Origin of the sequence: Aeromonas sp. PrichA-15, from assembly GCF_017939245.1 — a bacterium.
GTDB lineage: Bacteria > Pseudomonadota > Gammaproteobacteria > Enterobacterales > Aeromonadaceae > Aeromonas > Aeromonas caviae.
Genome location: NZ_JAGKRH010000029.1, coordinates 1 through 89,069 on the forward strand (window position 1 = coordinate 1; position 89,069 = coordinate 89,069).

Here is an 89,069-nt window from a genome sequence, read left to right on the forward strand (position 1 = left end):
GAGTTGGACAAACAGGCAGAGCAGTTCAAGTTACCCGCCCGCCGAGAACGAAGTTACCCAAGGTGCATCAAAGCCAAACCACAGAAGTATGCGACGAGAAAACCTAGTAAAAACAATGCCAGTCAGGCTTAACTGACTGGCATTAGAGGCCATGGCCTCCCGTTTTGTTTGGGGTCGTCGTTATTGCTGTACTTCCGAGACGCCCTGTACCTTGACCTCTACCCGGCGATCCGGGGCCAGGCAGACGATCAGCTCGCGCTTGGATTTGCTGGTGCAGCTGTCGCCGGTGACGGGAGACTGCTTGCCACGCCCTTCCACATTGACCTTGCCGGCCGGCAGGCCCTTGCCAATCAGGTAATCGGCCACGGTCCGGGCACGCTGCTCGGACAACTTCTGGTTGTAGGCCTCGGAGCCGATGCGGTCGGTATAGCCGATGACGGTGGCCGACCCGTCTTTGGGCCTGGCCTCTTCAATCTGGCTGTAGAGGGTATCCAGCGCCTGCCCGGCCTGGGGCTTGAGGGTGGCCTTGTTGAAGTCAAACAGCACGTCCGAGCTCAAGGTGAACTGCTTGTCGACCATCACGGGCTCGGGCGCGGGGGCGGGAGCAGCGACCGGCAGAGCCGGTGCAACCTGACCGAAGCGATAGACGGCGGCCAGGGAGAGCAGGCCGTTGTCCATGCGTAGGCCGGTATCGTCACGGCTGCCATACGGGGTGCTGTACTGGTATTCGAGGCGGGCTGCCCAATTCAGGCTCAGGGCATACTCCGCACCGAGCGCGCCGACGAAGGTGAAGCGGCTGTCGTTTTCCAGCTGATCGCTGTCGGTCCAGCCATAGCCGCCCCCGACACGGCCGTAAAGGTCCAGATTGTCCGCAACCGGGAACCCCAGTTTCAGCGTGAGCTGGGCCAGCTGGGCTTGCACGGAGTCATTGAAGGCCGCGCCATTGCGGGTGCCGCTGTACTTGAGCTTGCCAAGGTAGTCATAACCCAGTTCGACACCCAGATTCTGGTTGATCTGGTAACCGGCGAAGGCACCGGCGCCGACTTCATCGTCGTCTTTGTCGGTGATGGCGATGGAATTGCTCTCATCGACACCGTAGAAGTTGGACCAACCCAGTTTGGCACCGCCATACCAGGTGTTGTCTTGTCCGGCTGCCTGGGCGTTGGCCGCAAGCAAGCCTGAAACCAGCAAGGTAATCAGTGTTTTGTTCATAGATGCCTCTGCAATCTTGTGTGTGGGGAGCGCGAATTCATGTCGCCTCGCCTCGTGGGTTGGGCCTGTGTTCGACCACAACACGTTTAAACGTAGCTCGCTTTTCTCGATCTACAAGCAACTGATATAAAACATATTGTGATATCCATCTGCATCATAGTGGAGACAGAAGACCGCCGGGGAACCGTGACTCGAATCTGTGATGGGTGTCATATGGATTGCTTGCCCTTGTCGGCAAGAGGGCCGGCTAGGCGCCGGCCCTGGCAGGATGGCCTCCGTTATCGAGGGAGGAATTCGTACTCCTGTTCGATGAAGGCGGCAGCCCGCTCGCTCAGGGCGGCGTGTACCACTGTGGTGGGGTGGACCTGGTCCCAGAACATCTTGCCTTCACAGTTCAGCTCGCCCGCACTGCGGCGCGCCATGGGCGTTGCGACGGCCTGAGCCAGCAGAGGGTTGCCGGCGATGGCAAGGCGCTCCTCGGGATTGAAGGGGGCCAGTCGACTGTCGGTGGCGGCGCTGCGGGAGGCGAACGGCTTCCACACATAGCCGCCGCCATAGCAGGCGTGTTCGGTGTCGCTCAGGCCGAAGTTCTGTGGCTCGCGCAGCATCTCGGCGAACTGCTTGTCGATCTCGAACAATTTCACCATGCCGGTGGGAGCCAACTGGCGTGCCAGATTCAGCAGCAGCTGGTTGTGGTAGGCGGAGACATGGCTGGCTGCCTCGACCACTTTCTGGCTGCGGGCCGAGGGGTTCTGGCCCAGATCCGGCAGGTTGAACAGCAAGATCTGCTTGGCACCGTTCAATACCATGCGGTTGGCCGCATCGCTGATGGCGTCGCGCACCCGCTTGGCATCCTGCTCGGTGTTCCAGCCATAGGCCAGGTAGTCGTTGGCACCGACCCAGAGGATCACCAGATCGTCGGGCTTGAAGCCATCCTTTTGCAGGAACTGGGTCACCTCGTAGTCCAGGTTGTTGATGACCTGATACTTGGGGTTCCAGGAGATCTTGTTGTAGGCCACGGCAGTGGCGCCCCCTTCCGCCTCGTTGGCGATGGCGAGGCCCGGGAAGTGCTGGGTGAGCTGCTCCAGCCAGACCGGGCCGTTGGAGAAGCGGCCCTGATGGTAAGGCGGGCTGGAGGGGAGGTAACCGCGCATCTTGTCGTACATCTTGCCGGTATCGGAGAGGCTGTCGCCGAACATCACGATGCGGGAGAAGGGGGGACGTGTCTTGGCGGCATGGGCCGTGAGGGCGAAGAGACCCAATAAACACAAAAGCCATTTGTTCATGTAGCTGTTCTCATGGATGGGGCAGGGCGGGCCTGCGGGCTGTTCCTCGATGGCGGCGGGCTGGGAACCCGCATGGCCAGGTGAAAAGGTATCCACTCGAATACATTTTTGCAGCATGCCGTGGCCATTTAATCGCTTGCGATCACATCACTCCTCCCTGAATGGGGAGGCTTCACGTTTGTTTCACGCGCCCCCGGGCAAGATGCCCTCATACAGCAAAGACAGGAGCATGAAATGAACAACGCAAAAGCAATCGCCCTGGTGGCCCTGATGTCCGTCTCTTCTTTCGCCATGGCGGCCTACACCGGCCCCAAGGAGCAGAACAAGGTATCGGTCGCCCAGTTGAAAGACGTGGCCGATGATCAGTGGGTGACCCTGGAAGGCAAGCTGGTCAAACACCTGGGTGGCGAAAACTACCTGTTCCGTGACGACAGCGGCGAGGTGGAAGTGGAGGTGGACGGTGACGTGTGGCGCGGTACCGAGGTAGGCCCTGACGATCTGATCCGCGTGCGCGGCGAGGTGGACCACAGCTGGAACAAGACCGAAGTCGAGGTGGAACACCTGGAGAAGGTGGGGGCTGCGCCCCTGAGCAAGGGTGGCTTCATCGCCAAGTAAGCTTTCTGGCCACAGTAAATGAGAAGGGCGCTCCAGGAGCGCCCTTCTTGCATGCCATCAGCCAGCCCGGCTTGCGACGGTTCGCTTGAACCCCTTCTCGGCCTGATTGACCTTGTAGAGATAGCGGCGAGCCTCTGCCTTGGGATGTTGTTCGGTCAGTACCTGATAGACGGCCTCGGGGGAGAGGCGGTTGATCATGCCGGGGGCCGCCTTGCGATCGTTGGAGAAGGTGTTGAGCACCCCTCCGGCACCACCGTTGTAGGCGGAGATCACCGCATAGCGGCGGGACTGGGGATCCTGGATATCCGCCAGATAGACGGTCTGCAGCAGGTGCAGGTAGGCGGTCCCCACATCGATGTTGTAGGCCGGATTGAACAGATCTTCCCTGGTCGGCTGGCCATCCTTGCCCTTGACCCTTACATAGACATCCCGCCCAGCGGTAGCCGGGATCACCTGCATCAGGCCATAGGCGTTGGCGTGGCTGACCGCATAGGGGTTGAAGCTGCTCTCGGTCTTGATCACCGCGTAGATGAGACTCTCGGCGACCCCGTACTTGCGGGAGGCATCGCGGATGATGCTGGCGTATTTGTAGCCGCGCCTGTCTTCGTGGTTGGCCACCATGGGAATGTCGATGAAGAAGATGTTGCGGATCCCGAGGGTGCGCTTCTTCATCGCGTTGGCGATCAGATAGTCGGCATAACGCTCTGCACGCCAGCTGGAGCGGATCGCTTGCCCCTGGTTGTCCAGCACCTGGCCATAGAGGAAGGGCTCGCCACCTGGCATGATCTCACGGTCCGAATAGAGGTCGACCTCTGCCGGATCGTCCGGGGTCAGCAGGGTTTCGATGATGGCGCGACGCAGGTGGGCACGGGGATCCAGACCCGAGACGGTCTCCACCATGATGTGACCGCTGGAGAAATCGATGTGGGCGCGGCTCTTGTACTGATCCGTGTATTTGACGTAGTCAAACTTGCCCGCGAACAGCGCCTCGCGCCCCCATATCTCGTTCACGTTATGGGAGAGCGCACTGATCATGTGTTCAAAACCGCGCACGTCCTTGCCGTTGACCAGATCATCATCGCCACCCCCGCTGGTCTGGGGTGTGGATGAACAGGCAGAGAGAAACAGCAGGGCGCACAGCAGCCCAAAAAAACGACCCATAAGATCCTCAAACCGGGCGGTGGGGCCGCCCGTCACTGACTGGCCTGAGCCAGGATTGGTGTCACCCTGCGGCATATTGACGACTCAGGGGGACGCTGGCCCTTTGACTCGATTCCCGCTCACTGGCTGGGAGGGGTGTAGCCGTCGATCTGGACTTCACCCGCGTCGAACAGATAGCTGACCATCTCTTTTTCCAGCAACTGGCGGTGCTCGAGATTCATCATGTTCAGCTTCTTCTCGTTGATCAGCATGACCTGCTTCTTCTGCCACTCGGTCCAGGCTTCCTTGCTGATGTTGTCGAAGATCCGCTTGCCGAGTTCACCGGGGTAGAGTTGGAAATCGAGACCCGGCGCTTCTTTCTTCAGGCGCAGGCAAAATACGGTACGGCTCATGTTGACCTCTGTGGTTGCAAGTCTGGTTGTAAGTCCGGGTAGGCGAGCAGACGGGCCGTGGCCGCCGCCAATCCCACCTCGGCAGGATGGCGTAAGTTATACCAGAGTCGGGTATCCGCTTCCATGAGCAGGGGGGCGGGCGGAACAGCCATTTCGATCAGCAAAGGGCGGATATCGAGGTGGAAGTGGCTGAAAGTGTGACGAAATCCAGCGAGCTCCTGATAGGCGGCATCCTCCAGCCCCAACTCCCGCAGTCGTCCGGTCACCTCGGTGAGGGATTCCACCTGCGGGAAGCAGTAAAGCCCGCCCCAGATCCCTTGCGGCGGACGCTTCTCCAGCAGCAGCTGATCGCCGTGGCGGATGATCAGCATAATGCCGTTGCGTGCCGGAATGCTCTTCTTCGGCTTGCTGTGAGGGTAGGCGGTGGGGTTGCCCTGCGACAGCCCCTGGCAATCGGCCTGCACCGGGCAGCGCTCGCAGGCGGGCTTGCTGCGGGTGCAGACGGTGGCCCCCATGTCCATCATGGCCTGATTGTACTGGGCCACCCCGACGCGCGGGGTGAGGCGGGTCGCCAGCTCCCAGAGATCGTGCTCGACCTGCTTCTGGCCCGGCCAGCCCGCCAGCGCCAGCCAGCGGGTGAGTACCCGCTTCACATTGCCATCCAGGATGGCGTGGGGCTGGCCCAGAGAGAGGGAGAGCACGGCCCCGGCGGTGGAGCGACCGATGCCGGGCAGGGCCATCACCTCTTCCAGTTGTTCCGGAAAGAGGCCGCCGTGCAGATCGCGGATCTGCTGGGCAGCCTTGTGCAGGTTGCGCGCGCGCGCGTAGTAGCCAAGCCCGGTCCAGTGATGCAGCACCTCGTCGATGGGGGCGTTGGCCAGGGCCAGCACGTCGGGGAAGCGGGCCATGAACCGCTCGTAATAGGGGATGACAGTGGCAACCTGGGTCTGTTGCAGCATGATCTCGGAGACCCAGACCCGGTAGGGGGTCTTGTCCTGCTGCCAGGGCAGGGTCTTGCGGCCGTGGATCTGGTACCAGTCCAGAATGCGGGTGGCGAAGGTGGTGTTGTCTGAGTGGCTCACAGTGTGCTCATGTTCTGATGATAAGTCCGCCCGCCATCAGGAGGGCGATCCCCGACCCGGCGCATGGCAATGGTCGAGTGTAGGTTATTGATGAAAAAGGGGAGCTCTCGGGCTCCCTCAGAATGGGCGCTGACCCTCCCGGGGGAGGGCCACCGGATGCCGGCAGATCAGCCGCGCCAGTCTTGCAGCGCCTTGAGGCTGGCATACTGGCCGTCGACCTGCAGGACGATGTAGTCCTGGGCGATGGCTGCCAGGATGACACCGGGGGCGATCTCATTCCCCTCGCGCCACTCCCGTCCATTGAGCACGACGGCCCGCTTGGCCGGGTCGGAGGAGTAGTTGTGGGCACCATAGGTCAGGGACGGTACCTGCTGTTTCAGGGCCGGGGCCAGGGCGCCGAGGGGGATGGCACTGGTCTGGACCTGAGCCTGGGGCGCACTCTCTTCCACCAGCGGCGTGTTGTTGAGGGCGGCCATCAGCCGTTCTGCCAGACTCTGTCCCCCCTGGTTTGCGGTAGTCGCAGCCGGGGTTGCGGCAGGTCTTGGAGCGACCACGGGCTCCGGCAGGGGGGGCGGCAGCGGCCGGGTGATCATGGGCCTGGGTTCGACCCGCACGAAGGGGGGAGTCACCACTTCCTTCACTTCGACCTGCTGTTCCACGGGTTTGAGGTGATAGAGGTGCCAGCCATAGTTGGCGGCGGCGCCCATCACCAGGGCCAGGGGCACCAGGGCCCACCAGATCCAGCGGCGGTTGGGCTCCTCTTCCTGGCTCACGGGCAGACCCATGAGCGGCATATGGGGGGTGAACTGGGGCTGGTCGGCCCGGCGCAGGGCCTTGAGCAGGGTGGACATCAGGAGGCCTCCTCGACCATGGGATCCGTCTCATCATCCGCCACGCTGTCGAGATCGACCGGCGTGCTGGCTCGCAGGGATTCATCCTCCAGCCTGGGCATGGGTTCGCCGGAGGCCACATTCAGCCGCAGCAGGGTGTTGCTGCCGGCGATGCCGTCCGGGGTCAGTCCCTGCTCGCGCTGGAACTGTTGCAGCTTGTTCTTGAGGGTGGCATCAAAGCGGCTCACCTTGCGATCGGGTTGCTGCATGGCGCGGCTAAGGGCGTTGTCCAGCCACTGCACCTGGGCAGCCCCGGCATTGCTCGCTATCAGGGGCACGTTGCCCCTGGGCATGCGCCAGAGCAGGGTGTAGCTGCCGCCCCAGGCGTCGGAGAGCCACTGCCTGTCCACCTGCCAGCTCTGGTTGCCGATGAGCAGGGAAGCCTTGTCCGCCCCCAGGCTGACCAGGGTGGCGTAATAGAGGCCGCCGGTCTCGTCGGTGAGACTGATGAGGGCCGGGTATTGCAGCGCCTGCAATTGCGCCAGGGAGGCTTCTCCCTCCTGGCAGCGCAGGCCCGCACGGGGGGCATTGTCGCAGGTTGCCTCCTCCAGCTCGGCCTGGTAGCCCCATACCTTGTAGAGATTCTGCATGGCGACGTCCGGCTCCAGCGCCTGATTGATGGCGCGGGTCAGCTGGGCCTGCTGCTCCGGCGTGTCATCCACCTTGACCGGTACCTCGACCTTGACCAGGGGGCGGGCTGGGAAGAATCCAAAGAATTGCCAGCCCCACCAGCCGGTGGCGACCAGCAGGGCGCCCACCAGGGCGACCGTGAGGCCGGATTGCCAGCTTCCCTCGTCGCGAATGCCGCTCACCTCATACGCGGACTGGCTGATGTCCCCGTGCACTATCTTGTGGCTGCCACGGGCGAAGGCGGCGATGAGGGCGCGGTCGCAGATGAGGTTGATGAGACGGGGAATGCCCCCGGAGAGGCGATGCAGGGTCTGGATGGCCCTGGGGGTGAAGATGGGCTGGACGCAGCCTGCCACCTGCAACCGGAAGCGGACATAGGCATCCACATCCTGGCGCGACAGCGGCAGCAGGTGATAGCGGGCGGTGATCCGCTGCGCCAGCTGGCGCAACAGGGGCTGGCGCAGCATCTGTTGCAGCTCGGGCTGGCCGATGAGCACCACCTGCAGCAGTTTCTTCTCGTCTGTCTCCAGATTGGTGAGCAGTCGTAACTGCTCCAGCACGCCGGGCAGCAGGTGCTGGGCTTCATCCACCAGCACCACGCTGCGCTTGCCTGCCGCCAGATTCGCCAGCAGATGATCCCGGATAAGGTCGAACAATTGCTTGAGGCTGGCCTCTTCGCCGTAGGGCAACTGGAATTCGTCGCAGATGGCGGCCAGCAGATCCCGCTCGGTCAGAGAGGGATTGAGGATGTAAGCGATCTCGGTGTCGGCGGGCAATTGCTGCAGCAGACAGCGGGAGACGGTGGTCTTTCCCGTACCCACTTCCCCGGTCAGCAGCACGAAGCCGCCACCGTCCTGCAACCCGTAGTTGAGGTGGGCGAGGGCCTCCCCGTGACGCTCGCTCATATAGAGGTATTTGGGGTTGGGCGAGATGGAGAACGGGGGCTCCGACAGACCGAAGAACTGTGTGTACATAAGGATCCATTCCATTGTTATGGGCGGCAGGTTAAAGCCTCCCAAAAGGGATGTCAAAGACCCGGATACCATAAGGGGAGCTGGCTCGAACCACGGGCTGACTCACCCAGGACGATGGCGGGAAGTGGCCGCCCGGCCGAGTGATGGCGAGCCCGGTGCAGCGGGGGCACATCGTCTCTCTTGGCCAAAAGCGGTATCATCGGGGCAAGTTTATCGAGGGAGAGTGCGCGTGCAGATTTATCTGGTCGGAGGGGCGGTGCGGGATCGCCTGTTGGGATTGCCCCAGGGGGATCGGGATCACCTGGTGGTTGGCGCCACGGTGGAGCAGATGCTGGGTCTCGGATTCACCCAGGTGGGCCGAGACTTTCCGGTCTTTCTTCACCCCAAAACCCAGCAGGAGTACGCCCTGGCGCGCACCGAGCGCAAGCAGGGGCAGGGTTACACCGGCTTCGTCTGCCATGCCGCCCCCGAGGTGACGCTGGAGCAGGATCTGCTGCGCCGGGATCTCACCATCAACGCCATCGCCGAAGATGAGGACGGGCAACTGCACGATCCCTACGGCGGCGTGCAGGATCTGGAGGCGCGGTTGCTGCGCCATGTCTCGCCGGCCTTTGCCGAGGATCCCCTGCGCATCCTGCGGGTGGCGCGCTTCGCCGCCCGTTTCCATGCCCAGGGGTTCGTGGTGGCCCCCGAGACGCTGGGGCTGATGCGCGAGATGACGGAGGCTGGAGAGCTGGCCCACCTGACCCCGGAGCGGGTCTGGAAGGAGCTGGAAAAAGTGCTGCTGGGGCCGACACCCCAGATCTTCTTCGAGGTGCTGCGCGAATGCGGCGCACTCAAGGCGCTCTTCCCCGAGCTCGATGCCCTGTTCGGTGTGCCTGCACCTGCCAGATGGCACCCGGAGATCGACACCGGCATCCATACCATGATGGTGCTGGCGCAGGCATGTCGTCTCTCCCCCGAATTGACCGTGCGCTTCGCGTCCCTCTGCCACGACTTTGGCAAGGGGCTGACTCCGCCCGCCTTCTGGCCGAGCCATCACGGCCATGGTCAGAAGGGGTTGCCGCTCATTCGGGATTTTTGCGAGCGCTTCCGGGTGCCGAACGAGTGTCGCGATCTGGCGCTGCTGGTGAGCGACCTGCACACCCATATCCACATTGCCTTCGAGCTCAAGCCCGCGACCCTGCTCAAGGTATTCGACAAGGCCGATGCCTGGCGCAGACCGGAGCGCTTTGCCCAGCTGCTCGATGCCTGTCGCGCCGACTTCCACGGTCGTACCGGCTTCGAAGAGAAGGTCTACAGTCAGCCGGACTATGTCGCTCAGGCCCTGGAGGCGGCGCAGGCTGTGCCGGTCAAGGAGATAGTGGCGGCCGGCTTCAAGGGGGAGGCAATCCGCGAGCAGCTTGCCAAGCGGCGGCTCGATGCCATCAGCCGGGTGCGCGATGAGTGGACCTTTATCGAGGAGTAAACGCCGCAGCCGATCGACGCTCAATCGACGGCGTGATATGGGCGAAGCATAAAAAAGCCCGGGTCAATGACCCGGGCTTTTTGTCGTGCGGCGTGGACTGCTCAGGAGAAGCAGGCCTGCAACACGTAGAAGATGGCGATGGCCAGGATGGCGCCCGCGGGCAGGGTGATGACCCAGGAGACCACGATGTTGCGCAGTACGCCCAGGTTCAGGGCCGCGATACCCCGTGCCAGACCGACGCCCATGACGGCACCCACCAGGGTCTGGGTGGTGGAGATGGGCAGACCGGTGCCGGAGGCGATCACCACGGTGGCGGCGGTGGCCAGCTGGGCGGCGAAGCCACGGCTCGGGGTCAGGTGGGTGATGCCGGTGCCGACGGTCGCCATCACCTTCTCGCCCATGGTGGCCAGACCGATGACGATGCCGATGCCGCCAAGGGGCAGGATCCACCAGGCGATGTGGGAGCTGCCGCCGATCTCGCCGCCGGCCGCCACGATGGAGGCGACTGCAGAGAGCGGACCGATGGCGTTGGCCACGTCGTTGGAGCCGTGGGCGAAGGCCATGGCACAGGCGGTGATGATCATCAGGATGCCGAACACCTTCTCCACGTTGGCGAAGTGCATCTTGCTGTCATCTTTCGGGTTGTACTGCTGGCCGCGGATATAGATCCAGCCGGCAAACGCCACCGCGATGGAGATGGCGACGGAGAGCAGGACGCCCTCGCCATTGCTCAGGTGCAGACCGACGTGGGTCAGCCCCTTCTTGATGGTGACCAGGCAGATGACCAGGGACGTCAGGAACATGTAGAAGGGGACATAGCGCTTGGCGTTGTCCAGGGGGTTGTCTGTGTTGAAGATGAGCTTCTGCACGCTGATGAACATGAAGTAGGCGATGATGCCCGAGATGGCCGGCGTGATGATCCAAGAGCCGACGATGCCGCCAAACTTGTTCCACTGTACCGCTTCCGGACCGATGCTCACCACGGCGAAGCCCACGATGGCGCCGATGATGGAGTGGGTGGTGGAGACGGGCCAGCCGAAATAGGAGGCCAGGATCAGCCACAGACCCGCAGCCAGCAGGGAGGCGATCATGCCGAGCACGAGCAGATCCGGCGTGTCGGCAAAGGCGTTGCTGTCGATGATGCCGCTGCGGATGGTGGCCGTCACTTCGCCACCGGCCAGATAGGCACCGGCGAACTCGAAGATCATGGCGATGATGATCGCCTGACGGATGGTCAGGGACTTGGTGCCGACCGATGTGCCCATGGCGTTGGCGACGTCGTTCGCACCAATGCCCCAGGCCATCAAAAAGCCGAACAAGGCCGCCACGAGCACCAGGGTGGTGCCGTAATTTGCGATAATGTCCATTAGTAGTGTTTACCCAGTCAGTCGATTACGAACGAGCCAGCATCAATTCCAGACGGGCGCCAACGCGCTCTGCCTGATCAGCCAGGTCACCTACCCATTCGAGGATCTTGTAGAGGAACATAACGTCGATCGGATTGTATTTGTGCTCAACGGCTTGCAGCTGTTGGCGCAGTCCGATCTGCATGGTGTCAGTATCGTCCTCGATGAGATCCAGCTGGTGGATCATCTCGGCAACCATTTCAACTTCACGTCCTTTAAAGCCGGTTTCGAGCAGCTCATCGAGTTCTCCGATGGCTTTTTCGGCTTGGGCGGTCGCATCGATACAGCGTTTGAGATAGGCCATGAAATCGGCGCGCATCTCGGTGGGGAATTCCATCTTGCGGCCAAGCATGCGGCCGGAAATATCCTTGGCACGGTTGGCAATCTTGTCCTGCTGGGTCAAGAGCTCCAGCAGATCGGTACGGGCGACCGGCAGGAACAGGCCGCGGGGGAGTTTCAAGCGGATTTCGCGCTTGAGGATGTCCGCTTCTTTTTCCAGCTGGGCGATCTGTTGCCGGATCTTCTCGGCATCTTCCCAGCGGTCTTCGGCAACGGCATCAAAGAAGGGAATGAGCTGTTCGCAGCACACGTGAACCTTGACGATATGCTTCTGCAGCGGCTTGATGGGGGACTTGGCAAAAAGACCCAAAATAGTATTTACTGGCATGGCCAAACCTGTGTCGGTGAAAAAACACTCGATACGATTTTATGAGGGGCGCATGGTAACCGAACTGTGCCATCAATAAAACCGTGAATTAATCGTGAACTGTCGCTGGCATTATATCCTCGCGACCCTGAACATGCCCCCCAAAGTTGCCCGCCAGCCCGGAATGACTATGCAAACTGAGATCGAGATAAAGTTTTTCGTCACCAGCAATATTCAAGAATCCCTCTCCAACCTTCTGAATTCACTAGAGATTATCTCTTCCAATCAAGCCGCTCTTGGCAACGTCTATTTCGACACGTCCGATCTGGGTTTGCGTGGGCTGGAGATGGGGTTGCGTATTCGTCGCAGCGATGATTTTTCCGAGCAGACCATCAAGTGCCGGGGGCAGGTCGTGGGCGGATTGCACGCCAGACCCGAGTACAACGCCCCGGTGGAGGGCACCATTCCGACCCTGTCTGCCTTTCCTGCCGATATCTGGCCGAGTCTGGCAGTGCGCGATGAACTCCAGAGCCGTCTGGTGGCCCAGTTCAGCACCGATTTCCTGCGCCGCCACTGGCTGATCGCATTCGGGGATGCCGAGATCGAGCTGGCCTGGGATCAGGGGGAGATTGCCGGTGCCCTGGGGCGTACCGGGATCGACGAGCTGGAGCTGGAGCTGAAATCCGGCGATGCCCGCGCGCTGTTCACCCTGGCGAGCAAGCTGGCGGCGCTGGGAGGATTGCGGCTGGGTGCCCAGTCCAAGGCGCAGCGCGGATACAGGCTGGCTGGGCTTGGCAAGCCACTGGCCGTGCAGCCCCTGCAAAGGATTGAGGGTAAAGGTCAGAAGGCCAGCATTACCCTGGGTATGCAGCACTGGCAGCATCATGAGCAGCTCTGGCTCGAGAGTGGCGATGCTGGCGAACAACAACGGGCGCTGCATGCCCTGCTCGAGGGGGTATCCCTGGTTGCCGAGGCGGCAGGCACGCTGACGGTGCCCCCCTCCTGGCTGGCCGACCTGCAGGCGCAACAGCGTCTGATGATGCAGGTGGCCGGGGATCGTGCATCACTGCATGCCCTGTTCCACCATGCCGACCTGGTGGGCCTGCAGCTGTCCATCGCGGCCTGGCTGCATCTGGGCGGGTGAATCCTCAGTGGTGCAGAGCGCAAAAAGGTGAGCCCGGGCTCACCTTTTTTATGGCAGTTGCACCTTGAGCGGCGCTATCAGTTCACCACGGCCACGTTGATGGTGCCGTTGCCCTGGGTCATGCGGACCCGGGCGCCAGGCACAAAGGTGGGGCTGGCCTTTTGTACCACCACGATGGATTCGCCGTTCTCTTTCTTGATCTCGAGCTCGACCCCGTCAACCTGGTTGAGTTTGTCCCCTGCCGCCTTGCCGGCCGCCGCACCCGCGATGGCGCCACCGGCCGCCGCGATGTCACTGCCACGACCGCCGCCTATGGTGCTGCCGAGCAGGCCGCCGACCACGGCACCGCCAATGGTGCCGATCAGGGAGTTCTCATCGGCCTGGATCTTGACGGGGCGGGTGGAGAGGATGGTGCCATAGCTGACGGTCTGTACCTGCTTGGCGCGATCCTTGGTGTAGACATCGCCGGAGTAGACGTCGCTGTTGGCACAGCCGGTGATGGCGGTGGTGGCCGCCAGCAGGGTGACGAGAGCAATACGTTTGAACATGATGGGCCTCCTGGGCGGGCATCGGATTAATCTGGTGATGAATTGCACTTTACGCCAACCAGATTGCGCATTAAACCCGCAAAGTGTAACCAATTATGTGGCCGGAAGGCTCCCGTGCCGGTGGTGGATGGTCAGGTCAGGGCTTTTTCCAGCAGCAGGCGATCCTCGCCCGGCCCGAAGTAGCCTCTCTCTTCTGCCAACTGCTGATAACCCAGCCTGAAGTAGAGGCGCTGGGCCGGATTGGCGGGATCAACGGTCAGTCTGACCCGCTCAACTTCCAGTTTCAGCAGTCCCTGCTCCACCTGCAACATCATTTGCTCGGCCAGGCCGAAGCCGCGCGCTTCGGGGCGTACCGCGAGGGAGAGCAGCCAGCCCTGCGACCGATCCTGACCAAGCCCCCCGAGGGCATAGCCCAGCAGCCGGCCTTCCCGTTCCGCGACGACCAGCAGTTCGGGCCACAGATCCATGGCCTGGCGAAAGAAGAAACCGGGGTAGACATCCTCGCCGAAGACATCGGCATCTATCTGCCAGATGGCGTGCATGTCGGTATGGGTGGCAAGGCGCAATACGGGGGACGAGTGCATCGGGGCTCCTCTCATCGGGTCTCTGCTGCGGGGCAGCCAAAAAGGAGGCACAGGGTAGAAGGGGCGGGGAGTCGATGCAAGTGGGGGGGCGTTTGTGGCATGCCGCGGATAAAGAAACAGGGCCCGCAGGCCCTGTGTCATCAGAGGAGGCTGGTCGCCTGCTCCAGCCAGGCGAGATCCTCGCCCTCCAGCAGCGGGCTCAGACGGCGGTAGACCTCCGCATGGTATTCGTTGATCCAGCGGAACTCCGCCGGACTCAGCAGGCTGCGATCGATGAGGCGGATGTCGAACGGCACATAGGTCAGTCGCTCGAAGCCCAGCATCGGCAGCTCGCCACGGGCCTCCTGTTCGGTCACCACCACCAGGTTCTCGCAACGGATGCCGAAGGCATCTTCTCGGTAGTAGCCCGGCTCGTTGGAGAGCACCATGCCCGGCTGCAGGGCCACCAGGCTGCCCTTGGGGGCGATGCGCTGCGGGCCTTCGTGCACGCTGAGGAAGTGGCCGACCCCGTGTCCGGTGCCATGGTCGTAGTTGTAACCGGCCTGCCACAGGGGCATGCGAGCCAGCACGTCGAGCTGGATGCCGGCAGTGCCGCGGGGGAAGCGGGCCTGATCCAGGGCGATATGACCCTGCAGCACCCGGGTAAACATGGCCCTGTGCTCGTCGGTCACCTCACCCACCTTGACGGTGCGGGTGATGTCGGTGGTGCCGTCCAGGTACTGGGCGCCGGAGTCCACCAGATAGATGCTGTCCTGGCCGAAGGCCCGCGGGGTACCGTTGGTGTGGCGGTAGTGGCACATGGCGGCATTGGGGCCGAGTGCCGAGATGGTGTCGAAGCTCGGCTCCACATAGTGCTCCTGCTCGTGGCGGAAGGCTTCCAGCTGGTCGGCCAGGGTGCCTTCGTCCACACCGTCGAACTCGCCGCTGGCGATCAGGCGATCCAGCCAGGCCAGGAAGCGGGTGACGGCAACGCCGTCGCGCAGGTGGGCGGCACGCATGCCGGCCAGCTCCACGGGGTTCTTGCACGCCTTGGGCAGCATGGTGGGATCCTGGCCGGCCACCAGAATGGCGCCTGCCTCTTCCATCACGAGCTGGGTCCAGGCGTTGGCGGTGTTGGGGTCGGCCAGCACCTTCTGCTGATCCTCGCCGATGCGCTGCAACACGTCACCCAGCTTGTCGATGGGGTAGACGGAGACATCCTGCCCCACGTGCTGATTGAAGGCGAAGCAGTCGATCTTGTCGGTATCGGCGAAGAAATCCATGGTGGTGTTGGCGTAGAGCACCGCAAAGCCCAGCACCACCGGCAGGCGTTCCACGTCGCGACCACGCAGGTTGAGCAGCCAGTTGATGGGCTCGGCCTGGGTCAGCAGCACCGCATCCAGCCCGCGCTTGCGCAGATCGCTGGCCAGCATTTCGCGCTTGGCCTGGCTGGACTGGCCCGCCAGCTCCTCGCTGTAGAGGATGACAGGGCTCTTGGTCGGAGCGGGACGATCGCTCCAGTGCAGATCGATGGGGTTCTCGTCGATGCGCACCAGCTCGATGCCGTGATCGGCCAGCACGGCGTTGGCGTTCTGATACCAGGCCAGGCTGTGCAGGCGGGCATCGAAACCGACCCGGGAGCCTGAGGGCAACTGCTCCGCCAGCCACTGCACGTGGGGGTCTTCATTGAGGTGGAGAAACTCGAACAGCTCGGCCGGCGCCTGCATGCGCGCCTGCACGGTATAACGACCGTCGATGAACAGGGCCGCCCGATGCGCCATGATGATGGCGAGCCCGGCGGAGCCGTTGAAACCCGTGATCCAGTCCAGCCGCTCGGCATAGGCGGGAATGTACTCCCCCAGATGCTCGTCGTCGTGGGGAACGATGAAGGCGTCCAGCTCCAGCGTGGCCAGTGTGGCCCTGACCTGGGCGACGCGGGTTTCAATAATCTCGAAATGGTTCATGTCGTTATTGCCAGCTTGTGGTGATGTGAGTGTTCATTGATGGTGGCCGCTTGCCAGGATCTGTCTGATCGATTGGCCTGCCGCCTCGATGTGTTGCTTGAGCAGTACCACTGCTTCGTGCTTGCGCCGGGCGCGGCACAGTTCAAGGAGTCGGGCGTGCTCCCGCTCGGCCTTGTCCACGCCGCCCTGGGCGAACAGCAGTTCGAAACGCACATAGCGGTCGCAGCTCAGATTGATCTGGGCGATCAGTTCCAGTGCCTGGGGGCGATTGGCTGCCTGGTAGAGGGTGGCGTGAAAGCGGTGATTCAACTCGGCCCAGTGTTCGATCTGGGTGCCAGACTCCAGCGCCAGATCAAACTGGGCGAGGATGGCTTGCGCCTGGGCGAAGGTCTCCTCCGTCATCAGGTCGACGGCGTGGAACAGGGTATCGGCTTCGAGCAGTGCCCGCAAATAAAAGAGCTCCTCGATGGCCGAGGCATCCAGCATGGTCACCACGGCGCCGCGATGGGCCTCGAACTTTACCAGCCCCTGAGCTTCCAGTTGCATCAGGGCTTCCCGCACCGGGATGCGGCTCACCGCCAGCTCCTTGGCGATGGCGTCCTGGCGCAGGGGGGCGCCCGCAGCAAACTCGCCACGCAATATCCGGCCGCGGAGGTTCTCCATCACCATCTGGGTTCGGGTCTTGTAAGGTGGGGTCATGCTGGGGTCACGGGCAGGTTGCAAAATTGTATATTGTATAAAGTTTGGCTGAATCTAACGCGCAAGGGCCGTCAAGGCAAGGCTTGGCGGGAGCCATATGCCGCGCATCGGCCAAAAAAATACCGGCCAGCAGGGCTGACCGGTACGGGATTGCGAGACGCGAGGCGCGTTTCTTACAACTGCGGGCCCGCCGCGACCAGGCGTTTGCCTTCGTCGTTGTCGGTGAAGCGCTCGAAGTTCTTGATGAAGCGCCCGGCCAGATCGGCCGCCTTGGCATCCCACTCGGCTTGGTCGGCGTAAGTGTCTCGCGGATCCAGGATGGCGGGGTTGACGCCCGGCAGCTCGGTCGGCACTTCCAGATTGAACACCGGCAGTACCTTGGTCGGCGCCTTCTCAATGGAACCATCCAGGATGGCGTCGATGATGCCACGGGTATCCTTGATGGAGATCCGCTTGCCGGTGCCGTTCCAGCCGGTGTTGACCAGATAGGCTTCAGCCCCTGCCGCTTCCATCCGTTTCACCAGCTCCTGGCCGTACTTGGTCGGGTGCAGGCTGAGGAAAGCCGCGCCGAAGCAGGAGGAGAAGGTCGGGGTCGGCTCTGTGATGCCGCGCTCGGTACCGGCCAGCTTGGCGGTAAAGCCGGACAGGAAGTGGTACTTGGTCTGCTCCTTGGTCAGCTTGGCGACCGGGGGCAGCACACCGAAGGCGTCTGCGGTCAGGAAGATCACCTTGGTGGCGTGACCTGCCTTGGAGACCGGCTTGACGATGTTGTCGATGTGATAGATGGGGTAGGAGACCCGGGTATTCTCGGTGCGGGAACCGTCGTCGAAGTCGATGGTGCCATCGGCGGCCACGGTCACGTTCTCCAGCAGCGCATCGCGGCGGATGGCGTGGTAGATGTCCGGCTCGGCCTCTTCGGAGAGCTTGATGGTCTTGGCGTAGCAGCCCCCTTCGAAGTTGAACACGCCGTGATCATCCCAGCCGTGCTCGTCATCGCCGATCAGCTGACGCTTGGGATCGGTGGAGAGGGTGGTCTTGCCGGTGCCGGAGAGGCCGAAGAAGATGGCCACGTCCCCATCCTTGCCCACGTTGGCGGAGCAGTGCATGGAGGCGATGCCGCGCAGGGGCAGGAAGTAGTTCATCATGGAGAACATGCCCTTCTTCATCTCGCCACCGTACCAGGTGCCGCCGATGAGTTGCATCTTCTCGGTCATGTTGAAGGCGACGAAGTTCTCGGAGTTGAGACCTTGCTCCTTCCAGTTCGGGTTGGTGCACTTGGCACCGTTCATCACCACGAAGTCCGGTTTGAAGGTCTTCAGCTCCTCTTCGCTCGGGCGGATGAACATGTTCTTCACGAAGTGCGCCTGCCAGGCCACCTCGGTGATGATGCGCACCGCCAGGCGGGTGTCCGGGTTGGCGCCGCAGAAGCCGTCCACCACGAACAGACGCTTGCCGGAGAGCTGTTTGGTGACCAGCCCTTTCAGATGTGACCACACTTCCGGGGTAATCGCCTTGTTATCGTTTTTACCCTGGTCAGACCACCACACAGTATCCTGGGTAGTGGCATCTTTGACGATATATTTATCTTTAGGGGAGCGGCCGGTGAAGATGCCGGTGTTGACGTTGACGGCGCCAAGCTCGGTGACGACGCCACGTTCGAAGCCCTCAAGGTCTGAGCGGGTCTCTTCAGCGAAAAGCTGCTCATAGGAGGGGTTGCGAACGATTTCCTGGCTGTTTTTGATACCGTATTGGTCCAGCTTCAGTTGTTGGGCCAGGGTGGGTTCTACCACGATTGTCATTGTATTCTCCTGGGTTCAGAGGTGTGTAGGGTTCTATCTGACGTTCATGCTACCACCTAGGTGGTAGTTTTTAGCGATCGCCATCAAACTTTATAAAATAGGGTATTTTTTTGTTATTTAAGTTAAAGGCGGGTTTTGCCCGCCTTTGATTAGTGTAACTGGTTTGCATCATTACCGGGAGCCCTGCTGAACAGGGTTTCGATGTCTATCCCGTCGAATTCGTAGTGGGCGCCGCAGTAATCGCAGTGCATGTCGATCTTGCCGAGCTCCTGCACCATGGATACCGCTTCTTCCTTGTCTATCTGCAGCAAGGCCCCTTCGCAACGGGCGCGGGAGCAGGTGCAGCGGAACTCGATGGCCTGGGGATCGAACACCCGTACCTTGTCCTGGTGGTAGAGGCGGTAGAGGATCTCTTCCGCGTCCAGACCGAACAGCTCTTCGTCCTTGATGGTGGTGGTGAGCTGGACCAGGTGGTCGAAATCTTCGCTGTGATCCTCGCTCTGGGCCGGCAGCTCCTGCAGCAGGATGCCCGCCGCACGGGGCTCGCCCTCGTGGTGGCCGGTGCGGATCCAGAGGCGGGTGGCGAGTTGTTCGGACTGGGCGAAGTAGTGCTCCAGACAGGCCGCCAGGGTGTCGGCCTCCAGAGCGATGATGCCCTGATAGCGCTCTCCTTGATCCGGGGTGATGGTGATGACCAGATGGCCGTTGCCGATCAGGCTTTGCAGCTTGCCGTCCGTCGGCAGCTCCCCTTCATAGCGTGCCACGCCGCGCAATTGCTGGTTGTTGTCGCCGTTGATGACGGCCAGACGTACCGGACCGTCCCCCTGCAGCTGCACCGTGATGGAGCCTTCGAACTTGAGGGTGGCGGTCAGCAGGCTGGTGGCAACCAGCAGCTCGCCCAGCAGGTGCTGCACCTGTACCGGGTAGTTCTGGGCGTCGATGATGTGGCGGTAGGTACGATCCAGCTGGACCAGCTCCCCACGCACTTCGTACTCTTCGAACAGATAGCGATACAGGAGGTCTTGGTTACTCATCATGGTTTCCTAGGATGTTCTTGGGGGAAAATAAACACATTGTTAAACAGGTGGTTAGGAACTAATTCCTCCACCTGTCGTCATAAAGGGGCCACAGACGCGGATTAGGATTGCTTGACCCGGATAAGCTGGCGTCGCTCCTGCTTGTCAGGTCGGCGCTCCGGGCTTGGGGCAAACTGGCTGTTGAAGCGGCGGGCTTCGCTGTTTTCGGCCCGTTTCTTCAGGCTGGCCTCTGTCTCTTCATAGAGTTGCTGGGCCAGCGGGGCGGATTTGCGCTGCTCGCTCACCTCGAGCACCCGCACCTCCCGCTCGTCCTGGCCTTGCCAGAATCGCACCAGGGCGCCGACATCGACCGCCTTGCCCGGCTTGGTGCGCTGGCCGTTGTAGTGCACCTTGCCGCCGTCGATCTGATCCCGCGCCAGACTGCGGGTCTTGTAAAAGCGGGCGGCCCACAGCCACTTGTCGAGACGGACCTGAGTGCTGCTTTGTACTGGATTCGACATGGATCGGCTCCGGGATGGCTGAAAAGGTGCCTGATTATACCAGAGGCGGGCCCCGGGATAGAAACAGGGGGCATCCGGGTGTGACGGAAACTGAATTTTCACCCCTTGGTCCCATCCGGTCGGTTGTCTCTGGGTCCATTGCCGTACACAATAGCCAACCGACTTGGATGCCAGACAATTTTGAGAAAGATGACGCTACCGTTCAGGGATGATTTGTTGACTTCCCTTCTGGCTCGCTGCAAGGCCATGCCACTTTCCCGTTTCAGCCAGCCCCTGTTCTGGCTTCTGCTGCTGTTGCTGGCCCAGCAGTGCGCCGTGCTCACCTGGCGCCTGTACGAACTGGCCCAGCCCGTTCCCCTGACCCCCTGGCAACCCTCGGTCACCTCGGTGCAGGGGAGTGGTGCCGATCGCCTCGATCTTGGCAACCTCAGCCGCCTCTCTCTCTTTGGCAAGGCGCTGCAACCCCAGGCGGACAAGGCGGCAGAGACGGTGGCGGCGGATGCCCCGAAAACCCAGCTCAATGCCCAGCTCAACGGGGTGCTGGCAAGCTCGGATCCCGCCAAGTCCATCGCCATCATCGCCCACAACGGGACACAGAACTCTTACGGCATCGGGGACTACATCGACGGTACCCAGGCCAGGATCCGCCAGGTGTTTGCCGATCGGGTCATCATCGCCCGGGACGGCCGTGACGAGACCCTGATGCTGGACGGGGAGGAGTATGGCAAGCCCCTGCCCAAACCGGCCCGCCAGGAGGGACTCTCCTCCGTGCGCAGCGAACTGCTGGGCAACCCGGGCAAGATCACCGATTACCTCAATATTTCTCCGGTCCGGGTGGACGGTCGCATGACCGGCTATCGCCTCAACCCGGGTCGCAATCCGGAACTGTTCAATCAACTCGGACTGGTCGCCAACGATCTGGCGGTCAGCATCAACGGCCTGGATCTGCGTGACAACGCCCAGGCCATGCAGGCGATGCAGCAGGTGGCGGGCGCCACGGAAATGACCGTCACCGTCGAGCGGCAAGGACAGCTCTATGACGTCTATGTCGGCTTGTCAGAATAATGAATTGGAGTAGCACCAAGAATGACAAATAAAGGGAAGGGCTGGCGTCTGGCCACCATGGCGGCAGCCTTGATGATGGCCGGTTCTGCCTGGGCCACCGAGTATTCCGCCAGTTTCAAGAACGCCGACATCGAGGAGTTCATCAACACGGTCGGCAAGAACCTGAACAAAACCATCATCATAGAGCCATCGGTACGCGGCAAGATCAACGTGCGCAGCTATGACCTGCTCAACGAGGATCAGTACTACCAGTTCTTCCTGAGCGTGCTCGACGTTTACGGCTTTGCCGTGGTGCCCATGAACAACGGCGTGCTCAAGGTAGTGCGCTCCAAGGATGCCAAGACCTCGGCCATCCCCGTGGTGGATGACACCAACCCCGGCGTGGGTGACGAGATGGTGACCCGGGTCGTGCCGGTGCGCAATGTCTCGGTCCGTGAACTGGCCCCCCTGCTGCGTCAGCTCAACGATAACGCTGGCGGCGGCAACGTGGTCCACTACGAGCCCTCCAACGTGCTGCTCATCACCGGCCGCGCCGCCGTGGTCAACCGCCTGGTGGAGGTGGTTCGCCGGGTGGACAAGGCGGGGGATCAGGACATGGACGTCATCAAGCTCAAGTTCGCCTCCGCCGGCGAGATGGTGCGGCTGGTGACCAACCTCAACAAGGATGGCAGCAATCAGGGGGCCAACGCCTCGCTGCTGCTCTCCCCCAAGGTGGTGGCTGACGAGCGCACCAATTCCGTGGTCATCAGCGGCGAGCCCAAGGCCCGTGCCCGCATCATCCAGATGGTGCGCCAGCTCGACCGGGATCTGCAGAGCCAGGGCAACACCCGGGTCTTCTACCTGAAATATGGCAAGGCCAAGGATCTGGTGGACGTCCTCAAGGGGGTCAGCTCCAGCATCGCCGCCGACAAGAAGGGCGGGGCGGCTGCCACGGCCACGGGCGGCGCCGGCATCGGCGGCGGCCAGCTCGCCATCTCCGCCGACGAGACCACTAATGCCCTGGTGATCACCGCCCAGCCGGATGTGATGGCCGAGCTGGAGCAGGTCATCGCCAAGCTCGACATTCGTCGTGCCCAGGTGCTGGTGGAGGCCATCATCGTCGAGATATCGGATGGTGACGGCATGAACCTCGGGGTGCAGTGGGCCAACACCAATGGCGGCGGCACCCAGTTCACCGACACCGGTCTGCCCATCGGCTCCCTGGCCATCGCCGCCAAGGATTACAAAGACAACGGCAACACCGACGGCCTGTCATCCCTGGCGGGTAGCTTCAGCGGCATGGCGGCAGGCTTCTATCACGGGGACTGGGCGGCGCTGGTGACGGCGCTCTCCACCAACAGCAAGAACGACATCCTCTCCACCCCGAGCATCGTCACCATGGACAACAAGGAGGCCTCCTTCAACGTCGGTCAGGAAGTGCCGGTGCAGAGTGGCTCCCAGAGCTCCACCACCAGCGATCAGGTGTTCAACACCATAGAGCGCAAGACGGTGGGGACCAAGCTGGTGGTGACGCCCCAGATCAACGAAGGAGATTCCGTGCTGCTCAACATCGAGCAGGAGGTCTCCAGCGTGGCACAGAAGCAGGCGACCGGGACCGCCAACCTGGGCCCCACCTTCGATACCCGCACCGTGAAGAACGCCGTGCTGGTCAAGAGCGGCGAGACAGTGGTGCTGGGTGGCCTGATGGACGAACAGACCCAGGAGCAGATCTCCAAGGTGCCCCTGCTCGGGGACATTCCTGTGCTGGGTTACCTGTTCCGTTCCTCCAAGACCTCCACCGCCAAGCGCAACCTGATGGTCTTCATCCGCCCGACCATATTGCGTGACGCCAATGTCTACTCCGGGGTCTCCAGCAACAAGTACACCCTGTTCAGGGCCGAACAGCTGAGCCGGGCTGCGGAAGAGGGCTATGCCACCTCGCCGGCTCGCCAGGTGCTGCCCGCCTATGGCCAGGACGTGATGATGTCCCCCGAGGTGCAGCAGCAGATCCAGAGAATGCAGGCCCAGCAGCAGGCGACCGCCACCGGCGTGCGCGCCCAGGTGCAGGAGCAGCCCTTCGTGCAGAGCAAGCCCTGATGGCCGCCTACCAGCTCGATGGCAGCGAGCTGCCGGCTCCCCTGCCGGAACTGCCGTTCGCGTTTGCCCGCAACTTCGGGGCCATCCTGACCGAGCGCCAGGGTGCCCCGGTGCTGCTCTGCCGCCAGGGCGTGACACCGCAAACCCTGCTGGAAGTGCGGCGGGTGGCGGGTTGCGCCTTCACGGTGGAGCAGATGGACGGCGAGGCCTTCGAAGAGCTGCTGATGGCCCACTATCAGCGTGACTCCTCCGAGGCGCGTCAGCTGATGGAGGATCTCGGCAACGAGATGGACTTCTTTGCCCTGGCCGAAGAGCTGCCCCAGAGCGAGGATCTGCTGGATGCCGACGACGACGCCCCCATCATTCGCCTCATCAATGCCATGCTGAGCGAGGCGATAAAAGAAGAGGCGTCCGACATCCACATCGAGACCTTCGAGCGGGCCCTGGTGATCCGTTTTCGCATCGATGGGGTGCTGCGGGAGATCCTGCGCCCCCATCGCAAACTCGCCTCCCTGCTGGTGTCGCGCATCAAGGTCATGTCGCGCATGGACATCGCCGAGAAGCGGGTGCCCCAGGATGGCCGCATCTCACTGCGCATCGGCGGCCGGGCGGTGGACGTGCGGGTCTCCACCATGCCCTCCAGCTACGGCGAGCGGGTGGTATTGCGACTGCTCGACAAGAACAACGTGCGCCTCGAGCTCAAGCAGCTCGGCATGACGCTGGCCAACCGCAACATCATCAGCGAACTCATTCGCAAGCCCCACGGCATCATCCTGGTGACGGGCCCGACCGGTTCGGGCAAGTCCACCACCCTGTATGCGGCCCTCTCGGAGATCAACTCCCGGGATCGCAACATCCTGACCGTCGAAGACCCCATCGAATATGACCTCGAAGGGGTGGGCCAGACCCAGGTCAACAGCAAGGTGGACATGACCTTCGCCCGGGGCCTGCGCGCCATTCTGCGCCAGGATCCGGACGTGGTGATGGTGGGGGAAATCCGTGACCTCGAGACCGCCCAGATCGCGGTGCAGGCATCCCTCACCGGTCATCTGGTGATGTCGACCCTGCACACCAACACCGCCATCGGCGCCATCACCCGGATGCGGGACATGGGGATCGAGCCCTTCCTGCTCTCCTCGTCGCTCCTGGCGGTACTGGCCCAGCGGCTGGTGCGCACCCTCTGCCCGGATTGCCGCGCACCGCACCCTGTCACCGAGCAGGAGCGTGTTGCCATGGGCATCGAGCTTGCGCCGGATCAGCAGATCTGGCGTCCGGTGGGCTGCGAGCAGTGCAACCATACAGGCTATCGCGGCCGGACCGGCATCCACGAGCTGGTGGTGGTGGACGAGGCGGTGCGCGAGGCGATCCACAGCGCCAGCGGCGAGCTCGCCATCGAGCGGCTGATCCGGGGTCACACCCCCAGCATCCGCCGCGACGGCATCGACAAGGTGCTCAAGGGGCAGACCAGCCTCGAAGAGGTGCTGCGCGTGACCCGGGAAGACTGAAATGGCGGCATTTGAATACAAGGCTCTCGACGGCAAGGGGCGCAACAAGAGCGGCGTGCTGGAAGGGGATTCCGCCCGCCAGGTGCGCCAGCTGCTGCGCGAGCAGGGGCTGACCCCCCTCGAGGTGAACGAGACCACCGAGAAGGCCAAGCGGGAGGCGAACCGCTTCGTGCTGTTTCGCCGTGGTGCCTCCACCGCAGAACTGGCCCTCATCACCCGCCAGCTGGCGACCCTGGTGGGGGCCGGTCTCACCATCGAAGAGGCCCTCAAGGCGGTCGCCGAACAGTGCGAGAAGGCCCACCTGCGCAGCCTGGTGGCGACGGTGCGCAGCAAGGTGGTGGAGGGGTATTCCCTGGCCGATTCGCTGGGGGCCTTCCCCCATGTGTTCGACCAGCTGTTCCGCTCCATGGTGGCGGCCGGCGAAAAGTCTGGTCACCTGGAGAAGGTGCTCAACCGTCTCGCCGATTACACCGAGCAGCGCCAGCACATGCGCACCAAGCTGCTGCAGGCGATGATCTATCCCATCGTCCTCACCCTGGTGGCGGTGGGGGTCATCTCCATACTGCTCACCGCCGTGGTGCCCAAGGTGGTGGCCCAGTTCGAACACATGGGCCAGCAACTGCCGGGCACCACCCGTTTCCTCATCGGCACCAGCGAGCTGTTGCAGCACTACGGCCTCTGGTTCCTGCTGCTCCTTGGCATTGGCGGCCTGATCTGGCGCTGGTGGCTGACCGACGACAAGCGTCGTCGTCGCTGGCACCAGGTGATACTGCGCCTGCCGGTGATCGGTCGGGTCAGCCGCGGTCTCAACACCGCCCGCTTTGCCCGCACCCTGAGCATCCTCAACGCCAGCGCCGTGCCCCTGCTGGAGGGAATGAAGATCGCCGGCGAAGTGCTCTCCAACGACTATGCCCGCATGCGCATCGGTGAGGCCACCGAGCGGGTGCGGGAGGGGACCAGCCTGCGCAAGTCGCTGGATGAAACTCGAATTTTTCCGCCCATGATGCTGCACATGATCGCCTCGGGCGAGCAGAGCGGCGAGCTCGACAGCATGCTGGAGCGGGCGGCGGACAACCAGGACAGGGAGTTCGAAACCCAGGTGAACATCGCCCTCGGGGTGTTCGAGCCCATGCTGGTGGTCTCCATGGCCGGGGTGGTGCTGTTTATCGTGATGTCGATCCTGCAGCCGATCCTGGAGCTCAACAACATGGTGAATCTGTGAGGGTCGGGTGCCCGAATAGGCTTCGCCATTCGAACCTGCACATTCAATCGAACGATCGTGGTTTAACAGTTAATCGTTGATGGCTAATGCCATCTCATTTCGTTAGGGAGTCAGTCATGCAAAAGCGTCGTCAATCGGGTTTTACCCTGCTGGAAGTGATGGTGGTCATCGTGATCCTGGGGATCCTGGCCAGCCTGGTGGTGCCCAACCTGATGGGCAACAAGGAGAAGGCGGATCAGCAAAAAGCGGTCTCCGACATAGTGGCGCTGGAAAACGCCCTCGACATGTACAAGCTGGACAACAACCGCTACCCGACCACCGAGCAGGGGCTGGATGCCCTGGTCAACAAGCCGACCGCATCCCCTGAGCCGCGCAGCTACCGTGAAGGGGGCTACATCAAGCGCCTGCCGCAGGATCCCTGGGGCAACCAGTACCAGCTGCTGAGCCCGGGCCAGTTCGGCAAGATCGACATCTTCTCCATGGGGATGGACGGCGAAGCCGGGACCGATGACGACATCGGCAACTGGAACCTGAAGGACTTCCAATAAGTGATTCCGCCGCGTCGTGCTCACTGCGCCACCCCGGGGCTGCCTGCATGAAGGTGGCCTCTTCGGCCCGTCACCAGGCCGGTTTTACCCTGCTGGAAGTGTTGCTGGTCGCCATGTTGATGGGACTGGTGGCCACTGCCGTCACCCTCAGCATGGGGGGCGCCAGGGGGGATCGGGAGCTCGACAAGCAGGCGCGCCGCTTCATGGCGACCCTGCAGCAGGCCCAGGAGTATTCGGTCATGGATGGCAGGCTGCTGGGGCTGCGGGTCGAGGAGAACGGCTGGCAGTTTATGTCCCGGGATCCCAAGGATCGCAAGTGGCGCGCACTGACCGGTGACAAGCTGCTGGGGCCGGTGACGTTGCCGGAGGGGATGACCCTGGCGGTGGAGCTGGAAGGTTTCAACTGGCGCACTGCGTCGGACGAACGCCAGGAGCAGGGTCGGGACGAGCGTGAGCGGACACCCCAGATCCTGGTCTTTCCGGGGGGAGAGCTCTCTCCCTTCGTGCTGACCCTGAGCCAGCAGGACGAGGATCTGCACTACCTGCGCACCGTCAGGGGGGACGAGTTCGGTCGTCTCTCCCTGTTGCAGGATGAAGAGGAAGAAGAGTGAGGAGCGCCAGGCCTGCAGGGGGCGCTCTAGCGCGTCGCACCGCTCTGTCGGGCGGCCCCGCCCGGGTGCGCGGCATGACGCTGCTGGAGGTCATGGTGGCCCTGGCGGTGTTTGCCATCGCCGGGCTGGCGGTGATGAAGACCGCGAGCGAACACCTGGCCGGCCTCAATTATCTGGAGCAGAAGACCCTGGCGACCTGGGTGGTGGAGAATCAGCTGGTGCAGCAGAAGCTCGAAGGCAAATGGCCGGGAGACAGCTGGGTGGAAGGGGACGAGGAGATGGCCGGGCAGACCTGGTACTGGCGCTATCGCGGCGTCGCCACGGCGGACAGCAACTTCAGGGCGCTGGACATGGAAGTGCGCACTGCGCCCAAGGCCGAGAGCCCGGTGGCCATGATCCGGACCTATCTCAGCCGATGAACATTCATCAACGTGCGTCCATGATCCGGAGCCGGTGTCAGCCGATGATCCAGAGCAACCCCCGCCCATCGCGCCACCGCGGCTTTACCCTGCTTGAGATGCTGGTGGCCATTGCCATCTTCGCCACCCTGAGCCTGGGGGCCTATCAGGTGCTGCAAGGGGTGCTGACCAGCGACGAGGTGGCCAAGCGCAAGGAGGCCCGCCTTTCGGAACTGCAGCTCGCCTTCAGCCTGCTGGAGCGGGACGTCACCCAGATGGTGCCGCGCAGCGGTCGCATCGACGGCGAGAACAACAAGGTGCTGCTGGCGGCGTCCCGCTTCGGCCAGCAGAGCGACGACTGGGGCATGGCCTTCATTCGCGGCGGCTGGCTCAATCCGGACGGCATACTGCCGCGCTCCGGCCTGCAACGAGTGGGTTGGCGTCTCAAGGGGCAGACCCTGGAGCGGTTGAGCTACCTCTATCCGGATCCGGCCATTGGCACCGAGCCGCGCATTCAGCCCGTGCTGACTGGCGTGACGGCGCTGCGCCTCTATTTCTACGACAAGGGACAGTGGAAGGAGGAGTGGACCCAGCGCGACCTGCTGCCCTACGGGCTGGCGGTGGAGCTGGAGCTTGAAGACTACGGCACCATCCGTCGCCAGTTCCTGATCGGTGCTGGTGGTCAGAGGGCAGAGAATGGTAACTGATCGTCGTTTTCCCCTGTCCGTCACGGAGGATGACGGCACTATTCGACGTCGCCAGTTCCTGATCGGAGCCGGTGGTCAGAGGGCAGAGAATGGTAACTGATCGTCGTTTTCCCCTGTCCGTCACGGAGGATGACGGCACTATTCGACGTCGCCAGTTCCTGATCGGCGCTGGCGGTCAGAGGGCGGACAATGGCAATTAAGCGCCCCCGCCATCCTTTGGCCCCCGGCAGACAGCGGGGCATGGCCCTGCTGGTGGTGTTGCTCATCCTCGCGGTGATGGTGATCGTCGCCAGCAACATGAGCGGCCGCCTGCAACTGGAGCTGCGTCGCACCGCCAACCTCACACTGGGCAAGCAGGCCTGGTGGTATGCCATGTCGGCGGAGGCCCTGGTGATCAAGGTGCTGAACCAGGACTTCAAGGATGACCCGGATCGGGTGAGTCTGGGACAGAACTGGGCGCGGGAGGACGGGGTCTTCCCGGTGGAGGATGGCACTCTCTCGGGCCGGGTACGGGATCTGCAATCCTGCTTCAACCTCAACAGCCTGAGCGTGCCCCTCAAGGAGGGGGAGAACGGCGACGATCTCGAGCCCCAGCCTTACCAGTTCAAGGTGTTCCGGGCCCTGCTCGCCCAGCTCGAGGTGGATGATTACGAAGCGGTGCAGCTGACGGACGCCATCCGCGACTGGACCGACAAGGATACCCAGCTGGTCTCGAGCAACGGGGCCGAGGATGCCTACTACGAGGGACTCAATCCCCCCTACCTGGTGGCTAACCAGCGGATGCTGGGCACCGACGAATTGCGGGCGGTGCGCGGGGTGAGCGCCAGCCTGTACGCCCGGTTGGCCCCCTATGTGTGCTCCCTGCCCAATGACAAGCTGGTGGTGAACATCAACACCATCCGGCCGGAGCAGGCGGCCCTGCTGGTGGGGCTCTACCAGGGGAAGATCGGGCTGGACGATGCCAAGCGGGTGCTGACCAGCCGCCCCAAGAAGGGGTGGAAGAACAAGCAGGAGATGACGGAGCAGTTGCAGGTTCAGCCGGGTGCCATCACCGGGCTGGATGGCGCCCTGGACATCAAGAGCAGCTTCTTCGAGGCCCGCCTGCTGGCGGAGGTGGGGGAGACCCGCGCCAGGCTTGAGACCGTCTTCCAGCGTGGCAAGGACAACAAGCTGGTGATGCTGCGTCGCCTGAGCGGCGGCGCCGAATAACAAGGGGGCGTGGGGCGGTTTCGCTGACCTGCGCATCCCCCGATTGGACTGCAACCCATGGCTGTGCGCCCGCCCCCCTGAGGGAGGAGCGGGCATGGCAGGAGAGACATTAGTGAGCGAGAGTCTGGTCATCCGTCTGGGGACCAATGCGCAGCAGCCAGTGCACTGGCTGGTCTGGTCGGCGCAGGAGCAGGAGATCATCGCCTCCGGCATCCTGGCATCGGCGCACGCCCTCGGCGAGCTGCAGGAGCGTGCCGGTGGTCGCCCCGTGGTGACCCTGGTGCCCGGCAGCGATCTTATCTTCCGGCGGGTCAATCTGCCGGGCAAATACAGCCGCCAGAGTGCGGCGGCCCTGCCCTATCTGCTGGAGGAGCAGATCGCCTCAGACGTGGACGATCTGCACCTGGTGGTGCTCGGCCATCAGGGCCGCGAGGTGGATCTGATGGCGGTGGACAAGGGGAAGATGCACTCCTGGCTCGGTTGGCTGGAGCAGGCAGGGCTCAAGACCCTGCACCTGCTGCCCGACGTGCTGGCGCTGCCGCTCGCCGCCGATGGCTGGTCAGCCCTGCAGCTGGGGGAGGAGTGGCTGGTCCGCCAGGGCCCCCGTCAGGGCATAGTGGCGGAGGAATCTCTGTTGGCCATGCTGCTGGCAGCGCAGACCGAACCCGTCACCCTTCACTGCCATACTCCCATCCCCGCCATGGCGGCGGGCAACTGGCAGGAGGCTGACCCGGAACTGCCCATGCTGTTGCTGGCGAAAGGGGCGCTGACCTGCCAGGCCAACCTGTTGCAGGGGCCCTATCGTCCCCAGACCGAATACGCCCGCTACTGGTTGCAGTGGCGCAAGGTGGCGGTGCTGGCAGGCGTATTGTTGCTGGTGGCCCTGGTGCAGCGCGGTGTGCATCTGCACCAGCTGGCGGAACAGGACAAGGCCCTCAAGGCGGAGATCCGGCAGGTCTACACCCGGATCTTCCCGGGGGAGACGCGCATCGTCAACGTGCGCAGCCAGATGACCCAGCACCTCCAGCAGTTGGGGCAGGCTCCCCAGGATGGCGTCCTGTTGCTCCTGACCGAGCTGGCCCCGGTGTTTGCCGAGGTGCCCGGCCTCAAGCCCGAGGTGCTGCGCTTCGATGCAGCCCGGGGCGAGCTGAGGTTGCAGGTGACGGCCCCCGGCTTCACCGAGATCGAACGTTTCCGCGAGCTGGCGGGCAAGCGCTTCGAGGTGCAGCAGGGTGAGGTGCGAAGCACCGAAGGCAAGGTCGAAGGGGCGCTGGTGCTCAAGGGGAGGTCGTCATGATGGACAAACTGCAGAGCTGGTGGCGCGGTATCAGTGCCCGCGAGCAGCGGCTGGTGGCGGTGGGGGGCAGCGTGTTGCTCATCGGGCTCTTCTACTGGGCGATCTGGCAGCCGGTGGCAAATCGCATTGCCGAGCGCGAGCGGCAGGTGGTGAACCAGCAGCAGACCCTGGCCTGGCTCAAGGAGAAGGGACAGGAGGTGCTGGCGATGCAGGGGGGACAGGGGCGCCAGATCGATACCGGCGGTACCCTGGACGGTGTGGTGAACCGCACCGCCTTCAACCAGAAGATCAAGATTGCCCGCTTGCAGCCCCAGGGTCAGGAGCTGCAGGTATGGATAGACACGGTGCCGTTCGATGATCTGCTGATCTGGCTTGCGACCCTCTCGGATCAATACGGCGTCCAGGTGCAGATCATCGAGCTGGCCCGCGAGGGGCTGGCCCCCGGGCTGGTCAAGGTCAGACGTTTGCAGTTGAGTCGTTCCCAATGAAGCGAAAAATAGTGATCGCCAGTCTCTTCCTGCTGGCATATCTCGGTTTCCTGCTGGCCCAGTTGCCAGCATCCCTGGTGGTGCGCCATCTGCCGCTGCCCCCCAATCTGGTGCGGTTGGAGGGGGTGAGCGGCACCCTCTGGAGCGGTCAGGCCGCCCGGGTGCAATATGCCAGCGAGTCCCTCACCCAGTTGCGCTGGGATCTCGATGGCTGGTCCCTGCTGCGGCTGGCGCCCGAGGTGTCGGTGCACTTTGGCGAGCGCAGCGGACTCAACGGGCAGGGGATCCTGGGTTGGAACGGTGCCGCTTTCGGGCGCGACATCACCCTGAATGCGCCGGCCCCCTGGGTGCTGGAGAGGGTGCCAATGAGACCCCCCTTCCCGTTGACGGCGACGGGTCAGTTGCAGCTCAAGATCGACCAGTTTGCCCAGGGCAATCCCTGGTGCGACAACCTTTACGGGGATCTTCACTGGTATGACGCACAGGCGGATACCCCGGCGGGCAAGCTGGCCCTGGGGGATCCCGAGATCACGCTCACCTGTCTCGACTCCCGGCTGGTGGCCGAGATCAAGCAGGGCTCGGAGGCGGTGCAGGTGCTGGGCAAGCTGGAGTTGCAGGCCAATCGCCAGTACCTGTTCCAGGGCACCCTGAAACCGGGTCCCGAGCTGCCGGACCAGATGAAACAGGGGCTCCCCTTCCTCGGCCAGCCCGATGGGCAGGGGCGCTTCCCGCTGCGTTATCAGGGCCGCATCTGACGGCGTTGCCCATGGTTTGAACCACCCCGCCCCGGCGGGGTGGTGTCGTTATGGGGGCGCGCCGGCTGGCGCCGTGATGAGGTGATTGAGGAAGAAGCTGAACAGCTCGGCCCGGGAGTGCAGGTTCAACTTGGCGTAGAGGTGCTTGCGGTGATTCTTCACCGTGCCGCTGCCGATGCCGAGCGCACTGGCAATCGCCTCGGTATCCAGCCCCTGCAACAGCAAACCCGCCACCTGGCGCTCCCGCCGGGTTAGCTGATCTCCCCCCACACTGGCGATAGCCTGCTCCACCGCCCCCTTGAGGTCAATGCCACCCGGTAGCGCCGGGCTGCGGGCCAGGCGGGGTGTCTCTTCCCGCCAGTGCTGGCGACACAGGGAGTGGACCAGCGGAAACAGTGCCTCCAGCCTGGCCAGCTCGTCACGGCTGAGGGAGCGGCGCTTGTCGAGGCGGCCCAGAAACAGCATCAGGGTGAGGCCGCCGCGCACCGGCAGGATCAGCCCCACCTCCTCCTGCCAGCCGGTGGCCTGATAGAAGTGGTGGCGATACTCGGGGTCGAGCCGCCCCCGTGACACCTGCGCCAGGGTCCAGACCCCGGCACCCAGCCCCTGCTCCAGCGCCTGCATGAAGGGATCCTGACTGAAGTGGCGGGTGAGGTAGCGGTCGAACAATAGGGCCCGCTGATGATGCAGGTTGTCGTAGAGGTAGACGGGGCGCAGCCCCACCCCGAGCAGCAGGGCACAGTCGAATGCCACCTGTTGCTGGATGAGGCGCACCAGGGCTGCCGGGAAGCCGCTGCCGTGCAGGGCATCGACGGCGGCGGTCAGGCTCAGGGTATCCGTGGCAGGAGACGGGGGCATGGCGATGGGCTCCGGGTCAGGGAATGGTTTCCCCACGATGACAGGATGCTAGCACGGGAGTGGCAAAACTGTCCCCTGGGGGACATATCTGCCAGCACCGCAAGCGGCGAGGATGGCCCTCTTTCTCTTGCTGTTGGAGCCCCCCATGACAAATCCTCACCTGCTCGATGAGCTGACCCAGCGCGGCCTGGTGGCCCAGAATTCCGACCCGGTGGCGCTGGCCGACCATCTTGCCACCCCGCGCACCGTCTATTGCGGCTTCGATCCTACCGCTGGCAGCCTGCACATCGGCCACCTGGTGCCACTCTTGATGCTGCGCCGCTTCCAGCTGGCGGGCCACACCCCGGTGGCTCTGGTGGGCGGGGCCACCGGCCTTATCGGCGATCCCAGCTTCAAGGCAAGCGAGCGCACCCTCAACAGCGCCGAGACGGTGCAGGGCTGGGTCGCCAGCCTGTCGGCCCAGATAAGCGCCCTGCTGCCAGCGAGCGACGGGCTGGCGGCGCCGCTGCTGGTCAACAACGCCGACTGGATGGGGCAGATGTCCGCCCTCGATTTTCTGCGGGACATCGGCAAGCACTTCTCGGTCAACGCCATGCTGGCCCGCGAATCGGTGCGCCAGCGCCTGGCCCGTCCGGATCAGGGCATCTCGTTCACCGAGTTCTCCTACACCCTGCTGCAATCCCAGGACTTCGCCGTGCTCAACCAACGCCTCGGCTGCACCCTGCAGATCGGCGGCAACGACCAGTGGGGCAACATCATCAGCGGCATGGACCTCACTCGGCGGCTGCATCAGACACAGGTCTATGGCATGACGCTGCCGCTCATCACCAAGGCCGATGGCACCAAGTTCGGCAAGACCGAGGGGGGCGCTATCTGGCTCGACCCGGCGCTCACCTCCCCTTACGCCTTCTACCAGTTCTGGCTCGGTACCGCAGACGAGGATGTCTACCGCTTCCTGCGCTACTACAGCTTTATGCCGCTGGCCGAGATTGAGACGCTGGAGGCGGAGGATGCGAAGCGGCAGGGGCGCAAGCTGGCCCAGCAGGTGCTGGCGGACGAGCTGACCGAACTGGTACACGGCAAGGGGGCGCTGGCGGCGGCGCAGCGCATCAGCGAATCGTTGTTCAGTGGCGAGGTAGCCCGCCTTGGGGAGAGCGATCTGGCCCAGCTGGCGCAAGATGGCATGCCAAGCAGCTGCATCGAGGGGGAAACGGATCTGGTGACCCTGCTGGTGGAGTGCGGCCTGGCCAACTCGAAGCGGATCGCCCGCGAGCTGCTGGCGGCGGGAGCCGTCAGCGTCAACGGTGCGATCCGCCGGGATGAGCCGCTCACCGCCGACGATCGGCTGTTCGGCCGCTACCTGCTGCTGCGCCGGGGCAAGAAGCAGTACCACCTGGTGATCTGCTCATGAAGGGGTGAGCGCCTCGATGACGTAGTCGAGGAAGTGGCCGACCAGGGCCGACTCGGCCCGGCGCTGGGTATAGAGGGCGTAGAAATGGGCCCCCTTGGGGCGATAGTCCGGCAGCACTTCGCGCACCACCCCCTCGGCCAGCTCGGCCGCCACCAGGTAGCGCGGCAGGCGGGCTATCCCCAGTCCCTGGCGCATCCCCTGGTGAATCGCCTTCTTGCTGCTGAAGGCCAGTTCGCCCGCTACCTCGAGAGGGATCTCGCGCCCCTGGGCAAGCAGGGGCCAGCACTCGTGGCGGCCGTACTCCTGGCTGCGGGTGATGAGGCTGTGCTGGTGCAGATCCTGCGGTGTGGTGAGGGGCGGGTGGCGGTCCAGGTAGTCGGCGCTGGCGCAGAGCACCAGATCGTCCACCGCGATGGGGCGCGCCAGGTAGGGCTGGGTGCCGAGCTCAGTGCTGCGAAACGCCACGTGCAGGTTGTCGCGCAGCAGGTCGGCCGGGGTATTGCTGAAGTCGGCGATGATCCGCACCTCCGGGTGGTCGGCGCGAAAGCGCAGCAGCACCGGAGTCAGCACCACTTCTCCCCAGAGATCCGGCGCCGTGATGCGCAGCTCCCCGCACAGTGCCGAGCGGCGGCGCTGCAGGCCGTCCAGCAACTGCTCATGCAGGGCGATCATCTGGTCAGCCTGGCGGTAGGCGAGCTCTCCTGCGTCGGTCAGTTGCACCCGGCGGGTGGTGCGGCTCAGGAGCACGCTGCCGAGGCTCTGCTCCAGGTGGCGCAGATCCTTTGACGCCTTGCTCGGGGTGATGCCCAGGCGGGCCGCCGCCGCGGCGAAGGATCCACAGCGGACGATGGCGACCAGCAGGCGCATCAGGTAGAGAGTGTCGAGCTTGTGGTGACTCATGAGGGGTGGCCTATTGTGTCTTGCTGGGAATGAATGTCTTGCTTGTGCGCCTGATTATATCCTGTTGGCCCGGGTTTATAGTGGCCGCCATGCCATTGCGATCCCGGGAGAGGACAATGAACAAGACACTGGGCGACAGCTTCCACTTCGAGCGAGCCGGATTGCGGCTCAAGAACCGGGCCGTGCTGGCCCCTTTGACCCACAACATGAGCGGCGCAGGCGGTGATCCCGGCCAGGCCGAGCTCGACTGGCTGGCGCGCTGCGCCCGTGGTGGCTTCGGCCTGCTCATTGCCGCCGCCACCCAGGTGCGGCCCGGCGGACGCTGCTGGGCGGGGCAGCCTGCCCTGATGACGGACGCCCAGCAGCAGGCCTTCACGGCCCTGGCCGACAGTGCGCGGCAGGCCGGGGCGCTGGCGGTGGTGCAACTGCATCACGGTGGGATGCGGGCTCTGCCAGAGCTGAACGACGGGGCGCCAGTCGGCCCGTGCGCGCTGGCGCCGGGCGGGCGTTACCCCCTCGGGGTCAAGGGGCTGAGCGAAGCGGAGATTCTGACGCTCATTGACGCCTTTGTTAGCGCTGCGGAGCGGGCCCATGGCGCCGGCCTGCACGGGGTCGAGCTGCACGCAGCCCACCACTTCCTGCTCTGCAACTTCCTCAACCCCCTGCACAACCGGCGCACCGACCGCTGGGGGGGCAGCCTCGCCAACCGGGGGCGGATCCTGGTGGAGATAGTGCGCGGCATTCGCGCCCGTCTACCCCGGGGTTTCCTGGTCGGGGTGCGTCTCTCCCCCGAGAGCTATGCCCATATCCAGGGCATCGAACTGGCCCATCAGCTGGCGGTGGCGCGCCTGCTGGCGGACGAGGGGATCGACTACCTGCACTTCTCCATGGGGGACAGCTTCAAGGCGGTGGCGGGGGATCCCGACGGCGGCGCCCTGCTGGAGGCGGTAAGGGTCGGGTTGGCCGGGCGGGTGCCGCTCATGGTGGCGGGCAAGATTAGCGACGCAGATTCGGCGGAGCGGGCTCTGGCCGGCGGCGCCGATCTGGTGGCGGTGGGCACGGCGGCCCTTGGCAATCCGGACTGGATGGAACGGGTGAGCCGCGGCCTGCCTCTGCATGCAGCCCCTTTCACGGCGGCGCACCTCACGGAGGTCGGCTTCACCCCAAGCGCCCTCGACTACCTGGCCAGCATGGGGGTGCTGGCCCCGCGCGATGCGGCCTGAGGGCTTTCATGAACGGTATGCGCTCGGCAGGCTGTTGAGCTGATGTGACAAGGCCCTCGTGAAGAGGGCCTTGTGCGTGTCAGGCGCCGAGAGGGAGCAGGTCGGCGTAGTCGTCGAGCGCCGGGAAGTGCTGGAAGGTGAGCGGCGGCATCTGGCTGTCGGGGTGACGGATGCCGAGCTGGTGGGCGATGCCGAACTCGGCCGAGGCGGCCAGGATCCGCTCGCTGTCATCCACGAAGAGGGTGCGGGCCGGGTCGAACGCCAGCCGCTCGGCCAGTGCCTGCCAGCAGTGCTGGCTCTCCTTCGACCACCCGAGCTCATGGGTGCTCACCATCAGATCGAGGTGCTGGGCGAGGCCGAGGCGTGCATCCTTCACCGACAGACTGGCGGGATGGGCATTGGTGAAGAGTACCACCTGCTTGCCGGCGGCCTTGAGTGCGGCCAGGAAGGGAATGACGTTGGGGCGCCACTGGATCTTCTCCAGGATCTCCTGTTTGAGGGCGCGGATGTCGAGCCCGAGCGTCCGGGTCCAGTAATCCACGCAGTACCAGTCGAGGGTGCCGTTGACCGCATGATAGTGGGTGTCTATCTGCGCCTTCGCCTCGGCCAGCGGCAGGCCGAGTCGCTCGGCGTAGCGCACCGGCACCAGGGTTTGCCACAGATGGCGGTCAAAATGGAGATCGATCAGGGTGCCATCCATGTCGAGCAACACGGTATCAATCTGGTGCCAGGGCAGGGGAGTCGACATGGGGCCTCGCGATGTCTGTGGTGATGGGAAAAACGGGGCGCATTATAACGGATTTTTCAGACATCTTTCCCCTCTTTGCCCCGTGGTGTTCGGCAGGGGAGTCGTTTACTCTTGAAACACGATTTTTTAACGAGCAGTCAGCCCCCGATGAGCGATCCCCACAAGCGCAATCCCGTCCACCTCAGTGTCGAGACCATGGCCCATGACAAGAGCAAGCCGGAGATCCTCAAGGCCGAGATCGTGGCCGAGAGCCGGCTGTTCAAGGTGGAGTCCCTTCACCTGAAATTCTCCAACGGCGAGGAGCGGGTCTACGAGCGGATGCGCGGCGGCAACCGGGGTGCCGTCATGGTGGTGCCCCTGTTCGATGCCCACACCCTGCTGCTGGTGCGTGAATACGCGGCGGGCACCCACTCCTACGAGCTGGGTTTCCCCAAGGGATTGATAGACCCCGGTGAAAATGCCTTCGAGGCGGGCAACCGGGAGCTGATGGAGGAGGCGGGCTTCGGGGCGAGCAGCCTGACCCTGCTCAAGCAGGTGTCGCTGGCGCCGGGGTATTTCTCCAGCCGGATGGACATCTTGCTGGCGCGGGATCTCTACCCCGAGCAGCGGGTCGGTGACGAGCCCGAGCCTCTCGAGGTGATCCCCTGGCCCATCAACCGGATCGACGAGTTGCTGGCGCGACCGGACTTCACCGAGTCTCGCAGCATCAGTGCCCTGCTGCTGGCCAGCAAATGGCTGGCGGAGTAGGGAAATTAGCCCGCAGAGGGTCTGTTTGGCAATCAGAGGCAGAGGTAAGCACCATGCAGGAGTTGTTGGCCTGGATACCCGAGGTCAAGGAGATCGCCCGTGAGGCGGGCAGGATCCTTCACGAGATCTATCGCGGCGGTCAGTTCGAACGCCAGTTGAAGGAGGATGCGACCCCGGTCACCAGTGCCGATCTTGCTGCCGATGCCTACCTCAAACAGGCGCTGGCAGCGCTCACTCCCCATGTCCCCGTGCTGACCGAAGAGGCGGCCGACATCCCCTTCAGCCAGCGTGCGAACTGGCGCCAGTACTGGCTGGTGGACCCGCTGGACGGCACTGGCGAGTTCATCGCAGGCAGCGGCGATTTCGCCACCCTGATCGCCCTGGTGCGGGACAATGTCCCGGTGCTCGGGGTCATCTATGCCCCCGAATCCGATCTGCTCTACTGGGCGGTGCGCGGTCACGGTGCCTTCAAGGAGGCGAACGGCGAGAGTCGTCCCATCAGCGCCATCCATCATGAACACGATCAGCCTGACTCCCTGGTGGTGGCCATCAGCCGCCGCCAGAAACTGGAGAACCTGACCCGTCGCCTCAACCCGGCCATCCACTACGAGCTGATCCCGCTCGGCTCCAGCTCCCTCAAGTCCTGCCTGGTGGCGGAAGGCGTGGCGGATTGCTACGTGCGCCTGGGCCCCACCGGGGAGTGGGATACCGCTGCCGCCCAGTGCATCGTGGAGGCGGCAGGGGGGCGCATCCTCAGCCTGGCGCTGCAACCGCTGAGCTACAACGAGACCGAGTCGCTGGAGAACCCGGACTTCATCGTGATGGGGGACCCGGATCTCGCCTGGGGTCGCATTCTGGCCCACTGACGGGTCGACCAGCTCGCAGGGAATGCAATCAGGCGACCACAGGGTCGCCTGATTGCATTGGTGTGATCAACTGGTTGGTTACGGGGATTTCAGGGAGATTCGCTAGTGATGGCGAGAACGGCAGTGGATCATCACATCCAATCTGGCTGCGCTGGCATAAATTTCAGTTAATTCTTAAAACATGCATTTCATCGAAACAAAAAATCGACGTCGGTTTTAATTTTGGTTTTATATTCCTAACTTTTGGTTAATGTCAGGATTAATTGAATAATCCGGGTTGAAATTTCCTCCCAATCTCACTGGTGGAACAGGGCTTTGCCAGTGAGATCTGCCAGTCTCCATTTTTGAGAATTAAATGCTAAAGGAGCACAATGTTTTTAGATTTTAATACTACGTAAAAGTGATTTATCGATGAGTTTATCTGCAGACGTCTCACGGGAGCTGTCCGGTTCCCACTCCACCATGGCCAGCACCGGCTGGCGTCGCCACGACACCCACTGGGTCATCAGCCTGTTCGGCACCGCCGTCGGCGCCGGCATTCTGTTCCTGCCCATCAACCTGGGTCTGGGGGGGATCTGGCCCCTCATCATCGTCGCCGTGCTGGCCGGTCCCATGACCTTCCTGGCCCACCGCGGGCTGGCGCGTTTCGTGCTCTCGTCGTCGCGCCCCCAGGCCGACTTCACCGAGGTGGCCGAGGAGCATTTCGGCAAGATGGCCGGGCGCCTCATCTCGGCGCTCTATTTCCTCTCCATCTTCCCGATCCTGCTCATCTACGGCGTCGGGCTGACCAACACGGTGGAGAGCTTCATGGTCAATCAGCTCGGCCTGGCCTCCCCGGATCGGGTGATGCTCTCCGGCGTGCTGGTGTTCGCCATGATCGCCGTGATGCTGGCCGGCGAGAAGGCGATGCTGCGGGCCTTCGCCGTCATGGTCTACCCGCTGGCAGCGATCCTGCTGGCCCTCTCCTGCTACCTCATTCCCCAGTGGCAGTGGCCGGAAGTGACCGCCTTTGAAGGCACCAGCTTCCTCAACACCGTCTGGCTGGCGCTGCCGGTCACCGTGTTCGCCTTCAGCCACGCCGCCGCCATCTCGGGCTTTGCCAACGTGCAGCGCCGGGAGTACGGGGAGCAGGCCGAAACCAAGAGCGGCCTGATCCTGCGCAACACCACCGTCATGCTGGTGGGCTTCGTGCTCTTCTTCGTCTTCTCCTGCGTGCTGAGCCTCTCCCCGGCCCAGCTGGCCGAGGCCAAGGCCCAGAACGTCTCCGTGCTCTCCTATCTCGCCAACATCACCGACAACCCGGTGATCGTGACCCTGGGGCCGCTCATCGCCTTCATCGCCATCAGCTCCTCCTTCCTCGGCCACTTCCTCGGTGCCCGCGAGAGCCTGAAAAGCCTGATCGCCAAGCCCACCGGCCTGCCGCTGGCGAAGGCGGACAAGCTCGGCATCGCCCTGATGTTCTTCGCCATCTGGGGCGCCGCCATCATCAACCCGGGGATTCTGGGGTTGATGGAGACCCTCTCCGGCCCCGTCATCGCCATGATCCTCTTCATCATGCCGGTGGTGGCCATCTACAAGGTGGAGGCGCTGGCCCGCTTCCGTCACCGTTGGGTCAACGGCTTCATCCTGCTGACCGGTGCCCTGGCGGTCTCGGCCCTGCTGTTCAGCCTGCTGAAATAAGCCAGGCCGTCAGCATCAAACAAGAGAGGCGACCCCGGGGGTCGCCTCTCTTGCTTCTGCTCTCTGGTTGCCTTGCCGTCGTCTCACCCCAGCTTGGCGCCGTTCTCCACCGCCTGCTCGGGGATGGCGATCACCACGGCGCCATCCGGGCGATAGAAGCCGGTCAGCAGAAACTCCGACTGGATGGGGCCTATCTGCTTGGGGGGAAAGTTCACCACAGCGACGATCTGGCGGCCCACCAGATCCTCCGGTCGATAGAGGTCGGTGATCTGGGCGCTGCTCTTGCGCACCCCGAGCTCGGGGCCGAAATCCGCCCACACCTTGTAGGCGGGGCGGCGCGCCTCGGGGAAGGGCTCGACCCGCACCAGGGTGCCCACCCTGAGCTCCACCATCTCGAAATCCTGCCAGCTTATGGTCTGCATCTTGGCTCCTCGTTGCCCATACCTTGCATGAGCCTCAGCATGCCTCGAGTGCCCGGGAATTGTCTTCGGCAAAGAGCCGACCGATTACGGCAGGCAGCCGTTTTGCCGGCGCCAGAGGGAAGGGGTCAGTCCGGTCTCGGCCAGGAAACGCTCGGCAAAGGCCCCCTGGTTCTGGTAGCCGCAGCGGCTGGCCACCTCGCCTATGGGCAGGGCGGTCTGGGCCAGCAGGGTGCGGGCCAGCGCCATGCGCCGCATTCTGAGGTAGTGGGAGACGCTCGTGCCCACCTGCTGGCGAAAGGCGTGTTTGAACTGGCTCAGGCCGAGGCAGGCGATGGCGGCGAGTTCCTCGTTGGTGAGGGGGTCTGCGAGGTGGGCTTCCATATGACGCTGTACCTTGGCGATACGAGGGGCTATGCGGGGAGCGACGGCGGGGCCCATGCCGCGTCCCTCGGTCAGCAGCCCGAGCCACACCTGATCCATGCCAGCCACGTGGCGCCCCTCGGCCACCATGCGGTGCAGGAAGGCGAGGTAGTGGCGCTGGGCCTCATCCAGCTCGACGAAGGGGTGGTCCCCCAGGGCTGCCGGCAGCCAGTGGCTCTCCTGCACCAGAAACACGTGCGCCGGGTCGGCGGCGTAGTCGTGGCGAAGGCCAGGGGCGATGATGCAGGCAAAGCCGGGCGCAAGCCGCCGCCCCAGGCCCTGCACCTCGATCTCGAGGGGGCCGACGAGGGGGATCACCAGCTGGGCGTGGTCATGACTGTGGCTCTGCATGTCGCTCTGGTAGTGACGCAGGCTGAAGGGGGAGGCGGCAGATAAGCATGACGCGGCACCGGGCCGCGTCATTGAAAGGGATGCATCGTTTGCCATGGGCAGCCGCATTACTCGGCGTCGAAGTCTTCGATCTCTTTGCCAAGGGCTTCCATGATGGCGCGGGCCTCGGCGGGGACGCTGTCCGGGTGATCCTTGCGCAGGTCGTCGTCACAGGGCAGCGGCTGGCCGGTGAAGGCGTGCAGGAAGGCTTCGCAGAGCAGCTCGCTGTTGGTCGCATGACGCAGGTTGTTCACCTGGCGACGGGTGCGCTCATCGGTCAACACCTTCAGCACCTTGAGCGGGATCGAGACGGTTATCTTCTTGACCTGTTCGCTCTTCTTGCCGTGCTCTGCATAGGGGCTGACGTAGTCGCCGTTCCACTCTGTACCCATGTTCCACCTGTAGTCGTTTGGCCGTGAGCGCGGATTTTAACCCTTAAGGAATTCAATGGCAATCCAACAGCAAAGCCATTTAGACGTCTAGAAGTGTTGACGGCTTTTTTAAGGTGGCGTAGTGTGGTGCACCATGGGCCGGCAGTCCGGCCAGCGAAAATGAGAGCGGGGCTGGACGACCCACGAGGCGGACCGGCTCCGGCAACCCATCAAGGAGAGTGACATGACCCACAAGGCCACCCTGGCGGTACGCACCGGGATTGAGACAGACACGCAGCACGGTGCCGTGGTGCCCCCCATCTATCTCTCCAGCAACTACACCTTTGCCGACTTTGGCGAGCCCCGTCAATACGACTATGCCCGCTCCGGCAACCCGACCCGCACCAATCTGGCAGACGCCCTGGCGGCCCTGGAAGGGGGGGCCGGCGCCGTGGTGACCGGCACCGGCATGGGGGCCGTTCACCTGGTGACCACGGCTCTGCTCAAGGCGGGGGATCTGCTGATCGCTCCCCACGACTGCTACGGCGGTACCTGGCGTCTGTTCGAGTATCTGGCGGCCAAGGGCCACTACCAGGTGCAGTTCGTGGATCAGGGAGACGAGGTGGCGCTGGCCGCCGCGCTGGCCCAGAAACCCGCACTGGTGTGGGTGGAGACCCCCTCCAACCCGCTGCTGCGGGTGGTGGACATCGCCGCCATCGCCGAGGCCTCCCACGGGGTGGGGGCCCAGGTGGTGGTGGACAACACCTTCCTCTCCCCCTTGCTGCAACAGCCCCTGTCCCTTGGTGCCGACGTGGTGGTCCACTCCACCACCAAGTACATCAACGGCCACTCCGACGTGGTAGGGGGTGTGGCGATCGCCAAGGATCAGGCTCTGGCCGACTCCCTGGTGTGGTGGGCCAACTGCCTGGGGCTCACCTCCGGTGCCTTTGACTCCTACCTCACCCTGCGGGGTCTGCGCACCCTGGCTCCGCGCCTGCGCACCCATCAGGAGAACACGGATCGCATCCTCGCCTTCTTGCAGCAGCAGCCGCTGGTCAAGCGGATCTATCACCCCAGCCTGCCGAGCCATCCGGGCCACGACATTGCGCGCCGTCAACAGTCCGGCTTTGGCGCCATGCTAAGTTTTGAGCTCGATTGCAACGAGACGGGGCTGCGCGCCTTCCTCGCGGGGCTGCGTCTCTTCTCGGTGGCGGAGTCCCTCGGCGGGGTGGAGAGTCTGGTGGCCCATCCGGCCAGCATGACCCACAGGGCCATGACCCCTGCGGCCCAGCAGGCGGCGGGCATCAGTGCCCAGTTGCTGCGTCTGTCGGTGGGGATCGAACACGGTGAGGATCTGGTGGCCGATCTGGCCCAGGGGTTTGAACAGGCGCAGTTGGCACAACAGGCAGAGCAGGTGAAGTAATGGAACAACAACAAGGAGAGTGTGTGGTGGCAACAGAGGCAGTCTTCAAGCGGCGCCATGTACACAAGTTCGGCGGCAGCAGCCTGGCGGATCCGGTCTGTTATCGCCGGGTCGCCAGCATCGTCGAGCAACAGGTGGGGGGCAACGAGCTGGTGGTGGTCTCCGCCGCGGGCAAGACCACCAACCGGCTGATCCAGCTGGTGGAGCTGGCGGAAGCGGGGGATGAGGCCGCAGGCGAAGCCATCACCGCCCTGCACGCCTATCAGCAAAGCCTGATCGACGGCCTGCTGGAAGGGGAGCTTCACCTCGATCTGAGCCAGCAACTGACGGGCGACATGCAGCTGATCGCCAAAACCCTGGAGGGGCAGTTTGACCGCTTCGAGCGCAACGGCCTGCTCGCCTTTGGCGAGGTGTGGTCCGCCCGCCTGCTGGCTGCCCTGCTCACCAGCCGGGGTGAGGCGGCCGCCTGGCTCGATGCCCGCAGCTTCCTGCGCGCAGAAGACGGCGCCCTCATCAAGGTGGATACCGCCCTCTCCAGCGAGCTGCTCAAGGCTCGGCTGGCCGAGCACGCCGGTCGCATCGTGGTGACCGGCTTCATCGCCGCCGACATGGAGGGGCGTTCCCTGCTGCTGGGGCGCAACGGCTCCGACTACAGTGCCAGCCTCCTGGCGGCGCTGGCGGACGGGGAGTCGACCACCATCTGGAGCGACGTGGCCGGGGTCTACAGTGCCGACCCGCGCCGTGTGAAAGAGGCGCGTCTGCTGGAGCGCCTGAGCCTGGCCGAGGCCAACGAGCTGGCGCGCCTGGGCTCCTCGGTGCTGCATTCGCGTACCCTGCAGCCGGTGGCCGACAGCCGTCAGCGCCTCACCCTGCGCTGCAGCTACAATCCGGACGAAGGCTGCACCCACATCCTGCGCCGTGCGCCCCGCTCCGGCGGTGCCCGCATCGTCTCCTCGGTGGATCAGATAGCCCTCATCGAGCTCAAGGTGCTGCCGCAGACTGACTTTGAGCAGACAGTGGCGGCCATCGAGGCCCATCTGGCCCGCCATCGCCTCCATCCGCTCACCCAGCAGCGCCAGCCGGATCGGCGGGTGCTGCGTCTGGCCTACACCCTGGAGGTGGCACAAGGGGCCTTCGAGGTGCTCCGTGACTTCCAGTTGCAGGGCAACTTTACCGGCCTCATCCAGAAGGAAGGGTTCAGCCTGGTCGCCCTGGTGGGGGCCGGCGTCACCGACAATGCCGAGCAGTGCCACCGTTTCTACCAGCTGCTGGCGGATCAGCCTCTGGAGTTCGTGCAGGTGGCCAAAGATGGCCTGAGCCTGGTGGCCGTGCTGCGCCAGATCGTGCTGGAGCCGCTGCTCATCGCTCTGCACAGTGCCCTGTTCAGCCGCCCGACCCGGGTCGGGCTGGTGGTGTTCGGCAAGGGCAATATCGGCGGTCACTGGCTGGGGCTCTACGCCCGCGAGAAGGCGCGCCTCGAGCATGAGCTCAATCTGGCACTCACCCTCTACGGGGTCTTCGACTCCAAGGGCGGGCTGCTGGACGAAGAGGGGCTGGATCCCCTCAAGGTACAGGACAACTTCAATCCCAAGCCGCTCATCTGGCCGGAGCTGCTCTCCCAGCTGGAGCAGCACAGTTTTGACTCCCTGATCGCGCTCGACATGACCGCCAGCGAGACGGTGAGCCGCTACTACCCGGACTTTGCCCAGCTCGGCATCCACATCATCGCCGCCAACAAGTTTGCCGGTGCCGCCGACAGCGAGTTTTACCAGCGCATCAAGCAGACCTGCCGCGACCATCAGGTGCAATGGCGCTACAACGCCACCGTGGGGGCCGGGCTGCCCATCCAGTCCAGTATCCAGATGCTGCGCCAGAGCGGTGACCGCATCCAGGGTGTCTCCGGCATCTTCTCCGGCACCCTCTCCTGGCTGTTCCAGCAGTATGACGGTACTCGCCCCTTCTCCGAACTGGTGGACGAGGCGTGGCAACACGGCCTGACCGAGCCGGATCCCCGGGAGGATCTCTCCGGTCAGGATGTGCGCCGCAAGCTGCTCATCCTGGCGCGGGAGGCGGGCTTCGAGCTCGACTCCGCCGACATCGAGCTGGAGAACCTGGTGCCGGTGGCCCTGCGCAAGGTGACTGCGGATCAGTTCATGGACAGGCTCAAGGAGCTGGATGACCCTATCCAGACCGCCTTCGAGGGGGCGCGCCGGGTCGGCAAGGTGCTGCGTTATGTCGCCCGCTTCGAGCACGACGGCAAGGCTCGCGTCGGGCTGGAGGCGCTGGAGCCCCATCACCCGTTTGCCAACCTCTTGCCCTGCGACAACGTGTTCGCCATCGAGAGCGACAGCTATCGCACCAACCCCCTGGTGATCCAGGGGCCGGGAGCGGGCCGGGAAGTGACGGCCGCCGCCATCCAGTACGATCTCTGGCAGATCTGTGCCAGCCTCTGAGGCTGCGTGACACGATGCAATGAGAAGAGGCGCCCCAGGGCGCCTCTTCTGTTATCGGGTGGCGGAGTTACCAGAACAACCGGCCCAGGAGGGGTGCGAGCAGCACGGTGGCCATGCCGGCGATCATCATCACCATGCTGGAGACCACCCCCTCCTCGTTGCCCATCTGATAGGCCCTGGCTGTCCCGGCCCCGTGAGCCGAGGCACCAAAGCCCGCGCCCTTGCCGAGGCGGCTGCGGATGGCGAGCACGGTGAGCACGCTTTCTCCCACCGCCATGCCGATGACGCCGGTCAGCACCACGAACAGGGCGGTGAGATCGGCGTTGCCACCCACGGAACGGGTCGCCTCCACCGCGAAGGGGGTGGTGATGGATCTCATGGCCATGCTGCGCTGCAACAGCTCCGAGAGGTTGAGCCAGCGGGCCAGCAGCACTGTGCTGCCCACCGCCATCACCACGGACGCCACGACCCCGACCGAGAGGGAGAGCCAGTGGCGGCGCATCAGCTGGCGATTCTCGTAGACGGGCACCGCGAAGGCGACGGTAGCGGGGCCCAGCAGCCAGAGCAGCCAGTGGGATTCGGCCATGTAGTCCCGGTAGGGAATGTGGAACAGCATCACCACGGCCACCAGCAGGGTGGGGGCCAGCAGCAGCGGCATCAGGGGCAGGATGCGCTTTTTGCCATAGAGCCACTTGCTGGCGTAGTAGAAGAGCAGGGTCAGGGCTAAGCAGAGCAGGCCGAGCAGGGTATCAGACATGGCGGCGACTCCGGCGGGCCAGTTTCAGCTCGAGGCGATAGACCCTGTCCACCACCAGCGCCGTAGTGCCGAGCACCAGCACGGTGCTGACGATCAGGACCACCATGATGCGCCACCCCTCCTGCAGCAGCAGCTCCTGATAGTTGACCACGGCCACCACGGCAGGGACGAAGAAGAGCAGCATCTCAGCCAGCAGCCAGCGGGCCCCGGCACTGAACCACTGGGCCTTGACCACCCCGAGCAGGATGCAGACCAGCAGCAGCAACATGCCAGTGAGGTTGGCGGGCAGGGGCAGGTGCAAGGTGCGCACTGCGATGTCGGCCAGCAACCAGATGGCCGCCAGCAGGGCGATTTGGAAGGGGGTTTGCAACCAGCGAAGGCAGAGGGTTTTCATGGCAAGCGTCTTTCTGTGAACCTGCTCACAGTATAGAGAGGGACCAAACCTGCAAAAAATGAATTTAAATTATCAAAATCATGCCAAAGAGGCATGATTTAGCCAGCCATCCCCGTCAAGAGAGCACCATGGATATTCGAGCCCTGCGTTACTTCGTCGAGCTGGTGCGGGAGCAGAGCTTCACCCGCGCCTCCGAGAAGCTGTTCGTCACCCAGCCCACCATCAGCAAAATGATCCGCAACATGGAAGAGGAGCTGGGCCAGCCCCTGCTGAGCCGGGTCGGTCGCCGCTTCACCCTGACCGACAGCGGCCTGGTGCTGTTCAATCGGGCCCAGACCATCCTGGCGGAGATGCAGCAGCTGGAGGCGGAGCTGGCGGATCTGCAGAGCCTGCAATCCGGGCGTCTTGCCCTCGGCATCCCGCCCATGGTGGGCCATGTCTATGCGGATCTCATTCGTACCTATCGCAGCCGCTACCCCGGTGTGGAGCTCTCCATCGTCGAATATGGCGGGCGGCGCATCGAGCAGGCGGTGCTGGCGGGGGAGCTGGATCTCGCCATCACCATGCTGCCGACCAGGGAAGAGGGGGCCCTCTGCGCCCTGGATCTGGACAGTTACCCCATCCGGGTGGTGCTACCGGACCTGCCCCGCTGGCGCGAGGGTGGCGAGATCCGGCTAGAGGCTCTGCGGGACGAACCCTTCCTGCTCTATACCCAGGCCTTCACCCTGAGCGAGCGGCTGGAGCAGGCCTGCGAGCAAGCCGGGTTCGTGCCCCAGGTGGCGGCCCGCAGCAGCCAGTGGGACTTCCTCACCGCCATGGTGCGAAGCGGCATGGGGGTCGCCTTCCTGCCAGAGCCCATCTGCCGGCGGCTGACGCCGGACGGGCTGGTGTTGCGCCCTCTGGCCCCGGCGCTGAGCTGGCGACTCGGGGTGATCTGGCCAGGGGATCGCTACCTCTCCCGCACCGCCGAGGCCTGGCTTGCCCTGTGCCGCGAGCAGGGCTGAGGGGCGGGCCTGGGGTTAGGGGGTCCCCGGTGACGCCATGCCTGTGACGAAGCGGGCATAGGCTGCGGAGTGTCGCACCTCCTCAATCTCGTCCCACACCTGTTGGCTGAGATCGGGGTGGGCCTGATGGAAGGGGTGGGAGAAGATGAGGTAGTAGGGTTTTTCGACCAGGGGAGGGGTGATCCGCTCGAGTGTGGCCTGCAGCTGCGGGTGGGCGGCCAGGGTCCGTTCTGCGACCCCGGTTTGCAGGGCGGCGGCAACGGCGCGCTGCATCGCGACCTTCTTGAGCAGGATCAGTGGCTCCCTGCTGGAGTCATCCACCCTGACACCGCTCTCCTGCAGCTGGGCGACGATGGAGAAACCGGACTGTGCCGCAATGACGCCATGGGCGACGAGCTGCCGGCCATCCCAGCGAACCTGTCCGCCTTTTGGCTGGTAGAGGCTGTAGCTCTCGGTAAGCAGGCGCTTGGCGGGATCCGGTGCCCCGTGTCGCATGGGATAGACCCCTATGGTGCGAGCACGCTCTTCGCTGTAGCTCAGCTTGACGGCTGCATCGAGCTGGCCCTGGCTGACGAGGGAGAGGCAGCGTTTCCAGGGAAGGGGGGTGAGAATGATGGGATGCCCGATCCGGTTTGCCACCTCCTTGAGGTGGAACTGCACTATCCCCTCGCCGGACATCAGCAACCAGGGAGGCGAATCACTGTTCTCCATGCAGGCACGAATGCTGCCGGGGGCGGCCATGACGCAGATCGGCAGCAACCAGAGCAGCAGCGCCAGGCAGAGAGTGCGCAAGGGGAGCCTGCCTGACAGGGGAGAACCGGCGAGCCAGTCAGGGAGCGATACCAAAGTCATCCCTCATCGGGTCATAGAGATAGGCGCGGTAGTCGGTGCTCTCGTCGGGCAACTGCGGGTTGGTCAGCCGGAAGATCTGGCGTGAATCGAGCCGGGCAAAGACCAGGGAAGGCTGGAAATGATGGCGCCAGAGGCGCTGCAGGGAGCCATCTTTCCAGGCCAGTTGCAGGCCGCGCAAAAGGCGCTCGCGCTCCTTGCTGTAGGTGGCGTGGCTATAGAGGGAGTGGATGAGCGGATAGAAGAGGGCGACATGGCTATCCACGGTCAGCCCCGGCAGGCCGGGTCTGTGGTTTTTCCACTCGCTCAATATCTCGTTGGCACCACGGCAGAAGAGATCGATCCGGCCACGGGCCACCAGGCGAAACAGTGACTCATAGTTATCCACCTCCTGCACCCTGAAGCCGTTGTAGCGCAGGATGTCGGCATCCCGCCAGCCTGTGCCCACCCCTTGCGTGAACTGCTGCAACTGGGACAGGATGTGAACCCCGGCCAGGGCCTGGGCACGGGCGCTGCCGACAAAACAGACCCGGTAGCCGAGAACACCCAGATCGATGGGGAAGAGGACCAGGGTGACGCCGGGTTGAGGGATCTCCTGGGGCCAGCTGTCGACGATGAAGAGGGCATTCTTGCCCGGCGTTTGCACTTCGAGCCGCATCCTCGCCTTGTTCATCCTGATGGCGTCGAGCAGTTCATAGTCGCCGTAATCGGGCCGTGTTTTCTCCAGCGCCAGCCGCATCGCCGCCCGGTAATAATTCATGCGGACATCCTGTTGGGTTTCCCCGGTGATCAGGGTGAAGCGGGTGGCCGCCATCGTGAGGGACGGGAGGGAGAGGGCGAGCAAAAGGAGCAGGATTCGATGCATCTTGACCGGGTTCGGCAACGGGATTGTGCCCAGTATAGACGGGCCATTCCCGTCGACACAGCGCTATCAGGCTCTGGCAGATCTGACCTCTTGATAAGGGGGTCATGCGGATTTCATCAAGAGACCCAGGCGACGACATAGCTGGCGCAGCGTCTGGTTGTCGAGGCAGCCAAAGCCGAGCAGCCACCCTTCCAGCGTCGGCGGGCCCAGGTAGAACTGGCCCAGATGGCGCAGCCCCAGCCCGCAGGCGTTGGCGGCATCGGTCCAGCGCGCCTCGCCACCGGGGGGCAGCAGCACGGCGCACTGCAGGCCGGCACCGCTGTGGATGGGGGTGAGCCCCGGGCAGTGCTCGGCCAGTTCCGCCAGCAGCAGATCCCGTCTGCTCTGGTAGATAAGGCGGCTCTGTCGCAGGTGGGTGGCGAAGTGCCCGCCCCGGATGAAGTCTGCCGTGACCGCTTGCTGCAACTGGTTGCTGTGGCCGTCGACGGCGGCCCGGGCGCGGCAGAAGGAGTCCATCAGCGGCCTGGGCAGCACCAGGTAGGCGAGGCGCAGCGAGCCGAACAGCACCTTGCTGAAGGTGCCCACATAGATCACCCGCCCCTGGCCGTCGAGCCCCTGCAGGGCGGGCAGCGGACGCTGATCATACTGGTACTCCCCGTCGTAATCGTCTTCCAGGATCCAGGCGCCGTGACGCTCTGCCTCGGCCAGCAGCGCCATGCGGCGGGGCAGGCTCATGGGGACGCCAAGGGGATACTGGTGTGCCGGGGTGCAGTAGATGAGGCGCGGTGCAGGATGATCCCCATGAGGGTTGAGCCCCTCTTCATCCACCGGCACCGGATGCACCCGGGCACCGGCGCTCTCCATGGCGGTGCGAGCCCCGGGATAACCGGGGTCTTCCACCCAGACGGTGTCACCGGCATCGATGAGCAACTGGGTCGCCAGCAGGATCCCCTGCTGGGAGCTGGTGAGGATCAGGATCTGATCCGGCTCGCACACCACGCCGCGTGACTGCACCAGATAGCTGCTGATGGCGGCGCGAAGTTCCCCAAGCCCCTGGGGATCCCCGTAGTTCATCCAGTCGCTGGCGCGCTGGCGCCACTGTTGCTGCATCAGCCGACCCCAGAGTGCCTGGGGGAAGAGACGGGGATCCGGCTGGCTGGAAGCAAAGGTGGTGCCCACCTCGGGCACGTCGTGACAGGCGCCACCCAGGGCCATCTCCTGACCGCGACGGGAGAGGCCCGCCGCTGACTGGGGCGGGCGCGGCGCGGGGCGCACCGCCGCCAGGGCGACAAAGCTGCCGGCGCCCACCTTGCGCACCAGATACCCCTCCGCCTCGAGCCGGCCATAGGCCAGTTCCACCGTGCTGCGGGAGATACCGAGATCCCGGGCCAGGAGACGGCTGGCGGGCAGGCGGCTGTGCAGGGGCAGGTGGCCCGCCAGGATGGCCTCGCGCAGGGTACGCACCAGTTGTTCGTGCAGGGGCAGATCCCCTTGCTGCTGGCTGGCGAAGAGCGTTGGCAGAACGGTCATGGTGTGCTCCCGTTGGCGCGGGGGTTGCGCCTCTTTCGAGGCAGGGATCCTGCCCGCAGGGCATGGCGCGGCTGTGGGGCTGGCGACCGACGGGCAGAGCGGGTGGGGTGGATGGTCATGGTGGCGGCTCGATGAAATTGGTCTGCCCATATTGGCAAAATTGGTCGGCGTGGCAAGGCCATTTTGTCGCTACATTGGTGGTCACAGGGTGGCGCCAGCAGGCGGCACGGATTGGCAACACAAGGAGTCTGCATGTCGGAATACAGTGCCACCATCAGTTGGCAGCGGGGGGAGCATGAGCCCTTCGTCGATCAGCGTTACAGCCGGGCCCATGAGTGGGCGTTTGATGGCGGGGTCAGGGTGCCGGCCTCCTCCTCTCCCCATGTGGTGCCGCTGCCTTACTCGGTGGCGGAACATGTGGACCCGGAAGAGGCGTTTGTGGCGGCCCTCTCCAGTTGCCACATGCTCACCTTCCTCTGGTTGGCGGCGAAGGCGGGCTATCGGGTAGAGAGCTACCGGGACGACGCGGTCGGCATCATGGCGAAAAACGGGCAAGGTCGCCTCGCCATGACCCGGGTCACCCTGCGTCCCAGGGTGATCTTCGGGGGAGAGCAGGAGCCCGCCCTGGCCGCTCTGGAGCAGTTGCACCACCAGGCTCATGAGGAGTGCTTCATCGCCAACTCGGTCAACACCGTCGTCACCACAGAGATCGTCATCTAGTCATCAGGAGCGTTCAGGATGAGTCATGTATTGAGCACAGGGGTGGCAGGGGCCGCCGAAGCCAGCGCCTTTTTCGAGGCCCAACTGAAGTTTCGTACCGATCCGGCGGATCTGGCCGCCGATCTGCTGGCCGGGGCGGCGGGGATCGTGGTCATCGATACCCGCTCCCCCGCACACTATGCCGAGGGGCACATTCCCGGCGCCATCTCCTTCCCCCACAGGACCATGACGGCGTCGACCACGGCGTTACTGGACCGGAACCTGGTGTATGTCTGCTATTGCGACGGCATCGGCTGCAACGGTTCGACCCAGGGGGCCTACAAGCTGGCGTCCCTCGGGTTTGAGGTCAAGGAGTTGATAGGGGGTCTGCACTGGTGGCGTCAGGACGGTTTCGCCGTCGCCACGGGCAGCGAGCCCGGAGGGCTGCTGGAAGGGGGAATTGCCTGTGCCTGTTGAACGTTGCAATGAGGGGGGCGAGGCCTCCCTGTCCGGCGCCGCCCTTTTCAACGACTTTGGGCAGCCTCTGGGGCGTGCGCTGCCAGAATGGCACGGCGCCGAGTTCCCTCCCCACCGCGCACTGCATGGCTGGGGCTGTCGTCTCGAGCCCCTTGATCCCGAGCGCCACCTGGGGGATCTGTGGCAGGCGTTCGGTGCCGACAGCGGGGCCATGTGGACTTACCTGACCAGCGGCCCTTTCGCGGACGAGGCCGCCATGGGGGTCTGGCTGCGGGAGGTTGCCACCAAGCGGGATCCCCAGTTCTACGGCATCATCGACGAGGGGAGCGGACGGGCGCTGGGACTGGCGAGCTACCTGCGCATCGATCCCCTGGCGGGCAGCATCGAGGTGGGCTGGCTGCACTTCTCCCCCGCCATGCAGCAGTCACGGCTGGCGACGGCGGCCATGGTGTTGATGATGGCCAATGCCTTTGCCCTGGGATACCGGCGCTACGAGTGGAAGTGCAATGCCCTGAACCTGCCTTCGCGCCAGGCGGCCCTGCGCCTGGGCTTTCACTATGAGGGGACCTTCCGTCAGGCGCGGGTGGACAAGGGACACAACCGGGATACGGCCTGGTTCTCCGTCATCGACAGCGAGTGGCCCGCCCTGAAAGGGTGCTTCGAGCGCTGGCTGGAGGACGGCAACTTCGACCATGCCGGGCGTCAGCGTCGCCGACTCTCCGAACTGACCGCCGCCTGCCGCTCTGGGGCGTGTTGAGGGCGGCAGATCACCCGCCGGGACGGGGCGGTTTCCGGTGCCGGGGCTTTGGGTATCCTTCGCACACAAGGCGCCAGATCCGATATCCAGACGCAAGAGGCGCCAGTCATGGCGCCTCTTTTGTTTGTTCAGTCGTGGTGATCGCCGATGGGGGCCGCAATCCAGTTCATCAGCCGGACCATGTCCCCGGGGGCCACGCCGACCGAGAGCCCCCGCTTGCCACCGCTCACCAGGATCTCGTCGAAGGCCATGGCGGAATCATCCAGCACGGTGGGCAGCAGCTTCTTCTGGGCCAGGGGACTGATGCCGCCCACCTTGTAGCCGGTCAGCTTTTCGGCTTCCGCCGGCTTCATCATCTCCACCTTCTTGAGCCCGGTGGCCTTGGCGAGCTGCTTGAGGCTGCACATGCCCGAGGAGGGCACGATGGCCACCACCGCCTGCTTGTCGTGATGGGCGAGCAGGGTCTTGAACACCTGCGCCTCGGGCAGACCCAGCTGGGTAGCGGCATGCTTGCCGAAGTCGTCGTGGGCTTCACACTCGTAGGGGTAGAGCCTGTGGGGGATCTTGAGCTTTTTCAGCAAGTTGATGGCGGGTGTCATGGGGTCTCCTCGAACCGTGGCAAGGCCAGACAGTCTGCGCCCGGGAGCCGGATGTGGCAAGAACCAGTCTTCACACCCAATCGGGGCCTGTGTTAGCGTAACCGGGTGCCGGATCCTATGATTTGGGCACTTGTCCCCGCATTCCAATGCAATGCGCCGGCGATCGAAAGGAATCGTAGCCATGAATACCACAGCACTTTGCGCTCGCGATATCGACGCGGTGGATCGTTATGAGGCCCTCGCCAGGCTGACCGCCCTTGATCGGGCCTATGGCATGGTCGAGTTCGATCTCGATGGTCACATGGTGTCGGTCAATCCCCTGTTTTGCGACATGCTGGGCTATCCCCCCGAAGCGCTGGTGGGCCAGTCCCATCTCATGCTCTTGCCGCCGGATCTGCAGGCCGAGCATGATCTCTTCTGGCAGAAGGTATTGGGTGGCGAGATCCAGTCGGGGGAGTTTCGCCGGGTCAGGCAAGGTGGCAGCCCCCTCTGGCTCCATGCCACCTACATGCCCGTGAGCGACGAGGCCGGCACCCTGCTGGGGGTGGTCAAGCTGGCGCACGACATTACCTCGGCGGTGATGGCCAAGCAGCGGGTCGAGCAGCAGAGCCAGCTGTTTGACATCGTGGTGGCCGCGCACCAGAGTTTTCTGCTCGATCGCAATCTCGGCTCCGCCTGCGATACCGTCTTCGAGCGCCTGCTGAGCGTGAGCGAGAGCTCCTATGGTTTCATCGGCATCATCCAGTACGAGGATGGTCGTCCCAGTCTCTATGTCCCCTCCATCTCCAATGTCTCCTGGGACGAGGCGACCCACGCCTGGTATGAGCAGCAGCGCCAGAGTCGGGGCGGGCTCATCTTCAGCAAGCTCGACAACCTGTTTGGGCACGTGGTGACCCACAATACCCTGGTGTGCTGCAACGATCTGCCGAGCCATCCAGCCAGTCGCGGTGTCTCCCCCCGTGGTCATCCACACCTGGAGAGCTTCCTCGGCATTCCCATCCGCCACAAGGGGGAGGCGATCGGCATGATCGCCCTGGCCAACCGCCCGGGCGGCTTTGACGAGACCCATGTCAGCCTGCTCGAGCCCCTCACCACGGCCCTTGGCACCCTTATCCACGCCCGCAACCTGGAGGACGAGCGCAGCCGCATGGAGCGGGTGCTGCGCCTCAACGCCGAGCACGACTTCTTGACCAAGCTGCCCAACCGCAGCAGCTTTTTCCAGCAGGCCAACGTGTTGCTGGATCACGTCCAGCACCATCCCGCCGAAGGGGAGGCCTGCTGCCTGGCCTTGATAGATATCGACTTCTTCAAGCAAATCAATGATGTATATGGGCACCTTGCCGGAGATGCCGTGCTGGCGTCGCTGGCGGGGCTCCTGATGCAGGCGGTGCGCAGCAAGGATCTGGTGGCGCGATTTGGCGGGGAGGAGTTCATCCTGCTGCTGCGGGGCACGACCCTGGAGGAGGCCCACAGCATCATGGAGCGCATCCGGCGCCAGGTGGAGCAGCACACCTTCCTGTACCAGCACCAGGCGATCACCGTCACCATCAGCGTGGGGCTCACGCCCTATCAGATGAGTTACAGGCGCATGGATGACTGGCTTCAATGCGTGGACCAGCGACTTTACGAGGCAAAACGTCGAGGTCGCAACCAGGTATCCTGATGAGAGGCCATATCGCGAAATAAAATCAGGGCGCCATCATGGCGCCCTGATTGTTGTGGATGTTTTTTTCCCTTAGAGGGGGCTGTGCTGGCGGCAATATCGGGATCCCCGTGCCCGGCAGGGACGAAAAAGGGCGCCGGGGCGCCCTTGTTTGCAACGGTCCGGGATCAGCCGGTGTTGCGCATGCCGGCGGCGATGCCGGCGATGGTGACCATCAGCGCCTGATCCAGCTCGGGGTGCAGGGTCTCCGGGTGGTTGCGGGAGCGATTGAGCAGCTCGGCCTGCAGCACGTTGAGCGGGTCTGTGTAGGGGTTGCGCAGCTTGATGGACTCCTTGATCCAGGGCTGATCGTCCAGCAGGTCGCCCTGCGGGCGCAGTTTCAGCACCACCTCGATGGAGTCGGCAAGCTCCTGACGCAGCTGCTTGCCGAGTGCCCACAGGTTCTCCGGCACCAGGCGGGTGTCATAGTATTCCGCCAGCCAGAGGTCGGCCTTGAGGAACACCATCTCCAGCATTTCGAGACGGGTGCGGAAGAAGGGCCACTGGCGGCTCATCTCGTCCAGCACGCTCTTCTGGCCGTCGTCGATGGCCTGTTGCAATCCCTTGTGGGCGCCGAGCCAGGCTGGCAGCATCAGCCGGTTCTGGGTCCAGGCGAAGATCCAGGGGATGGCGCGCAGGCTCTCGACACCGCCGTTGGGCTTGCGCTTGGCGGGGCGGGAACCGAGCGGCAGCTTGCCGAGCTCCATCTCCGGGGTGGCGGCACGGAAGTAGGGCACGAAGTCCGGGTGACCGCGCACGATACTGCGGTAGTGATCACAGGAGACAGACGCCAGCTGCTCCATCACGGCGCGCCAGCTCTCTTTCGGCTTGGGCGGCGGCAGCAGGTTCCCCTCCAGCACGGCGCTGGTGTAGAGGTTCAGGCTCTGGATGGCCACTTTCGGCAGGCCGAACTTGAAGCGGATCATCTCCCCCTGTTCGGTGACCCGCAGGCCGCCGCGCAGAGATCCCGGGGGTTGCGACAGGATCGCCTGATGGGCGGGGGCGCCGCCACGGCCGACGGTACCGCCGCGGCCATGGAACAAGGTGAGGCGGATGTTGTTGGCTTCAGCCAGCGCCACCAGGGATTCCATGGCGGCGTACTGGGCCCAGCCAGCGGCCATCATGCCCGCATCCTTGGCGGAGTCGGAGTAGCCGATCATCACGTACTGACGGCCCTGGATGTAACCGCGATACCAGTCCACCGACAGCAGGCGTTCCATCACGGCGGTGCCCGCCATCAGGTCTTCCTGGGTCTCGAACAGCGGGGCCACCGGCATGCGGAACTTGCAGCCAGCTTCCTTCAGCAACAGCTGGACCGCCAAGACATCGGACGGGGCACCGGCCATGGAGATGATGTAGATGCCGAACGCATCGGGGTCGTGCTGGGCGATGACGCGACAGGTGTCGATGGTCTCGCGGGTCTCGGCACTGGGATCCCAGTCGCTCGGGATGAGGGGGCGGCGGGAGTTCAGCTCGCGCAGCAGGAAGGCCTGCTTGTCCTCTTCGCTCCACTCGGCGTAGTCGCCCACACCCAGGTAGCGGGTCAGCTCGGAGAAGACCTGGCCGTGACGCTCGCCATCCTGACGGATGTCCAGCTTGACCAGGTGGATGCCGAAGCAGGCCAGCTTGCGCAGCACGTCCAGCAGCATGCCGTCGGCGATGTTGCCCATGCCGCAGGCATGCAGGGAGTGGTAGCAGAGCTCCAGGGGCTCGCGCAGCTGGGCGGTGCTCTTGACCAGATCCCGGCTCTCGCTCGCCTGGCCCTGTACCTTGGCGGTCAGGTACTCCTGGGTCTCGCGCAGTTGCTCGCGCAGCTCGCGTACCAGAGCGCGATAGGGCTCGGGATTGTCGCCGACCCGGGCACGCACGGCGTCGGTGCAATCGGCCATGGAGAGCTCGGAGGTAAGCTCCTTGATGTCCTTGTAGAACAGGCTCACCGCCATCCAGCGGCCCAGCTCCAGCACTTCGGCGGTCACCTTGGCGGTGACGAAGGGGTTGCCGTCGCGGTCACCGCCCATCCAGGAGGTGAACTTGACCGGCGCGGCGTCCAGCGGCAGCCGCACACCCAGATGGTGTTGCAGGCGCTCGTCCAGATTGCGCATGAATTCGGGGATGGCCGGCCACAGGCTGTTTTCCACCACGGCGAAGCCCCACTTGGCTTCGTCCACCGGGGTCGGGCGCTGTTCGCGGATCTCGTTGGTGTGCCAGGCCTGGTTGACCAGTTGCTCGATGCGACTCTGGATCTTGTCCCGCTCGCGGGGCAGCAGATCGGAGAGTTCCAGGGCCTCGAGGCAGTCGTTGAGCTGCACGTGCTTGTGGATCAGGGTACGACGGGTCACCTCGGTGGGGTGAGCGGTCAGCACCAGATCGATGTCCAGCTCGCGCACGGCCTGGATGATGGCCTCCTGGGACAGGTTGGAGGCTTTCAGCTTGTCGAACATCTGCTCCAGCGGGTCCGGGGTGCAGACCTGCTCTTCGCAGCGACGGGAGATGGTGTGGAACTGCTCCGCCACGTTCGCCAGGTTGAGGAACTGGCTGAAGGCACGGGCCACGGGCAGCAGTTCGTCATCGGAGAGGGTACGCAGGGTGTCGAGCAGGCGCTCTCTGTCAGCCTCGTTCCCCTTGCGGGAAGACTTGGCCAGTTGGCGAATGGTCTCAATCTTGTCGAGGAAGGCCTGCCCCTGATGATCCTTGATGGATTTACCCAGCAGTTGGCCCAACATGCCTACGTTGGCCCGTAGTGCGGCGTACTTTTCGTTCATTCCACATCCTTATTTTGTTGGTGCCTCCTGACCTTCCAGGCGGGAGGCGACCTCACTTATTGTTGTGCGATTACAACATATGCTCCGTCATCTTAGGGGGACAATCTACCCAGATTGTCTGCGCAAGGTCAAATAACAAGCCGATTCAGAACATGTATTTCCCTCACCTGTCCCAAGGCGCCTGTCATGTAACTTACTTACATCCCTATTTGGCTAGACGCAGAAGCGCCGGATCAGGTGCTGCAGCACCGCCGTGGTCGGTTTGACGAACGACAGATCCAGGTATTCATCGGGCTGGTGGGCCTGGGTGATATGGCCTGGGCCCATCACTATGGTCTCGCAACCCAGCTGCTGGATAAAGGGGGCTTCGGTGCAATAGTTCACGGACTCGGCGGCCCGGCCGCTCGCCTTTTCCGCCTCCCGCACCAGCTCGGAATCATCCTGGCAGGCATAGGCCGGAATGGGTTCGTGCAGGTGCTGCAGGTGCAGGCAGCCGGGCTGGTGGATCTCGATGGGGGAGAGCGCCTCTTTCAGCATGCCCATCAGCTCGTCGGGACCCACCTGCGGGGTGGGACGCATGTCGATGTGCAGCTCGCAGCAGCCGCAGATGCGGTTCGGGCTGTCGCCCCCCTGGATGTAGCCGAGGTTCAGGGTGGGCTGGGGCACGGCGAAGCGGTGATCCGCGTACTTCTCCTTCAGATCCTGCTGGAGCCTGAGCACCTGACCCATGGCCTTGTGCATGATCTCCATGGCATTGACGCCGTTGGCGGGATCCGAACTGTGGCCGCTTCGGCCTGTGATGCGAATAGCTTCCGACATGTGGCCCTTGTGGGCCACCACGGGCACCAGCCCGGTGGGTTCGCCGATCACCGCGTAATCGGGTTTGAGTTCAGCTGCGGCGGCGATGGCGCGGGCCCCGGCCATGGTGGTCTCTTCATCGGCGGTGGCCAGGATGCGCAGCGGCTTGCTCAGGGTCTTGAGGTCGACCTCCTTGAGCGCTTCCACGATAAAGGCGAAGAAGCCCTTCATGTCGATGGTGCCGAGCCCGTACAGGCGGTTGCCCTCTTCGGTCACCTTGAAGGGGTCTTTGGTCCAGGCTCCTTCATCGAAGGGAACGGTATCCGTGTGACCCGCGAGCAGCAGCCCCCCTTCTCCCTGACCATAGGTCGCCACCAGGTTGAACTTGCCCGGCAGATCCGGCAGGGCCGTGACCTCGCACTGGAACCCAAGCTGGCCGAACCAGTCGGCCAGCAGCCGGATCACCGCCTCATTGCTCTGATCCCAGCGAGTATCCGTGCTGCTGATAGAGGGAATCGCAATAATATTCTTATAAAGTGAAAAAAAATCCAGTTTGGCCATCAGCTCCTCCTTGCGTCCCCGGAGTGTTTCTGTTAGAAAATACAAATGCAAAGTGAGTGCATGAATATTCTGTTCGAGTGCTCATCGACAAGGCCTCTAGTTGTAAGGGAAAGTTAATGTTCTGTCACCTGATCTGTAACCGACGACGCATATCCGCCTGAATTGCCCCTCCGCACTCGTTGCATCAAAGGGGCGATAGCCGACCCCTTGCACCGCAGCACCATGCTGTGAATTTCGAACCCAGACTTGGAATACTCAAACATGCTTAAGACCGTTATCGTCGGTGCCAGTGGCTACGCGGGGGCCGAACTGGCCGCTCTGGTCCAGAACCATCCACAACTCGAGCTGTTCGGCCTCTATGTTTCCGCCGGCAGCCAGGACGCCCACAAGCGCTTCTCTTCCCTGCATCCCCAGTGGGTGGGCAAGCTGGATCAGCCGCTGCTGCCCCTGGACGAAGACGGCATGACCCGGATCCTGACCCAGGCCGATCTGGTGGTGCTGGCCACTGCTCACGAGGTGAGTGCAGAACTCGCGCCCAAGTTCCTGGCCAAGGGGTTGCCGGTGTTCGATCTCTCCGGTGCCTTCCGGGTCAACGATCAGCAGTTCTACTCCTCCTTCTACGGCTTCACCCACGAGAATGAGCAGTGGCTGGAGCAGGCCGCCTACGGTCTGGCCGAGTGGAATGCCGATGCCGTCAAGGCCGCTCAGCTGATTGCCGTGCCGGGATGCTACCCGACCGCCTCCCTGTGCGCTCTCAAGCCGCTGCAACAGGCCGGGCTGATTGCCCAGGGGTGGCAGCCCATCATCAATGCGGTTTCCGGCGTCTCCGGGGCCGGTCGCAAGGCCGCCATCAACACCAGTTTCTGCGAAGTGAGCCTCAATCCCTACGGCACCTTCAATCACAGGCACCAGCCGGAGATCAGCCACCACCTCGGCAAGGAGGTGCTGTTCCAGCCCCACCTCGGCAACTATGTGCGGGGCATCCTGGCCACCATCTATGTGCAACTGGCGGAAGGGGTGACGCACACCCAGGTGGGTCAGGCCTACCTCAAGGCCTACGAAGGCAAGCCGCTGGTACGCCTCACCGGCCAGATGCCCTCCATCCGCGGCGTGGCGAGCACGCCCTACTGCGACATCGCCTGGCAGCAGCAGGGCAACATGCTGGTGGTGGTTTCTGCCATCGACAACCTGCTCAAGGGGGCCGCCTCGCAAGCCATGCAGTGCATAAATATCAAGTTTGGTTTTGAACCGGCCACCGGCCTGATTTAACGCTTTAAGAAAGGATCGAGAAGATGGACAAGCAGACGCTGGTAATCAAGTTGGGTGGTGCCCTGATCGAGAACGACGAGGCCCTGACCGCCCTGTTCGCCACCCTGAAGACCTTCCTGGATGATCAGCACCGTCCTCTGGTGCTGGTGCACGGTGGTGGCTGCCTGGTGGACGACCTGCTCAAGGGGCTGGGCATGACCTCCACCAAGAAGAACGGCCTGCGGGTGACCCCGTTCGAGCAGATCCCCGTGATTGCCGGTGCCCTGGCCGGGACCGCCAACAAGATGATGATGGCCAAGGCCATCTCCACCGGCATTCCTGCTGTGGGTCTGTGCCTCGCCGACGGCGGTCTGTGCCAGGTGACCCAGCTCGATCCGGATCTCGGTGCGGTCGGTGACTGCAAACCGGGCAACCCGGCGCTGGTGGCCGGCATCCTGGGGCAGGGCTTCCTGCCGGTGGTGAGCTCCATCGGCATTACCGCCGACGGACAGATGATGAACGTCAATGCGGATCAGGCGGCCACCGCCATCGCCGAAGCGCTGGGCGCCGATCTGGTGATGCTGTCGGATGTGAGCGGCATTCTGGATGGCAAGGGCAAGCTGGTGCCGCAACTGGACAAGCAGAGCGCGCTGGACCTGATGGAGAAGGGAGTTATCACGGACGGCATGGCCGTCAAGGTGAAAGCCGCCCTGCACGCCGCCGAAACCCTGGGCAAGCCGGTCTGTGTCGCCAGCTGGCGCTACCCGGATCAGCTGCTCAAGCTGCTGGCTGGCGGCGCTGTCGGCACCCAGGTCACCCTCTGATCTCCACCGGGAAAAGGACAATCCGATGCAACATCTTCTGAAAGACAGTGATTTAAGCAAGGCCCAGATCGAGGCGCTGCTGGCGCTTGGCAAGGCGATCAAGGCCGATCCGAAGAAATACAGCCAGGCCCTGGCGGGCAAGAGCGTGGTCACCCTGTTCGAGAAGCCCTCCCTGCGTACCCGGGTCACCTTCGACATCGGCATCGCCAAACTGGGTGGTCACTGCGTCTATCTGGATCAGCAGAACGGGGCGCTCGGCAAGCGGGAGTCGGTGAAGGATTTCGCCAGCAACCTGTCCCGCTGGTGTGACGCCATCGTCGCCCGGGTGTTCGATCACCAGACTCTGGTCGAGCTGGCCGAGTTCGGCTCGGTGCCTGTGGTCAACAGCCTGTGCAACCTCTACCACCCCTGCCAGGGGCTGGCGGATTTCATGACCATCAGCGAGCACTACAGCGACCTGTCCAAGGTGAAGCTGGCCTATCTCGGCGATGGCAACAACGTGAGCCACTCCCTGCTGCTGCTGGGGGCTACCCTCGGTACCGACGTGACTCTGGTCTGCCCGAAAGGCCATGGCCCGGATACCCAGATCTTCCTGCAGGCCCAGGCGCTGGCAGCTCAATCTGGCGCGATCATACATATCAGCGATGATGTCGCGGATATCGAAGGCTTTGACGTGGTTTATACCGATACCTGGGTTTCCATGGGTGACAACACACCAATGGAGCAGGTAAAAGATATCTTCATGCCTTATCAGATCAACCAGGCCCTGCTCGATCGGACCGGCATCCAGCACGTGCTGCACTGCCAGCCGGCCCACCGGGAGCTGGAGATCACCTCGGAGGTCATGGACGGCCCAGCCTCCCTCATCATGGATGAGGCAGAAAACCGGATGCATATCCAGAACGCCGTGCTGCTGACCCTGTTCGGACAGGGCCAGAAGTAATCCGGCAACCGACCCGGAATCACCCCTTTTTATCGAATCATCACGGAGAGAAGTAAATGAGCGGAATCAACAAGATCGTACTGGCTTACTCGGGCGGACTGGATACCTCGGCCATCATTCCCTGGCTGAAGGAGCACTATGACGCTGAAATCATCGCCTTCGTCGCCGACGTGGGCCAGGAGCGTGACGATCTGGAAGGGATCGAGCAGAAGGCCATCGCCTCCGGCGCGGTCAAGTGCATCGTCAAGGATCTGCGGGAAGAGTTCGTCAAAGAGTATGTCTACCCGACCCTGAAGACCGGCGCCGTCTATGAAGGCACCTACCTGCTGGGTACCTCCATGGCCCGTCCGGTGATCGCCAAGGCGATGGTCGAGGCTGCCCTGGCGGAAGGGGCTGATGCCATCTCCCACGGTTGCACCGGCAAGGGCAACGACCAGGTTCGGTTCGAAGGGGCGGTGGCTGCCCTGGCTCCCCAACTGAAAGTGATCGCCCCGTGGCGGTTGTGGGACATGCGTTCCCGGGAAGATCTGCTGGCCTATCTGGAAGCCCGCAACATCCCCTGCAAGGCGACCCTGAAGAAGATCTACAGCCGCGACGCCAACGCCTGGCACATCTCCACCGAGGGTGGCGAGCTGGAGAGCACCTGGAACGAGCCGTCCGAAGCCGTCTGGCAGTGGACCGTCTCTGCAGAGGATGCCCCGAACGAGCCGGAATACGTCAAGCTGACCGTGGCCAAGGGCGAAGTGGTCGCCGTTGACGATCAGCCGCTCAGCCCGCACCAGATCCTGACCACCCTGAACGAGCGTGCCGGCAAGCACGGCGTGGGCCGGATCGACATCACCGAGAACCGGATGGTGGGCATGAAGTCCCGTGGCTGCTACGAGACCCCGGGTGGTACCGTGATGGTTGCCGCACTGCGCGCCGTGGAAGAGCTGGTACTGGACAGACCGACCCGCGCCTGGCGGGAAAAACTCGGCGCCGAGTTCTCCCACCTGGTGTATGACGGTCGCTGGTTCACCCCGCTGTGCAAGGCCATTGTCGCCTCCGCCAACGCCATCGCCGAGGAGCTCGACGGTGAAGTGGTGCTGAAGATGTACAAGGGTCAGGTCACCGCAGTGCAGAAGAAGTCGCCGAACAGCCTCTACTCCGAAGACTTCGCCACCTTCGGTGCCGACGAAGTGTACGACCAGAGCCATGCCGAAGGCTTCATCCGTCTCTACACCCTGGCGAGCCGGATCCGCGCCATGAAAGAGCAGCATCAAGCCATCGGTGGCGACCATACCCACGGCTAAGCAAGCGCGATAACCCGTTGATTCGAGGGGGCATGGCCCCCTCTTTTACAGGCAGAGAGGCCCTTTGCCATCCTCATCGGGTGTGACAAGAGCGGCTGCGCCCTGGCCGCTTCTGTGAGATAACAGGTTCGCAGAAAAACAGGGCAAGATTTCAAGTTCGACGGCGCAAGGCGCCGCCGACAACGCATTCAAGGAGAGCAGTATGGCACTTTGGGGTGGACGCTTCAGTCAGGGAGCCGATAGTCGGTTCAAGCAGTTCAACGATTCGCTGCGGTTCGACTACCGTCTGGCGGAGCAGGATATTCAAGGCTCCATGGCCTGGGCCAAAGCGCTGGTCAAGGTGGGCGTGTTGACCGAGGGTGAGCAGGCCAAGTTGCAGCAGGCGATGGAGGTACTGCTCGCCTCCGTGCAGCAGGATCCCCAGCAGATCCTGAACTCGGACGCCGAAGACATCCACTCCTGGGTCGAGAGCCAGCTCATCGACGCCGTCGGCGCCCTTGGCAAGAAGCTGCACACCGGTCGCTCGCGCAACGATCAGGTCGCCACTGACCTCAAACTCTGGTGCAAGGCACAGGGCGAGCTGCTGCTCGGTTCCATCACCGCCCTGCAACAGGGGCTGGTGGCCTCCGCCCGTGCCAATCAGGCCGCGGTACTGCCGGGTTACACCCACCTGCAGCGTGCCCAGCCGGTCACTTACGCCCACTGGGCCCTGGCCTATGTGGAGATGCTGGAGCGGGACCATTCCCGTCTGCAGGATGCCCTCAAGCGCCTCGACACCAGCCCGCTTGGCTGCGGCGCGCTGGCGGGCACCGCCTACGCCATCGATCGCGAAGCCTTGGCGCTCGACATGGGCTTTAGCGGCGCCACCCGCAACAGCCTGGATTCGGTCTCCGATCGGGATCACGTGGTGGAGCTGATGCACGTGGCGTCGCTCTCCATGACCCACCTGTCGCGGTTTGCCGAAGACCTTATCTTCTACAACACCGGCGAGGCGGGCTTTGTCGAGCTGTCTGACGCCGTCACCTCCGGCTCGTCCCTGATGCCCCAGAAGAAGAACCCGGATGCGCTGGAGCTCATTCGTGGCAAGACCGGCCGGGTGGTCGGCGCCCAGATGGGCATGCTGATGAGCCTCAAGGCGTTGCCGCTGGCCTACAACAAGGACATGCAGGAAGACAAAGAGGGGCTGTTCGACGCCCTCGACACCTGGCACGACTGTCTCGATATGGCGGCCCTGGTGCTGATCGATCTGAAGGTCAATGGCGAGCGGACCAAGGCGGCGGCCCAGGGCGGCTATGCCAACGCCACCGAGCTGGCAGACTATCTGGTGGCCAAGGGCATCCCGTTCCGCGAGGCGCACCATATCGTCGGTGAAACCGTGGTCTATGCGATCCAGGTGAAAAAGCCCCTGGAAGAGCTCTCCCTCCCCGAGTTCCAGCGCTTCAGCCCCGTGGTGGGGGAGGATGTTTACCCGAATCTGGAGCTGGAAGCGACCCTGGCCAAGCGGGTTGCCAAAGGCGGTGTCGCCCGCGAGCAGATAGAGGCAGCCCTCACCGCCGCCGAGGCCTGGCTGGCCAAACGGGCGGGTTAAGCCAATCGGCTTGCCATGGGAACAAGAAGGCAGAACGGCAACCCCAGGGTTGCCGTTTTTTTATGGGCACGCCTAGGCGCCGTGGGGCGCGTTGACCAGAAGCTGTTCAGCCTCTGCGTCCGGCGCTGGCCTGATGCACGGCGTCCGTGAGCAGTCGTTGCAACTGGCATCTGGCCTCGTCGGTTTCATGGCTGGCGGCGAGCAGCACCACCCCCAGGGTACCCGGTGAGGGCAGCACGCCGCCGAGGGTGGCGAGACTGGCCGGCATGCCGATGGGGGAACGCACCGTGATCCCGAGCCCGGCCTGCACGGCGGCCCAGATCCCGCCCAGGCTCTGGCTGGTGAAGGCGATCCGCCAGGGGATCCCGGCATCGTCGAGGGCGCGGATTGCCCGCGCCCGCATCAGGCAGGGGGCATCGAAGAGCACCAGGGGCAGGGGCTCCCCGCGCGCGAGCAAAGGGGCGGGGTCCCACTCGGGGTGGGCAATCCAGGCCAGTTGCACCACCTCGATGAGGGAAAGATCCTCCCGCTCTCCCTGTGGCTGCCAGGCGAGAGCCATGTCGAGGGTGCCTTCCCTGATCCCCTGCACCAGAGCCCCGTTGCGATCGATGCGGGTCGTCATGCGCAGGGCCGGGTGCTGGCGACAGAGGGGCCCCAGCACGGCGGGGAGCAAAGATTCACCGAAGTCCTCCTGCACTCCGAGCCGGATCTCCCCTTGCAGCAGTTTCCCTTTGAGGGCGAGCACGGCTTCGTCATTGAGCGCCAGCAGCCGCTTGGCGTAGCCCAGCAGGCGCTCACCGCTGGCCGTCGGCACCAGGTGACGTCCCTGCTTCATGACCAGATCGGTGCCGCACTGCTGTTCGAGTTTTTTCAACTGGGCGCTGACCGCCGAGGTGGAGCGGCACAGCCGCTGCGCCGCCAGCGCAAAGCTGCCGCACTCCAGCCCCAACACGTAGCTGCGCAGGGCATCGAGATCCAGGCTGGGGGGAAGGGGTGACATAACTATCCTTATAATCGGGATGATTTGTCTTGAATATTTCGATTTTTTAAATTGTAGCAGTGAGGGAGAGTGGCTTCATCCACCAAGGAGATTGCCATGACACCCGATGTTCCCGATCGCGCCACCCTGGCGCAGCTTGCCCCCCGACTCGCCCGACTGGCGGAAGAGACGCTGTTTGGCGATATCTGGCAGCGCCCCACCCTCTCGGCCCGCGAGCGCAGCCTGATCACCCTGGCCATCCTGGCGTCACTGGGCCGGGTGCAACAACTGCCCTGGCATATTGCATTCGCCCGGCAAAACGGCCTGTCCCGGGATGAGCTGGAAGAGCTGTTCACCCATCTTGCCTTCTACGCCGGTTTGCCCGCCGCAGTGACGGCTGTGGGCTATCTGCCCCCCCGCGAGGAGGTGACCCCATGCCGCTGACCCGTATCACCCTGTGCGAGGGGATGAGCGACGCACACCTGCAACAACTCAGCGCCCTCTACCACCAGACCCTGGTGGAGGTGTTCGAGGTGCCGCCGAAGGATAAATTCCAGATCCTCGAGATCTTGCCTGCCAGTGCGCTCATCTATGACCCCCACTACCAGACCGGCCGCCGGGACCAAGGTTTCATCCTCTTCCAGATCCTGGCGGGCAAGGTGCGCAGCACCGTAACCAGGGAGCGGCTTTATGCACGTCTCGCCGAGCGCCTTGAGGCCGAGCTTGGGATCCACCCCGACAACCTCATGGTGGTGATCCAGCAGACCGATGCCGCGGCGTGGAGTTTCGGCCAGGGCCGGATGTTCAGACAGGAGGTGGCCTCATGATCGCCATGCACTACCGATTCACCCTGCCCGCAGACTACGACATGGCGCTGATCGAGCAGCGGATCGCCAGCAATGGCGCCAGACTGGACGGCTTTCCCGGTCTGTTGTTCAAGGCCTATCTCTACAGCCGTCAGGACGATGGGGCCCTGCCGGGGCAGGAGAACCGCTATGCCCCCTTCTATGTGTGGCACAGCGCCGAGGCGATGCACCGATTCCTGGCAAGCGAGGGATTCGCGGCGCTCACCCGGCATTTCGGCTGGCCCCGCATCGAGACCTGGCATCTGCTGCGGGCGCCGGATCCGGCCTCCCTCGACGGGGCTTGCATGGCCAGGCTGCGGCGCACCAAGGTCGCTTCCCACGACCAGCTGGCCGACCTGCACGGCGAGGCCATGGTGAGCGGCTGGGATCTCACCCGATGGGAATGGCTGGAGGCGGATTTTCTCCCGTCCCCCTCATCGCCCTTGCCTGGCGGGGGCGAGATCTACCGTGTCGGCTATCTGGCGAAGGGGGGCGGGGGGGGTAAAGCGGAATTATCTTTGTCATTGAGGTTATTTTTCCATTCACTTGGGCTGTGAAAGTGATATTCGCATCGTGAACATAGGGTGTTATATCGCGCTTGTGGATGATGATGTGGCATTGCGGCCACCTGCGGCAATGAACTGGCTCAGTGGGACACATTCAGGGTGACGGCCCGCGCCGGGCAGGGCATGATCCCGCTGCAATGCGTATGGACGCGTCAACCGGATCAAGGAGTTCCCATGTACCTGCCACCCCATTTCGCCGTTACCGACCCCGAGGCGCTGCACCAGCTGATGCAGGCGCACCCCTGGGGGCCCTGATCACCTGTGGTGAAGGGGGGCTGGATGCCAACCACCTGCCGTTCGAGTTCGATGGGGAGCAGGGGGCCCACGGTGTGCTGCGGGCCCATGTGGCCCGCAACAACCCACTCTGGCAGGAGGTGAAAGAGGGCGACGAGGTGCTGGTGATCTTCAGAGCCGCCGAGGGTTATATCTCTCCCAGCTGGTATCCGGGCAAGCAGGTGCATCACCAGCAGGTGCCCACCTGGAACTATGCCGTGGTGCACGCCCATGGCCGTATCCGGGTGAGGGACGATGCCCGCTTCGTGCGTCGCCTGCTCGCGACCCTGACCCGTACCCACGAGGCGGGAGAGTCCATTCCCTGGAAGATGGCGGATGCACCGAGAGACTATCTCGAGACCATGGTGCAGGCCGTGGTGGGCATAGAGATCGAGATTGAGCGGCTGGTCGGCAAGTTCAAGCTGGGTCAGAACAAAGAGGCGGCGGATCGCCTGGGAGCGGCCAATGCCCTGCAGGAGCGCGGGCAGAGCACGCTGGCAGAGGCGATGCTGAGTCCACCTTCCTCACTACCCTAGCGTGGCATCATGGGATCCGGCCCGACAAAAACGGCAACCTCTAGGTTGCCGTTTTTCATGGTTCCACTCCCGTTCACGCGCTGGCATTGAGCAGTTTGCCGACACCTTCCCCCTTGCCATTGGGCAGGGTTTGCTTGAAGGCGTAGAGCAGCTGATCGAGGTTGAGGTCGCTGTTGCCAAGGGAGCCTTTGAGGGTGTCGAGCTCGCTCTGCAGCGCGTCGAGGCGGGTGCTCTGGGTGCCGTCTGCCAACTGGATGCGGGCGGCATCGATGGCCTGGGGCAGCGACTGGTCCGAGGATTCCTGGCCCAGGGTCTGCATCAGCGCCCCCATGAAGTGGTTGATGGCAGGGCGGTTCTGCTCGCTGTCAGCCTCCTGGATGCCAAGGCGCTGGAACAGGCTCTGCACCGTGGGGGCAAGGTGCTCTTCCTGCACGGCAGGCTCGGTCTGGGCGGGCGGCGTGCCGTCGCCCAGCAGCTTGCTGCCGAGCTTGATGGCAAGGGAGGCGAGGGGAAGCAGGGTGCCGATGGCGATCATGATGTCACTCTCCGTACGACTGATGTCATGACGGAGCAGGGAACGGGCCAGCTTGGCGATCATTCAGCCGAAAAATGGCAGGGGATTGATCCTGCTGTGAATTTCGTTTTTGCCAGGCAGAGGGCGAGCGGGTGCGAACGGGGGCGGCGGCAAACCCTTGCAGCCCGGGGGCTGGTTGGTTTGCCACCCGGCTTGCCGGATCAGAGATCCTTGAACGGGCGGCGCTTCTCCTCCTCGATGACGATGGCCTCCAGATTGGCGATGCGCTCCTGCAACTCCTTGATGATCATGTCCTGCTTGCCGAGACGGTCGGTAATGCGGGCATCCCCCATCTGGTAGCGGGCGCGCTTGGTGAGATAGCTGAACGACACGCTGATAAAGACGATCAGAACGATACCTGTCCACATGGTCATGAATGACTCCTTTCAAGATTTGAACGAGAGGATCTGTCTCCCGCGCTGTCGTTGTCTCATACCCGACCTTGGGCGGCAATGCCCGCTTGGTTGTTCAGAGCGGCCAGAGCGGCCAGCCGAGCCAGATCCCGAGCAGCAGCAACTGCCCCCAGACGATGGCCCAGAACCGCAGGCGGTAGCTCCCTTTCTGGGTCTTGTGGCGCAGCCACTGGCGGGCGACCAGGGCGCCGGGCCAGCCGCCGCACAGCTCAAGCAGGTGCAGGCGGGCCTCGGGCACGCGCCAGCCGCCACGAATGGCCTGGCGCTTGTCCCAGGCGTAGGCAGCCAGGGTCAGCAGGCTCATCAGCAGGATCAGGGCCAGCGGCCACCAGTTGGCGTCCCGCGCGCCGAGCCAGCCTGCCCAACCCAAAGGCAGCAGGGCAAGGGCCATCATGACAGGCACGCCGGATCCCGGGTCTCGCCCGGGTGTAGCGTGCGGATCACCCGGGCCGGATTGCCCACCGCCAGGGAGTCCGCCGGGATGTCCCGGGTCACCACGGCGCCAGCCCCTATGATGGAGCGGGGCCCTATGGTGACGCCTGGGCAGATGATGGCCCCGCCGCCAATCCAGCAGTCATCGCCGATCCGCACCGGCTTGTTGTAGGCGGTCCAGTTGCGTCGCTCCAGATAGTCCATGGTGTGGGTGGCGGTGTAGATCTGCACGTTGGGGGCCAGCAGCACATGGTTGCCGATATGCACCTCGCCTACGTCGAGTATGGTGACGTTGAAGTTGAAGAAGGTCTTCTCGCCGATGTGGATGTTGCGGCCGAATTCGCAGGTGAAGGGGGTACTGATCCAGCAGGAGTCGGGACAGTGGGCGAAGAGGTCGCGGCAGATCTGCTGGCGCAGGACGTGATCCCCCGCCGGTGAGGCGTTGAGTCGGCTCAGCAGCGTCTGGCCGCGAATGCGGTCGTTCGCTATCTCCTCGCTCTGGCTGTCCAGGGCGCCCCCCGCCAGTACCTTGTCCCAGTCGCTTGCCATGGTCATCTCCTCCTGCTGCAAGAGGGGGCAGTATACGCGACAAGGGGAAAGGGTGTCAGAGTGAGTGCCGGGCCCGTCAGGTGATCCCCGTCATCCTGTCATCACGTCATCACGTCATCACGTCATCACGTCATCACGTCATCACGTCATCACGTCATCAGGACAAGGGGCAGGATGAGCAGGATGGAGACGAGGTAGGGGAGCAAGACCCGCCGCCCCAGGCTGCGTCCGCCAATCACCAGTGCCAGCACCCCTTTCACCAGGGAGTTGACCAGCCCGGCGAGCAGTATGCCCCTGGCCGCCACCTCCAGGGCCAGCTCCTTCTGGGCGAGCTGGGAGAGGGAGAGGGTGATGGCGTCCACGTCCGTGATGCCGGAGACCAGCGACAGCAGATAGACCCCGGAGTTGCCCACCTTGCTTTGCAGCAGGGTGGCCATGAAGCCGATGAGGGCGAGCAGCAGGCCGAACTTGATGGCGGTGGCGAGATCCAGCGGGTTGCGGGTTTCGGGCTGTACCGGGCCGTCCGGCATCTCTTCCCGCTGGCGCCAGAACCAGAAGGCAAAGCCGTAGACGATGGCTGCCAGCAGCAGCAGGGGGGCGGCCAGACGCAGCGCCAGCTCTCCGTGGATGATCAGCACCAGTGTCAGCAGCCTGAGCCACATGGTGGCCCCCGCCAGCAGGATGCCGGTGGCCAGCAGCCGCTCCAGCCCTCCCTGCTCCTTGTTGAGGCGGGCAAATTGCAGGGTGAGGGCGGTGGAGGAGGCGAGCCCCGCCAGCATGCTGGTGAGCACCAGTCCTGAGCGGGTGCCGAGCAGGCGCACCGCAAAGTGACCACAGAACGAGATGCCGGCAATCACCACCACCATGAGCCAGATCTTGAAGGGATTGAAGGCATTGAGGGGACCCATCTCGGCATCGGGGAGCACAGGCAGCAGCACCAGGGAGATGAGCAGAAAGCGCAGGGTGGCGTGAAATTCCAGTTCGCTCAAGAACAGCATCCCCTGCTGGATCTTGCCCTTGAGCCCCATCAGGAGGGCCGCCAGCACGGCGCAGGCCACCGCCTCGCTCGGGCTCTGCAGCACCGACATCAGCCCCAGCAGGTAGGTGAGCACCATGGCCACCGAGCTGGTGAGGCCGAACTCCCCCTGCCAGCGCTGGGCCAGCCAGACCGAGAGGCCGCACCCCGTCACCACGGTCAGCAGACCGAGCAGAGCCAGCCAGGGCCCCAGGGTGGGCAGCAGCAGGGCGCAGACCCCGCCGAGCAGACCGATGAGGCCATAGGTGCGCATCCCGGCGATGCGCTGGTTGTCTCCGAGCTGGCGCACCTGCCAGCCCCGCTCCAGCCCGATGATGAGCCCGATGGCCAGGGACACCAGGGCGCCGTAGACGGGCTCGGCCTCTATCCACATGGGTTTCTCCTCCCGCTGCCGTTTCAGTGAGGATGGCACAGGGCATCCCGGGGCAGGGGGAGCTGGCCCACAGAGCGGGTGTCCCGCCTGCCGGGGCCTTGCAAACAAAAAAAAGGCGCCACCTGGAGGGGGCGCCTGGAAAGGTCAAACCTTGCGGTTTGCAGACCAACGGAACCAAAGATCACACACTTCACACTCAGCACTGCTGTGGGGGCAGGGCTCAACCCTGCCACTTGCCTCCTTCCACTATCACGTCGTTGGGATCGGTATCGGCGCTAAGCTTGTCGCGCACATACTGGTCGTAGAGTTTGAGCAGGTACTTCTCTTCCCCCAGCTTGGCGAGACGGTCGTTGACCCAGTCACGCAGCTCGATATTGCCCTTCTTCACCGCCGGGGCGATGGGGTCTTCCGAGCCCAGCTTCTCGGGCAGCACCCGATAGCCCGGGTTCTCCTTGGCCCAGCTGAACAACACCAGGTTGTCCTGGGCGTAGGCGTCGCCGCGGCCCTGGGCCAGGGCCTGCAGGGATTCGGTGTTCTTCTCGAACTTGAGCACCTTCCACTCCGGGTGGTTGCGGGTCAGCCAGATGTCGGCCGTGGTGCCGGTGGTGACGATAAGCCGCTTGCCGGCCAGATCGTCGAGCTTCTTGGCGTCGCTGCCTTCCGGCACCAGCACCTGCACCGCGACCTTGAGGTTCGGGTTGGTGAAGTCCACCACCTGCCGCCGCTCCGGGGTCACCGTCATGTTGGCGAGGATGAGATCCACCTTGTCGCTCTGCAGGAAGGGGATGCGACTGGCGGGCTCCACCGCCACGAACTCGACCTTGTTCTCGTCCCCCAGCAGATCCTTGGCGAAGCGGCGGCCGAGATTGGTGTCAAAGCCGACGTAGTTGCCCTTCTCGTCCACATAGCCAAACGGCGGCTTGTCGGTGAAGACGCCGACGATGAGCTTGTCCCGCGCCTTGATCTTGGCGAGGGAACCGTCTTCTGCCTGGGCGGCGCCGCTGGCGAGGCCCAGGCCGATGAGGGCGCTAAACAGGACCGAGGTAATTATCTTCATGCTGACTCCTTTCGTTTGCTGACAGTTGTATAAGAAAACTTGGCGAGGAACTGGCGGGCACGCTGGCTCCTGGGATTGTCGAAAAATTGATGGGGGGCGGCCTGCTCCAGGATGTGGCCGCCGTCCATGAAGACGATGCGATCCGCCACCGCCTGGGCGAACGCCAGCTCGTGGGTGACGATGAGCAGGGTCATGCCGCTGCCGGCGAGATCCCGGATCACCTCCAGCACCTCCTGCACCATCTCGGGATCCAGCGCTGCGGTCACCTCGTCAAACAGCATCACCTGGGGGTTCATGCACAGGGCCCGCACGATGGCGATGCGCTGCTGCTGGCCGCCGGAGAGATGGCGCGGATAGTCATGGCGCCGCTCCCACAGGCCGATGCGGGTCAGCAGCTGTTCCGCTTGCAGCAGGGCCTCGGCTCGCTCCCGCTTCTGCACCTGCACAGGGCCGAGCAGCACGTTCTCCAGCACCGTCAGGTTGGGGAAGAGGTGATAGCTCTGGAACACCATGCCGATGCGCTGGCGAAGCCGCTGCCAGTCGGTGTTGGCATCCAGCAACTCTCCGTCGAAGCGAATGTCGCCCCCCTGAATGGGTTCGAGCCCGTTGAGGGTGCGCAGCAAGGTGCTCTTGCCGCAGCCGCTCGGCCCCAGGATGACGATCACTTCCCCTGGGTTCACCGTGAGGCTGACCTCATCCAGTACCCGGTGTTGGCCGAATTGTTTGCTGACAGCATTGAGCTCAAGCAGAGGTGTCATACCGCATTACCCCATTGTTGCTCCAGCCGGCGCGAGGCGAGCGAGAGCGGATAGCAGACCAGAAAAAAGAACAGGAACAGCAGACCGTAGATAAGCAGCGAGCCATAGGTGCGCTCGATGATCTGCTGGCCCACCTTGATCACCTCCACCACCCCGATCAGCACCGCCAGCGAGCTGGTCTTGATGATGCGGGTGTAGATGTTGATGGTGGGCGGCGTCAGCCGTTGCAGCGCCTGGGGCAGCAGCACGTGGCGATAGAGCTGCCAGCGGGAGAGCCCGAGCGCCAGGCCAGCCTCCTGCTGGCCGCGGGCGAGGGAGTTGAGGCCGCCGCGCACCACCTCCCCCACCTCGCTGGCGCCCCAGAGGGCCAGCACCAGCACGGCGCACCAGAAGGCCGGGATGTCCAGGCCAAAGAAGATCGGCAGCCCGAAGAAGAAGAGGTAGAGCCAGACCAGCACGGGCACCACCCGAAACAGCTCCAGATACAGCCGCAGCACCCCTTGAGTCAGGCGGCCGCCCTGCTGGGCCAGCACGCCGTAACCCAGACCACCCAGGGTCGCGAACAGGATGGCGAGCAGCGATATGGCGAGGGTCTGACCCGCGCCCACCGCCAGCAGCGGCAGCGCCTGCGTCAGCTGCTCAGTGACCGGACTGGCCATAGTGATCCCTCCTTTCTTGTGTATGGGTGGCGAGTGACGGCGGCTGCAGCTGCAGGAAGATAAGTGCCCACATCGGGATCCTCGCCTGCATCAGCGATTCAGTGACCGAACTGACCATATTGATCCCTCCTTTCCTCTGCATGGGTGGCGAGTGAGGGTGGCAGCAGGACAATAGGTGTCTGCATCAGTTGCTCAATGACTGAACTGACCATGTTGCAGCCTCCTTTCAACGACGCGCAGGGCAAGGGAGAGCGGCAGAAAGATCAGCACGCACATCAAGGTCAGCACCGCCAGCATCTCGTAGGTCTTGTAGTAGAGGGCGATGTAGTTCCTGGTGGTGTAGAGCAGCTCCGGCACCGCCACTGCCGAGGCCACCGTGGTCTCTTTGAGCAGAAAGATGAAGTTGGCAAACAGCGCCGGCAGGCTGGCGAGCCAGGCCTGGGGCAGCTGGACGTGGCGCAGCAGCTGCCAGCGGGAGAGGCCGATGGCCCGGCCCGCTTCCAGCTGGCTGGGGGGGATTGCCTGAACGCCTGCCCGCAGCGCCTCGGTGAGGTAACCGCCACCGAGGAAGGTCATGGCGATCACTGCCGTGGCAAAGCCGGAGAGCGAGATGCCGAGCGCCGGCAGCCCGAAGTAGAGAAAGAACAGCTGGATCAAGAGCGGCGTGTTGCGGGCCAGCTCCACATAGGCGCGGATCACCCCGTTCAGCCAGGGCTTGTGCAGGCTCAGCAGCGTCACATTGAGCAGCGCCACGACGAGCGAGGTGAGGATCACGATGGCGCCGAGCTGCAAGGTGACCCAGACCGATTGGCCGAACGCCGGCAGGGTGGTGAGAACAAAGGACCAGTCGAAGCTCATGCCGGGATCCTCCCGTCGCGGCGCAGCCGCTGGGGCACGACCGTGATGGCATCCGGGTACTTGATGCCGGCGCCGGTGTTGAGCACCACCACCCGCTCGCCCCCCTGTATCCAGCCCGCTTCCCGCAGCTGGCGGGCGGCGGCGAAGGCGGCCGCCCCTTCCGGGCAGACGAAGCTGCCTTCGCGCGCGGCGAGCTGGCGGATCTCGCGCTGGATGGCGCTATCGTCCACCGCGATGGCGCACCCCTCGGTGCGATAGAGGGCGTCCAGCACCAGAAAGTCCCCCAGCGCCTTGGGCACGTTGATGCCAAAGGCGAGGGTCTGGGAATCGGGCCAGAAGCGCGATTCGCGCTCCCCCTGCTGCCAGGCCTGGACGATGGGGGCGCAGCCGCTTGCCTGCACCGCCACCAGTCGCGGCAGTGGCCCCTTGACCCAGCCCAGCTCCTGCAACTCCCGCAGCGCCTTGTAGATGCCGATGAGACCGACTCCGCCGCCGGTGGGGTAGAGGATGACGTCCGGCAGGGTCCAGCCGAGCTGCTCGGCGATCTCCAGCCCCATGGTCTTCTTGCCCTCGATGCGATAGGGCTCCTTGAGGGTGGAGGCATCGAACAGCCCCTGCTCGGCCACCGTCTCGGCCACCTGGCGACCGGCGTCGCTGATGAGGCCATCCACCAGATAGAGGCGGGCACCGGCCAGCGAGGTCTCCAGTCTTGTGATGGCGGGGGCCGCCTGGGGCATGACTATGGTGCTGCGCAAGCCGGCGCGGGCGCCGTAAAGCGCCCAGGCGGCCCCGGCATTGCCGTTGGTGGGCATGGCGAAGTGGGTGACGCCGAGTTCCCGGGCGCGGGAGACGCCGACCGCGGCGCCGCGGGCCTTGAAAGAACCGGTGGGGATGATGCTCTCATCCTTCATCCAGAGATCCGGAATGCCGATCTGCTTGCCGAAAGCGGGCAGGGGCAACAGCGGGGTGAAGCCTTCCCCCAGGGTGATCACCTGGGCGGGGTCGCGCACCGGCAGCAGCTCGTGGTAGCGCCACAGGCTGGCGGGGCGGCCCAGCAGAGCGGCCGGGTGCCAGGCCTGTTTCAGGGCCTCGAGGTCGTAGCTGGCCAGCAAGGGGGCACCGACCGGGCTCAACTGCTGGGGCTGATCGGCATCCACTATCTCGCCGGTCTTGCTGCAACGCAGATGTGATAGGTAGCTGTACGGCATGCTTTATCCTGAATGGCTCACGTTGGCTGGTGTCTTATTCCATCCTGTGACCAAAGGGCCGGATAACAAACAAAATAAAGCGGCAAACTTAAGCGAAAAAATTCATATGGCTCCCCCGTGTCGGCGGACCACCCTCTGCCACCGGTCGGGGGGTTGGGCCATCCGGCGCGCTTTGTTAACCTGCCCGCTCACTCAAACCGCAGGGAGCCGCCTCGATGCGAGCCATTGTCAGCCTGCTGGCCCTGTCACTGATCTGTGCGTGCAGCGGCCAGCCAACCAGAGAGGATGCCATGTCAGGGAATACGCGCCTTCACTACCCCGTCACCCGCCAGGGTGAGCAGGTGGATCACTATTTCGGCCAGGCCGTGGCCGACCCCTATCGCTGGCTGGAGGATGATCGCAGCCCCGAGACGGAGGCCTGGGTCAAGGCCCAGAACCGGGTGACTCAGGGTTACCTGGCGCAGATCCCGTATCGCGCCGCCATCAAGGAGAAGCTGGCCGCCTCCTGGAACTACGCCAAGGAGGGGGCACCGTTTCGCGAGGGGCGCTACCACTACTTCTTCAAGAACGACGGCCTGCAGAACCAGAACGTGCTGTGGCGCCAGCAGGAGGGCAAGCCGGCCGAGGTGTTCCTCGATCCCAATACCCTCAGCCCCGACGGCACCACGGCGCTGGATCAGCTGAGCTTCTCCCGCGATGGCCGCATCCTGGCCTACTCCTTGTCGCTGGCCGGCAGCGACTGGCGCGAGATCCACCTGATGGACGTAGAGAGCAAGCAGCCGCTGGAGGCGCCCCTCAAGGACGTGAAGTTCAGCGGCATCAGCTGGCTCGGCAACGAGGGCTTCTTCTACTCGAGCTACGACAAGCCCGACGGCAGCGAGCTGTCGGCCAGGACCGATCAGCACAAGGTCTATTTCCACCGGCTCGGCACGGCGCAGGAGGATGACCGGCTGGTGTTCGGCGCCATCCCGGCCCAGCACCACCGCTACGTGGGGGCGACCGTCACCGAAGATGACCGCTTCCTGCTCATCTCGGCGGCGAACTCCACCTCAGGCAACCGCCTCTATGTGAAGGATCTGAGCCAGGAGAACGCGCCGCTGCTGACGGTGCAGGGGGATCTGGATGCGGACGTTAGCCTGGTGGACAACAAGGGCGGCACCCTTTACCTGCTGACCAACCGGGACGCCCCCAACGGCCGGCTGGTGACGGTGGATGCCGCCAATCCGGGCCCGGCCCACTGGCGGGATCTCATCCCCGAGCGTCAGCAGGTGCTGACGGTACACAGCGGCAGCGGCTATCTGTTCGCCGAGTACATGGTGGATGCCACCGCCCGGGTCGAGCAGTTCGACTACGAAGGCAAGCGAGTGCGCGAGGTGGCGCTGCCCGGCCTTGGCAGCGTCAGCGGCTTCAACGGCAAGCACGATGATCCCGCCCTCTACTTCGGCTTCGAGCACTATGCCCAGCCGCCGACCCTCTACCGGTTCGAGCCCAAGAGCGGCGCCATCAGTCTCTATCGCGCCTCGGCGGCGCCGTTCAAACCGGAGGATTACGTCTCCGAGCAGCGCTTCTACCAGAGCAAGGACGGCACCCGGGTGCCGCTCATCATCAGCTACCGCAAGGGGCTGAAACTCGATGGCAGCAACCCGACCATCCTCTATGGCTACGGCGGTTTCGACGTGAGCCTGACCCCGAGCTTCAGCGTGTCGGTGGCCAACTGGCTGGATCTGGGGGGCGTCTATGCGGTGGCCAACCTGCGCGGGGGCGGCGAGTATGGCCAGGCCTGGCACCTGGCGGGCACCCAGCAGAACAAGCAGAACGTGTTCGACGATTTCATCGCGGCGGCCGAGTACCTCAAGGCCGAGGGCTACACCCGCACCGATCGGCTGGCGATCCGAGGTGGCTCGAACGGCGGTCTGCTGGTGGGGGCTGTGATGACCCAGCGGCCGGATCTGATGCGGGTCGCCCTGCCGGCGGTGGGGGTGCTCGACATGCTGCGCTACCACACCTTCACCGCCGGGGCGGGCTGGGCCTATGACTACGGCACCAGCGCCGACAGCGAGGCGATGTTCGACTACCTGAAGGGCTACTCGCCGCTGCACAACGTCCGGGCCGGGGTCAGCTACCCTTCGACCCTGGTGACCACGGCGGATCACGACGATCGGGTGGTGCCGGCCCACTCCTTCAAGTTTGCCGCCACCCTGCAGGCCGACAATGCCGGCCCCCATCCCCAGCTCATCCGCATAGAGACCAATGCAGGGCACGGGGCGGGCACGCCGGTGGCCAAGCTTATCGAGCAGAGTGCGGACATCTATGCCTTCACTCTGTACGAGATGGGCTATCAGCAGTTGCCGCGTCAGCCTTGACCCGGGCGAGGCGGGCGTCAGCCATCCACTATCATCAGGGCCCTGCGGGGCCCTTTTCATGGCCGCGTGTTGGAAGAGCTGCGCTGGCTGCACTAGCTGCGACCATCCCTGTCTCGCTGCTGGCCCGTTTTGGCAGACGGGCCCCATCTGTCATCCCCCCGGTGGTATAGTCAGCCACAAGATCCGCATTCAAGGAGTCCATCGTGAAGAAGATCATCTGCATCCTGCTGGGGTTGGCGCTGGCGGCCGTGGTGGCCATCGCCGCCCTGGTGTCCCTCATCGATCCCAACCAGTTCAAGCCCCAGCTGGTGGAACAGGTGCGCAAGAGCACCGGCCGCGAGCTGGTGATACAAGGTGATATCGGCTGGCGTTTCTGGCCAAGCCTGGGCCTCTCCCTCGAGCAGGTGGCGCTGCGCAACCCCGCCGGTTTCGCCGAGCCCGACCTGGTGCGCTTCACGCGCGGGGAGGCCTCGGTGGGCCTGCTGCCCCTGCTCTCCCACAAGCTTGAGATAGGCAAGGTGACCCTGAGCGGCGCTCATCTGTTTATCCAGACCAGGGCTGACGGCAGCTCCAACCTGAGTGACCTGCTCAAGGCCTCCGCCGACCCCAAGGGGGAGGCGACCACCGAGCCTGCCGCAACGACGCCCCCGCCCGCCAGTGACAAGCAGCCCTGGCAGATCAGCCTGCAAGGAGTGGAGCTGCAACAGGCCAGCGCCCTGGTGCGGGACGACCGCAGCGGTACCGTCTCCCGGCTCGACAGGCTGGATCTCGATCTGGGGCAGTTGACCCCGGGGGAGTGGGTACCGGTGACCCTGGCGGCCAAGGGGGCCCAGGGTGAGCTGGCGTTTGATCTCAAGGGGTCGGCCCAGCTCAAACCGGCCCGGGAGGCCATGAAGAGCGAGCTCAAGGATCTCAATCTCAGCGGCAGCCTGAACCAGCCGGCGCAGCGGCTCGATGCCTTCACCCTCAAGGCCGATCGGCTGGCACTGGGGGAGTGGAGCAGTCTGAGCCTTAGCCTCAGCGGGGCACAGGGGGCGGCGGACAAGCCGACCCTGGCCGGTACGCTGGAGGGGACTCTCAAGGCGCGCCTCGATGAAAACCGGCAACTGCTGGAGCTGTCGGATGCCGTGCTGGCCGCCAAGCTGAGCGGCGATGCCCTGCCGCGCCCGCAGACGCAGCTCAAACTCGCTGGCTTTGCCCGCGCCGAGCTGGACAAGCAGGCCGTCACCCTCAGCAACCTGGTGATGGGGGTGGATGATGCTCTGCTGAGCGGCAGCGGCGCCGTTCGTCTGGGGGCCGTACCCAAAGTGGACTTTGACCTCAAGGGGGACAAGCTCGATCTCGACGGCTGGCTCGGCAAGCAGGACGGGGCCAAGACCGCCGCATCTTCTGCCGCACCGGCCACAGTGTCGGCGGGTGAGCAGGGCGCAGCGGCCAAGTCAGCCCCCTCGGCTCAGTCCCTGTCCACGGCAGAGCCTGACTTGAGTGCCCTCAAACTGGTCGATCTGGCGGGTCGATTGCAACTGGGCGGCCTGAAGGTGAAGGGCCTGGACCTGAGCTCCGTCGATCTGCAACTGGCCCTGAGCGGCGGTGAGCTCAACCTCAAGCAGTTCAGTGCCGGGGTGGCCGGTGGCAAGGTGACCGCTAGCGGCGTGCTCGATGCCCGTCAGCAGCCGGCCCGCTATCAGGTGCACAAGCGGGTGCAAGGGGTCGATGTGCGGCCCCTGCTGCAGACCCTGGCCCAGACCGACCTGCTGGAAGGCAAGGGGGATCTGGAGGTGCAGGTGCAGGGTAGCGGTCTTTCCGAGCAGGCGCTGCGCAGCCGGATGCAGGGCAAGGTGAACCTCAAGTTGAGCGATGGCACCCTGCACGGCATCAACCTGGCGGAGATGATCCGCGAGGCGCGGGCCACCCTGACCGGCAAGGGGGCGGATCAGGTGAAGGAGGTGCGCAAGACCGACTTCAGTGCCCTCACCGCCAGCTTCCAGATTGCCGACGGGGTTGCCAGGAGCGATGACATCCAGCTCTTTGCCCCCGCCCTGCGGGTGAAGGGGCAGGGCCAGACCGCTCTGGTGCCGGAGACCCTCGACTTCCTGTTCCTCACCTCCGTGGTGGAGAGCAGCAAGGGGCAGGGGGGCAAGACGGTGGATGAGCTCAAGGACATCACCATACCGGTGCGCATCGGTGGCCACTGGCAGGCGCCGAGCTACAAGCTTGACGTGAAGGAGCTGCTCAGCAACAACAAGGTGCTGGAGGAGAAGGCCCGCAAGGAGGCCGAGCGCGGTCTCAAGAAGCTGCTGGGTGACAAGGCCGACAACGAAGGGGTGAAGGGGGTGGCGGACCAGCTGCTCAAGGGCCTGTTCAAATAGCCAGCCTCCCGTTGTTGTCATCAAGAGCCCGCCCCGTGCGGGCTCTTTGCTGTGGTGCCGGGCGTTACGGGACGAGGTGTGGTCGGCAACATGAGGTACTATGCGAAATAGTCTTCGAAACCGGGAACCAGGAGGGTTCATGAAAAAACGGGTGCTGATCACCGGCGGTGGCAGAGGTATCGGGGCCGCGACAGCCCGCTATCTGGCGGCGCAGGGTTACCATCTCTGTCTCAACTATCGTCAGGACAGGGTGTCCGCCGAGGCGGTGGTGGCCGAGCTCCTGGCCACCCATCCGGTCGAGTGCATCGCGGTGCAGGCCGATGTCAGCGTGGAGGCCGAGGTGGTGCGCCTGTTCGAGGAGATGGACGCGCGGCTCGGCCCCGTCACTCATCTGGTGAACAACGCCGGCAGGTTGCAGCCCCAGATGAAGGTGCTGGAGATGAGCGCAGAGCGCATCAACCAGACCCTGACCACCAATGTCACCAGCTGCTTTCTCTGCTGCCGCGAGGCGGTGCGCCGCATGACGGCGGGGGGCGCCATCGTCAACGTCTCTTCCGCCGCTGCCCGGCTGGGCTCCCCCGGGGAGTACGTGGATTATGCCGCCGCCAAGGGGGCCGTCGACGTGCTGACCAGAGGCTTGTCGCTGGAGCTGGCGGCCCAGGGGATCCGGGTCAACGGGGTGCGTCCGGGTTTCATCTACACCGACATGCATGCCGACGGCGGCGAGCCCGGCCGGGTGGACAGGATCAAGGGGGCCATTCCGCTGCAACGGGGCGGCGAACCCCGTGAGGTGGCGGCCGCCATCGCCTGGCTGCTGTCGGACGAGGCCTCCTATGCCACCGGCACCTTTATCGATGTGGCGGGCGGACGCTAGGTCATCTTCAACAAGCCTTTCGTCAACGAGAAGGGGCGCCATGGCGCCCCTTCTGCTTATTCTCCCAGCAACTGTTGCCAGACCGCCAGCACATGGCCCCGCTCTCGCGGCAACTGATCGTCCCCCACCTTGCGGGAGATCTCCGAGAGGTTGAGGCGGTGGCCGAGGTTGCGGATCTCCAGATAGGCCTGCTTGAGCCCCTCTGCCTGCTCCAGTGTGAGCACTCCCGCCATCACGCACTCATCGAAGATGCGCACATTGTCTGACCAGCGGGTGAGGGCGTCCGGCTCACCGCAGGCATGGGCCAGCACCAGGTACTGGGCGATGAACTCGATGTCCACCATGCCGCCGGGGGACTGCTTGAGATCGAACTCTCCCTCTCCCGCCTTGAGCAGGTGATCCCGCATCTTCTGGCGCATCTCCCGCACTTCGCGGGCCAGGGTGGGCAGATCCCGCTCCTTGGCCAGCACGTCGCGGCGGATGCGGGCAAATTCGGCGACCACGGCATCATCGCCATAGATGGGACGGGCTCGCACCAGGGCCTGATGCTCCCAGGTCCAGGCTTCCTGCTGCTGGTACTGCTCATAGGCCGACAGCGATGAGACCAGCAGGCCTGAGTCGCCGGAGGGGCGCAGCCGCATGTCGATCTCGTAGAGGATGCCGGACGGAGTGCGGGTGCTGAACAGATGCAGGATCCGCTGGGCCAGGCGCAGGTAGAACTGGCGGCTGTCGATGGGCTTGCGGCCATCGGTGTAACTGTTGGGGTCGCCGCCGTGCAGGAACACCAGATCGAGATCCGAGCCGTAGCCGAGCTCGATGCCCCCCAGCTTGCCGTAGGCCACCACCGCAAAGCCGCGCTCACCGCTCACCGCCACCTCGGGCGGCACCCCGTAGCGTTCGCTCATCTGGGCCCACGCCTGATTGACCACCTCCTCGGTGATCGCCTCCGCCAGCCAGGTGAGGTGGTCGCTCACCTTCATCAGCGGCAGAGCGCCGGCGATGTCGGCGGCGACGATGCGCAGGAGCTGCACCTGCTTGAACTGGCGCAGCGCCTCCATCTGCTGCTCCACGTCCTCCTCGGGGATGCGCAGCAGGAACTGGCGCAACTGGGGCTTGTACTGATCCAGCGGGGTGGGGTGGTAGAGGTGCTGGGGATCCAGCAGCTCGTCCAGCAGGATGGGGTAGCGGGCCAGCTGCTCGCTCACCAGGTTGCTCTCGTCACACAGGCGCACCAGCTGGCGCAGGGCGGCGGGGTTTTCCGCCAGCAGTTGCAGATAGGCGCTGCGGGTGAAGATGCGGGTCAGCAGGGTGCAGACCCGCTCGAACAGGCGGGCGGGCTCGCGGCTCGCCACCACCAGCCGCAGCAGCTCCGGCATCAGCCAGTCCAGGGCGATGCGCCCCTGGGGCCCTACCTGACGGCGCTTGTACTCCTCCTTGAAACGCAGCAGGGCGGCGCAGAGGGGGGCGGGCTCCACCACTCCCTGCGTGGTCAGCAGTTTTTCCAGCTCGGCGGCATCAAGCTCGGTGCGCCAGAGATCGAGCCAGAGCTGTTCCAGGTGGGCGGGGGCCTCCTTCTCTTCCCCCACCACGGCGACGAACTCCTGATGGACGGCGGCCATCTCCTCATCGAGGTGGGCCATGAAGGCGTCCCAGTCGGTAAAGCCGAGGGTGGCGATGAGCCGCTGGCGATCCCGATCCTCGCTGGGCAGAGTCTGGGTCTGCTGATCGCCGATCTCCTGCAAGATGTTTTCCACCCGGCGCAGGAAGCGATAGGCGGTGAGCAGGCGTTCGCACTGGCTCCCCTCCAGGGCACCCCCCTGGGCGATGGCGGCCAGCGCCTCGGGCAGGTGGCGTACCCGCAGGGCGGGCTCGCGCCCGCCACGGATGAGTTGCAGCGCCTGGGCGATGAACTCCACCTCGCGAATGCCCCCGGCCCCCAGCTTGATGTTGCCCTCCAGTCCCTTGCGACGCACCTCGGCGGCGATCATCGCCTTCATCTGGCGCAGGCCGTCGATGACGCCGAAGTCGATATAGCGGCGGAACACGAAGGGGCGCAGCAGTTCGGTCAGGGCCATGGCGTGTTCGCACTGGGGGCCCAGCACCCGTGCCTTGACCATGGCGTAGCGCTCCCAGTTGCGGCCGTGATGCTGGTAGTAGTCCTCCATGGCGGCGAAGGAGATGGCGAGCGGCCCCGCATCGCCAAAGGGGCGCAGCCGCATGTCGACCCGGAACACCTGACCATCCTGGGTGGGCTGGTGGAGGGCGTTGATGAGACGCTGCCCCAGCTTGATGAAGAACTGCTGGTTGGCGAGCTCCCGCCGCCCGCCAACGGTGTAGCCGTTCTCGGGGAAGGTGAAGATAAGGTCGATGTCCGAGGAGAAGTTGAGCTCGCCGCCGCCGAGCTTGCCCATCCCGAGGATGAGCAGCGGCTGGGGGTTACCATCGCCGTCCATGGGGGTGCCCAGCTCGCTGCACTGTTTGGCGTAGAGCCAGTCGCGGGCTCCACAGATGAGGACATCCGCCAGCTTGGTGAGATGGATGAAGCTCTCTTCGACCTCGGACTCCCCGAGCAGCTCGCGCCAGGCGATCACCAGCATGCGGCTGCGGCGGAACTGGCGCAGGATGCGCTTGAGCGCCTCCTCGTCCGCGACCTCGGCGAGCAGGGCTGCGAGTTCAGGTTCATAGGCGGGCCAGCGCTCGGCCCGGGTCAGTGCGTCCGATGCCAGGGTCTCGGCCAGCAGCCCCGGCTGCTTGATGAGGGAGTCGGCGACAAAGTCGGAGAGGCCGAGCAGGGTCAGCAGGGTCTGGCGGGTGGGCTCGGGCAGTGCGTCATACTGGGGCGCCAGGGCTAGCAGCCGCTGCCAGTGGCGCAGGGCCTGCTCCTGCAACAAGGGGGAGAAGGCGGAGAAAGAGGGAGAGTGCTGGGCCACGGTTGCCATCCTTGTGGTTGACGAGTCTGCAGGGAGAGTGAAATGCCGGCTGCCAATCTAGCACTCCCGGGCGCTGGCGTCACAGCGCCGCTGCCCGGAAGGTGATCCGGCAACGGATCTGGCGATCGGCCGGGCTCAGGGACGCCGGTAGATCTCGGGGTCGTAGATTTCCATCAGGCTGCCGGGGCTTCTCGGCGGCACAAAACCGAAGCCGGCGTAGAGGCCGTGGGCATCGGAGGTGGCGAGAGAGAGACGGCGCAGCCCTTGCAGCTCCGGGTGGGCGAGGATGGCTGCCACCAGGGCCTTGCTGTGACCGCGCCCGCGATGTTCGGGCAGCACGAAGACGTCGGCGAGATAACCGAAGGTGGCCTTGTCGGTGATGACCCGGGCGAAGGCGACCTGCTGGCCGTCGAGATAGGCTCCGAAGCACAGGGAGTGGTTGATGGCCCGCTGCAGGGTGGCGAGGGGAATGCCGAGGCACCAGTAGGCCTCTTCACTGAGGAAACGGTGAATGAGCGGGACGTCGAGGCGTCCCTTGTCGTCGCTTATCTCAAGCGCAGGTTCTGTGGTCTGCATCCTGGCTCCTTGCCGTGATGAAAAAAGAAAGGCCCCTAAGGGGGCCTTCCAGTGTACTCAAATCACGACCTCAGGCCAGCCTGAAGGTTTGACGATGGGCGCCAGCATCAGGCCAGCATCAGGCCAGCTTGAAGGCCTGGATATGGCTGTCCAGCGTCTGGCTGTGGTGTTCTACCAGTTCGGAGGCATCTTTCAGCTCCCGCAGCACCACGACGGAGCCTTCCACCACCTGTTTGACCTGCTCCAGGTTGGCATTCATCTCCTCGGCCACCGAGCTTTGCTGCTCGGAGGCGGCGGCGATCTGGCGGTTCATGTCGGCCACTCCCTGCACCCGCTGCACTATGGTGTCGAGCTGGGTACCAGCCTGAGTCACCTGCTCCACCCCCTTGTCCGCCTGTTGCACGCTCTCGGCCATCAGGCCGACGGCCTGGCGGGCGTTGCCCTGAAGCTGCTCGATCATCTTCTGGATCTCGACGGTGGCCGCCTGGGCACGGTTCGCGAGTTCGCGCACCTCGGAGGCGACCACGGCAAAACCGCGACCCGCCTCACCGGCGCGGGCGGCCTCGATGGCAGCGTTCAGGGCCAGCAGGTTGGTCTGCTCGGAGATGCTGCGGATGGTGTCCACCACGGAGCCGATGCGATCGACCCCGTGCTCCACTTCGTTGACCACGGTGGAGGAGCGCTGGATGTTGCCGGAGAGAGTGTCGATGGTGTTGACGGTAGCCGCCACGCAGCGGCTGCCCTCCTCGGCCAGCTGGCTGGTTTCGGCGGTGGCGTGGGACGCCTGCTCCGCGTGGTTGGCCACTTCTCGAATGGCCCCCACCATCTGGCTCATGGCGCTGGCAAGCTGCTCAATCTGGGTGAACTCCTCGTTGATGGCCTCGTTTGCCTCATCCATGCAGAGAGTCACCTGGGAGGCGATCTCGTTGAGCTCCTTGCAGGCGGCACGCTGGGTCCCGAACACCTCCTTGAGGTTCTCCTGAGAGTGGGCCACCGCCTTGGCGATGTCGCCGAACTCGTCCCGGGACTTGAGCAGCACGCTGTGGCTGAGATCCTTGTTGGCGAAACGCTCCAGCAGCCCCACCAGGTAGTGGACCTGCTTGACCATGAGGCGGGAGCCGGTGAGCAGCAGCACCACGAAGACGACCCCCATGAGCGCCGTCTCCACCAGCCCGGTCCAGAGCAGGCGATCGGCGATGGTGTTGGCCATGGCGGCATCAATGCCCTCGCTGAGCAGGGTCGCTTCCAGGTTGCTGGCATCGAACCAGAGTTTGGCCAGCAGCAGCAGGGTGCTGAACACCATGAGCAGCACCACCTTGGGCACCAGTCGGATGTTGCTCATGCGCCTCTCCAGCGGGTTCAACTGCATAATTTTTCTCCTTTCAACGTCCATTATTCCTTTGCCGTCATAGCTATCGGCATTATCTTCCTTTTTATTAATTTGCACCGTGCTTAAAGTTGGAAAATGTATGCGACATCACTTAACTCATTTGCGTACCATGGATCTGCTGATGGGGTTTCTCTCCGTGATTTCGGTTTGCCTGGTGGCTGCTCGCTGGCTGGGGCACGGTGAACTGAGTCCCCAGACTTTGCAGCTCTTTTATGATGTCGACAGTCTGATCTGCTACTTCTTCCTCGCTCACTTCGCCTATGGCTGGGCGCGTGCCTCCGACAGGATGGCTTTCTTCAAGAGCAACTGGTTCTATCTGCCCGGCAGCCTGCCCATGGTGGAGCAACTGCGCTGGGCGCGGCTCATCCAGCTGTGGCGGGTCTACCAGTTGCTCCGGGACAGACCGGATCTGCTGGCCATGTTCCGTCGTGAACGCAACGAAACCACCCTCTCCGGCATTCTCTTCCTCTTCTTCCTGTTGCTGGGGGTCGGCTCCGGCGTCATGTACTGGCTGGAAACGGGGCAACCCGGCAGCCAGATCCAGACTCCTTACGATGCCTTCTGGTGGACGCTGGTGACCCTCTCTACCGTGGGGTACGGGGATCTGGTGCCCAAGACGGAGGAGGGGCGCTTCGTCGCCAGCCTGCTGATCCTCTTTGGAGTGGGGTTGTTTGGCGCCCTCAGCGGCTTCATGGCCAGCCTGTTCGTCCATCCCGGCAAGACCAACGACGACACCGCTGTGTGGCGACGCCAACAGAGCGAGCAGCAGGCGCAACTGCTCAAAGAGCTCAAGGCCCTGCGCGCCGAGGTGCAGGCGCTGAAACAGAAGTAGGTGCGACGTCTGGAATGGTCGCGTCGTAAACCGGCGGTGCTGCGAGACAGCTCTCACTCGGGGAGATGGCGCTTTTCTTTGCTTGTCCTTTGACCCGCAGGCGGCTTAACATTCGGCCTGCAACCTAATCCAACGAAGAGAATCGATCGACCATGCGCGCCCTTCTCGGGATCCTGATCTGCTTGTGTGCCCAACAGGCACTGGCCGATACCCGCTATGTTTCAGACAACATCTTTACCTATATCCACAACGGTCCGGGTACCCAGTACCGGATCCTCGGCAGCGTCAAGGCCGGTGAGCCGCTGGAGGTCAAGGCGGTGAACCAGGAGGCCGGATTCACCCAGGTGGTGGACGGTCGTGGCCGCGAGGGCTGGATCAAGAACAGCGAGCTGCAGGGGGAGATCAGCCTGCGTGAACGTCTTCCCCAGGTTCAGAAAGAGCTGGACGAAGCCAAGGCCCGTCTGCTGAACCTCAATGGCGACAACGAGAAACGCTTCGCCGAGAAGGATGGCAAGATCGCCGAGCAGAGCAAGGAGATCGCCAGCCTCAAAGCCCGTCTGGACAGCCAGAGCGCCGAGATGAGCAGCCTCAAGGAACAGAACGACGCCCTGACCCAGAGCTATGACAACCGTGAGCACGACATGCAGATGGACTGGTTCATCCGCGGTGGTGCCATGGTGGGGGGCGGCATCCTGCTCGGGATCCTCCTGCCCATGCTCCCGCGCCGTCGCAAGAGCAGCGAGCGCTGGATGAACTGATCGCCCGGCGGTCAACAGAATGAAAGGTCGCCAGAGGCGCAATGCTGTTCACTTAAGAGAATTTGAGTTCCAGTCCACGTAGTATCAGGACAAAAAAGCGAGGGAGGCATGATGCCTCCCTCTTTCTATTGCAAGCCCCGCTGGATAAAGGCTGGAGGAAGATCGACTGGACACAGCCTTGCCCCCTCAACTCAAATCCAATTTATGAATAATCAGTCAAAAAAGTGCTTATCTGAACAGCATTGCGCCAGAGGCGGCCTTTTTTCAGGTTCATCGCGGCTTTCCGGGGAAGGCCGCCTTGATTTTCAGAAAAAAGTATTCTGAGTCCCTAAATCCATATGCCATGCGCTTTATCACTTTGATCTTGTTGTTCACCCCTTCCAGCACACTCGTGTGCATCGGG

Annotated in this window: 85 protein-coding genes and 3 pseudogenes; 43 read left to right on the forward strand and 45 right to left on the reverse strand. The window is 63.9% G+C overall.

Translation table 11 applies throughout. The features are described from left to right. Positions 1-180: 180 nt before the first annotated feature. Positions 181-1,212, reverse strand: coding sequence for a porin OmpA (ompA, locus tag J9889_RS05115; protein ID WP_049636118.1), 1,032 nt, complete (start codon positions 1,210-1,212; stop codon positions 181-183). A 278-nt stretch (positions 1,213-1,490) separates the two neighbouring features. Next, positions 1,491-2,498: an SGNH/GDSL hydrolase family protein gene (locus J9889_RS05120; protein WP_210556082.1), complete on the reverse strand. Its 1,008-nt coding sequence runs from the start codon at positions 2,496-2,498 to the stop codon at positions 1,491-1,493. Between the two features lie 234 nt (positions 2,499-2,732). Between J9889_RS05120 and J9889_RS05125 the strand changes: the two genes are divergently transcribed. Beyond that, positions 2,733-3,113 (forward strand): NirD/YgiW/YdeI family stress tolerance protein, encoded by a 381-nt coding sequence (locus J9889_RS05125; protein WP_039040598.1) that lies wholly within the window; start codon positions 2,733-2,735, stop codon positions 3,111-3,113. 57 nt (positions 3,114-3,170) lie between these two features. Here the strand turns inward: J9889_RS05125 and mltC are convergent, their stop codons facing one another. The 5 genes from mltC to J9889_RS05150 all read right to left on the reverse strand — a co-directional run bounded on the left by mltC (position 3,171) and on the right by J9889_RS05150 (position 8,242). Further along, the gene (gene mltC, locus J9889_RS05130) at positions 3,171-4,274 is read right to left on the reverse strand and encodes a membrane-bound lytic murein transglycosylase MltC (RefSeq protein WP_041211728.1); all 1,104 of its coding nucleotides are present in this window, start codon (positions 4,272-4,274) and stop codon (positions 3,171-3,173) included. A 119-nt stretch (positions 4,275-4,393) separates the two neighbouring features. After that, positions 4,394-4,666, reverse strand: coding sequence for an oxidative damage protection protein (locus tag J9889_RS05135; protein WP_010675742.1), 273 nt, complete (start codon positions 4,664-4,666; stop codon positions 4,394-4,396). Then, positions 4,663-5,748 carry an A/G-specific adenine glycosylase gene (mutY, locus tag J9889_RS05140; RefSeq protein ID WP_042014850.1) on the reverse strand — a complete coding sequence of 362 codons (1,086 nt, stop codon included), beginning with the start codon at positions 5,746-5,748 and terminating at the stop codon, positions 4,663-4,665. The genes J9889_RS05135 and mutY overlap by 4 nt, the downstream gene beginning before the upstream one ends. 167 nt (positions 5,749-5,915) lie before the next feature. Further along, entirely contained in the window at positions 5,916-6,599 is a 684-nt protein-coding gene (gene exeB, locus J9889_RS05145; RefSeq protein ID WP_042882413.1) for a GspB family T2SS assembly factor variant ExeB, read from the reverse strand. After that, positions 6,599-8,242 (reverse strand): ExeA family protein, encoded by a 1,644-nt coding sequence (locus tag J9889_RS05150; RefSeq protein WP_010675739.1) that lies wholly within the window; start codon positions 8,240-8,242, stop codon positions 6,599-6,601. Before J9889_RS05150 ends, exeB begins: the two co-directional genes overlap by 1 nt. Before the next feature lie 229 nt (positions 8,243-8,471). Here J9889_RS05150 and J9889_RS05155 point away from each other — a divergent pair, with 229 nt between their 5' ends. After that, positions 8,472-9,710 carry a multifunctional CCA addition/repair protein gene (locus J9889_RS05155; protein WP_052815540.1) on the forward strand — a complete coding sequence of 413 codons (1,239 nt, stop codon included), beginning with the start codon at positions 8,472-8,474 and terminating at the stop codon, positions 9,708-9,710. Between the two features lie 101 nt (positions 9,711-9,811). Here J9889_RS05155 and J9889_RS05160 read toward each other — a convergent pair whose 3' ends face one another. Both J9889_RS05160 and J9889_RS05165 read right to left on the reverse strand, forming a co-directional pair. Continuing rightward, positions 9,812-11,077 (reverse strand): inorganic phosphate transporter, encoded by a 1,266-nt coding sequence (locus J9889_RS05160; protein ID WP_010675737.1) that lies wholly within the window; start codon positions 11,075-11,077, stop codon positions 9,812-9,814. Positions 11,078-11,102: 25 nt separating this feature from the next. Continuing rightward, on the reverse strand, positions 11,103-11,783 hold the full coding sequence (locus J9889_RS05165) for a TIGR00153 family protein (protein ID WP_010675736.1): 681 nt from the start codon (positions 11,781-11,783) through the stop codon (positions 11,103-11,105). 169 nt (positions 11,784-11,952) lie between these two features. Here J9889_RS05165 and J9889_RS05170 point away from each other — a divergent pair, with 169 nt between their 5' ends. Beyond that, on the forward strand, positions 11,953-12,906 hold the full coding sequence (locus J9889_RS05170; RefSeq protein WP_052815539.1) for a CYTH domain-containing protein: 954 nt from the start codon (positions 11,953-11,955) through the stop codon (positions 12,904-12,906). A 77-nt stretch (positions 12,907-12,983) separates the two neighbouring features. Here J9889_RS05170 and J9889_RS05175 read toward each other — a convergent pair whose 3' ends face one another. From J9889_RS05175 to hslR, 7 genes are all read right to left on the reverse strand, one after another. After that, positions 12,984-13,454: a glycine zipper 2TM domain-containing protein gene (locus J9889_RS05175; RefSeq protein WP_010675734.1), complete on the reverse strand. Its 471-nt coding sequence runs from the start codon at positions 13,452-13,454 to the stop codon at positions 12,984-12,986. Between the two features lie 131 nt (positions 13,455-13,585). Beyond that, entirely contained in the window at positions 13,586-14,038 is a 453-nt protein-coding gene (locus J9889_RS05180; RefSeq protein ID WP_010675733.1) for a GNAT family N-acetyltransferase, read from the reverse strand. A 140-nt stretch (positions 14,039-14,178) separates the two neighbouring features. Next, positions 14,179-15,981 (reverse strand): aminopeptidase P family protein, encoded by a 1,803-nt coding sequence (locus tag J9889_RS05185; protein WP_052815537.1) that lies wholly within the window; start codon positions 15,979-15,981, stop codon positions 14,179-14,181. Positions 15,982-16,014: 33 nt separating this feature from the next. Next, entirely contained in the window at positions 16,015-16,680 is a 666-nt protein-coding gene (locus tag J9889_RS05190; RefSeq protein ID WP_029314822.1) for a GntR family transcriptional regulator, read from the reverse strand. 173 nt (positions 16,681-16,853) lie between these two features. Beyond that, the gene (pckA, locus tag J9889_RS05195) at positions 16,854-18,479 is read right to left on the reverse strand and encodes a phosphoenolpyruvate carboxykinase (ATP) (RefSeq protein ID WP_010675730.1); all 1,626 of its coding nucleotides are present in this window, start codon (positions 18,477-18,479) and stop codon (positions 16,854-16,856) included. A gap of 149 nt (positions 18,480-18,628) precedes the next feature. Beyond that, complete coding sequence (gene hslO, locus J9889_RS05200) at positions 18,629-19,513, reverse strand: Hsp33 family molecular chaperone HslO (RefSeq protein WP_010675729.1); 885 nt, start codon at positions 19,511-19,513, stop codon at positions 18,629-18,631. Positions 19,514-19,617: 104 nt separating this feature from the next. Continuing rightward, positions 19,618-20,016, reverse strand: a complete 399-nt coding sequence (gene hslR, locus J9889_RS05205; RefSeq protein WP_210556083.1) for a ribosome-associated heat shock protein Hsp15 — start codon at positions 20,014-20,016, stop codon at positions 19,618-19,620. Between the two features lie 213 nt (positions 20,017-20,229). On the opposite strand from hslR, the gene exeC reads away from it, so the two are divergent. From exeC to exeN, 14 genes and pseudogenes are all read left to right on the forward strand, one after another. Next, positions 20,230-21,081 carry a GspC family type II secretion system variant ExeC gene (gene exeC / locus J9889_RS05210; RefSeq protein ID WP_282597939.1) on the forward strand — a complete coding sequence of 284 codons (852 nt, stop codon included), beginning with the start codon at positions 20,230-20,232 and terminating at the stop codon, positions 21,079-21,081. A 21-nt stretch (positions 21,082-21,102) separates the two neighbouring features. Further along, positions 21,103-23,157 (forward strand): GspD family T2SS secretin variant ExeD, encoded by a 2,055-nt coding sequence (gene exeD / locus J9889_RS05215; protein ID WP_210556084.1) that lies wholly within the window; start codon positions 21,103-21,105, stop codon positions 23,155-23,157. Then, a complete protein-coding gene (exeE, locus tag J9889_RS05220) occupies positions 23,157-24,662 on the forward strand; it encodes a GspE family T2SS ATPase variant ExeE (RefSeq protein WP_103858236.1) in 1,506 nt (501 codons plus the stop codon). The genes exeD and exeE overlap by 1 nt, the downstream gene beginning before the upstream one ends. Before the next feature lies 1 nt (position 24,663). Continuing rightward, complete coding sequence (exeF, locus tag J9889_RS05225; protein WP_039040588.1) at positions 24,664-25,884, forward strand: GspF family T2SS innner membrane protein variant ExeF; 1,221 nt, start codon at positions 24,664-24,666, stop codon at positions 25,882-25,884. Positions 25,885-26,000: 116 nt separating this feature from the next. Further along, positions 26,001-26,432 carry a GspG family T2SS major pseudopilin variant ExeG gene (gene exeG, locus J9889_RS05230; protein ID WP_010675723.1) on the forward strand — a complete coding sequence of 144 codons (432 nt, stop codon included), beginning with the start codon at positions 26,001-26,003 and terminating at the stop codon, positions 26,430-26,432. 47 nt (positions 26,433-26,479) lie between these two features. Further along, complete coding sequence (exeH, locus tag J9889_RS05235) at positions 26,480-27,043, forward strand: GspH family T2SS minor pseudopilin variant ExeH (protein ID WP_010675722.1); 564 nt, start codon at positions 26,480-26,482, stop codon at positions 27,041-27,043. A 65-nt stretch (positions 27,044-27,108) separates the two neighbouring features. Continuing rightward, positions 27,109-27,462: a GspI family T2SS minor pseudopilin variant ExeI gene (gene exeI / locus J9889_RS05240; RefSeq protein ID WP_257707003.1), complete on the forward strand. Its 354-nt coding sequence runs from the start codon at positions 27,109-27,111 to the stop codon at positions 27,460-27,462. Positions 27,463-27,506: 44 nt separating this feature from the next. Then, positions 27,507-28,148 carry a GspJ family T2SS minor pseudopilin variant ExeJ gene (gene exeJ, locus J9889_RS05245; RefSeq protein WP_103858238.1) on the forward strand — a complete coding sequence of 214 codons (642 nt, stop codon included), beginning with the start codon at positions 27,507-27,509 and terminating at the stop codon, positions 28,146-28,148. Between the two features lie 25 nt (positions 28,149-28,173). After that, positions 28,174-28,248, forward strand: a pseudogene (locus tag J9889_RS24005) (type II secretion system protein GspJ); the annotation flags it as partial. A gap of 25 nt (positions 28,249-28,273) precedes the next feature. Then, positions 28,274-28,348: pseudogene (locus J9889_RS05250) on the forward strand (type II secretion system protein GspJ); the annotation flags it as partial. After that, positions 28,338-29,357, forward strand: a complete 1,020-nt coding sequence (gene exeK, locus J9889_RS05255; RefSeq protein ID WP_210556085.1) for a GspK family T2SS minor pseudopilin variant ExeK — start codon at positions 28,338-28,340, stop codon at positions 29,355-29,357. The pseudogene J9889_RS05250 and the gene exeK, both read left to right, overlap by 11 nt. 112 nt (positions 29,358-29,469) lie before the next feature. After that, positions 29,470-30,654 (forward strand): GspL family type II secretion system protein ExeL, encoded by a 1,185-nt coding sequence (exeL, locus tag J9889_RS05260; RefSeq protein ID WP_210556102.1) that lies wholly within the window; start codon positions 29,470-29,472, stop codon positions 30,652-30,654. Continuing rightward, a complete protein-coding gene (exeM, locus tag J9889_RS05265; RefSeq protein WP_010675717.1) occupies positions 30,651-31,142 on the forward strand; it encodes a GspM family type II secretion system protein ExeM in 492 nt (163 codons plus the stop codon). The genes exeL and exeM overlap by 4 nt, the downstream gene beginning before the upstream one ends. Next, positions 31,139-31,897, forward strand: a complete 759-nt coding sequence (gene exeN / locus J9889_RS05270; RefSeq protein WP_210556086.1) for a GspN family type II secretion system protein ExeN — start codon at positions 31,139-31,141, stop codon at positions 31,895-31,897. The genes exeM and exeN overlap by 4 nt, the downstream gene beginning before the upstream one ends. A 48-nt stretch (positions 31,898-31,945) precedes the next feature. On the opposite strand, the gene J9889_RS05275 is transcribed toward exeN, so the two are convergent. Further along, complete coding sequence (locus J9889_RS05275) at positions 31,946-32,755, reverse strand: helix-turn-helix transcriptional regulator (protein WP_210556087.1); 810 nt, start codon at positions 32,753-32,755, stop codon at positions 31,946-31,948. A gap of 145 nt (positions 32,756-32,900) precedes the next feature. Between J9889_RS05275 and tyrS the strand changes: the two genes are divergently transcribed. Then, positions 32,901-34,166, forward strand: a complete 1,266-nt coding sequence (tyrS, locus tag J9889_RS05280) for a tyrosine--tRNA ligase (RefSeq protein ID WP_210556088.1) — start codon at positions 32,901-32,903, stop codon at positions 34,164-34,166. On the opposite strand, the gene J9889_RS05285 is transcribed toward tyrS, so the two are convergent. Continuing rightward, positions 34,161-35,066: a LysR family transcriptional regulator gene (locus J9889_RS05285; RefSeq protein WP_182935222.1), complete on the reverse strand. Its 906-nt coding sequence runs from the start codon at positions 35,064-35,066 to the stop codon at positions 34,161-34,163. The genes tyrS and J9889_RS05285 overlap by 6 nt on opposite strands. A 116-nt stretch (positions 35,067-35,182) precedes the next feature. Here J9889_RS05285 and J9889_RS05290 point away from each other — a divergent pair, with 116 nt between their 5' ends. Continuing rightward, positions 35,183-36,289, forward strand: a complete 1,107-nt coding sequence (locus tag J9889_RS05290; protein WP_210556089.1) for an NADH:flavin oxidoreductase — start codon at positions 35,183-35,185, stop codon at positions 36,287-36,289. Positions 36,290-36,368: 79 nt separating this feature from the next. On the opposite strand, the gene yrfG is transcribed toward J9889_RS05290, so the two are convergent. Beyond that, positions 36,369-37,037 carry a GMP/IMP nucleotidase gene (gene yrfG / locus J9889_RS05295; RefSeq protein ID WP_210556090.1) on the reverse strand — a complete coding sequence of 223 codons (669 nt, stop codon included), beginning with the start codon at positions 37,035-37,037 and terminating at the stop codon, positions 36,369-36,371. 147 nt (positions 37,038-37,184) lie between these two features. Here yrfG and nudE point away from each other — a divergent pair, with 147 nt between their 5' ends. From nudE to J9889_RS05310, 3 genes are all read left to right on the forward strand, one after another. Beyond that, positions 37,185-37,784, forward strand: a complete 600-nt coding sequence (nudE, locus tag J9889_RS05300) for an ADP compounds hydrolase NudE (RefSeq protein WP_162540606.1) — start codon at positions 37,185-37,187, stop codon at positions 37,782-37,784. Positions 37,785-37,837: 53 nt separating this feature from the next. Beyond that, complete coding sequence (gene cysQ / locus J9889_RS05305; protein ID WP_010675709.1) at positions 37,838-38,650, forward strand: 3'(2'),5'-bisphosphate nucleotidase CysQ; 813 nt, start codon at positions 37,838-37,840, stop codon at positions 38,648-38,650. Positions 38,651-39,061: 411 nt separating this feature from the next. Continuing rightward, positions 39,062-40,330 carry an aromatic amino acid transport family protein gene (locus J9889_RS05310; protein ID WP_167826125.1) on the forward strand — a complete coding sequence of 423 codons (1,269 nt, stop codon included), beginning with the start codon at positions 39,062-39,064 and terminating at the stop codon, positions 40,328-40,330. 83 nt (positions 40,331-40,413) lie between these two features. Here J9889_RS05310 and J9889_RS05315 read toward each other — a convergent pair whose 3' ends face one another. From J9889_RS05315 to metJ, 3 genes are all read right to left on the reverse strand, one after another. Next, a complete protein-coding gene (locus J9889_RS05315) occupies positions 40,414-40,752 on the reverse strand; it encodes a tRNA-binding protein (RefSeq protein WP_010675707.1) in 339 nt (112 codons plus the stop codon). A gap of 84 nt (positions 40,753-40,836) precedes the next feature. After that, entirely contained in the window at positions 40,837-41,595 is a 759-nt protein-coding gene (locus tag J9889_RS05320; protein ID WP_201888156.1) for an AraC family transcriptional regulator, read from the reverse strand. A 35-nt stretch (positions 41,596-41,630) separates the two neighbouring features. Next, positions 41,631-41,954 carry a met regulon transcriptional regulator MetJ gene (gene metJ, locus J9889_RS05325; RefSeq protein ID WP_005327165.1) on the reverse strand — a complete coding sequence of 108 codons (324 nt, stop codon included), beginning with the start codon at positions 41,952-41,954 and terminating at the stop codon, positions 41,631-41,633. A gap of 223 nt (positions 41,955-42,177) precedes the next feature. Here metJ and metB point away from each other — a divergent pair, with 223 nt between their 5' ends. Together metB and J9889_RS05335 are read left to right on the forward strand one after the other, a co-directional pair. After that, positions 42,178-43,356 carry a cystathionine gamma-synthase gene (gene metB, locus J9889_RS05330; RefSeq protein ID WP_210556091.1) on the forward strand — a complete coding sequence of 393 codons (1,179 nt, stop codon included), beginning with the start codon at positions 42,178-42,180 and terminating at the stop codon, positions 43,354-43,356. Next, positions 43,356-45,809 (forward strand): bifunctional aspartate kinase/homoserine dehydrogenase II, encoded by a 2,454-nt coding sequence (locus J9889_RS05335; protein ID WP_210556092.1) that lies wholly within the window; start codon positions 43,356-43,358, stop codon positions 45,807-45,809. Before metB ends, J9889_RS05335 begins: the two co-directional genes overlap by 1 nt. A 67-nt stretch (positions 45,810-45,876) precedes the next feature. On the opposite strand, the gene J9889_RS05340 is transcribed toward J9889_RS05335, so the two are convergent. Continuing rightward, a complete protein-coding gene (locus J9889_RS05340) occupies positions 45,877-46,566 on the reverse strand; it encodes an LrgB family protein (protein ID WP_210556093.1) in 690 nt (229 codons plus the stop codon). Then, a complete protein-coding gene (locus J9889_RS05345) occupies positions 46,559-46,960 on the reverse strand; it encodes a CidA/LrgA family protein (RefSeq protein ID WP_039040574.1) in 402 nt (133 codons plus the stop codon). Before J9889_RS05345 ends, J9889_RS05340 begins: the two co-directional genes overlap by 8 nt. Before the next feature lie 128 nt (positions 46,961-47,088). Between J9889_RS05345 and J9889_RS05350 the strand changes: the two genes are divergently transcribed. Continuing rightward, entirely contained in the window at positions 47,089-47,964 is an 876-nt protein-coding gene (locus tag J9889_RS05350) for a LysR family transcriptional regulator (RefSeq protein WP_124243725.1), read from the forward strand. Positions 47,965-47,979: 15 nt separating this feature from the next. Here J9889_RS05350 and J9889_RS05355 read toward each other — a convergent pair whose 3' ends face one another. The 3 genes from J9889_RS05355 to J9889_RS05365 form a co-directional block, all read right to left on the reverse strand. After that, the gene (locus J9889_RS05355) at positions 47,980-48,816 is read right to left on the reverse strand and encodes a transporter substrate-binding domain-containing protein (protein ID WP_246878041.1); all 837 of its coding nucleotides are present in this window, start codon (positions 48,814-48,816) and stop codon (positions 47,980-47,982) included. Then, complete coding sequence (locus J9889_RS05360; protein ID WP_246878042.1) at positions 48,794-49,678, reverse strand: hypothetical protein; 885 nt, start codon at positions 49,676-49,678, stop codon at positions 48,794-48,796. Before J9889_RS05360 ends, J9889_RS05355 begins: the two co-directional genes overlap by 23 nt. 102 nt (positions 49,679-49,780) lie before the next feature. Next, the gene (locus J9889_RS05365) at positions 49,781-51,208 is read right to left on the reverse strand and encodes a PLP-dependent aminotransferase family protein (RefSeq protein WP_210556094.1); all 1,428 of its coding nucleotides are present in this window, start codon (positions 51,206-51,208) and stop codon (positions 49,781-49,783) included. A 252-nt stretch (positions 51,209-51,460) separates the two neighbouring features. On the opposite strand from J9889_RS05365, the gene J9889_RS05370 reads away from it, so the two are divergent. From J9889_RS05370 to J9889_RS05380, 3 genes are read left to right on the forward strand one after another with little or no spacing between them, the layout of a single operon-like run. Then, positions 51,461-51,928 carry an OsmC family protein gene (locus tag J9889_RS05370; protein WP_113977621.1) on the forward strand — a complete coding sequence of 156 codons (468 nt, stop codon included), beginning with the start codon at positions 51,461-51,463 and terminating at the stop codon, positions 51,926-51,928. 18 nt (positions 51,929-51,946) lie between these two features. Continuing rightward, positions 51,947-52,384 (forward strand): rhodanese-like domain-containing protein, encoded by a 438-nt coding sequence (locus J9889_RS05375; RefSeq protein WP_210556095.1) that lies wholly within the window; start codon positions 51,947-51,949, stop codon positions 52,382-52,384. Continuing rightward, on the forward strand, positions 52,374-53,141 hold the full coding sequence (locus tag J9889_RS05380; RefSeq protein ID WP_349237004.1) for a GNAT family protein: 768 nt from the start codon (positions 52,374-52,376) through the stop codon (positions 53,139-53,141). Before J9889_RS05375 ends, J9889_RS05380 begins: the two co-directional genes overlap by 11 nt. A 128-nt stretch (positions 53,142-53,269) precedes the next feature. Here J9889_RS05380 and ybaK read toward each other — a convergent pair whose 3' ends face one another. Continuing rightward, positions 53,270-53,740: a Cys-tRNA(Pro) deacylase gene (ybaK, locus tag J9889_RS05385; RefSeq protein ID WP_010675694.1), complete on the reverse strand. Its 471-nt coding sequence runs from the start codon at positions 53,738-53,740 to the stop codon at positions 53,270-53,272. 181 nt (positions 53,741-53,921) lie between these two features. On the opposite strand from ybaK, the gene J9889_RS05390 reads away from it, so the two are divergent. Next, the gene (locus J9889_RS05390; RefSeq protein ID WP_210556096.1) at positions 53,922-55,403 is read left to right on the forward strand and encodes a sensor domain-containing diguanylate cyclase; all 1,482 of its coding nucleotides are present in this window, start codon (positions 53,922-53,924) and stop codon (positions 55,401-55,403) included. A gap of 167 nt (positions 55,404-55,570) precedes the next feature. On the opposite strand, the gene ppc is transcribed toward J9889_RS05390, so the two are convergent. Then, entirely contained in the window at positions 55,571-58,204 is a 2,634-nt protein-coding gene (gene ppc / locus J9889_RS05395; protein ID WP_010675692.1) for a phosphoenolpyruvate carboxylase, read from the reverse strand. A 213-nt stretch (positions 58,205-58,417) separates the two neighbouring features. Further along, a complete protein-coding gene (gene argE, locus J9889_RS05400; protein WP_039040568.1) occupies positions 58,418-59,563 on the reverse strand; it encodes an acetylornithine deacetylase in 1,146 nt (381 codons plus the stop codon). 261 nt (positions 59,564-59,824) lie between these two features. Between argE and argC the strand changes: the two genes are divergently transcribed. The 5 genes from argC to argH all read left to right on the forward strand — a co-directional run bounded on the left by argC (position 59,825) and on the right by argH (position 65,458). Then, complete coding sequence (argC, locus tag J9889_RS05405; protein ID WP_210556097.1) at positions 59,825-60,832, forward strand: N-acetyl-gamma-glutamyl-phosphate reductase; 1,008 nt, start codon at positions 59,825-59,827, stop codon at positions 60,830-60,832. A gap of 23 nt (positions 60,833-60,855) precedes the next feature. Beyond that, the gene (gene argB / locus J9889_RS05410; protein ID WP_010675689.1) at positions 60,856-61,635 is read left to right on the forward strand and encodes an acetylglutamate kinase; all 780 of its coding nucleotides are present in this window, start codon (positions 60,856-60,858) and stop codon (positions 61,633-61,635) included. Between the two features lie 25 nt (positions 61,636-61,660). Next, complete coding sequence (locus tag J9889_RS05415) at positions 61,661-62,578, forward strand: ornithine carbamoyltransferase (protein ID WP_210556098.1); 918 nt, start codon at positions 61,661-61,663, stop codon at positions 62,576-62,578. 56 nt (positions 62,579-62,634) lie between these two features. Further along, on the forward strand, positions 62,635-63,870 hold the full coding sequence (locus J9889_RS05420) for an argininosuccinate synthase (protein ID WP_010675687.1): 1,236 nt from the start codon (positions 62,635-62,637) through the stop codon (positions 63,868-63,870). Between the two features lie 202 nt (positions 63,871-64,072). Further along, on the forward strand, positions 64,073-65,458 hold the full coding sequence (gene argH, locus J9889_RS05425; RefSeq protein WP_210556099.1) for an argininosuccinate lyase: 1,386 nt from the start codon (positions 64,073-64,075) through the stop codon (positions 65,456-65,458). Between the two features lie 106 nt (positions 65,459-65,564). Here argH and J9889_RS05430 read toward each other — a convergent pair whose 3' ends face one another. Further along, a complete protein-coding gene (locus tag J9889_RS05430; RefSeq protein ID WP_210556100.1) occupies positions 65,565-66,458 on the reverse strand; it encodes a LysR substrate-binding domain-containing protein in 894 nt (297 codons plus the stop codon). Positions 66,459-66,554: 96 nt separating this feature from the next. On the opposite strand from J9889_RS05430, the gene J9889_RS05435 reads away from it, so the two are divergent. From J9889_RS05435 to J9889_RS05450, 4 genes and pseudogenes are all read left to right on the forward strand, one after another. Then, positions 66,555-66,881 carry a carboxymuconolactone decarboxylase family protein gene (locus J9889_RS05435; RefSeq protein WP_010675684.1) on the forward strand — a complete coding sequence of 109 codons (327 nt, stop codon included), beginning with the start codon at positions 66,555-66,557 and terminating at the stop codon, positions 66,879-66,881. Beyond that, a complete protein-coding gene (locus J9889_RS05440) occupies positions 66,872-67,264 on the forward strand; it encodes a tautomerase family protein (RefSeq protein ID WP_143237072.1) in 393 nt (130 codons plus the stop codon). The genes J9889_RS05435 and J9889_RS05440 overlap by 10 nt, the downstream gene beginning before the upstream one ends. After that, positions 67,261-67,839 (forward strand): DUF4865 family protein, encoded by a 579-nt coding sequence (locus J9889_RS05445; protein ID WP_210556101.1) that lies wholly within the window; start codon positions 67,261-67,263, stop codon positions 67,837-67,839. The genes J9889_RS05440 and J9889_RS05445 overlap by 4 nt, the downstream gene beginning before the upstream one ends. Before the next feature lie 183 nt (positions 67,840-68,022). Continuing rightward, positions 68,023-68,657 (forward strand): annotated as a pseudogene (locus J9889_RS05450) (FMN-binding negative transcriptional regulator). Positions 68,658-68,730: 73 nt separating this feature from the next. On the opposite strand, the gene J9889_RS05455 reads toward J9889_RS05450, so the two are convergent. From J9889_RS05455 to J9889_RS05500, 10 genes are all read right to left on the reverse strand, one after another. Then, the gene (locus J9889_RS05455; RefSeq protein ID WP_143237074.1) at positions 68,731-69,192 is read right to left on the reverse strand and encodes a hypothetical protein; all 462 of its coding nucleotides are present in this window, start codon (positions 69,190-69,192) and stop codon (positions 68,731-68,733) included. A 200-nt stretch (positions 69,193-69,392) separates the two neighbouring features. Further along, entirely contained in the window at positions 69,393-69,605 is a 213-nt protein-coding gene (locus J9889_RS05460) for a hypothetical protein (RefSeq protein WP_043154852.1), read from the reverse strand. Between the two features lie 94 nt (positions 69,606-69,699). Further along, a complete protein-coding gene (locus tag J9889_RS05465; protein ID WP_041211693.1) occupies positions 69,700-70,038 on the reverse strand; it encodes a DUF1294 domain-containing protein in 339 nt (112 codons plus the stop codon). After that, positions 70,035-70,625, reverse strand: a complete 591-nt coding sequence (locus J9889_RS05470; RefSeq protein ID WP_143237075.1) for a sugar O-acetyltransferase — start codon at positions 70,623-70,625, stop codon at positions 70,035-70,037. The genes J9889_RS05465 and J9889_RS05470 overlap by 4 nt, the downstream gene beginning before the upstream one ends. A 149-nt stretch (positions 70,626-70,774) precedes the next feature. Then, the gene (locus tag J9889_RS05475) at positions 70,775-72,034 is read right to left on the reverse strand and encodes an MgtC/SapB family protein (protein WP_143237076.1); all 1,260 of its coding nucleotides are present in this window, start codon (positions 72,032-72,034) and stop codon (positions 70,775-70,777) included. Between the two features lie 220 nt (positions 72,035-72,254). Next, positions 72,255-73,091, reverse strand: coding sequence for a transporter substrate-binding domain-containing protein (locus J9889_RS05480; protein WP_143237077.1), 837 nt, complete (start codon positions 73,089-73,091; stop codon positions 72,255-72,257). Further along, positions 73,088-73,849: an amino acid ABC transporter ATP-binding protein gene (locus J9889_RS05485; RefSeq protein ID WP_246878043.1), complete on the reverse strand. Its 762-nt coding sequence runs from the start codon at positions 73,847-73,849 to the stop codon at positions 73,088-73,090. Before J9889_RS05485 ends, J9889_RS05480 begins: the two co-directional genes overlap by 4 nt. Further along, complete coding sequence (locus J9889_RS05490; RefSeq protein ID WP_128344898.1) at positions 73,846-74,508, reverse strand: amino acid ABC transporter permease; 663 nt, start codon at positions 74,506-74,508, stop codon at positions 73,846-73,848. Before J9889_RS05490 ends, J9889_RS05485 begins: the two co-directional genes overlap by 4 nt. Positions 74,509-74,700: 192 nt before the next feature. Then, the gene (locus tag J9889_RS05495; RefSeq protein WP_143237079.1) at positions 74,701-75,366 is read right to left on the reverse strand and encodes an amino acid ABC transporter permease; all 666 of its coding nucleotides are present in this window, start codon (positions 75,364-75,366) and stop codon (positions 74,701-74,703) included. Beyond that, positions 75,363-76,574, reverse strand: coding sequence for a threonine synthase (locus tag J9889_RS05500; RefSeq protein WP_143237080.1), 1,212 nt, complete (start codon positions 76,572-76,574; stop codon positions 75,363-75,365). Before J9889_RS05500 ends, J9889_RS05495 begins: the two co-directional genes overlap by 4 nt. 215 nt (positions 76,575-76,789) lie before the next feature. On the opposite strand from J9889_RS05500, the gene J9889_RS05505 reads away from it, so the two are divergent. The 3 genes from J9889_RS05505 (at position 76,790) to J9889_RS05515 (ending at position 82,180) form a co-directional block, all read left to right on the forward strand. Next, positions 76,790-78,937 carry a prolyl oligopeptidase family serine peptidase gene (locus J9889_RS05505; RefSeq protein WP_143237081.1) on the forward strand — a complete coding sequence of 716 codons (2,148 nt, stop codon included), beginning with the start codon at positions 76,790-76,792 and terminating at the stop codon, positions 78,935-78,937. Between the two features lie 203 nt (positions 78,938-79,140). Then, entirely contained in the window at positions 79,141-81,306 is a 2,166-nt protein-coding gene (locus J9889_RS05510) for an AsmA family protein (RefSeq protein WP_143237083.1), read from the forward strand. A 139-nt stretch (positions 81,307-81,445) separates the two neighbouring features. Beyond that, positions 81,446-82,180 carry an SDR family oxidoreductase gene (locus J9889_RS05515; RefSeq protein ID WP_143237084.1) on the forward strand — a complete coding sequence of 245 codons (735 nt, stop codon included), beginning with the start codon at positions 81,446-81,448 and terminating at the stop codon, positions 82,178-82,180. Positions 82,181-82,236: 56 nt separating this feature from the next. On the opposite strand, the gene glnE is transcribed toward J9889_RS05515, so the two are convergent. The 3 genes from glnE to J9889_RS05530 form a co-directional block, all read right to left on the reverse strand. Then, a complete protein-coding gene (gene glnE, locus J9889_RS05520; protein WP_235690575.1) occupies positions 82,237-85,110 on the reverse strand; it encodes a bifunctional [glutamate--ammonia ligase]-adenylyl-L-tyrosine phosphorylase/[glutamate--ammonia-ligase] adenylyltransferase in 2,874 nt (957 codons plus the stop codon). A 135-nt stretch (positions 85,111-85,245) separates the two neighbouring features. Further along, positions 85,246-85,686, reverse strand: a complete 441-nt coding sequence (locus J9889_RS05525) for a GNAT family N-acetyltransferase (RefSeq protein WP_039040551.1) — start codon at positions 85,684-85,686, stop codon at positions 85,246-85,248. A gap of 118 nt (positions 85,687-85,804) precedes the next feature. Further along, positions 85,805-87,055 carry a methyl-accepting chemotaxis protein gene (locus tag J9889_RS05530; protein ID WP_010675666.1) on the reverse strand — a complete coding sequence of 417 codons (1,251 nt, stop codon included), beginning with the start codon at positions 87,053-87,055 and terminating at the stop codon, positions 85,805-85,807. 100 nt (positions 87,056-87,155) lie between these two features. On the opposite strand from J9889_RS05530, the gene J9889_RS05535 reads away from it, so the two are divergent. Both J9889_RS05535 and J9889_RS05540 read left to right on the forward strand, forming a co-directional pair. Beyond that, positions 87,156-87,908, forward strand: coding sequence for a potassium channel family protein (locus J9889_RS05535; RefSeq protein WP_029314808.1), 753 nt, complete (start codon positions 87,156-87,158; stop codon positions 87,906-87,908). Between the two features lie 152 nt (positions 87,909-88,060). Next, complete coding sequence (locus J9889_RS05540) at positions 88,061-88,666, forward strand: TIGR04211 family SH3 domain-containing protein (RefSeq protein WP_010675664.1); 606 nt, start codon at positions 88,061-88,063, stop codon at positions 88,664-88,666. Between the two features lie 270 nt (positions 88,667-88,936). Here J9889_RS05540 and J9889_RS05545 read toward each other — a convergent pair. Continuing rightward, on the reverse strand, positions 88,937-89,069 hold a 133-nt coding region (locus J9889_RS05545; RefSeq protein WP_162231338.1), incomplete at its 5' end, for a transposase.

What these genes read in the sequence shown, in the direction of transcription:
- exeG (WP_010675723.1), top strand. Translation starts at nt 26,001, where the DNA reads ATGCAAAAGCGTCGTCAATCGGGTTTTACCCTGCTGGAAGTGATGGTG.
- J9889_RS05475 (WP_143237076.1), bottom strand. Translation starts at nt 72,034, where the DNA reads ATGTGGATAGAGGCCGAGCCCGTCTACGGCGCCCTGGTGTCCCTGGCC.
- J9889_RS05165 (WP_010675736.1), bottom strand. Translation starts at nt 11,783, where the DNA reads ATGCCAGTAAATACTATTTTGGGTCTTTTTGCCAAGTCCCCCATCAAG.
- J9889_RS05415 (WP_210556098.1), top strand. Translation starts at nt 61,661, where the DNA reads ATGCAACATCTTCTGAAAGACAGTGATTTAAGCAAGGCCCAGATCGAG.
- J9889_RS05420 (WP_010675687.1), top strand. Translation starts at nt 62,635, where the DNA reads ATGAGCGGAATCAACAAGATCGTACTGGCTTACTCGGGCGGACTGGAT.
- J9889_RS05150 (WP_010675739.1), bottom strand. Translation starts at nt 8,242, where the DNA reads ATGTACACACAGTTCTTCGGTCTGTCGGAGCCCCCGTTCTCCATCTCG.
- exeM (WP_010675717.1), top strand. Translation starts at nt 30,651, where the DNA reads ATGATGGACAAACTGCAGAGCTGGTGGCGCGGTATCAGTGCCCGCGAG.
- J9889_RS05345 (WP_039040574.1), bottom strand. Translation starts at nt 46,960, where the DNA reads ATGAAAACCCTCTGCCTTCGCTGGTTGCAAACCCCCTTCCAAATCGCC.
- ompA (WP_049636118.1), bottom strand. Translation starts at nt 1,212, where the DNA reads ATGAACAAAACACTGATTACCTTGCTGGTTTCAGGCTTGCTTGCGGCC.
- pckA (WP_010675730.1), bottom strand. Translation starts at nt 18,479, where the DNA reads ATGACAATCGTGGTAGAACCCACCCTGGCCCAACAACTGAAGCTGGAC.
- J9889_RS05500 (WP_143237080.1), bottom strand. Translation starts at nt 76,574, where the DNA reads ATGCCGTACAGCTACCTATCACATCTGCGTTGCAGCAAGACCGGCGAG.
- J9889_RS05515 (WP_143237084.1), top strand. Translation starts at nt 81,446, where the DNA reads ATGAAAAAACGGGTGCTGATCACCGGCGGTGGCAGAGGTATCGGGGCC.
- J9889_RS05505 (WP_143237081.1), top strand. Translation starts at nt 76,790, where the DNA reads ATGCGAGCCATTGTCAGCCTGCTGGCCCTGTCACTGATCTGTGCGTGC.
- J9889_RS05170 (WP_052815539.1), top strand. Translation starts at nt 11,953, where the DNA reads ATGCAAACTGAGATCGAGATAAAGTTTTTCGTCACCAGCAATATTCAA.
- exeE (WP_103858236.1), top strand. Translation starts at nt 23,157, where the DNA reads ATGGCCGCCTACCAGCTCGATGGCAGCGAGCTGCCGGCTCCCCTGCCG.
- J9889_RS05180 (WP_010675733.1), bottom strand. Translation starts at nt 14,038, where the DNA reads ATGCACTCGTCCCCCGTATTGCGCCTTGCCACCCATACCGACATGCAC.
- J9889_RS05365 (WP_210556094.1), bottom strand. Translation starts at nt 51,208, where the DNA reads ATGACCGTTCTGCCAACGCTCTTCGCCAGCCAGCAGCAAGGGGATCTG.
- exeJ (WP_103858238.1), top strand. Translation starts at nt 27,507, where the DNA reads ATGATCCAGAGCAACCCCCGCCCATCGCGCCACCGCGGCTTTACCCTG.
- exeH (WP_010675722.1), top strand. Translation starts at nt 26,480, where the DNA reads ATGAAGGTGGCCTCTTCGGCCCGTCACCAGGCCGGTTTTACCCTGCTG.
- J9889_RS05340 (WP_210556093.1), bottom strand. Translation starts at nt 46,566, where the DNA reads ATGTCTGATACCCTGCTCGGCCTGCTCTGCTTAGCCCTGACCCTGCTC.
- J9889_RS05445 (WP_210556101.1), top strand. Translation starts at nt 67,261, where the DNA reads ATGATCGCCATGCACTACCGATTCACCCTGCCCGCAGACTACGACATG.
- J9889_RS05440 (WP_143237072.1), top strand. Translation starts at nt 66,872, where the DNA reads ATGCCGCTGACCCGTATCACCCTGTGCGAGGGGATGAGCGACGCACAC.
- J9889_RS05360 (WP_246878042.1), bottom strand. Translation starts at nt 49,678, where the DNA reads ATGCATCGAATCCTGCTCCTTTTGCTCGCCCTCTCCCTCCCGTCCCTC.
- J9889_RS05460 (WP_043154852.1), bottom strand. Translation starts at nt 69,605, where the DNA reads ATGACCATGTGGACAGGTATCGTTCTGATCGTCTTTATCAGCGTGTCG.
- exeN (WP_210556086.1), top strand. Translation starts at nt 31,139, where the DNA reads ATGAAGCGAAAAATAGTGATCGCCAGTCTCTTCCTGCTGGCATATCTC.
- J9889_RS05540 (WP_010675664.1), top strand. Translation starts at nt 88,061, where the DNA reads ATGCGCGCCCTTCTCGGGATCCTGATCTGCTTGTGTGCCCAACAGGCA.
- J9889_RS05355 (WP_246878041.1), bottom strand. Translation starts at nt 48,816, where the DNA reads ATGACTTTGGTATCGCTCCCTGACTGGCTCGCCGGTTCTCCCCTGTCA.
- J9889_RS05485 (WP_246878043.1), bottom strand. Translation starts at nt 73,849, where the DNA reads ATGACACCTCTGCTTGAGCTCAATGCTGTCAGCAAACAATTCGGCCAA.
- J9889_RS05370 (WP_113977621.1), top strand. Translation starts at nt 51,461, where the DNA reads ATGTCGGAATACAGTGCCACCATCAGTTGGCAGCGGGGGGAGCATGAG.
- ybaK (WP_010675694.1), bottom strand. Translation starts at nt 53,740, where the DNA reads ATGACACCCGCCATCAACTTGCTGAAAAAGCTCAAGATCCCCCACAGG.
- J9889_RS05375 (WP_210556095.1), top strand. Translation starts at nt 51,947, where the DNA reads ATGAGTCATGTATTGAGCACAGGGGTGGCAGGGGCCGCCGAAGCCAGC.
- argB (WP_010675689.1), top strand. Translation starts at nt 60,856, where the DNA reads ATGGACAAGCAGACGCTGGTAATCAAGTTGGGTGGTGCCCTGATCGAG.
- cysQ (WP_010675709.1), top strand. Translation starts at nt 37,838, where the DNA reads ATGCAGGAGTTGTTGGCCTGGATACCCGAGGTCAAGGAGATCGCCCGT.
- J9889_RS05435 (WP_010675684.1), top strand. Translation starts at nt 66,555, where the DNA reads ATGACACCCGATGTTCCCGATCGCGCCACCCTGGCGCAGCTTGCCCCC.
- nudE (WP_162540606.1), top strand. Translation starts at nt 37,185, where the DNA reads ATGAGCGATCCCCACAAGCGCAATCCCGTCCACCTCAGTGTCGAGACC.
- J9889_RS05320 (WP_201888156.1), bottom strand. Translation starts at nt 41,595, where the DNA reads ATGACGCGGCCCGGTGCCGCGTCATGCTTATCTGCCGCCTCCCCCTTC.
- J9889_RS05495 (WP_143237079.1), bottom strand. Translation starts at nt 75,366, where the DNA reads ATGAGCTTCGACTGGTCCTTTGTTCTCACCACCCTGCCGGCGTTCGGC.
- J9889_RS05490 (WP_128344898.1), bottom strand. Translation starts at nt 74,508, where the DNA reads ATGGCCAGTCCGGTCACTGAGCAGCTGACGCAGGCGCTGCCGCTGCTG.
- J9889_RS05465 (WP_041211693.1), bottom strand. Translation starts at nt 70,038, where the DNA reads ATGATGGCCCTTGCCCTGCTGCCTTTGGGTTGGGCAGGCTGGCTCGGC.
- J9889_RS05525 (WP_039040551.1), bottom strand. Translation starts at nt 85,686, where the DNA reads ATGCAGACCACAGAACCTGCGCTTGAGATAAGCGACGACAAGGGACGC.
- exeD (WP_210556084.1), top strand. Translation starts at nt 21,103, where the DNA reads ATGACAAATAAAGGGAAGGGCTGGCGTCTGGCCACCATGGCGGCAGCC.
- hslO (WP_010675729.1), bottom strand. Translation starts at nt 19,513, where the DNA reads ATGAGTAACCAAGACCTCCTGTATCGCTATCTGTTCGAAGAGTACGAA.
- tyrS (WP_210556088.1), top strand. Translation starts at nt 32,901, where the DNA reads ATGACAAATCCTCACCTGCTCGATGAGCTGACCCAGCGCGGCCTGGTG.
- J9889_RS05120 (WP_210556082.1), bottom strand. Translation starts at nt 2,498, where the DNA reads ATGAACAAATGGCTTTTGTGTTTATTGGGTCTCTTCGCCCTCACGGCC.
- J9889_RS05285 (WP_182935222.1), bottom strand. Translation starts at nt 35,066, where the DNA reads ATGAGTCACCACAAGCTCGACACTCTCTACCTGATGCGCCTGCTGGTC.
- exeB (WP_042882413.1), bottom strand. Translation starts at nt 6,599, where the DNA reads ATGTCCACCCTGCTCAAGGCCCTGCGCCGGGCCGACCAGCCCCAGTTC.
- J9889_RS05535 (WP_029314808.1), top strand. Translation starts at nt 87,156, where the DNA reads ATGCGACATCACTTAACTCATTTGCGTACCATGGATCTGCTGATGGGG.
- argE (WP_039040568.1), bottom strand. Translation starts at nt 59,563, where the DNA reads ATGGCCAAACTGGATTTTTTTTCACTTTATAAGAATATTATTGCGATT.
- J9889_RS05190 (WP_029314822.1), bottom strand. Translation starts at nt 16,680, where the DNA reads ATGACCCCACCTTACAAGACCCGAACCCAGATGGTGATGGAGAACCTC.
- J9889_RS05350 (WP_124243725.1), top strand. Translation starts at nt 47,089, where the DNA reads ATGGATATTCGAGCCCTGCGTTACTTCGTCGAGCTGGTGCGGGAGCAG.
- argH (WP_210556099.1), top strand. Translation starts at nt 64,073, where the DNA reads ATGGCACTTTGGGGTGGACGCTTCAGTCAGGGAGCCGATAGTCGGTTC.
- J9889_RS05480 (WP_143237077.1), bottom strand. Translation starts at nt 73,091, where the DNA reads ATGAAGATAATTACCTCGGTCCTGTTTAGCGCCCTCATCGGCCTGGGC.
- J9889_RS05175 (WP_010675734.1), bottom strand. Translation starts at nt 13,454, where the DNA reads ATGTTCAAACGTATTGCTCTCGTCACCCTGCTGGCGGCCACCACCGCC.
- argC (WP_210556097.1), top strand. Translation starts at nt 59,825, where the DNA reads ATGCTTAAGACCGTTATCGTCGGTGCCAGTGGCTACGCGGGGGCCGAA.
- J9889_RS05310 (WP_167826125.1), top strand. Translation starts at nt 39,062, where the DNA reads ATGAGTTTATCTGCAGACGTCTCACGGGAGCTGTCCGGTTCCCACTCC.
- J9889_RS05185 (WP_052815537.1), bottom strand. Translation starts at nt 15,981, where the DNA reads ATGAACCATTTCGAGATTATTGAAACCCGCGTCGCCCAGGTCAGGGCC.
- J9889_RS05160 (WP_010675737.1), bottom strand. Translation starts at nt 11,077, where the DNA reads ATGGACATTATCGCAAATTACGGCACCACCCTGGTGCTCGTGGCGGCC.
- J9889_RS05470 (WP_143237075.1), bottom strand. Translation starts at nt 70,625, where the DNA reads ATGGCAAGCGACTGGGACAAGGTACTGGCGGGGGGCGCCCTGGACAGC.
- metJ (WP_005327165.1), bottom strand. Translation starts at nt 41,954, where the DNA reads ATGGGTACAGAGTGGAACGGCGACTACGTCAGCCCCTATGCAGAGCAC.
- J9889_RS05335 (WP_210556092.1), top strand. Translation starts at nt 43,356, where the DNA reads ATGGAACAACAACAAGGAGAGTGTGTGGTGGCAACAGAGGCAGTCTTC.
- metB (WP_210556091.1), top strand. Translation starts at nt 42,178, where the DNA reads ATGACCCACAAGGCCACCCTGGCGGTACGCACCGGGATTGAGACAGAC.
- J9889_RS05125 (WP_039040598.1), top strand. Translation starts at nt 2,733, where the DNA reads ATGAACAACGCAAAAGCAATCGCCCTGGTGGCCCTGATGTCCGTCTCT.
- hslR (WP_210556083.1), bottom strand. Translation starts at nt 20,016, where the DNA reads ATGTCGAATCCAGTACAAAGCAGCACTCAGGTCCGTCTCGACAAGTGG.
- J9889_RS05430 (WP_210556100.1), bottom strand. Translation starts at nt 66,458, where the DNA reads ATGTCACCCCTTCCCCCCAGCCTGGATCTCGATGCCCTGCGCAGCTAC.
- mltC (WP_041211728.1), bottom strand. Translation starts at nt 4,274, where the DNA reads ATGGGTCGTTTTTTTGGGCTGCTGTGCGCCCTGCTGTTTCTCTCTGCC.
- J9889_RS05530 (WP_010675666.1), bottom strand. Translation starts at nt 87,055, where the DNA reads ATGCAGTTGAACCCGCTGGAGAGGCGCATGAGCAACATCCGACTGGTG.
- exeK (WP_210556085.1), top strand. Translation starts at nt 28,338, where the DNA reads ATGGCAATTAAGCGCCCCCGCCATCCTTTGGCCCCCGGCAGACAGCGG.
- J9889_RS05455 (WP_143237074.1), bottom strand. Translation starts at nt 69,192, where the DNA reads ATGATCGCCATCGGCACCCTGCTTCCCCTCGCCTCCCTTGCCATCAAG.
- ppc (WP_010675692.1), bottom strand. Translation starts at nt 58,204, where the DNA reads ATGAACGAAAAGTACGCCGCACTACGGGCCAACGTAGGCATGTTGGGC.
- J9889_RS05275 (WP_210556087.1), bottom strand. Translation starts at nt 32,755, where the DNA reads ATGCCCCCGTCTCCTGCCACGGATACCCTGAGCCTGACCGCCGCCGTC.
- J9889_RS05290 (WP_210556089.1), top strand. Translation starts at nt 35,183, where the DNA reads ATGAACAAGACACTGGGCGACAGCTTCCACTTCGAGCGAGCCGGATTG.
- exeF (WP_039040588.1), top strand. Translation starts at nt 24,664, where the DNA reads ATGGCGGCATTTGAATACAAGGCTCTCGACGGCAAGGGGCGCAACAAG.
- yrfG (WP_210556090.1), bottom strand. Translation starts at nt 37,037, where the DNA reads ATGTCGACTCCCCTGCCCTGGCACCAGATTGATACCGTGTTGCTCGAC.
- J9889_RS05135 (WP_010675742.1), bottom strand. Translation starts at nt 4,666, where the DNA reads ATGAGCCGTACCGTATTTTGCCTGCGCCTGAAGAAAGAAGCGCCGGGT.
- J9889_RS05390 (WP_210556096.1), top strand. Translation starts at nt 53,922, where the DNA reads ATGAATACCACAGCACTTTGCGCTCGCGATATCGACGCGGTGGATCGT.
- J9889_RS05315 (WP_010675707.1), bottom strand. Translation starts at nt 40,752, where the DNA reads ATGCAGACCATAAGCTGGCAGGATTTCGAGATGGTGGAGCTCAGGGTG.